Genomic DNA, 115,343 nt, shown 5'->3' with positions numbered 1-115,343 from the left:
CCTCTAAAAGACGGGAACATTCAATAAGGTGCTTGCAGCTTGGGTGCATCGGTCGGTTGCAAGCACCTTTCAAGGCACGCCGGGGCAGCTGGCGCGACGCTAAAAAGGCGCGGCAGTATACCGCGCCTCGGTTCCGGGCACACCCGCCGGTAGTCAATCGTTGGTCGCATAACACCGCGACCTCTGTAGCAGCTGGCGAAGCCTGCGTTCGGCGGCGAAGCCGTCGTGAAATCGGGCACCTCGGTGTGTCAGACCGACCATAACCACAGGATTTACGACTGCTTCGCAGCCGGACGCAGGCTTCGCCAGCTGCTACAAGGACCGTGGCAAGGACCTGGATTCAGGCGAAAACGGGACATGCTTTTGACGCCAGTTTTCTGCCCCGAAAATTGAATGGTCATTTATCAGACAGCCCACTAAAGTGGCATTCGGTCTGTAGAGTAGGACACTCGATCAGCCTCCTTTCGCACGGTGAGTCAACGATTGACCCATAACGCCATCCAACGGCTTTTGCTCAAACGCTTTGCCCTCGCTGCCGGCACGTACGCCCTGGCTTTGGTATTGCTGTGGCTGGCGTTTTTCACCGGGCATTACGATGAACCGCTGGCCAGCGTGGCCATCGGCAGTGCGCTGGTGGTGATCACTCAGGGGGCGTTGTTCGCGTTGTTTTACACCGGTTGCAACCTGCGGTTTTCCGACCCGAGCCTGACCGAAGCGCAAGTGTTGATGGGCCTGGGCTGGCAGACATGGCTGATTGCCAATCTGGATGAGGCACGCGGCGCGTTTCTGGTGTTCTACCTGTTGATCATGTTGTTCGGGCTGTTCCATCTTTCGCGTCGTGCGTTTGTGCGCTGTGCGTTGCTGGTGTTTTTCAGTTTCAGCTCGATCACGCTGTGGGAGGGTTACCACTTCCAGTTGCCCGACCCGGCGCTCGCCGCGTTGCAGGTGTGCGTGCTGTTTATCGTGCTGATCTGGCTGGAGCTTTATGCCCGTTACGTCCAGGCTTCGCGCCAGCGGATGCGCCAACGACGGTTTGCCTTGCAGGCGCATCAGGACACCCTGCGCGGGATGATGCGCCAGCTCGAAGACCTGGTCGCCACCGACGAACTCACCGGGCTGTTCAACCGCCGGCATTTCCTGCGCCTGGCCTCCCGCGAGCTGAACGCGATGGAAGCGGGCGTGGTGCATGGCCTGGCGTTGATCGACCTCGACCACTTCAAACGCATCAACGACGTTCACGGCCACGCCGCGGGCGATCAAGTGCTGCAAGCCTTTGCCGGCGTGGCCACTGCCTGCCTGCGCGAGGGTGATGTGCTGGCCCGTTATGGCGGCGAAGAATTCGTGGTGCTGTTGCCCGACTGCAACGCCGAACGCCTGACGTCCTGTTGTGAGCGGCTGCGCATTGCGTTCACCGATGTCGAACTGATCGGCCTCAACGTCGCCCATCTCAGTTTGTCTGCCGGCATGACCTTGCTGGAGCTGGGCGATGATCTCGACGACGCCTTGCAACGCGCCGATCAGGCGCTGTACCGCGCCAAGCGTGACGGTCGCAATCGTTGCGCGGCGGCGTGGGAGAACGTCGATGCCTGAGTTGCGCGTCGGCGAGCGTCACTGGTCGGTGGCGCCGGGTAGCAACCTGCTCGATGCCCTGAATCAGAACGGAGTGGCCGTGCCCTACAGCTGCCGCGCCGGCAGTTGCCATGCGTGCCTGGTGCAATGTGTTCAAGGCTTGCCCAGTGACAGCCGTCCCGATGCCTTGAGCGCTGATCAGCGTCAGCAAGGCTGGCGACTGGCATGTCAGTGTCAGGTGGTTGAGGACTTGCAGGTGCATACCTTCGATCCGCAAGTCGATGGCCGCCCGGCGCAGGTCGCGGCGGTCGATTGGTTGAGCACCAGCGTGCTGCGTTTGCGCCTGACACCGGAGCGACCGTTGCGCTACCGCGCCGGGCAACATCTGGTGTTGTGGACGGGCAACGTGGCACGGCCTTACTCCTTGGCGAGCCTGCCGGAAGAAGACCGTTTTCTGGAATTCCACCTCGATTGCCGGCAGCCGGGTGAATTCAGCGACGCAGCCCGTCAGTTGAAAATCGGCGACCCGATCCGCCTCGGCGAGCTGCGCGGCGGAGCGTTGCAATACGACCCGGACTGGAACACCCGGCCACTGTGGCTGATGGCCGCCGGCACCGGGTTGGGGCCGTTGTTCGGTGTGCTGCGCGAAGCGTTGCGTCAGGATCACCAAGGCGCCATCCGCGTCATTCACCTCGCCCATGATGCCAGCGAGCATTACCTGGCCAAACCCCTGCAAGCCATGTGCGATGTGCGTGAAAACCTCAGCCTCGAATGCTGGACCCCGGCCGAGTTGCCACAAGCGTTGGCGCAACTGCGGCTTGTTTCCCGGCAAACCCTGGCCTTAGTCTGCGGAGCCCCCGACAGTGTCGACGCCTTCGCCCGGCGTTTGTACCTGGCCGGATTGCCGCGCAACCAACTGCTGGCGGATGTCTTTGTTCCCCGTGGTTGAGCGCTGATTTTGTGGCGAGCGAGCTTGCTCCGGGCGGCGTTCCGACGTTGGGCTGCGCAGCGGCCCCAAAATTTTGTGAGCGCTGCGCACTCAAGCGCGAGCAAGCTCGCTCGCCACAGTTGATCCTCTCAGAACAGGACTCGCCATGATCGATGCCATCCAGCTTGAACGCGAACGCGGCCTGCTGACCCTGCGCCTGAACCGTCCCGACAAGAAAAACGCCCTGACCCGCGCCATGTACAGCCATCTGGCCGACGCGCTGAAACAGGCGGATGCCGACCCCGAAATCAACGCCGTGCTGATCACCGGCAGCGCCGAGTGCTTCACCGCCGGCAACGACATCGCCGACTTCATCCAGCAACCGCCGAGCAACCTCGACAGCCCGGTGTTCCACTTCATGCTCAACTTGCTGGAATGCCGCAAACCGGTGATCGCCGCCGTGGCGGGCGCGGCGGTGGGGATTGGCACGACGATGCTGCTGCATTGCGATCTGGTGTATGTCAGTCGTGATGCACGGTTGCGGATGCCGTTCGTGAATCTCGGGTTATGTCCTGAGTTTGGTTCCAGCTTGCTTTTGCCGCGATTACTGGGCCACGCCAAGGCAGCGGAGTTGCTTCTACTTGGCGAGAGCTTCAGCGGTGAACAGGCCGCCGCTTGGGGCATTGCGACCGAAGCGTTGGGCAGTGGCGAAGAGGCATTGGCCAAGGCGCGGGAAATGGCGTTGCGGTTCGAATCATTGCCACCGGAAGCGGTGCGCATCAGCAAACAATTGATGAAAGCCCCGGACCGGGAGTTGATGCGCAAAGTGATCGAAGAAGAGGGCGCGTTGTTCACCCAAAGGTTGCGTTCGCCTGAGGCGATGGCGGCGTTGTCGGCCTTTATCAGCAGGCATTAAGTTCTGTGGTGACCGGGCCGGCCTCTTCGCGGGCAAGCCCGCTCCCACAGGTTTTGTGTTGAATCCAATTTTGTGGGCAAACTCAATCCCTGTGGGAGCGGGCTTGCCCGCGAAGATGTCAGTCCAGTCACCGCATCTTCAGGATCAGAAACCAAAACCACAGGCTTTGTGTTGCGCTCCTGTTTTGTGGGCCAACTCAATCCTTGTGGGAGCGAGCCTGCTCGCGAAGAGGGCCGCCCAGACAACACACCTGCCGGATCAGAAACCAAAAAGCCCCGCCATTCACATGGCGGGGCTTTTGTTTTTCAGCAACCGGTCACTCAGACCATCGGGTCGCCAACGTGCAGGATTTTCATCCCGTTGGTGCCGCCGATGGTGTGGTAGCTGTCGCCCTTGGTCAGGATGACCCAGTCGCCTTTCTCCACGACGCCGCGCTTGAGCAACTCGTCGATCGCGGCCTGGCTGACTTGCTCAGGCGGCAGCGATGCCGGGTCGAACGGGACGGTGTAGACGCCGCGGAACATGGCCGCGCGGGCCTGGGTTTCGCGGTGCGGGGAGAACGCGTAGATCGGCACCGAAGAACGGATGCGCGACATGATCAACGGCGTGTAGCCACTTTCGGTCAAGGCGATGATCGCCTTCACGCCCGGGAAGTGGTTGGCGGTGTACATGGCCGCCAGGGCGATGCTCTGGTCGCAGCTTTCGAAGACCTTGCCGATGCGGTGGCTGGAGGTCTTGCTGGTCGGGTGCTTTTCAGCCCCGACGCAGATGCGCGCCATCGCTTGCACGGCTTCCAGCGGGTACAGGCCGGCAGCACTTTCTGCCGAGAGCATCACGGCGTCGGTGTAGTCGAGCACGGCGTTGGCCACGTCGGACACTTCGGCGCGGGTCGGCATCGGGTTCTGGATCATCGACTCCATCATCTGGGTCGCGACGATCACAGCCTTGTTGTGGCGGCGTGCGTGCAGAATGATTTTCTTCTGGATGCCCACCAGCTCGGCGTCGCCGATTTCCACGCCGAGGTCACCACGAGCAACCATGACCGCGTCGGAGGCTTTGATCAGCGCATCGAGGGTGTCGTCGTCGGCCACGGCTTCGGCGCGTTCGATCTTCGCCACCAGCCAGGCAGTACCGCCGGCTTCGTCGCGCAGTTGACGGGCGTATTCCATGTCGGCAGCGTCACGCGGGAAGGACACAGCGAGGTAGTCGACCTGCATTTCGGCAGCGAGCTTGATGTCGGCCTTGTCTTTCTCGGTCAGGGCCGGCGCTGTCAGGCCACCGCCACGACGGTTGATGCCTTTATGGTCGGACAGCGGGCCGCCGATCAGCACGGTGCAGTTCAGTTCGGTGGCGGTGGCGGTATCAACGCGCATCACCACACGGCCGTCGTCGAGCAGCAGCTCGTCGCCCACGCCGCAGTCCTTGACCAGGTCCGGGTAGTCGATGCCGACCACTTGCTGATTGCCTTCGGTCAGAGAATGGCTGGTGGAGAAGGTGAATTGATCACCGATCTTCAGCTCGATCTTCTTGTTGGCGAATTTGGCGATACGGATTTTCGGGCCTTGCAGGTCACCCAGCAGGGCAACGAAGCGGCCGTGCTTGGCGGCGAGGTCACGCACCAGCTTCGCGCGAGCCTTGTGCTCGTCGGGGGTGCCGTGGGAGAAGTTCAGGCGGGCGACGTCCAGGCCAGCCAGAATCAGCTGTTCGAGAACTTCCGGCGAGTTACTGGCCGGGCCAAGGGTAGCGACGATTTTGGTACGACGGACGGACATGCAAAGACTCCTGAGTTCAAGCGCTGAGTGAGGCTACTATGCTCCGGGGATGTAGTCATTGTTCGTTTGCACTACTTATTCGTTTTTATCTTGAAACGAACATTCTTGAAAATGGTGATGTCGATTTACCGTCTGTCGGAACTGTTATTTCTTACAGCTAGGCGCAGGGGGCGGGGGCGGATTGAATGCTCTGGAACCTCGTCAAACGGTGACGGGGCAAGGAGATGAAAATATGTCCACGGAAAAAAATCAGGTGCCTGTTCCGGTAATTCTTGAACCGGTGGAAGGCTCCCTTGTGACACACCCGGTTTGGGTACGTGGAACCGCTGAGGCAGGTGGCACGGTTCGCGTCGTCAAGGCAAATGGAAGCGTGTTTTTTTTTGAATATCAGGTGGGCGGAGACGGTCGGTGGGAAGGCGATCTACCCAAGGACCTGAACGGCAAAGTTGATATTGCAGTTTGCTTGATCAAGGGGAATGAATCCTCTGCTTGGGTGGGACGAAAATTCTCGGTCGAATGACCTTGAGCCACCTTCAATTCAATAGCCTATTGAGCTCTTCGGTTCAGTAGGCTTTTTTTCGCCTGAAGAAGTGCGTTCTTTGAGTTTTTACCCCACTTTTATCCAGCGAAACCGTCGCCTCGCGGCTGTCGCTGCCACTACACTCCATGTTCATTATCAGAATCCTGAAGATTTTCGCCAACGGGTCGATACAGAGCTCAAGACAGGAGAACCCCCATGCGATTCGTGCCCATTGCCGCCCTTGCCCTAAGCGTCCTCAGCGTCACGGGCTGCACCCGTTGGTCGATGAACCATCATTTGAATAACGCCTACAGCGCGTACGATCGCGGCAATTGCGAGCAGGTGATGCTCGAACTGTCGAAAGTCGAACGCTCCAGCCGTGCGCGGCCTTATGTGTGGCCGGAAGTGTCGATGATGCGCGGCCAGTGCCTGGAACGGCAGAAGCTGTTCATCGATGCGGCGCAGACGTACCAGTACATCATCGCGTCCTACCCGCAAAGCGAATACGCCTACCGCGCCCGCGCGCGACTGGAAACCTTGCAGAGCCTGGGCCATTACCCGATGCGCAGTGCCGCGGCCGTGCGCCCGACGCGGTTCTGATTGCAGCGGTCATGCAACGGCTGGCCGCCCGGCGGTGGTGAGCTATAGTCGAAGAGATCGGTTTTAGAGCCTTGCCTCTAGACCGAGGTCATACCTGTGATCGGCAGCAGTAAGCGTCAGCGGTTTCATGGACTGACGCACCGGGATCGGGGAGAGCGCGCCAGGCTTTTTCAACAAGAGCAATAACAGGCACGTTCCGAAGCATTAGTGCGGCCCTGCTTAAGGGCCTTGCTGGGCCATTGCGCATGTTTACCGACCGCCGGATCGAGCGGCATCAACTGCCGTATTTTCTGAAAGTGTTCAACAGCGTCACCGACAAACCCATCGGCTTTCTGGGCAATGTGTCCGCCGACGGGCTGATGCTCATCAGCCAGTTGCCCATGATGGTGGGCGTCGACTTTGCCCTGCGTGTGAAAATCCCCACCCACGACAACTGCCAACAGGTGATTGACCTGACGGCGTGTTGCCTGTGGTGCCATGAAGACGAAACCCCCCACCATTACGACGCCGGGTTCAGCCTGCAACGGGCGCCGCCGGAGTATGGGCAATTGGTGGAGGCGTTGACGCAGTACTTCAGTTTTCAGCCGTTGCCTGCATCTGCCTGAAACCTTGCGGTGCTTTCACCACCGCTATCGCGAGCAAGCTCGCTCCCACAGTCTCTGGCGTTGTTCACAAAACGTGTGTTCACCGCTGAACCCTGTGGGAGCGGGCTTGCCCGCGAAGGCGTCAGATCAGGCGCCAGATATCTAAAGCTCAGGTCACCTTGATCGCCTTCTCGTTATCCAGCGACCGCTCCACCAGCATCAACCCCAACTCACTCATCCGGTAAATCGCCATCGCCAGATGCCGCGGCTTGTCCTCCAGGCTGTCCGCCAGGTCGAGCAGCAACGTGCTGACCGTGGAAAAGGTCTCGTAGGTCTCGATGTTCAACGCTTCAGGATTGGCATCGGCGACAACGGTGAACATTTTCATGGCGCGGTCCTGGGAAGAGCGAAGGGATTCGACGTCGGGTTTGAGGTAATGGTCCAGCGCCTTGTCGGCGGCGGCGTGGAGCTTTCTTGAATCGAGGGTGGCGTAGGGGGAAACCGGGTCGGTTTCGGGGGGATTGGGTGTTGCTTTGAACATGATCGATCTCCGTTATGGGGCCACAACCGTCTCGCGACTAAACGGAGGGTGGCGGCTGGACGCAGGTTAGTCGACCGGCGGAGATACGAATTCCGGCGCGCCCTAAGGCGCCCTGCGAACAGCCACCATCAAGTGCGGGGATAGGGAGTACCCGACTGGATGACGCTTATACACATGTATCGAACCGCCGGGCGACTAAACCCGATCGCTGATTGGCAGCGACGCGGATCAAGTTACGGGGCAAGGCCAAGGCGCACAAGCCGGCGGATTCTGGCGGATGTGTAGTCCGTTGCGCAAGGCGCTGTAGTCACTTGGCGAGGGCCTGAAAAATCAGGACGAAGCGCGCCTCGACGGGCGTGCCGTTCGTCGGAACTGTCAGATTTTACAGGTAGGCAAGACTAGGCGTCTGGCCTACACAGTAATGCACTGGATGGGTAACGGCTGCGCTGAAGATTAAGGGGTGAGCATGAAAGACGATCAAGACAACACCGGTGACTCGAAGGACCATGACCGCTCGGTTGATGCGATGGTTCCGGTTCAAGCAACTGATGAAAATGGTGTGCTTTTCAGTTTTGGTTTGTTTCCGGTTAACGTTATTTATAGTTCGAGATCTGCGGTGGAGATTACTGCTAATAATACTGGTTTGTATTCCGTTAGTATTAAATATTATGCGGGAGGGGTGAGTTCCTCTGTAGTGTTAGAACACCTTATGACCGGTCCTGGCTCAACCGCCTTTGCTTATAATTTTCCTGGATATAATGGGAGGACGGGGTATTTTGAACTGATTGCAAAACAGATAATGGGTGGAGAGTTTCGCAAAAACTATCACATTTTCATGAGTGATTTGCCCGATATCGATGACCTATCAGTCTTTACCAATACCATTACAGGATCGGGTGGCGATGCCACTACACTCAGACTTATTACGCCGCACGGCACTCATACCTTCAGCGACAATTTTACGTCTTCTGGTAATAGATGGTCGACCCCTCTGCGTTCGTGGGTAAACCCAGGGAAGTACACCATGCATGCTGAGCAAAGCGTCCCCGGCTATTCCCCCCGGTATTCTATCGGGCGTGAATTTCTCTACCTCACCTACCCAAAAGTCGATACTCCCGCAAATAACGGAGTTGTAAAGCTTAGCTCGCAAGTGCCAGTTAGCGGTACTTGGGGAGCAGATGGTCAACCCATTCAAGTCATGAATGAAGGCAGGACAGTTCAGTTTGGCAGAGTCAATGCAACCACCAGCGGTGCTTGGGGAATAACGTTTAATGCCAATGCTCAATACCCTAAAGGAGGTTCGCAAGTTCTAAATGTGCGGCACGTCAATTCAGACAATGCTGCCTGGACGCAAGTGAGAGTATTTTTCCTGGCCCCTCCGACTATCGATCCCAAGTCGGTAGAGACAGAAATGAACGCCCGCATCGAGGGGGCGGGGCATACCGATATTTCTGGGCATAGCGTAGATGTATACTACGACCTTTTGGAAGGACGGATTGGCGCTGGGTGGGTTGTAAATGGCAGATGGTTTGCGGACGTTCAGTTTTCGAAACCTGGTCCCAATGTGCTTACAGCGGTACAGCTCTACGGCGGAGTGGAATCCGAACGTGCCGCACGGAGTGTTGTTTATGTCAAGCCGCCACAGCCTACTCTCAAATTCCAGCTCGTCGGGGATCGTGTAGAGCTGCACGGCACCGGGTATAAAGATGCCCTAATGGACGTTCATTTTCACGGCAATAACGTTCCCTTCCTTGATGCAACGGTCAATTCCGGCATTTGGCGTGTGGCGATCCCGGACAGTGCTGTGCCCGGTAATTCCAGTTTTACCGGTCGACAAAGCGTCTCCAATGGTGGCTCTGGGCGTATTTTCAGCACCGATTGGGTCGCTCCCATTTCAGTCAATATCCCCACCCCCAAGCCGAGTGTCCGGACTCCCACTGTCAGCGGCCTGGATGTAACTTTTACCGGAACAGGCCATCAGTGGAGCACTTACACAGTTCAGGTCGTCATTTTCAAGAACAGAGGAGTGACGGAAGCGGACGCGCTGCGGAAGGTCACCGTGTCGCCAACACGTGACTGGGCGGAGACTGTAACTCTGCCGCCCGGTAGTTATCAAACACTGCACGCCCGGCAATGGGTGAACTCTCAATATTCCGATCCTGTAGCCTTGTCTTCAGTGGTTGTGCGCTCACCGCCACCCATACTGGAAAAGCCCGAACCCGGTGCCATCGTCGGGCAGACTCCGCAATTTATCGGCAGCGCCTATAAAGGATCCAAAGTCACCTTTTCCATCCCCGGAATACTTCCCTTCGATACTATAGCGACGACCTTAGGCACGTTTAATGTTCCTGCTAAACAAGAACTGCCCCCAGGCACTTACACCATGACAGTAAAAGCGGAATTTGGGGGGCAGACATCCGATGCGGTCACTCTAATGTTTACGGCAAAAACGCCGATACCGGTGATCACCGTGCCCGATGACGGGGTGTACGATCCCATTCCAACCATTACTGGCAAAGGTTATAAACACTGTTGGGTGGTTATTCGTTTGGCTGGCAATGATGTTGAATTGGGGCGCGGGCCAGTGGACCAGGATGGCAATTGGAAGGTGAAGTTGCCTGAACAACCGTTGGAGAAGTTACTCATTTATGCCGTTCAGTTTGAAACTCAGAACAGCCCTAATAAATCCGATGCGACCGCGGCGGTGACGGTGAACATTCAATTACGCGCCCCCAACCTGTTGGTGCCTCTACACAACGGGAGACCGGAGCGCACGTCGCAGTTTTCGGGCAAGGCGCTGGAGGGCAGCACGGTAGAGCTGTGGATCAAAGGTCAAAGCGAGCCGTTCATGAAAAATATTCCGGTGAATCCGGGTGGCGACTGGGATGCAAAGGTTTCCCTGCCGGCCGGCCCGCTGACACTGGAAGTTTCTGTTCGCTACAGGGGCTCTTCCAGTGCCAAGACCGAGCGTGTCGTGACCGTGGTACCGCATGTGCCGAAGATCGATACCCCCCGAGAGGGCGGCCCCGTAGGCGCCATGCTGAGTATTAGCGGTTTCGGTTTTGCGGGCGACGACATCCTTGTCCACAGGCGTACTCATCTTGCACACTTGGCTACCGTGGAGGTTACGGACGAGGGCACCTGGTCAGCCTCTGTCAGGCATAACATGGTTGACGGTGACGCTATCACTGCCATGGCGCGGGCGGGGGCGGGGCTGGATTCCAAGGATTCCATTGCTCTTCTTTCTGCCCTGCTCAAACCACCCCCTCGAATCATCGAACCGCAGCCTGGCGACTGGACCGGCGTCAGACCTCTGTACAGTGGGCTGGCAGAACCCGGCGCGACGATCACCGTGGCCTTATGGTTTGACGCCGACAGCCTGCTGGCCGAACCCACGGTGGCTGATGAAAATGGGCGATGGTCCGTGCGGGGAAACAAAGACCTGACCGAAGGCGCAGCTTGGGTGGTCATACGCCAAACCCTGGAGGGTACCCTTTCCGAGTGGGGCGAGAGCGGACGCTTTATGGTGGAGCGAATGCCTAACGCCTTTGAAGCGCCGACAGTGACCTTTCCGCTCATGGGGCAAGAGGTCGGGCGATGGCCGATGTTCGAAGGGCGCGGCGTGCCGGGGGCTGAAGTCATCATCTACAAGAAAGGTGAAGTCAACACTATATTGGGCCGTGCATGGATCGATCGACAAGGTGCATGGGCAGTGCGGTCGCTGATCGAATTGGCGGTAGGGGACAACTTCGAGTGTTCGGTGCATCAAACCCGCGATGGTGTGATTTCGAAGTGGTTAACGCCCGATCGTATGTTCAATGTGATTCAGGTTCCCTCTAGACTCGAAGTACCGATCATCGACACGCCGATAGACGATCCATTGCAACAACTCGAACAGCAGCCAGTGTTCTCCGGGAGAGGCATTCCTGGTGCTGAGGTGAGCGTGTATATATTTGGCCCCAACGAGAAAGAACTCACCACGAGGGTGAATGCACAAGGTAATTGGAGCGTTCGCACCGAATTTGTGCTGCCGGTAGGTCAGTACTCCATCGATGCTAAACAAAGCATGGACGGCAGTCCGTCGCCCCTGACGGCTCGAGTGCATTTCACGGTCGCCGAAAAACTCGAGTTACCAGTAATCGCCAGTCCGGCTACAGGCGCGCATATATCACCTTATGGGGTGATAGAAGGCACGGCATTGCCGGGCACGACTGTCCGGCTGGTTCGAGGGGGAAATCCGAACGTCACATGGGGCCAGGGTGTTGCCGATGCACAAGGTAAGTGGCTGATTGTGCTTCAAGGGCTGCCGGTGGGAAATTTCCAGCTCACGGGGGAAGGCACAAAGGACCAGATGCGAGCCCGGTGGATGACCGCTCTTGAATTGAAGGTAATCAATGCCGGCTAACACCACGGCGTATTAATACTGGCCCTCCCTGTGAGGGCCATTTTTTTGTTTATTCCTACGCCATTCATACTTCGCCAATTCCGACGGGCGGTCATAAAACCTGTCAGATCTGACAGTAGACCTTCTCGCGCAGTCAGCGCTAAATCAGCTGGACGATCATCAGGGCAAACTCGCTGACCAGGTTCAGCGTTCGTTTTGTCTGACGAGGAATAGCGCAATGACTGCATTTGACAACCTACCAAGTGACGGCCTCCCGATTCATCAGTTGGTCAAGACTGTGCTGGGCGAACAACGCCTTGGCGTGTTCACTCGTCTGAACGAACACATAGCGCAAAATACCAGCGTGTTTGAATTGATCAAACTGGGACGTGATGAGTTGCAGGCGCTCGGCTTGAGTCGGGAAGAAGCCCAAACGTTGCTGGCACGTGGCAGGGCGTTGGCGAACTACATGGCCAGGGTTTATCGCGAGCAGGGTTTGCGCGCAGCGCCATCGTCAGGCGATGAAAAAGCACTGGTGCCGTTGCCCACGTTCAAGAACCTGTTCAACCCCAATACCGACGGCAGCGCCCCGGTAGGCAGTAATGAAAACCGCGCGTCGACCACCGCCTATATGGTGGCCCTGGCGGAGTGGGTGCGAGACAAGATTGTGCCGCAAGGCAGCAGCGAGGCAATACCGTTGCAGACGCGTCGCCCGGATGTGCCCAAGATGCTCATCGACCACATGGCGGTCAACCAGGAGCAGTCCAGGCTGGCGATGGTTAACGCGGTGCTCGAAGCGCAGATCAAGGCCAAGCTGAATATAACGGACGTCAAGGCCTACCTTCGCACCCTCCGTTATAACAATGGCCTGCCCTACGATCATGATTTTGCAAGTATCAGCCATGTCATCCAGGCTGTCCTGAAAGACAGGTCATTGGGGGAAGTGATTCGCCTTGTTGACCGCAGTTATCCTTATTTCAAGAATCCGGGCGCCGTTGGGGATCGCTCGAATGTTGCCTTTCAATCGAGCATCGGTCTCGGGCCGCTTCAGCTACGGCTGCTCCTGGAGTCTCCCTACTTCCCGTCGACTGCCGAGCAGGCCAAGGCGTGCCTGCGCAGGGTGGATCCTCTGACCCGGTTGGTCGATCCGGATCCAAAAAAATCCGCCGAAGACTTTTATCGAGACAATTTCGGCCAGCTGGGAGTGGCGCTGGCCAGTCTGCGGATGCTTTGGATCTTCGCTGAAGTAACACGCCTTGACCAGCGCGGGGTCGAATCATTACTGGGGCTTGGTACCTTTACCCCCAAGCTCTCTGCCAACGCGCCCGCCATTGGTAACCCGGATGTTCCTGCGACGGGCGTCCTGTCGGGGGCCAGGTATGTCCATGGCGGGGAAGGGCCTGCGATCGAGTTGCAAAGAACCGGCATCTCGGGCCAGATGCGCTTGCACAATATTGGGGAAGATGACTCTGAATCATCGCAGCTGCAGCACCGCGTTGATCGCCTCAACCGCAAGTGTCGTCTGGACCGCATGCTGCAATTACAAAGCGATGAAACCGATGAATTGATTGATGCCGCGACACAGGCCGAATACCGTGGAACGGGGGAGGGCTCACTGTGGATCAGGACGAATACCCTGCGCTGCCTGGGGTTGTTCAAGATGTTGAACAGCCTGTACGGCTGCAAGGCCGAACAGTTCGCCGCGCTCATCAATGTGCTGTCGGTGTACGGTCGAGATGGCCAACTGTCGCACTTCGACCGCGTCTACAACCGGCACACAATGTATGGCGAGCCGTTGCGCATCGATGACAAAGAGTTTGCGATCGTACCGCTGACCAAAGCCGACGAAGAGACGGTGCATCAGATTTGCAGCGCTCTGGAAATCAACTTCGAGACCTACCGCTTCCTGGCGATGGTGATCGCCAGGGCCTATGGCCTCAAGACCCACTTGAAACGCAGCCAGGCAATTTTTTCCAGTTTCTGGCGGTTAGTGTGGCTGGCACGGTTGCTCAAACTGACAGCCATCGAATCGACAGCGCTGCTGCAGACACTGAGCAATGGCGAAGGCCTTGTAGGGCAGTTGGCTGGAGAGCCTGCGGTGTCCAGTCATGGGGCGGGCGATGGCGCGGATGCCTTGAGTGCGATACACGCATTGATGACGTGTTCGGACTGGTTGAAAGAGTACGGCTTGTCAGTCCTGTGGACAGTGGAAAACGTGAACCCCGTCTATGTTCCTGCCGTGTGGTCCGAGGCTCAGGAGCAGTTCTTGCGCAAATTGCGCAGTCAGGTACTGCCGGTGTTGGTGCTGCAAGCCACACTGCTTGAGGAAGGCGCACCGTTGCGTGACAGCAGCCAGGTGCTCATCGACTGGATGCAGCGCTTGAACAGACTGGTGGGCCACCACGGGGTGGTGATCGGGCGTCATGACCAGACCGAAACGCAGTATCTGGAGTATATCCGTGTAGAAATCGAGAGAGTCGTGTGCGAGGTCCTTGGGAGCAACGCGGGTGACACTGAACGCGAGCGCCTGCAGAGCATCATCAGCGTGATTGTGCTTCGATGCCGGGACGAACAGCGAGTGGTGGTAGAAGAAGGCCTTTCGGTTTACCTGAAACTGGATTCATTGCTGACGGCGCAGGTGCTGTCCTGGGCTGAGGGGCATCCGTATGACTTTCTGGACAAGGCCCTGTCGTTGTCGCCAGATCAACCGTCACTGGCACGGCAGGTTCTCCGGGAGCCTGACGAGTTCTTGAACATGTTGGCAGAGCTGGAGCGACGCGGCCGGATTGCCGACAAACTGGGCTTGACGCCGCAAATGCTCCAGACACTCCTGACGGATGAACAGTATCAATGGTTCAGTCTCGAGAGCCCCTACGAGATTTCGATCCAGTCGGTGTACTACCTGGCGTTTTACCGTCGAATGATTACCGAGGCCCGGCAGCCCGAAGAAAAAATGCTCGACTACCTGCGTCAGGTCAACCTGTTGCCCGACGACTTGAGTCCCGACGCGTTGCAGCTGATTCGTGATGCCGCCGCCAGCAAGCTGGCCGCTTTTTTTGGCTGCGGGATCAAGCATGTGTTGACCTGCGCCGAACACATCAGCCAGGTAAGCGAGGACGGTGACCGTCGTGGCTGGCCGATTTTGTGCACACTGGAACACCTTGATTTGTTGAGCCGAACCCTGGAACTCGCCAAGAAAGGGATGGACACGACCGCTGCGTTTGGGTTGGGCAAACTGAAGTCTCTGGATCAGGAGCCGGAATACGCCGGCGCCGCAAAAAATGCTCTGGATAGCCTGGCTCGATTCACCAACTTGACCACCCCGCCAGATTCGGCTGAAGTGGGTCAGAGCATCACCACCCGTTGTGTGGTTGACAGCCCGAAACTGATCGCGAGGGTGTCCCAGGAAGTCGCGGAGTTCGAGCTCATTCTGCTGGACTTTTACGGTAATCCGCTCAAGGGGGTCGTCGTTTACTGGAAGACCGACCTGGGGGCCATCCTCAATCCTGAAACCAAAACCGATGATCAGGGGCGGACCTGGGCGCTATTACAGGCAGGGTGGTCGGTTGGCACTGCTCATGTTTCATACTATCTGCCACTGCACGAGCCGATTTACGCCCCCTCGGTACTGATTGGCTGTGATGAAGCGACCCTGTATTTCTCTTCGGAGCTGGTGTCGCCACTGCCTGAACACTCGCTGCTGGCAGGTCACCTGTCGGTGCAAGAGGCTTGGGCTGAACTACGGGATCTATATGGGAACAAGGGCATGCACCGACAGGTTGCCTGGTCCACGACTCATGGCGAAATCCGGCCTGCAGACCCGCGAACGGACAGAGACGGCATTACCCGCGTGTGGATATCCAGCCTGAGCCCGGGCGAGGCTACCATTTCCGTACTTGACGTAGAAAGTGGCACCAGCATTGATTTCAACGGCAGCATCAAATTTGCCGACAAGCCGCGAATTCTCGATAAGCCCGAGGCTGTAACGGTGGCCATGGTCGGTCAATTGTTGACAATGCGCTGCAAGGTGGTCGGACTTGATGGCAGTCCCGTCGCAGAAGAGTCGGTGATCTGGTGGACGAGTGTCGATGAGGCAAAAACCGAACAACCCAGTGATCAAAACGGGTTTTCCAGTTTTTCTGTAACCCCATTGTCAATCGGCTATCTGACGATCTACGCGCAGCTGGGCAACGACCTTGTTATCGAGCAGGTGCAGGCGCAGGTGCGGGTGCAGAATAGTGCCATGATCCAGAACCATTCGGCTGACTTCAAGTATCCGATTGTTGGTGACCCGAAGCCGATCTGGTTCTGGGTAGATGTGAGGGCAACGATAGCTCCGACGTCGTCGCCGGTACCCAATTATCCGGTCACGTGGAAATGCGTCCCGCAACCAGACTTCACTGCACGCGAAAGTGTAACCATTGCAACGGACGCGCAAGGTCGGTCGGCGTACCCGTTCAACGCAAGTATCGCTGGCGAGTTCAAGGTAACCGCTCAGTTGGAACTCCATCCGGCTGAGCTCGAAGCCTTCACAGTGAAGGCCATTCCCGCCATTGGCTGGAAAATCGAGTTTGTATCCGGCAGCCATCGAGCAACATTTGATCCTGCTATAGACAAGCTCACCTTGCTCAGAAATGGCAACTACAGCCTTGAAATAACGCCCCTCGAGACCGGTCTGGTGGGCAGCAAAGGCGCAGTGGGCTGGGGTTCCGTTTATACCACTCAGGCGCTGGGGATGGTTTTCAACCCGCCTCTGGCCACGCGCTTTACCTTCGAACCGAACGCGCCTTTCATCCTGAACATCGCCACCGGTGACATCAGAAACGGCCTTTTCGAATTGAGCCTGGTCTGTGACCGGCTGAGTCAGGCCCTGGTGTTCAGGGGTGAATTGCTCAAGCGCCTCCCCACTCGACGGCCAGCGTCTTCATGACGGATTGATTGTCTGCACACCACCTGCCCACACCGTGTGTTGGCAGGTGGGGTCATCACGCAGCGACAGGAAAGGACACCCATGGAAAATCTCGAAATCAATGAACTGACGCAAGGTTACACCGCGGCGATGGTGGAGGCGTATCTGGGGCAGGCACTCTGGGAGGGCGCAATTACGCTGCACACCCTTGATGAACTGTGGGAGTACCTGATGATGGACACCCAGGACAGCGCTGAATTGCAGGCGACCTGGCTTTCCACCAACGTGCGCTGTCTGCAGCAACATATCCAGTCGGTCTACAGCGGCATGGAACCGGGGTACGAAGAAGCCTATTTTGACGAAGAGGACCTCGAGTACTGGTACCAGATTCTGAGTCACTACAGCACTTGGTCCGCGAACGTCATTCTTCAAGACATGGCGGCCAATTACATTGAGCCTTCACTTCGCCTGAATAAAACCGACCTGTTCCGGACGCTGGAAAACAGCCTGCAGCACATGCGCCTGACAACCGATTCGGTGCAGAAGGGTTTGATGGAGTTTGTCCAGGCCTTCCAGAGTATCTGTGATCTTGATGTGATCAGCGCCTACATCGACGGCGCGAACATGCAGGATGCGGTTTACTGTCTGCTCGGGAAGGAGCGAACATCGCCCGGTGCCTATTATTGGCGCACGGTGAAAGTCGAGCTGGACAACAACAGCCCAAGGATCAACCCCTTGGCCTGGAAAGAATGGCAAAAAATCGATTTGGCTATCACCGACAAAGTGATCGATATCCGCCCTGTTTATTGGGGGGGGCGCCTCACCATCGTCTGGTGTGAATGGCGTGAACGGCAAATTGATTCAAACGGCGTAGTGCAGAGCCCTTGGAGGTTAGAGCTCAAAGTGTCCTTCAGTTCACTGAACGGTCAATGGTCGGCCCCTGTTTCACTGTATCAGCGTGACTGCGAGCACGATGTTTCCAATGGCCGGCTGACGGTCTCGTCGCTGGGTGACGGTGACCCGCGTGATGATCTGTTGGCCGTTTGCTATACCAACCGTCACTCCCTTGACTCCACTCCTTCGTACCATGAAATAGAGATTCATGAGATCCGCGATGCCTTGCTTCGCGAAGTGAATGAAGTCAATGCGACCGCGACATTGCTGGAAATGACGTTTGCGCGCTTCAGGAATCCGCAGAGCCTGCAGCAAAAGGTGGTACCTGAGGATTACTCGAAAGTCACCATTGAAATCAGCCCGCAGAAAACAGGCTCACTAAACGCACATCTAGTGCTGGACGTCATCCATACCCGCGAAATCGGCCCGAATAATAATCACCGTGAGGTGCTCAGGGTACGGGGGCGCTGCGATGCCGTGGAGGAAACCGGCCGTGTTCTGGAGCGTTTGTTTATCAGCTGGAACGCGCTGGCAGCCGATCAATCCGTTGATATCAGGATCGTCGAGGCCGGCGAGAGGCAGCTCAAGATTACGTTCACTGCGCAAGATAAACCGGTGCAGGTTTATAAACTGGAACGCAAAGAGGGGCTGATCAAGGAAACGATCCATTCATTTACTGCGGACGATTTCGAGGAAACGTCTGTCGGTGCCGGGGTCTGGGTGGCAACCGCTGTCGTCACGCTGAACGACGTATCGTTAAAGTATCTGCTTGGAAAAAACCATGACGAAATTCTGGCGGGCGCCGGTTTGTCGGTCACCACGTTGGGTGATGCAGTACTCAATGAGCAAAATGTGGTGGTGCCACGAATCCAGTACGCCACCGTCAACTTCTCGCTCAAATTAACGACTCGAGATCCGACAGATGTAGAAGACTGGAGATCGACCGGCCCTCTGGACGGTACATTTGCAACCCCATGGCGTACCTACACCCGGTCGATTGCATCGTTCGACAGAAAAAGCTTTCCCATCCACGAGCCTATTAAATTTACATTTGGTGAGGAAAGCACACCGTCCAGTTATGGGCGCAATACATTCGCCGTGAGCCTTCACGAAAGCCCTCGTTTATACACGACGCCTTCCATCGACAAAAACAACCTCAAGGGCGCGCAATTCCTGATTTTCAACAACGCGACCCAGGCGCTCAAATTTGTACGGTTGAACACCCTTTTCGGCGCCGTGCTTATCAGTCGCGCCGCCATCTCGGTTGACGCGTTGCTGGCCTGGGTGACCCAGCATATCGAGGAGCCTCTCGGGCCGGACGAGACGATCGAGAAAAATGGTCCGTTCGACGGGTGCAACGGGCGGTATTTCTGGGAACTGTTTTTCCACTTGCCCGATCTGGTGGGCTCACGCCTGATGGAGGAGGGGCGTCACCGTGAAGCGCAAGACTGGTTCGAATACATCTTTAACCCGTTGGCACGCGAGATCACGGCTGTTGTAAATCAAGCCCCGAATGAAATCCCGGCACCCGCCTACTGGCGTTGCCGCCCCCTTCAAAATGACATCGATCCAGCGTATGAAAACGATGGCCCGAATGACCCCGACAAGATCGGTTATTCCGCGCCGATTCACTTCAAGATGGCCATCTTCATGCGTTATGTGCAGAACCTGATCTCCTGGGGGGACGCTCTGTATCGGCATCTGGATTACGACAGCATGGTGGCGGCCAAGCTGAATTACAGCAGGGCATTGTCGCTGATGGGCAGTGAGCCGGATGCTCGCACCGTCAGTATCTGGAAGCCCATGACACTAGAGGAGTTGATGGCGCAGATTCGCGGGCGCGATCAGCTCAAGGATTTTGAAGCAAACTTCCGGGTCAGCCTTGCCGAGGTGCCCACCAGCATGAAAACGACACCGCGTTTCGGTTTGCTGGGGGCGGACGTGTTCCTTCCCGGGATCAACCCAAAACCCAAAGCGATGCGGACCCTGCTCAATTCGCGGTTGACCAACTTGCGTAACAATCGATCGATCGATGGTCAACCTCTGAACATCAGGGATTTCGCTCTGCCCATGGATCCGAAGGATCTGTTGCTCGCGCAAGCCAATGCAAACTCCGGCTTGCCGCGCAATCCGGGTGGGCAGGTGCAGGTGGTGCCGTATAAATGGCAAACCGTTTACAACCTTGCGTTGCAGTGCGTTGAATTCCTGATACAGCAAGAGGACCAGCTCAGATCCTGGCTGGAAAAGCGCGATCAGGGGACGCTGGAAGAGTTGATGCAAGGTCATGTGATCGAGCTTGAGGAATACGCCAAGGCGATACATGAAGCGACAATTGCCCAGCACGAGGCGTTGGCGGCGTCGTTGAGGCAAAGCGAGAGCATGCTCGATGCCAGAGCGCAGCATTATAAAAGACTGTCTACCGAAAGGGTCTGGGACGCTGAGCGCTCCGTTCAGGAGAAAAACCGGACGGCTGGACATATAGCCATGGGGGCCAGCGTATTTCGGTCGTTGAGCGGGGTACTGAGAACATTTCCCAAAGTCTTCGGGATGGCCAATGGCGGTGGGGATGTCAGTGGCCCCACGAGTGCATTGGCTGAAATCATTCTGATAGGAGCAGACCTCCTGAGGCTTCAAGCCGCGGAAGACGATGTCAACGTGCAGCATCGGCGGCGGCAACAGGAATGGGAGTTTGCTCTCGACCAGTCGATCGCTGAGGTTAGTGTGGTGCGTGAGCAACTCCGGGCCCAGGAACATGCGGTCAGCGCCGCCCTTGCCAGCTTGCAGCAGACGCAAATGGCCAACGCCCAGGCCAGGGAGGTGTACGCGTTCTACAAAAATCGCAGCACCGGCCTGGAATTGAGTAACTGGGTCGTCGGGCAAGTCAAGACCTTGATCTACCAGCTTTACGATTTGGCCGTGGGCCTGTGCCTGATGGCTGAAACCTGTTGGCACTATGAAATGGCCGATTACAACCCCCGGTTTATCCGCCCCGATGTCTGGCGGGATTCCTGTCATGGGTTCACTGCCGGCTTCTCGTTGAAGCTGGATCTGCTGAAGATGGCGACCGCCCGGATCAAGCGCGATGAGCACAGGTTGCAATTGGTCAAGACGATTTCACTTAAAAACCTGTCGACCGAGGCGGATTGGGATGACTTCATCGCTGATGGAACGCTGACATTCAACCTCAACGAAAAACTGTTCAATCTGGATTACCCGGGTCACTACTGCCGCCAGGTCAAGCGCTTGTCTTTGACATTTCCCGGCCTGCTGGGCCCGTACCAGAATATGTGTGCCGTACTGGTTCAGATCAGTAGCGCGACAATTCTTGAACCTGATATTGACGCCGTCAAATACCTGCACAGTGAGGGTACGTCCACCCCTCCAGCGGGAAATACGTTGGTGCAGAACCTGCGTCCTTATCAGCAAGTCGCACTGTCCAGTGGACTGTTCGACGAGGGTGCTCCCGACAACGCCGATGATGGCCGCTACAGGTCTTTTGAAGGGACTGGCGCCCATGCCAGGTATGTCTTGACGTTCCCCAGGGCTGAGAAAAGTAGTACGCAAAAAGATTTTCTGAGATCGATGACGGACGTCATCATGACGGTGGAGTATCAAGCCAAAGATGGCGGACGGGAGTTCGGCACAAAAGTTGAGGAAACGCTTGAATCTGACACCGGCATGCGTGTAATGGCCGGCAAGGCAACGCCCGAAGGGAAATCGCAACCATGAAAAAGGAGAATGTTAAGGCCAGGCATAATTTTTTCGTCAATGGCGATTTCACCAACAGCCTGCAAGGTTGGGTCATAAATGACAGGCTGAAGGTCACTCGGCAGACGGGAAGGTGGGAGGGCCAGACGATCGGATTTTTGTACGCCGTCAATAAAGGTACCGCCAAGCAGGAAGTCGAGTTGGCCTTGTTGCCGCGCCCGACGCTCGGCCGTGCCGACTATAAGGTGTTCTTCCTCTACGAGGCGATTTACGGGGCCGAATGTACCGTGCGGATTACTCCCGGTCTCGGTGGGGAGCTCGATTATCCCCTTTTGCCTTCGCTCAAGGTCGAAACAGATCAGGAGCCCGATCCCGATGCGCCACTGGCAGACCCGGAGTTCAGAGCGTTCGAGGAGATGATCGCGCTGGACCCTCAGGAAAGTACCGTCACGTTCGAATTCATCACTCCGAAGAACGACGATATAGGCTCGCCACGTGGACTGCGAGTTGCCTTCGTGCGCCTGGAGTTGTTGCTGGAGCCTTTGACGCTGGATAGCGTGACCATTGACCAAAAGGTATTAGCTCCCGATGAGCAGATTCGCCTGTGCTTTGGCGCGCAGTACGCCCATAGCGTCACATTACAACTGGCGACTGGCAGCGTTTGGCGGGGCACCGCGGCAAGTTGGCTGGTGGAAAATGAGGTAGTTGATCCTAAGGACATGCTTCAGGCTCAGCCCTCCTGGGGGCAGGAACAAAGCATCGATGCGCCATGGCAAATCGGCTGCGCCCCGGTTGATGAAGATACACAGATCCACCATAACTTGATGGTTCGCAGTCAGTACACCGCCGACACTTATCTGCTGAACGCTGTCTCGGGGCATTTCAAGCTTGATGTCGTCCTGCTGCAGGAGCCCACTTACTACCCAGTGATCGGCCTCAACCAAAGTGTGGAGCTGCGCGTGCGGGTGGAATCCCATTACACACGAAGAGCCATGGCCAATCGTGAGGTCACCTGGACGCTCTTGGGCTCCAGACCCGAAGACGATATCGTGTTGCTCAAAGTGCCTTCGGACGCGAATGGAGAAGCCACTTACACCTACACCCCGGATGTAGAGGGCGGGTATGAAATTGTTGCTTCCGTCGACAGCCATTATCAAGGGGGCAAGTATGCTTTCCAGGGGGTCGCCCTGCAGGACGATCCGTGGCTCACAACTAAGTTTTCACTGGATTCACTGACTCCGTTTATCTGGGGAAGCAAAGACGCCTATCCCTGCCGTGGTGATACGCATGCGGTGAAGTTAGCGTTCGACAACATTGACGCATTGGTCGGGACCGAGCTGAAGCTGGAATGGTCGGGGAACGACACGCCCGGCGGGCTCGGTGTGGAGTTCACCCCTGAGCTCGACACATGGAACATCATTCGTGAGCCGGGCCTGACGTGGAGCATGTCGTGTGAAAACAGAAGAAACAGCGAATTCAGGTTCCGTGTCAGTTGTTCGAAACTGTTAGAGGCGTCTCCTTTCCAGACGCTGAAACTGGCGCATAACAAGTTGGCCGTCGAGGCGACGAGGGAGTCCACGAGATTCCCGGTGGTGGGAGGCCCTTCCATTCAGTTGGCCATTCAGATCGTGTCGACGGTACCTGGTGTGGGCGGTGTGTCGGAGGTCGATGTCAAGTGGACTCAAGGGACGGATACAGAGACCTTGCAGACGGGGGCTGAAGGCTGGTGTGAACGTCCGTTTGAGCCTCGCAAGGAAGGCCCTTTCGCGATAGAAGCTGAAGCGGTGAGCTTTTACGACTGCAGGGAAGTCAAACATACCTTCACGGGCACAGTGCTTGGGGAAGAGCCCTGGAGCGCATTGGCCACGGTGACATTGGCTGGCAAGCCTTCCGGAGATACCGGACTTGTCTGTATTCGCGACAAAGCTCCGGTAGCACTGCTGATCATGCCGATTGGCGAGGCGCTGGTGGATCAGGAAATCTCGCTGGAACTGGTGGGTGACAGGGAGGAGGATCTCGCTTTTCATGTTGACCCTCCGATGGCAGACAGGAGGAAATTAACCGAAGACGGGCTGGTCTGGCGCGTTCATTCAACTTCCGAGGTCAGCGCCCGTTTTCAACTGCGTGTGCTTCATGACCAGCTCCCGAATTATGAGCTGCCGGGGCTGCTTCTTTCATCAACGCTCGAGGGGGAGGGAGAACTCACTTTTGATGGGCGCACGTTGGAACCTGAGAGCACGCTCTATCCCTGCCTGGGCGCTTATCACAGGTTAAAGTTTGTCCCAAAACCTGCCAGCCCGCTGATTTCACTGATGGCAGCCGCGAAATGGAATGATCCGTCAGGCACTGTACTGGATCTGACGCTGGACCCAGCGGAAGGGGAAGAGCGAGCGCTAGGTTCCGTGGGCCTGGAATGGGCGCTGGATGCCTATCTCGGCAATGAATCTGGGCAGTCGGGTCTCTCACTGGACTTCGCTCAGGTAGCGTTGATTTATCCTCCGCTGCCCGTGTTGTTGGGACATAACCGAGTTGAGATTGCAGGCATACGTGAGGCCAGTTTTGATCCTGAGGTGGGCCAAACCGTCTTTTTGGAGCTCCAGGTCAAGTCCTATTACACCAAGCTGGCCGTTCAAAGTCTTGCCGTGAGCTTCGAGCACGGGGGCATTCCAGAGGTGGTGCGAACGGGCGCGACCGGTTGGGCAAGCTTCGCCTTTACAGCCACTCAACCGGGCAATGTAGTGGTGAAGACCACGGCGTCAAGTCCATACGATGGCGCAGATCTGTCTCACACCTTCCACATCAAGGTGCTGGCCGCTGTAGCCCGCCCCCTCTGATTCACCAAAGGTTTCGTCTTTTAACAACGCTGATGCAAGAGGGATTAATCATGCTTGACGACAAGGATTCAAAACTTGGCGGTATTGTGATTGGCGACGTGCGCGAAGCAAGTGTAGACCCGGAGGCAGGTCAAAGCGTCTGGCTTGAACTCAGGGCTTACTTGTCTGGCTCCAACCCTCGATTGGCTGCGTCGGATGTGGCCGTGATCTTCACTGCCGGGGAAGCGCAAACGCGGGTGCTGACGGACAGCCATGGCAAGGCGCGTTTTTCCTATACAGCCGATCAGCCTGGGGCCGTTGCAGTGACCGCTACACTGGACATCGAAAACAATGGCGAGGCTCCCTCCCATACCTTCCATTTAACAGCGCTTGCTGCAGGTGTCTGGGACGATGCGCAGATTGAACTGGCGGGCAGCGAGCCAAGGAGCTGGGGCGGGCACCCCCTGTTTCCCCGGGTCGGGCAGACCTTCACCATAAAGTTATCGGTCCCCAATGCGCAGAGCGCTTTGATCGACCGTGCTATCTGTCTTGGACTGAAAGGCTACTCTTCGGCCCGTGAGTTGGGATTTACGGTGACGCCTGCACTGGGCGTTTCACGAAAATTAACAGCAGACGGTCTGACTTGGCAGGGCCGCGGCACCATCGGAGGGGCTTGTGAATTCCAGCTCGAGGCCTCCCGTTTACTCAACCATTCACCGGTCCATCCGATTTCGTTGGGATCGATGACGCCTGAGAGGCATCCCGAAAACGCCATAGAGGTGCAAGTCCCTGGCTGAAGCGGGCGCTTGCCTGATCAAGGTCAGAAGACGCCGGCTTTCTTCCAGCTCATGTACCGCGTCACCAACTCGGCCCCCAACACTGAGGGCCGGGCATCCACCACCGGCACTCCATGAGCACTCAACCGCTCATGGAGCTGCGCCCGGTCATTCAAGTAATCCACCGTCCCGCAATAAGCCAGCGCCTCCGGCAAGGTTTGTACCGGCGCGTGCCGCAAATTGTCGAGCAAGTCTTCGCGCAGGCTCGCTACCAATACCCGATGCAGTTTGCTCAGGCGTTTGACAGCGGTCAGCAGTTCTTCGTCGTCTTCATCGCGCAGGTTGGTGACCAGCACCACCAGCGCCCGGCGTTTTTGTCGGGCCAGGAGTTGCGTGGCGGCGGCCTGATAATCGGCGGGGCGTTGGGTGCTGTCGAGGTCGTAGACGGTGTTGAGCAATACGTTGAGCTGGCCCGTGCCTTTGACCGGGGCGAGGTAGTGCGGTCGGTCGCTGGCGAAGGTGCTCAGGCCCACGGCATCGCCCTGGCGCAGGGCGATGTAGCTGAGCAACAGGCAGGCATTGAGTGCGTGATCGAAATGGGCGAGTTCGCCGTCCTGGCTGCGCATCCGGCGGCCGCAATCGAGCATGAAGATGATTTGTTGGTCGCGTTCGTCCTGGTACTCGCGGGCGATGGGCGTGCGTTGGCGGGCGGTGGCTTTCCAGTCGATCTGGCGCAGGCTGTCGCCTTCGCGGAATTCGCGCAGTTGATGGAATTCCAGGCCCAGGCCGCGACGTTGGCGCTGGCGTACGCCGAGTTGGCTGAGCCAGTTATCCACTGCCAGCAGTTCCCCGCCGTAGAGTCGTGCGAAGTCGGGGTAGACGCGGGTGCTGTCGACCACGTTGAGCAGGCGTTTGTCGGACCATAAACCCAAGGGGCTCGGCAGGTTGATTTCGCAGTGTTCGAAGGTGAAGTGGCCGCGTTTGAGTGGGCGCAGTCGATAGCCGACCTGGTTTCGTTGGCCGGGTTGAAGTTCGACCTCCAGTGGCAGGTTTTCGAAGCTCAGGCCATCCGGTACATGGTCGAAAATCTGAATGTTCAGAGGGTGACTGAAGTCATGTTCGACCTCCAGTCGCACTTCGCTCCATCGACCGAGTGCAAGGCTGCCAGGCATTTGTCGCTGAATGCGTGGTGAGGGCAAACGCTTGAGGCGAATGGCGTCGAGAATGGCCAGGGCCAGCAACGCCAGCAACAATCCCCAGTTGATCGACAACAGGCGCGACGGTACGTCGAATTCCAATGCTCGTAACGCGCCCAGCACGATGCCGATGGCCAGCAGGATGGCGAGCCAGATCAGCAACAGGCGTGACGGTTTCATCAGCGCAGACCTTTTGTGGCAAAACAGCTTTTTGTGGCGAGGGAGCTTGCTCCCGCTGGGCTGCGAAGCGGCCCCAACATTTCTGATAAGGCGAAGAGCTTGCCAGCGCTGCGCACCGGAGCGGGAGCAAGCTCCCTCGCCACAGGGGTTGTGTTGGGCAGGGTTGTGTTCACAGCCGTGGCGCCGGTACTTGATCGAGCAATTGCTTGAGTACTTGATCGACGTCCAGCCCTTCGATGTCGAGTTCCGGCGCAATGCGCACGCGATGACGCAACACCGCCAGCGCGCAGCCTTTGATGTCATCGGGAATCACGAAATCGCCACCGCGCAGCAGCGCCCGGGCGCGGGCGCAACGTACCAGCGCAATGGAGGCGCGTGGCCCGGCGCCGAGAGTCAGGCCTGGCCAGGTGCGGGTGGTGCGGGCCAGGCGCACGGCGTAATCGAGGACCTGATCGTCCAGCGGCAGATCGCTGGCAATGCGTTGCAAGGCCAGCACGTCCTTGGCTTGCAGCACGGTGCGCAGCGGTTGCACGTCGAGCATGTCGGCGCGGGTCGATCGGCTGACCTGACGGACCATGTCCAGCTCTTGCTCGGCATCGGGGTAATCCATGCGCACCTTGAGCATGAAACGGTCGAGCTCGGCCTCGGGCAGTGGATACGTGCCTTCCTGTTCGATCGGGTTTTGCGTGGCGAGCACCATGAACGGTTGCACGATGGGCAAGGCGCGGCCTTCGAGGGTGACCTGGCGTTCCTGCATGGCTTCGAGCAGCGCGGCCTGGGTTTTCGCCGGGGCGCGGTTGATCTCGTCGGCCAGCAGCAGGTTGGTGAACAGCGGGCCTTTGCGCAGTTTGAACTGCTCGGTGTTCAGGTCGTAGACCGCGTGCCCGGTGACGTCGCTGGGCATCAGGTCCGGGGTGAACTGGATGCGCGCGAACTCACCGCCGAAGCAGCGGGCGAGGGCGCGCACCAGCAAGGTTTTGCCCAAACCCGGCACGCCTTCGAGCAGCACATGGCCGCCGGCGATCAGTGCGGTGAGGACGTCGTCGATCACGCTGTTCTGGCCGATCACGGCTTTCTGCAACTCATTGCGCACGGCCTGGGCCAACTGGCTGGCGCGCTGGCGTTGCTGGGCGGCGTGGGTCGCGCTGCCGGGCTCGATCTGTTGACTCATAGCGTGTTCCTCAAGGTTTGCAGGTGCGCGACCTGACGGCTGAAATCAGCGCTGGACAGCCGCTGTTTCGGTCGCGGGCTCATTGCCTGGCTGATGGCGCGAGTGGGTTGGCCAGTCAGGCGCGCGAGCACCAGCCATTGCTCGGCAACGCCGAGTTGTTCGAAACCGGGATGACGGTGCCTCACGCGCCGCAGAATGTCTTGTTGCAGGGCTTGCAGCAGGTGCTGCTGGCCGTTGCGACGCAACATGAAATCGGCGCTGGCACGCAGGTGTTCCTGAAGTTGCCGGCGACCTTTTGTAGCAGGTTCCAGCAGCGGGCCATGGCGCACCGCGACATGCCAGAGCGCAAGACCGATCAGGGCGACGAGGGCGACCAAAGCTTGAGGGAAATTGCGCAGCAGCAAGGTCAGCAGGCTGTCGTGATCGGTGTTGAACAGCAGGGTCACGCTCGTGTCGGCGGTCAGGTACCAGAGCAGCCAGGCGTTGTCGTGTTGGCCGATGGCCGGGGTTTTCCACAGGTCGGCATCGGTGACCACGATGATCGAACCGAGCCCGTGGTTGAGCTGCATCATGTGCGTGGCTTTGCCACTGTTGGCCCAGGCTTGTGCGAGGTTTTTCGGGTCTTCGAGATGGAACGCGGTATCGAAGCTGGCGTAGGCAGGGGCGTCCTCATCTTCCAGGTACAGCTTTGTCAGTTTGGGGTAGGGGTCGTCGAGGGGATCCGGCGGCGGGTCCTTGAGGTCCTTGCTCAGCGACTGGTGCAACTGCACGCGATCGAGCAGCAGGTCATTGCTCTGGCCGGTCTTTTCATCCCACAGCGACTGGGCGACAAACAACAGGCGCCCGCCGGCCCGGGTCCAGTTCATCACTTGATCAATCTGGCGCGGCGTCATGTTGTAGCGATCGCCGAGCAACAACAGACTGTGCTGATGCGGATCGAGGGTGGGCAACACGTCGAGGCTGTTGGCATGGTCGACGGTCAGGCCCTGTTTACGCAGGAAATGCTCGGCTGCCAGATAGGGATTGGCCTGGGCCTCGGGTGTGGGGCCGTGATCGATTTCTGCCTGATAGGGCGTGGCCTTCAGGTACAGATAAACACTCAGCGCGCCCACCAGCACGGTGATGAACACACCGACCGAAAGCCACAACCGCCGGCTCAACGGGCGGTTCCCGGGCCGAACAATGTTCGCCAGCCGTCACACAGTTCCTGTTGCAAATGCGCGGGCGGCAAGCGATGCCCGTAGGCCATGTTCTGCCAGTGCCCGGTCAGGGTTTTGCTGAAGGCGAGCAAGGCCGGTTGCTGCAATTGCTCGACGCGTTGCAGCACCTCGCCTTCGGTGTCGGCGGGTTTCAGCGCTATGTTGTGGTCGTGCAACAAATGGCTGAGCAGGGCGCGATAGAGCAACCCCAGGGCGGCACGCGGGTTGGTTTGCCAGAGGCTTTCGGCGCTGGCGGCAATGTCGGCGGGCAGGGTTTCGCGGCTCAGGTCCAGGCCGAACGCATGCCGTGGCAACGGGCGTGCAGCTTTACGGTTCAACGTTGGCCGACGGCTGACGAATGCCAGCAGCCAGTCGCGGTAACGCCAGATCAACACGCCGACGCCACCGATTACCGCACTCCACAGCAGCACTTCAATCAAGTTGGCGAGAAAGCCGAAACGCTGGCTGTCGAGCAGACTGGCGAGTGCCTTCAGCCATTCAGGTGTTTTTCCGTCGTCCGGTGTTTTAGTGTCGGGTTTGTCTTCGCCAAATCGATAGCGGGTCACCGTTTCCTTGTTCTTGAACGGTGGCTGATCGAGGAGGGTTTTGATGCTGTCTCTGGAGGCCTGGCTGGTCAGCGGTTGGTCCAGCAGGCGCGGGCTGTCCGGGGTAATGGGTGGCTCGGCGGCCCAGACGTTTTGCGTAGTAGGCACAAGCAGAATTGCCGCCAACAGCAGAGTGATAGCCGTGGTGTTCAGGCGTTGGCGCAATCGGCGGAACACCAGTTCGATGTCCCAGGCTTCGAGCACTGTGCGCCGATTCAGATAAAGGCTGAAGCCGCAGGCCACATAGATCGGTTCCCAGACAATCAGCACCAGCACGTAAAAGGCGTTGGTCAGGTGTTCCAGCCATTTCCAGTCCTGTGTGGCGGCGGTAATCAAGGTCTGCCAGCTCCAGTCGAGTTCGACCTGCTGTGGCAGGAACATGTAGAACAACACCATCAAGCCGATCCACAGCGCGCTTTCCAGATGCACGCCGATGATCGTCAACCACTGCGCGGCGCCGGCGTTGCGCTGCAGCAGCACCCGCAAGCGCTGTTGTCGTTCGTCACCCGCCAGGCCTTCGAGTTGCACCACCGGCATCAGAAAACTGCGGCTCAGGCTCAGTCGACGCCAGGTCAGGCTGGCCAGCAGTTGCGGCTTGAGCAGGCGCGGCCATTGGCGCAGCGCCTGTTTCAAGGTGGGCGTTTCACCAAACATGGCTTTGGACAGGATGTACAACGGCAGCCGCTCGAACGCCGGTTTCAGCCACCAGAAGATGAACACGGCGAGTGAGGGTGAATCCCACAGAAACAAGGTGAGCAGGGCGAAGATCGGCACGGTGATGATGGCCCAACTGGTCATCAGCAATCGTCGATGGCGCTGGCTCAGCAGCACGCCCAGGTCCATGGCTTCCCAGGAGGTGCGTGGGCGGATCACCACCGTGGCGTCACTCAGGCGCATGGCGGGTTCGTCCGGCAAACAGCAGGTAAGTCGCTACCAACAACCAAAGCGCCGCGCCGACCAGGTATTTGGTCATGGGCGCTGGCGCGGTCATCGACGACCAGTAGGCTTCGATAAACGCCGCAATCAGCAGAAACAGCATGACGCCGCAGATCAGCAACACGCTTTTACGCGCGGCCAGCCGCAACGCTTCGGCGCGGGGCAGGCGCCCTGGTGCGATCAATGCCCAGCCCAGTTGCAGGCCAGCGGCTCCGGCCAGGGCAATGGCACTCAGTTCGAACGCGCCGTGACCGATCACGAACGACCAGAAGGTTTGCCCAAAACCGATGTGCGTCAGGTGCCCGGCCACCGCACCGATCATCAAACCGTTGAAGAGCAGGAAAAACGCGCTGCCCACACCAAACAGCAAACCGCTGGCGAAGGTCTGAAAGGCGATACCGATGTTGTGCATGATGTAGTAACCGAACATCACCCAGTCTTCACTGGCGGCGCGTTCGGCCGAGCGGCCCAGATGACCGGCGACCGGGTCGTACATGCTCTGCATCTCAGTCACCTGCTCGACCGGGATCAGGTTGTAGACCAGGTCCGGGAACAGGTACACCAGCAGTGCGAAGCCGATCAGGCTGCCAAAAAACATCAGGCCGGCGGCGAGCACAAAGCGCCATTGTTCGCGCACCAGTCGCGGAAATCCGGCAAGGATAAAACTCAGTATGTTGGCGCCCAGTCGACTGCGATGCCGATAAAGCTGTTGATGCCCGCGCAGTATTTGTTGCTGCAACGAGTCGATCAGGAAACTGCTGTAGCCGCGTTCCTGAGCCAGTGCCAAATGTTGGCAGAGCCGTCGGTAGTCTTTCGGGAAGCTGGCGATCCCGGCAGCGTCCTTGCCGCGCTCCAGCTGTTCGAGCATCAAAGAAAACTGCTCCCACTCGGCGTTGTGGCGATTTTCGAAAAGGCTCTGCTTCATGCGGGCCCCAACAAACCACGGGCGATGCCGTTGAGTTCCGCCACGGCGCGTGGTGCAGAAACCTGCAACGGTTGGGCAAGGATGGACGCGAGTTCATGGGTCCGCGCCTCAGAGAGTTCAACCTGGCGTTCGGCAAACCCGAGGATGGCGCGTTGTTCCGGCAGCGTCAGGGTAAACGCCGGGCGTCGAGGCGGGACGTCGGGCAGTTGTGGTCGGGTCAACGGTTGTTCGCGGTAGATCACCAGCGTGCCGGCGGCGAGGTCGCCGAGGCGTTTGAAGGAGGGGTGTTGCAGGCAACTGATGGCGCCGAGGAAGTAACCAAACGGCAACAGGTCGACGAATCGCAACAGGTTACGCAATAGCGAAGCTGACCATCCGATCGGGGTGCCGTCGTCCTGCACGACGCGCAACCCCATCCATTGTTTGCCCGGCGAACGGCCCTGATTGAGCACCTCGAACAGCACCATGTACCACCAGCTCACCCCGAACAACAGGATCGAGCCAAGCCCGGCACCGAGTTTTCCGAGAAACGCCAGAACGATAAACAGCACGCCGAGAATCAGCCCGCGCAGCCCGAGGTCGATGGAGAAGGCCAGCGCACGCACCATCAACCCGGCCGGGCGCAGTGGCAAGTCGATGCCTTCGGGCGTTTCGACTTGATACCGCGTGTCCAGTGGCGGGGGCAGCGTCGCTTTCCTTGGCAGTGCTGTGGTCTCGAGCATGGGCAACCTTGATGTGGCCTGTTCGGGATTCGATGTCCGCCCGATGCTAGCAGTCTCTCGGGGGGAAACGACATAACTATGTATTGCACGTTACGTAACCAGACCTGATTGAATGACAAGTTACTGGCCGGGGCGGGATGTGAACGCCTAGACTTTGCCGATCTTCAGTTCAGGAACAGCCCGTGACCTCGATCTTCTGGTACGACTATGAAACCACTGGCATCAACCCCCGATGCGACCGCCCGCTGCAGGTGGCGGGGATTCGCACCGACTTCGATCTCAATGAAATAGACGAGCCGGTCAACCTGTTTTGCCAGCCCAGCGACGACATCCTGCCGCATCCGGCCGCTTGCGCAATCACCGGCATTACGCCCGGCCAACTGGCCGAACACGGTTTGAGCGAAGCCGACTTCATGACCCGGGTACATGCTCAACTGGCGGCGCCGGGTACGTGCGGGGCGGGTTACAACACGTTGCGTTTCGATGACGAGATGACCCGTTACAGCCTGTATCGAAACTTTTTCGACCCGTACGCGCGCGAATGGCAGGGCGGCAACAGTCGCTGGGACCTGATTGATGTGGTGCGAGCAGCCTACGCCTTGCGTCCCGATGGCCTCGTCTGGCCAACCGATGATGAAGGGCGGGTGACGCTCAAACTCGAACGGCTGACCGCCGCCAATGGCATTGACCACGGTAATGCCCACGAGGCGCTGTCGGACGTTCGCGCCACCATTGCCCTCGCTCGTCTGCTTCGCGAGAAGCAGCCGAAGTTGTATGACTGGCTGTTTCAGTTGCGCAGCAAACAAAAGGTGATGGATCAGATTCGGCTATTACAGCCGATGGTGCACATTTCCGGGCGATTCTCGGCGGCTCGCAGTTATGTGGGGGTCGTGCTGCCGCTGGCCTGGCATCCGCGCAACAAAAACGCCTTGATTGTCTGTGATCTGCATCTGGACCCCCAGGGTTTGCTCGATCTGGATGCAGACACCTTGCGTCAGCGGCTGTATACCCGCCGCGATGACTTGGCCGACGGTGAACTGCCGGTGCCGCTCAAACTCATTCATATCAACAAGTGCCCGGTCGTGGCACCGTTGTCGGTACTTCGTCCTGACGATCAGCAACGTCTGGGGCTGGACATGGCCCTTTATCAGGATCGCGTACTGCGGCTAAGTGACGCACAACAAGTTTGGCGAGATAAAGTGTTGGCGATTTATGCCGGAGAAGATTTCACCTCGAGCCAGGACCCCGAGCAACAGTTATACGATGGTTTTATCGGTGATCGTGATCGTCGGCTTTGTGAGCAAGTCAGGGCCGCCGACCCTGCCCAATTATCACAAGAGCAATGGCCGTTCGATGACGAACGTTTACCTGAATTGTTGTTTCGTTATCGCGCACGCAACTTCCCTGATACGTTGAGTTTCGAGGAGCAAGAGCGCTGGCAAATATTCTGTCAGCAACGTTTGTCGACACCCGAATGGGGCGCGCCAAATACGCTTGAAAGTTTTGTAGAAGCCGCGGCCCAATTGAACGTTACTGCTACATCGTTTCAGCGAGAGGTGCTGAATGAATGGCAGAATTATGTCCAGGGATTACGCAAACGTTTGAATCTTTGAAAACGAAAAATGCCCGGGCTTTATACCGGGCATAAAAAACGCCAGCATCAGCTGGCGTTATTTTTTGTCGCGGATAATTCTTTGACAACCTGTGGGGATTAGCCCAGCAGGGTAGCCCAGCCTTCAACCACGTCACCGCCCCACTTGGCTTTCCACTCTTTCAGAGTCTTGTGGTTGCCACCTTTGGTTTCGATGACTTCGCCGTTGTGCGGGTTTTTGTATTGTTTAACTTTGCGAGCACGCTTGGTGCCAGTAGTTTTTACTGCACCGCCGCGTGGTGCTTTGGTCTTGGACTCTGGATCCAGCAACGCGATGATGTCACGCAGGGACTTGGAGTATTCGCCCATCAGGGTGCGCAGTTTGCCTTCGAATTCCAGCTCGGTTTGCAGTTTGTCGTCTTGGGACAGGTTCTTCAAACGGGCTTGCAGCTCTTTGATAGCTTCTTCGGTGGCGCGATATTCGTTGATCAAGGACATGAGGACTACCTTATGTTGGGCGCTGGATGGCAGGGTGACAGTGCCGCAATAATAGTCAGGGTGTTTCATCAAGTAAACATTTAACCGGTGTTTTATTTAAATTAGTTCCGGTGAATAGGGCACAAATTGAACGCAGAGTTAAAAGTGTGATGCAGTCATCACAGATATTCACAATTGAATGCTTGAAGAATGACTACAAGAGCACCATCGCGCGGGCGGCGAGGTGCTGCCGAAACCTGTTCCACTGACCCGCGTGCAGCTCAATGTGTCATCAATACTGCAGTTTTGCTGCGCACTCGCTAGAATGGCGGCCTTTGCGAAGTTCTGGAGTTTCCCCCTCATGCGCACTTTTCGGCTGGTGATTGCTTGCCCGGACCGCGTCGGCATCGTTGCTAAAGTCAGTAACTTTCTGGCGTCACATAACGGCTGGATCACTGAAGCGAGCCATCACTCGGACAATCAGAGTGGCTGGTTCTTCATGCGTCACGAAATTCGTGCTGATTCACTGCCTTTCGGTATCGAAGCCTTCCGCGAAGCGTTTGCACCGATTGCCGAAGAGTTCTCGATGAACTGGCGCATTACCGACACCGCACAGAAAAAGCGCGTTGTGTTGATGGCCAGCCGTGAGTCCCACTGCCTGGCTGACTTGCTGCACCGCTGGCACAGTGATGAACTGGACTGCGAAATCTCCTGCGTGATTTCCAACCACGACGACTTGCGCAGCATGGTCGAGTGGCACGGCATTCCTTATTACCACGTGCCGGTCAATCCACAGGACAAAGAGCCGGCCTTCGCCGAAGTCTCGCGGCTGGTCAAACATCACGATGCTGAAGTGGTGGTACTTGCCCGTTACATGCAAATCCTGCCGCCCGCGTTGTGCAGTGAGTATGCGCACAAGGTCATCAACATTCACCACAGCTTCCTGCCGTCGTTCGTCGGCGCCAAGCCGTACCACCAGGCCTCCCTGCGTGGCGTGAAGTTGATCGGCGCGACCTGCCACTACGTGACCGAAGAGCTGGACGCCGGTCCGATCATCGAGCAGGACGTGGTGCGCGTCAGCCACAGTGACAGCATCGAAGACATGGTGCGTTTCGGTCGTGACGTCGAAAAGATGGTGTTGGCCCGCGGTCTGCGCTATCACCTCGAAGACCGGGTGCTGGTGCACGGCAACAAGACCGTGGTGTTCTGATCGCCACACAACACGGTTGAAATTCGAAGGGCCTGGGCGTTCAATCGCTTCAGGCCCTTCGCCGTTTCTGCACTGAGGACAAGACCATGGCCGATCCACTCGACAAAGCCACCTCCAAGGCTCCCGCCACATTGGGTGAGGGCTGTTTGAGTCGCTACGACCCGGATGACATGAGCCCCGATGACGGCACGGAATTCCCTGGTGCCGCCGAGTTGTGGGAGCAACTGCAGCAAGAACCCGATGACAAGCCTAAGCCTGCTTGAACTTCATCAGCTTCTTGAGCAACGGCCGCCCGAGCATCAGCAAAAACACCGGGCCACCCACCACCAGGTAGAAGTAATACGTCACCGCCCGCCAGATCAGAATCGCCGCCGCTGCGGTGGATTTCCCCACCATGGGCGCCAGCAGCGCCGCCGACGTCAACTCCGCCGCACCGGCACCGCCCGGTAACAGGCTGAATTGCCCGGCACTCAGCGACAGCATCTGGATCAGGAAACACCAGGCCCACTGTAAATCTGCCCCGAGTCCGCGCAACGCCAGATACAGCACGCTATACCGCAGGAGCCAATGCACGCAGGTCAGGGCAAACACCTTGACCAGCGTAAGAATCGGCAACTTCAACGTGTCAGTGAACGCCGCCAGAAAGTGCAGGAGCTTTCGCGCCCAGCGCAGGCGCGTGGTGCCTTTGACATTGAGGCGAACGAGCAACCGCCCACTCAGGCGAATCAGCAGTCGATGGTAGCGGGCCACCACCACGCAACTGAGCAGCCCGCCGAACATCGAGATGGCGCTGACGATCAGCAGCCATTCCAGGCGTTCGCTGAGGTGCTGGAACAACGCATAAATCAGAATCCCACTCAGCGCGCAGAGGAAAAACAGCAGGTCGCTGAGTTGGTCCATGGCAAACACCGCGCTGCCCCTGGCCGGGCGCACGCCGTTGCGCGCCAGCAGCGCCATGATGGTCAGCGGGCCGCCGCTGCCGCCAGGTGTGGCGCAGTAGGCAAACTCGGCGGCCATCACAACGCCGAGGCTTTTGACCCGGCCCACCTTGTCGCGCTGATCACCCAGCAACAGGCGCAAGCGCAAAGTGTTCACCACCCAGCACAGCAAGATCATGCCGAACATGATCAGCAATTCATTCAATGGAAAATTTTGCAGCCGCGACCATGTCTCGTTGCCGCCCAGCAGCAACGGAATCAGCACCGCGGCGAGCAGGGCGATAAACAGCAGAATCCCCCGGCTCATGCGGCGCGACCGAGACGGTCACTGTGCAGCGAAAGCCACTGGACCTTGGTCATCGGCACACGCCCCTCAGCGAGCAAACGCTTAAGGGTCTGCAGCCAGTAATGGCGCGAAAACCCATGGCGCATGTCCACCGGGTGCAGGCCGAGACGTATCACCGGCGCTTGCCGCCAACGCTGTTCACGCTGATCGCTGACGAGTTTCGACAGGCCTCGGCGCCAGGCGCTGCGCGCGCTCCAGACCAGTCCCGGTGCATCAATTGCAGTGAAATCCGGCAGACGATAGAGATGCTGATGATCGCTGGTGTAGCTCAGCGGTAACTGGCGCAACGCCTGACGCGTGCCTTCGCTCATCAGCCAGGCCGGGGCGATGAAGCCTTCCAGCGGCCAGTGAAAGCGATGGAACACTTCGATTCCGGCCCGCAGGCGGGCGAGGGCGGCGGCTTGTGACAAGCTGTAAAACTCGCCTTCGTGGGTGTAGATCCGGCGCATGAACCAGTCTCTGGGATTGCTGGGAGGAGGGGCTTCATCGCAATGAAAGTAACCGTGCAATGCCAGTTCGTCACCTCGGGCGACTCGGCTGGTGAGTATGCGTCTGAATCCTGGATGCTCGTCCAGATCGTTATGCTTGTGAAAGTTCGGCACCACCAGCCAGGTCATCGGTACCTCGCCCAAGGCATCGACGGCTTCGACAAAAGGCTGGTAATCGGCCCAGGTTTGCGGCGCAACGTCGTGCAACACGAGTAACAGGCTGGGCGGGTTCATGGGCTCAACCATTGGCGGTCGCCGGCCATTGGCTGCCGAGAACCGCGTGATAGTGACCCAGCAGGCTGTTGACCACGGTGTCCCAGGCGTAATGCTGTTCAACATGACTGCGAGCGCGTTTGCCCAGGGCGGCGCTCCCCTGACTGAACAGCTCGCGGACGGCGTTGGCCATCGCCAGGGGATTGTTCGGCGCGCAAAGCAGACCGCATTGGTCGGTCACGATTTCCTGAAAAGCCCCGGCAGCCACGGCCACGACCGGAATGCCGCTGGCCATGGCTTCGAGGATTACCAGGCCGAACGTTTCCTGATCGCCGGCATGCAGCAACGCGTCAGCGCTGGCCATTAACCGCGCGACTTGCGTGGCCGGGCAGAACTCATCGACGACGGTAACGTTGTCCGGCACCGCGGCAGGCATCGACGAGCCGACTAAAAGCAAGTGATAACGAGGCCCGAGACGCTTCATGCAACTGAGCAGGACCGACAGGTTCTTTTCCTTGGAGCCACGGCCGGCGAAGATCAACAGACGGGTGTTTTCATCGATACCCAGTTCAGCCCGCAAGCCGCTGTCCCTTGCTCCGGGATTAAAAATTTGCAGATCGACGCCCAGCGGCTGCACAAACACATTCTTGACCCCCAGACCGATCAATTTGTCGGCCATGACCTGACTCGGCGCCAGCACCCGGTCGAAGTTGCCGTACAATTTTCTGACATAGGCTTCGACATTCGGGGTAACCCAATTGCCCATTCGGTTGCTGACCAGCAGTGGCAGGTCCGAGTGATAAAAGCCGATCACCGGCACATCCAGTTGCCGGCGTGCATCCAGGGCCGCCCATGCGGTGAGGTAAGGGTCGCCGACTTCGATCAGATCGGGCTGCAAGTCTTGCAGGACATTTCGCCATGGAGCCAGGCGGAGGGGAAAACGATAACCCTTGCCGAAGGGCAGGGCCGGGGCTGGAACGGTGAAAACGCCATCCTGTTCACTCAGGTGTGCCCCCGGAATCAGCAAACTGTGGCGAATGCCTGGCTTGATACTCAGGCGACGGTGCTTGGCATCCAGATACGTGCGCACGCCTCCGCTGGCAGGGGCGTAGAACATAGTTATGTCCGCGATATGCACAATGAGCATCCCTCCGGTCCGTTGTTCTCCCTTGGTTGACCTTTATGAAGGATAGATGTTCGGTTGGGGTTTTGTGGCGGGGGGATCCAGCGAGGTTTTGCGGTGTGTTACAGACCGCCTTCGCGGGCAAGCCTCGCTCCTACAAGGATTAGCGTTAACTTGTAGGAGCGAGGCTTGCCCGCGAAGAGGCCCAATCAGACACTAAATACGGAAACTGCCCACCAACTGCTTCAGACGCGCCGCCTGCTGCTCAAGGTCCGAGCACGCCCGCAACGTCGACTGCAAGTTCTCCACACCTTCCTGATTCAGCGTGTTGATCTCAGTGATATCCACGTTGATCGACTCGACTACGGCCGTCTGTTCCTCGGTCGCCGTCGCCACCGACTGGTTCATCCCGTCAATCTCACCGATACGCAACGTCACGCTGTTCAACCGCTCGCCCGCCAGGTTGGCGATTTCCACGCTGTCCTGGCTGTGGCGCTGGCTGTCGCTCATGGTGCTGACGGATTCACGAGCGCCGACTTGCAGCTCCTCGATCATCGTCTGCACCTGTTGCGCCGATTCCTGCGTTCGATGCGCCAGGTTACGAACTTCGTCTGCCACCACGGCAAAACCGCGTCCGGCTTCGCCGGCACGGGCCGCTTCGATGGCGGCGTTCAGTGCCAGCAGGTTGGTTTGCTGGGAGATGCTGGTGATCACTTCAAGAATTTGCCCGATGTTCACGGTTTTGCTGTTCAGCGATTCGATGTTGGTGCTCGAAGCGCTGAGCATGCTCGACAGCTGATTCATCGCTTTGATGCTGCGATCCACCACTTGCTGGCCGTCCTCTGCCAGGCTGCGGGCATCGCTGGCCTGACTGGAAGCCTGTGCGGCGTTGCGGGCGATTTCCTGGGCGGCGGCGCCGAGTTGGTTGATCGCCGCGGCGACGCTGCTGGTGCGCGAGGCTTGCTGGTCGGAGTTGAACATCGACGAATTCGACGCGGCGACCACACGCAGCGCGACTTCGTTGACCTGGCCGGTGGCCGAGGACACTTCGCGGATCGAACCGTGAATACGTTCCACGAAACGGTTGAACGCGGTACCGAGGAGGCCGAATTCGTCGTTGTTTTCAATGGTCAGGCGCTTGGTCAGGTCACCTTCGCCGTCGGCGATGTCCGCCATGGCGCGGGTCATGACGTGAAGCGGCTGAATCAGGATGCGGATCAACATACCCAGCAGCGCGATGATGATCGCCACCGCAATGACGGTCGCAACGACTGCCGAGGCGCGAAATTCGCTGAGCATCGAGAAGGCTTTGTCTTTATCGACCGACAGGCCGATGTACCAGTTAACCGATGGCAGGCCTTTGATCGGGGTGAAGGTGACGATGCGGGTCTTTCCGTCGATTTCCACTTCACTGAAGTCGTTGCTGATGCGCGGGGTATTTTTCGGGTACGCCTCGCTCAGGGACTTCATCACCAGGGCTTTGTCCGGGTGCACCAGGATCTTGCCGTCGGCGCTGACCAGGAAGGCATAGCCCATGCCGGAAAAATCCCGGGCGCTGAGGGTGTCGATCAGGGTTTGCAGGCTCAAGTCACCGCCCACCACGCCCACGCTTTGCCCGGCCTTTTTCGAGGCGGTGGCGATGGAGATGATGGTCTGGCCGGTGGCCGCATCGATATAGGGTTCGGTCAGGGTCGCCGTGCTGCTGCTTTCGGCGCCTTTGTACCAAGGGCGCACCCGTGGATCGAAGCCAGCGGGCATTTTTGCGTCCGGGCGAATCGTGAAGCTGCCGGTGGCATCGCCCAGGTAGGACGCCATGAAAGTCGACGTCAGGGCTTTCTGCTCAAGCAGACTGGCGACGTTGGCCTGTTCAGGATTGATGGCAATGTTTTGAGCGAGGTTGTCGATCAGCAGGATACGACCGGCCAGCCAGGTCTGGATGTTATTGGCGGTGACGTCTCCCATCTCATTGAGGTAATTGTCCAGGTCTTCGCGAATGGCGTTGCGCTGCAGGTAGTCGTTGTACAGTGTGAACGAGGCGAAGGCGGCAATGACGATGAGGGCGGCGGCAAGCAAAATTTTATGGCTGAAGCGCAGGTTTTTGTTCATGGCTTGGGGTTCCGCTAAGTCTTAATGTCCTGAGCGTGCTTTTATATAGGCACGCAAAATGGGCAATGTTGAAAAAAAGCTGATATTTCCATCCTCTCCTTAGGGAATTACCGACGCTATTTTCAGATTGGTCTTACAACTATTTGTATCGGCCGTGCAGGATCAAAGATTAACCATGGGTGACAAAATGCCTGACTCATCGCAACTCGTTATGGGTGCTGACCTTGCCGGCCAGCCTGTCTCTCAGGCCATGCGCCTGGCGAACCGTCACGGTCTGGTCGCGGGCGCAACCGGGACCGGTAAAACAGTAACGTTGCAGCGCCTGGCCGAAGCGTTCAGCGACGCTGGCGTGGCGGTGTTTGCGGCAGACATCAAGGGCGACCTGTGTGGCCTGGGTGCCGCCGGCAATCCTCAAGGCAAAATCGCCGAGCGGATCGCCGGGATGCCGTGGCTGAACCACAAGCCTGCGGCGTATCCGGTCACCTTGTGGGACATTCACGGTCAGTCCGGTCATCCATTGCGCACAACCTTGAGCGAAATGGGGCCGTTGCTGATTGGCAGCCTGCTGGAGTTGACCGACAGTCAGCAGTCGGCGCTGTATGCCGCATTCAAGGTGGCGGACCGCGAAGGCCTGTTGCTGCTGGACCTCAAGGATTTGAAGGCGCTGCTCAATCACCTGCGCGACAACCCCGAATTGCTGGGGGACGACGCTGCGTTGATGACCACCGGTTCCAGTCAGGCGCTGTTGCGGCGTCTGGCGACCCTGGAACAACAAGGCGCCGAAGCGCTGTTCGGCGAACCGGCGCTGCAACTCGAAGACATTCTGCAACCGACGGCCGATGGTCGTGGGCGAATTCACTTGCTGGATGCCAGTCGTCTGGTCCACGAAGCACCGAAGGTGTATGCGACGTTCTTGCTGTGGCTGCTGGCTGAGTTGTTCGAGCAACTGCCGGAGCGTGGCGATTCGGACAAACCGCTGCTGGCGTTGTTTTTCGACGAAGCGCACTTATTGTTTGCCGGCACGCCCAAGGCTTTGCAGGATCGCCTGGAGCAGGTGGTGCGGCTGATTCGTTCCAAAGGCGTGGGCGTGTATTTCGTCACGCAATCGCCGGGAGACTTGCCGGATGACGTGCTGGCTCAGCTCGGCCTGCGTATCCAGCACGGTTTGCGCGCCTTCACCGCCAAGGAGCAGAAATCCCTGCGAGCGGTGGCGGAGGGTTTTCGGCCGAATCCGGCGTTCGATGCCTTGTCGGTGCTGACTGAGCTGGGGATCGGCGAGGCGCTGGTCGGCACGTTGCAGGACAAGGGCACGCCGGAGATGGTCCAGCGTGTGTTGGTCGCCCCGCCGCAATCGCGGATCGGGCCGTTGACCGAAACCGAACGCACGATGCTGATCGCCGGGTCGCCGTTCAAGGGGCGGTATGACAAGCCGGTTGATCGGGAATCGGCTTATGAAATATTGATGGGCCGTAAAGGTCTGGCGCCGGAGCCCGACGCCGTTCCGGGTAAACCGGCGGCCGAAGAGCCAAGCTTCACCGACAAGGCTGGGGAATTCCTTGGCACGGCGGCGGGGCAGGCGCTGAAATCGGCGATGCGCCAGGCGGCCAATCAATTGGGCCGACAGCTGGTGCGCGGACTGATGGGCTCACTGCTCGGCGGCAGCAAACGCCGCTAACAATCATTGGCTGTACACATTCCCTGTAGGAGCGAGGCTTGCCCGCGAAGGCGATGTATCAGGTGGCATTGATGTAGCCTGACACACCGCCTTCGCGGGCAAGCCTCGCTCCTACAGGTGAAATATCAATTTCAGGTTTTGGGTTTGGCGTGCGCCGCAAGGCGTTCCAGCGCCGCCCGCAGGTTCGGATCGCTGATCCCGTCGGCCGTGGCCTGAATGGTTGCGCCGGCGTCCGTCGACAAACTGATGGTATGCCCCGCCGCCCCTTGCTGAACGGTGGGGGGCTGCACTTTGAACAAAATCCGCGTCAGGCTGGCGAATTCGTCGAACATCTGTAACTGGCGTTGCAGACGCTTTTGCTGATAACGCAGGCGGGTGGCCCAATGACCGTCAGTGACGATCAGCAACAAACTGCCTTCGCGCCACGAGGCCACATGGCAATGCTCGCGCGCGGCGGGCTGCAACTGGCTATCGAGCAGGCGTTGTAAATGACCCAGGCGTTGAGCGTGGCCGAAAATGGCTTTCAGCGGTTTGGCTTCGCGAAGCAGAACGGCGGGTGCTCTGGCCGTGAGAGGGCGAAATGCCATGATCAGACACCTGAAGTAACAGAGCCGCCATGGTAGCAGAAAGCACCACCTGCACCCGACCCATTGCTTTGCGAGCGCTTTACCCATTAAATCAACGAGTAACTTCTGCCGCGAATGGCTTGAAGTTGCGTAAAAAGCCCTTATTTTAAGTGAGCCCCGTTACAGCGCAGTGCATGCATCGTGGAATAACGCCACTTTCCTCACCATCGTTTCCGGGTAGAATGCTCGTTCGCATGCGGCCATGAGGGCTGCACGGGCGACTCACGGGGCCGCCCTCCATCCCTTTAGTGTGGAAGATCCTGCCGATATGTTTGCGCCTTTGTTAAAGAAACTTTTTGGAAGCAAGAACGAGCGTGAAGTCAAACGCATGCTCAAGACGGTGCAACTCGTCAATGCCTTCGAAGAGCAAATGGTGGCCCTTTCGGACGATCAATTGCGTGCCAAGACAGATGAGTTCAAGGCCCGCATCGCCAAAGGGGAAACCCTCGACAAGCTGTTGCCTGAAGCCTTTGCGGTCGCCCGCGAAGCCGGCAAGCGCGTCATGGGTATGCGCCACTTCGATGTCCAGCTGATCGGCGGCATGACCTTGCATGAAGGCCAGATCGCGGAAATGCGTACCGGTGAAGGCAAGACCCTGGTGGCAACACTGGGCGTTTACCTCAACGCACTGTCCGGCAAGGGCGTGCACGTTGTGACCGTGAACGACTACCTGGCCCGCCGTGACGCCAACTGGATGCGTCCGCTTTACGAATTCCTCGGAATGTCGGTCGGCGTGGTCACGCCGTTCCAGCCGCCGGAAGAGAAACGTCTGGCCTACGCTGCCGACATCACCTACGGCACCAACAACGAATTCGGTTTCGACTACCTGCGCGACAACATGGCGTTCAGCATGGAAGAAAAATTCCAGCGTGAACTCAATTTTGCCGTGATCGACGAAGTTGACTCCATCCTCATCGACGAAGCCCGTACCCCGCTGATCATTTCCGGTCAGGCCGAGGACAGCTCCAAGCTGTACATCGAGATCAACAAACTGATCCCGCAGCTGGAGTTGCACGTCGAAGAAGTGGAAGGCGAAGTCACCAAGGCTGGCCACTACACCGTCGACGAGAAGACCCGTCAGGTCGAACTCAACGAAGCCGGTCACCAGTTCATCGAAGACATGCTGACCCGCGTCGGCCTGCTGGCTGAAGGCGAGAGTCTGTATTCGGCGCACAACCTGGGCCTGCTGACCCACGTTTATGCCGGTCTGCGCGCTCACAAACTGTTCAACCGCAACATCGAATACATCGTGCAGGACGGTCAGGTTGTCCTGGTCGACGAACACACCGGTCGTACCATGCCGGGTCGTCGTCTGTCCGAAGGCCTGCACCAGGCCATCGAAGCCAAGGAAAACCTGAACATCCAGGCCGAAAGCCAGACCCTGGCCTCGACCACGTTCCAGAACTACTTCCGTCTGTACAACAAGCTGTCCGGCATGACCGGTACCGCGGACACCGAAGCGTTCGAATTCCACCAGATCTACGGCCTGTCGGTGATGGTTATCCCGCCGAACAAGCCGTTGGCGCGTAAAGACTACAACGACCTGGTGTTCCTGACCGCCGAAGAGAAATACGCGGCGATCATCAATGACATCAAGGAATGCATGACCCTGGGCCGTCCGGTTCTGGTGGGTACTGCAACCATCGAAACTTCCGAGCACATGTCCAATCTGCTCCAGAAGGAAGGCATCGAACACAAGGTCCTGAACGCCAAGTTCCACGAAAAAGAAGCCGAGATCATTGCCCAGGCCGGTCGCCCGGGTGCGCTGACCATCGCCACCAACATGGCCGGTCGCGGTACCGACATTCTGTTGGGCGGCAACTGGGAAGTGGAAGTCGCGACCCTGGAAAACCCGACCCCTGAGCAGATTGCCCAGATCAAGGCCGACTGGCAGAAACGTCACCAGCAAGTGCTGGAGTCGGGCGGCTTGCAGGTGATCGCTTCCGAGCGTCACGAATCGCGCCGTATCGACAACCAGCTGCGTGGTCGTGCCGGTCGTCAGGGTGACGCCGGTTCAAGCCGCTTCTACCTGTCGCTGGAAGACAGCCTGATGCGCATCTTCGCCTCTGACCGGGTGAAGAACTTCATGAAGGCCCTGGGCATGCAGTCCGGTGAAGCGATCGAGCACCGCATGGTGACCAACGCCATCGAGAAGGCTCAACGCAAGGTTGAAGGTCGTAACTTCGACATTCGTAAACAACTGCTCGAGTTCGATGACGTCAACAACGAACAGCGTAAAGTGATTTATCACATGCGTAACACGTTGCTGGCCGCCGACAACATCGGTGAAACCATCGCCGACTTCCGTCAGGACGTACTCAACGCGACCGTCAGCGCGCACATTCCACCGCAATCGCTGCCTGAGCAGTGGGACGTGGCCGGTCTGGAAGCGGCGTTGCAGAGCGACTTCGGTGTGTCGCTGCCGATCCAGAAATGGCTCGACGAAGACGATCACCTGTATGAAGAAACCCTGCGCGAGAAGCTGCTGAACGAATTGCTGGCGGCGTACAACGAGAAAGAAGAGCAGGCTAGCGCCGAAGCGCTGCGCACCTTCGAGAAGCAAATCGTTCTGCGCGTGCTCGACGACCTGTGGAAAGACCACCTGTCGACCATGGATCACCTGCGTCACGGCATCCACTTGCGTGGTTATGCACAGAAGAACCCGAAGCAAGAGTACAAGCGCGAGTCGTTCACGCTGTTCTCCGAGCTGCTGGATTCGATCAAGCGCGACTCGATCCGTGTGTTGTCGCACGTTCAGGTTCGCCGCGAAGATCCGATCGAAGAAGAGCAACGCCTGCGTCAGGAAGCCGAGGCACTGGCCGCGCGCATGCAGTTCCAGCACGACGAAGCGCCGGGTCTCGAGCAACCGCAATTGCTCGGTGAAGAGGTCGACGTAGCCCTCGCCACCGCACCGGTTCGCAACGAACAGAAGCTGGGCCGTAACGAACTGTGCTACTGCGGTTCGGGCAAGAAATTCAAGCATTGCCACGGGCAGATCCAGTAAAACCCGTTTCAACCGCTGAAATACCCGCGCCGCGACCGGCACCAGCCGTCGCGGCGTTTTGCCATTTAAACCACCGTTCTTCCTGAAAGCGGTGCTGACATCATTTATTAAGGAGCGCATTCATGGCTGTTGGTCTTGGTCCTTTGCCAACGTTGCACCCGGTTGCCGGTTTTGAACTCGGTATCGCTTCGGCCGGCATCAAGCGCCCGGGGCGCAAAGATGTCGTGGTCATGCGCTGCGCCGAAGGCTCCACGGTTGCGGGCGTGTTCACCCTGAACGCCTTTTGCGCCGCTCCGGTGATTCTGGCCAAGCAACGTGTGCAAGGCCCTGTGCGTTACCTGCTGACCAACACCGGCAATGCCAACGCTGGCACCGGCCAACCTGGCCTGGTCGCTGCCGAGCGCACGTGCGCCAAGCTGGCTGAATTGACTGGCGTTGATGCCAGCCTGGTGCTGCCGTACTCCACCGGCGTGATCGGCGAGCCGCTGCCGGTCGAGAAGATCGAAGGCGCGCTGCAGGCGGCGCTGGATGATCTGTCGGTCAACAACTGGGAAGCTGCCGCCACCGGTATCATGACCACCGACACCTTGCCCAAAGGTGCCAGCCGCCAGTTCCAGCATGACGGCGTGACCATCACCGTTACCGGCATCAGCAAAGGCGCGGGCATGATCCGCCCGAACATGGCGACCATGCTCGGCTACATCGCCACCGACGCCAAAGTCTCCCGCGACGTGCTGCAAAACCTGCTGCTGGATGGCGCGAACAAGTCGTTCAACCGCATCACCATCGACGGCGACACTTCGACCAACGACTGCTGCATGCTGATCGCCACCGGTCAGGCTGCGCTGCCGGAAATCACCTCCGCGAGCGGTGAATTGTTCGCCAAGCTGAAACAAGCCGTGTTCGAAGTGTGCATGGACGTGGCCCAGGCCATCGTGCGTGACGGCGAAGGCGCGACCAAGTTCGTGACTGTCGAAGTCAACGGCGGCGGCAATCACCAGGAATGCCTGGATGTCGGCTATACCGTGGCGCACTCGCCGCTGATCAAGACCGCACTGTTCGCGTCCGACCCGAACTGGGGCCGCATCCTCGCCGCCGTCGGCCGTGCCGGCGTGCCGAACCTGGACGTGAGCAAGATCGACGTGTTCCTCGGCGACGTGTGCATCGCCAGCCGTGGCGCTCGCGCCGCGACGTACACCGAAGCCCAGGGCGCGGCGGTGATGCAGCAGGAAGAGATCACCATCCGTATCGAACTGGGTCGCGGCGATTGCAGCGAAACCATCTGGACCACCGACCTGTCCCACGAATACGTGAAGATCAACGCCGAATACCGCACGTAAGATAGATCGCCTTCGCGGGCAAGCCTCGCTCCTACAGATCACACCACCTGTAGGAGCGAGCGATGCGGCGATCCGACTTGCCCGCGAAGACTGCCGACCAGACACTGAAGATCTGGCCTGCTTCCCTTCTCAAAAGGTCCCGAACATGAGCCTCCACCTGATCATCGGCGACAAACTGCTTTCCTCCTGGTCCCTGCGTGGCGCTCTGGCCCTTGACCTCACCGGCGCCCATTACACCGAAGAACTGATCAAGCTGAATCAGCCGGACACCCGTGAACGTCTGCTCAAGCACTCGCCGACCGGCAAAGTCCCGCTGCTGAAAACCGAACACGGCACCATCGCCGACTCCCTGGCGATTGCCGAATACCTGGTCGAACGATTCCCCGACGCCGGTCTCTGGCCCAAAGACACCGCCGCCCGTGCCCAGGCACGTTCGGCCTGTGCGCAAATGCACGCCGGGTTCTTTGCCATGCGCGGCAACATGCCGTTCGATCTGAGCCGCGATGCACCGCTGTCGCCGACGCCCCCTGACGTGCAGGCGGAAATCGAACGCATGCTCGCGTTGTGGGCAGAATGCCGTGCGGTCGCGACTGAGTCCGGGCCATTCCTGTTTGGCCGCGCGACCCTCGCCGATGCCTTCTTCGCACCGATTGCCGTGCGCCTGCGCACTTATCAGGTGAAGTTGCCGGCAGTGGACGAAGCCTACGTCGAAACCCTCTACCAATGGCCGTCGTTCAAGGCCTGGCAGAAGGCAGGTCTGGAGGAGATCGGGCAGTGAAACGAGTACACGTAGCCGCCGCTGTTATCCGTGACAACAGTGGCAAGATCCTTATCGCACGCCGTGCCGACACCCAGCATCAGGGCGGCCTGTGGGAATTCCCCGGGGGCAAGGTCGAGGACGACGAATCCGTCGAAACTGCCCTGGCTCGCGAGCTTGAGGAAGAACTGGGCATTGTGGTCAGCGCCGCGCGACCGTTGATCAAAGTCCGCCACGATTACCCGGACAAGCAAGTGTTGCTGGACGTTTGGGAAGTCTCGGCCTTTACCGGCGAACCCCACGGTGCCGAAGGCCAGCCTTTGGAATGGGTGGCTCAGCGCGATCTGCTGAACTACGAATTCCCGGCAGCCAACCAGCCGATCGTTGCGGCTGCACGGTTGCCTGGCGAATACCTGATTACCCCGGAAGACCTGGAAACCCCGGCACTGCTACGCGGTATCCAGAAAGCCATCGCTGGCGGCATCAAGTTGATCCAGCTGCGCGCGCCCAACGGCTACGATCCGAAATACCGGGATCTGGCGGTGGATGCGGCAGGGCTGTGTGCCGGCAAGGCGCAGTTGATGATTAAGGGGCCGTTCGAGTGGCTGGGCGACTTCCCATCCGCAGGCTGGCACATCACGTCGGCGCAGTTGCGTAAATACGCGGCAGCGGGCCGACCGTTACCGGCGTCGCGCTGGTTGGCGGCGTCTTGCCACAACGCTGAAGAGCTGGCGCTGGCCGAGCAGATGGGGGTGGATTTTGTGACCTTGTCGCCGGTGCAGCCGACGCTGACTCATCCGGATGCGCTGCCGTTGGGTTGGGAGCAGGCTGCGGCCCTGATCGAGGGCTTTAGCAAGCCGGTGTTCTTGCTCGGTGGTGTTGGCCCGGCGGAACAGCAGAAGGCCTGGGAGGCGGGAGCTCAAGGTGTGGCGGGGATTCGGGCGTTTTGGCCTGAGGCTTGATTTTGCGGTGAGGCTGCCGGCCTCTTCGCGGGCAAGCCTCGCTCCTACATTGGATCGCGGTGATTCCGTAGGAGCGAGGCTTGCCCGCGAAGGCGTCCTCGAATCTGCCGATTATTCCTGAGGTTTAGCCGCCGGCTGCCACAAAATCTCCGCAATCCCCTGGCGCTTGGCAATCACTCTCGCCACCACAAACAACAAATCCGACAACCGATTGATATACGCCAACCCAACCCCGGCCAACGGTTCAATCGCGTTCAAATGCTGACACCGCCGCTCCGCGCTGCGCGCCAGGCTTCTGCACACATGGGCTTGCGCAATCAGCGCTGAACCGCCCGGCAGAATGAAATTCTCCAGCGGCCCCAGCTCTTCATTCCATACGTCGATCGCCGATTCCAGGCGTTCGATTTCCGCAGCATTCAGCGCTTGATACACCGGCATCGCCAACTCGCCACCCAGATCGAACAACCGATGCTGGCAGGGCGCCAAAACCTCAATCACCTCGTTCAAACCCGGATACGCAGCACTTTCTGCCGCCAACCCGGCCAACAGCACGCCTACCTGGCTGTTCAGCGTGTCGACTTCGCCAATGGCTTCGATCCGCGGGTGGTCCTTGGGCACGCGGCGGCCATCGCCGAGTCCGGTTTCGCCTTTGTCGCCGGTGCGGGTGTAAATCTTCGACAAGCGAAAGCCCATGGGTTACCTCGATAGCTGATTGAGTTCTTGAGAGATGACGGGGCTGCCCGCCAGCGGCAGGCGCAAGGTGAAGCAGGTGCCTTGGCCGGGTGTGGATTGCACCTCCATCTGTCCCTTGTGGTTATTGGTGATGATGAAGTACGAGACTGACAAGCCAAGGCCCGTGCCCTGACCGATTTCCTTGGTGGTGAAAAACGGCTCGAAGGTGCGTTTGCGCACGTTCTCGCTCATGCCGATGCCGTTGTCCTCGACCTGGATTTCGGCCCACGGCGGGTTCAGCCGGGTGCGCAGAATGATGCGCCCGGGTTCGCGGTCGTCTTCACGTTGGTGAATAGCCTGGGCGGCGTTTTTCAGCAGGTTGAGCAGCACTTGTTCCAGTTCGTTTGCCGTGCCGGGCACCGGGCCCAGTGCCGGGTCGAACTGACGGATGATCGCCTGGCCCTTGAAGTCGAAACCGATGGCCAGGTCGAAGTCGTTGCCGGCGATTTCCACCGCTTGATCGATCAGCGCCGGCAGGTCGCACGGGGCCATTTGCCGAGTGCTGCGGCGGCTGAAACTGAGCATGTGGGTGACAATTTTCGCCGCCCGGGCGCCAGCCTGCTGAATGCCATCAAGCAGTTGCGGTACTTCGCGTGCTTGCAGGTATCTGTTGACCGTTTCCAGGGAAATGCCGGCTTGCTCGGCCTGTTCGAGGTTCTTCGGCAGATCAGGCGACAGGCGTCGTCGAATGTTCTGCACGTTGTGCAGGATCGCGCCCAACGGGTTGTTGATTTCGTGGGCCATGCCGGCGGCGAGGCCCCCGACCGAGAGCATTTTTTCCGACTGCACCATCATTTCTTCCAGCGACAGGCGCTGGGTGATGTCGTCGATCCGGATCACCACACCGCGCCCGGCGCCGCCCATCAGTGGGTAGAAGGTCAGGGCGTAGTGCTTGGGTTCATCGTCCTTGAACCAGGTGACGCGCTCGATCTTGGCCACCGTGTGCTGCTCGACGGTTTGCTTGAGCTGCGGCAGAAACGGTTTCAGCGGCTCGAAGGCGAGGAAGATCGGCTGGTTCAAGGCTTCGTCCAGACGCGTGCCGGACAGGGCGCTGGCTTCCTGATTCCACTGAGTCACGTAGAGCTGCTCGTCGAGGGCAATCAGCGCCGACGGCATGGAGTCGATGATGCTGTTGAGGTAGTTCTGGAAACCGGTGAGTTTCTTCTCGATCTTGCTGCGCACCTGGACTTCGAGTTCCAGTTTGCGATTGGTGTGGCGGGTTTCTTCGGCCAGGCCTTGCGCCTGATCGTAAGCGGCCTGGGAGTCATCGCGGGCACGTTTGAGCTGCTGCTCCCGGGCTTCGATCCGCGAAAGCATGGTGTTGAAGGCCTCGGCGAGGCTGCCGATTTCGTCGTGGTTGCCACGGGAGGCGCGCAGGGCGTAGTTCTCTTCGCGGGTCACTTGCCGGGACAACTCTTCGAGCTGGTGGATCGGCCGGGTAATCAGGCGTTTGATCTGCCGGGCAATCACCAGCCACAACAGCACGCTGAAGATCAGAATGCCCAGGCTGGCGGTCAGGGTCCCGGTGTAGAACGCCACCGGCAATTCGCTGCTGGCCACCAACAACAAATGCCCCGGTGCGGTGCCGGGGCGGGGCAGGGTGATCACCTGGTTGCTGCGAAACTCGGTGGCCTGCCAGGATTCGATGTGCCGATAGCGATCCGGCAGGTGCAGCTTTTCGCCGTGCTGCAATTGCGCCAGGCGCTCACCTTTCCCGTCATACAGGGCTGCCGCCCGCAGCGGTGAATAACTGTTGAGTTCGTTGAGCAGGCGTTCGGCGCTTTGCTTCGACGTCAAGGCGTCGGCCACCAGGCTCGGGTTGGACACCAGGCGGCCGATGGTCTGCAAGGCCTGGGGCGCCATGCTTTCCTGGGAGATGTAATACGCGGCGCTGATAAAGGTCAGGTTGGCGACCAGCAGGATGGTGATCAACAGCACGAGCAGGGCGGCCAGCAGTTTCTGGCCGACGGGAAGGTTTTCGAGACGCTGGCGCAATGGCATCAGGTTCATCGCTGAAAAGGAACAAGTGGCCAGCGTAGCCGCTGCTCAGTCGCTGGGCAATCCAAGGCTGTGCAGATGGGCGATCAACCGCGACTCAAGCTGATTGAGATGGGGCAGGTTCAGCCGGTGACGCGAGGCCGTTTTGCAGACATAGCCCAGCAGGTAGCTGATTTCGGTTCGGCGCTGACTCGCGACGTCCTGGTGCATCGAGGAGTAATTGGCCGCCGTGGCATGGATCACCCGTTCGACCTCCTGTTGCAGGTCCTCGGCCGCTGCCGGTTGCCCGCATCGTTCCAGCAAGTCGGTCAGTTCGCCACAGAGGGTGGCGACTTCGCAATGGTGTTCCTGCAACCCACCGTTGCGGCAATCGTGCAGCACCGTCAGCGGATTGATCGCACAGTTGAGTGCCAGTTTTCGCCACAATCTTGTCAGGATCTCGGTGCTCCACTCGTGAGGAATACCGGCGGCAGACAAGTCGTCCAGCCAGATCGGCGCCACCGGATGACCGGCATCCCCCAGCCAGGTGTAGCCGTGACCGGCGAATACCACACGCCAGTCGCCATCACGAAACGCGCCTTCGGTGCTGGAGGCGAATACGCAACGCGCCTGGGGAACCTGCGCGGCGACGGCGTCCTGACTGCCCAGACCGTTTTGCAACAGGATCAGCTCGGCATCAGGCGTCAGGCGCGGCGCCAGTTGGGCAACGGCCTTCTCGGCATCGTAGGCTTTGCAGGCCACCAGCAGACGATGGATCGGCTCGCTGCTGTGCGGTGTTTCACCGGGGATCTCATAGGTGTTGGCTACGCCGTGCTCGACCAGCGTCAACCCGCCAGCCGCCTGATATGCCTGCAAACGTTGCTCATCGCGCACGATCAACCGGACCGGCACGCCGGCCCGCGCCAGGCGGGTGGCCCACAACGTGCCGAGGCTGCCGGCGCCCAATACATGCCAAGTGGTGGACATCAACTTTTTGCTCGGTTTGGCGCAGGCATGTGAGGCTCGCAGTATCGGTTGGAAAAGACCCGTTATAATGAGCCCGATTTTAACCGCAAGCCAAGCGTGCTCCATCGCTATCGAGCGCGCCTTTTATTGGAGAGATTACATGCCGTCGTTCGACGTGGTATCCGAACTGGACAAACACGAAGTCACCAACGCGGTCGAGAACGCCGTCAAGGAACTCGATCGCCGTTATGACCTGAAAGGCAAGGGTACCTTTGAATTCAAGGAAAAGGACCTGACCGTCAACCTGACCGCCGAAGCTGACTTCCAGCTGGAAGCGATGATCGAGATCCTCAAGCTCTCCCTGGTCAAACGCAAGATCGACGTGCAGTGCCTTGAGGTCAAGGACGCCTACGCGTCGGGCAAGCTGATGAAACAGGAAGCGGTCCTCAAGGAAGGCATCGACAAAGAGCTGGCGAAGAAAATCGTCGCTCACGTCAAGGACGCCAAGCTCAAGGTCCAGGCTTCCATTCAGGGCGAGCAAGTGCGCATCACTGGCAAGAAGCGCGACGATTTGCAGGAAGCCATCGCGGCCCTGCGCGCCAAGACCTTTGATATGCCGCTGCAGTTCAACAACTTCCGCGACTGACCTTACAGGTGTGGAACCTGTGGGAGCGAGCTTGCTCGCGATAAGGCCGTATCAGTCGACATTACCGTTGAATGACACACCGCTATCGCGAGCAAGCTCGCTCCCACCTCGATTGTGCCTAACCCGGCGGGTCTTTTCTGCCGCTTATTTTTTCGCGTGCCGGATGGCCGGAAATCAGGAGAAAGTAGATGGATTTGAATACTGAAGTAGACAATCTGGTCAAGGCATCCCAAGCCTGGATCCCGATGATCATGGAATACGGCAGTCGTGTGCTGCTGGCGGTGATCACGCTGGGCATCGGCTGGTGGCTGATCAACAAGGTCACGCAAAAGCTCGGCGGTTTGCTGGCCTTGCGTAGCGCCGACTTGGCGCTGCAAAGCTTTATCAGCAACGTGGCCAACATCATTCTCAAGGTGTTGCTGATTATCAGCGTCGCTTCGATGATCGGTATTGAAACCACCTCGTTCGTTGCTGCCATCGCTGCGGCGAGCTTCGCCATAGGTATGGCGTTGCAGGGCAGCCTGGCAAACTTCGCCGGCGGTGTGCTGATTCTGCTGTTCCGCCCGTTCCGCATCGGTGACTGGATCGAAGCGCAAGGTGTGGCCGGTACGGTTGACGCCATTCAGATTTTCCACACCGTGCTGCGCACCGGGGACAACAAAACCATCATTGTCCCGAACGGCAGCCTGTCGAACGGCATCATTACCAACACCAACCGTCAGCCAACCCGCAAAGTAGTGTTTGATGTGGGTGTGGACTACGAAGCGGACTTGCAGAAGGCCCGGGAAGTATTGCTGGAGCTGGCCAAGGACGAACGTATTCTGACTGAGCCGGCTCCGCAGGCAGTCATTTCTACGCTGGGCGACAGTTCGATCACTGTTTCGCTGCGTGTCTGGGTAAAAACAGCAGATTACTGGGACGTGATGTTCATGTTTAACGAACAATCCCGGGATCGTTTGAAAACTGCCGGTATTGATATTCCCTTTCCACAGCGGGTTATTCGCGTGGTTCAGGAAGCGGCAGCGCAGTAAAAACGTTTTTACTTGGCTGGTCGGTCAAGTTAAATGCACAAACCCAAGCGTCGATAAAACGCTTGGGTTTTTTTATGGCTGCCGCTGAGGGAAGTTAGCTAGCTAATGTTATTGATGTGAACGTTGTTAGCCTGCTTACGAATTCTGTATTGTGCAGGCATAAAAAAACCGCTCACCTGATCAGGTGAGCGGTTTTTGATTAGAGCAAAGCTCTACAGTACTTCCGGTCTTACACCCTGATTAGAGGATGTTCAGCGGGTACTCGATGATCAGACGGGTGTCGTAGTTGTCACGCGAGTAGTTCTGGTAGGCGCCGTTTGCACGGTAGTTGGCGAAACGAGCACGGAAAGACAGGTCTTTGGCCGGGCCTTCCTGCACAACGTACTTGGACTCGATGTTCCACTCGTTTTCCTTGCCTTCACCCAAACCGTTGTCGGTTTTGATGTTGTTACCCATTACGTAACGGGTCATGAAGCTCAGACCAGGTACGCCGTAGGTCGCCATGTTCAGGTCGTAGCGAGCTTGGTAGGATTTCTCCTCGCGGCCCACGAAGTCGGAGATCTGAATGGAGTTGGAAACGAAGATGGTGCCGTTGCCGTCAACGCCATAGTAGTAAGCGTTGTCACCGCTGGATTGCTGGTAACCGAGGGTGAACTTGTGGGCGCCGAGGCTGTACGCAGCTGCCAGGGACCACAGGTTGTTGTCCACACCCAGGTGGCCGTCGCCGAGGGCGTCTACCAGGTCACCGCGTGTGTCGCCTTTAGTTTTGTAACCGTTAAGGTCAAAGTTCAGGGACTGATTGTCAGCGATTGGCAGGGTGTAGTTCAGGTTGACGTAGTACTTTTTGAAGTACTCTTCAGCATCCGACGCAGCCAGGGCACCGGTGAAGTTGTCGGTGAAGGCGTAGCTGGCACCGAAGATGTTGATGTTTTTGCTCAGGCCTTTGGCGTGGTTGCCATCTTCATCTGGCAGACCGGCGATGCTGTCACGACCCATGCCGGTTTGGGCGCTCAGGGCGTTGAAGCGACCGGCGCTCAGTTCCAGGCCTTTGATCTCTTTGGAGGTCAGCAGGGTACCGGTGGCAACCTCTGGCAGCAGACGGCTGTCATCGGTAGCGAATACTGGGCTGGCAACAAATTGCTGGCCGTATTTCAGGACAGTGTCGGAAAGACGCAGTTTGACCGCACCGCCAACTTTGCCCTGAGATTTTTCAGGGTTGTTATCGCTATCGACTGCGAACAGGCCGTTACCACGACGACCCGAACCGCCGTCCAGTTTTACCGAGCCCATCGCCATAGCGTCGAGACCGAAACCAACAGTACCTTGAGTGAAGCCCGACTCGTAAGTGAGCAACTGGCTCAGACCGGAGTCCTGACGATAGCCTGAGTCTGCGTTGTTGCGTGCACCGTTTTTGTAATCGCGGTTCATGTACTCAAAGCGGGTTTTGAGTTTCAGGCTTTGGTCGCCGAAGAAACCCTTGGATTCTTCCTGGGAAGAGGCCATTGCGAACTGCGAGGTGCCTGCTGCAACAGCAACTGCGATCATGCTCCACTTCATCACGCGCATCGTGATTTGCTCCTTTGGTTTTTAGAAGAGTACTGCCGTCCCACCTGATTTATTATCTGGGCGGCTCTTTCTTTTTGTGTCGGCGCAAACTTATATCACGCCGAACATGTTGGCGATACTTGCGTATCTAACCTTGCAGCTTCTTTACGACCCTGTCGCAAACAGCTGGGTAGATGTCGCAAATTTAAAGCCTCGACGCAATAGGACTGGCAACTTTAATGTTGTTTTCCAAGGCTTGTGCATCGGTAAAAAGAGTCCCTGGTGAAACGTTTGAATCTCCATTGGGCAACCCTGCCACTGTTTTTATTTGCCTTGGAGCTTCCACTTCCAGCGGAGGCTTCCAGGGCGATGTGGGTGTGAATGCAACAAGCGTGCACAAACCAGAATTCTGCTGCTGTTTTTTTCTGGAAACCTGCCTGTCGCTGTAAAAACCTCATAAAACCGGGCCTTCGAGCGCGTTCTTCGTACGCTTGACGCCGTGCATTGCATGGTGTTGTAACCGTGAAATCGATCGCATGACAACCAAAAATGTTACCGGTTCACCCCTTCGGTGAGTAATTCACGGATGCTGCCGCACTCAGCGTAGACGCACTGTGCGGTTTTGGTGCAAAAAATCTTAATCACTGTGCAGAAATCACACAGTGCGCTGATGGCTACGGCTGAAACTATTCATTGGATATCAGTCATTTCGCCTTTTCGGGTGCGATCTTCGGTTCCGTGTTGGTGCGTCTCGATCAAAAATGGCTCATCTCGGGGCGTCCGTTCAGCGTGATGCCAGCGGTGAACACGGGTATGCTGCCGTCCTGTCGCTTGGCGCGCAGCCCTTCTGGATGGGCGCTAAGCTGAAAAATGATGACCAGGCGGGAGTGCGCAGAGTGTTCGCTTTAGATCCACGACTTCAACAAGACACGCTACCGATCGGGGATTTCCCGCTGTGCCGGCTGCTGTTATCCAATGATTCGAACTACCCCTGGTTCATCCTGGTGCCACGCCACAACGCTATCAGCGAGATATTTCAGTTGGGTGTCGCAGATCAACAGCAGCTGTGGCAGGAAACGACCGCGCTGGCGCAGTTGCTCAAGGATTCGTTCGAAGCCGACAAGATGAATGTCGCGGCGCTGGGTAATGTCGTCAGTCAGTTGCACATGCATGTCATTGTGCGCAAACGCGAGGACGCCGCCTGGCCAGCCCCGGTCTGGGGTAAACACCCGGCCGTGCCTTACAGCGCAGAGCAGGTCGCGACCATTCGCGAGCGGCTACGTCTGGTATTGACCGAAGACTTCACGTTTCTGGAGGGTTGAATCATGAGCCTGGAAGATCGCGTTACCGATCTGGAGAGCCAACTTGCGTTTCAGGATGACACCATCCAGTCATTGAGCGATGTGCTGGCGACGCAGCAGCGCGCCGTTGAGCGCCTGCAGCTGCAAATGGCCGCATTGCTCAAGCGCCAGGAAGAAATGGCCGGCCAGTTCGAAACCTTCGAAGAAGACGCGCCACCGCCGCACTATTGAAACTGCAGGCAATAAAAAACCGCGAACAGCTTAGCTGCTCGCGGTTTTTTTTAGCCTTGAATCAGCGACGCGGCAATGCGGCGATCACGTCTTCGGCTTGCAGCCCTTTGTCACGATTCATGACAGAGAACTCCACGCGCTGGCCTTCGACCAGAACACGGTGACCTTCGCCACGAATGGCCCGGAAATGCACGAAAATATCATCGCCGGAATCACGGGAAATAAAGCCGAAGCCCTTGGAGGTGTTGAACCACTTGACGGTGCCGGTATCGCGGTTGCTCATGTCGTAGCTTGGCGAGGCGGCGGCCGGTGAAGATTTGTAGAAGCTGATGGCCAGGTGCAGAAGAACGGCGATCAGGGCAGCTACCAGGCTGAACAGAACGGCAGGTTGACCGGCAATGACAGGCATTGGCGCGAGCAACGTCAGGGTTTGCAGGACGACGGCCAGGACCAGCAGGGCGCTGACCAGGTTTTGCAGTTGATGACGTGGGCCTTTGTTCCAGTAAGGGATAACGGGAGCAAGGGTGAGGTTGAGCAGGCCGAAAAAGGCCAGGTACAGCGCATCGGGTTGTTGCAGGTAAGGTACTGCTTCGGATCGCAGGCTAGGGATGAAGGACAGCAGCAGCGCTGCTGCGCCCATTAGCAGGTGGACGATTTTCAACATTTTGATTAACTCACGTTAAGACGGATCACAAGGAAGAGCTGATGGAGCACGGTTCGCTTCAGAACAATAAGAGGCGTTGGACACGTACCCGGTACCAGCCTATGCGCAGCCCCCGGAAAATAGGCGGTCGCGACACACTGCCTATTTAACAGCAAAGCCTGCAGCTACTCAAATCAGGCAGTCCGGCGGTGCTTCGCGGGGCGATTTGTCGCAGGCCATTGTGCAATCCCGGGCTGCGAGGGGGTGGCAGGCTTGCTAGAGTGGTCCTGCACCTGTTGGATGAACTCATCACCTTTAGGGGATAAACATGGCAATCGATATCGGTATCAGTGAAGAAGACCGCAAGTCCATCGTCGACGGGCTTTCGCGTCTGCTGTCGGACACTTATGTGCTGTATTTGAAAACCCATAACTTCCATTGGAATGTCACCGGTCCCATGTTTCGGACCCTGCACCTGATGTTCGAGGAGCAATACAACGAGTTGGCCCTGGCCGTCGATTCGATTGCCGAGCGCATTCGCGCCCTCGGGTTTCCTGCGCCAGGCGCCTATTCGATTTATGCGCGGCTGTCTTCTATTAAGGAAGAAGCCGGCGTGCCCAGCGCTGAAGACATGATCAAGCAGCTTGTCGAGGGGCAGGAAGCGGTGACACGTACGGCGCGCGGGATCTTTCCGCTGCTGGAAAAAGTCAGCGACGAGCCGACGGCTGACCTGCTGACCCAGCGCATGCAAGTCCACGAAAAAACCGCATGGATGCTGCGGTCACTGCTGGATCAGTAATATCGTCAGTACGCGAATGATGCCCATCGGGCGTTGTTCGCGGTCTTTGACTTCCTCAAATCGCTTTTGCGCTCGTTAAATCTCGTCTGGTTGCGTAGGAAAATGGCCGGCCTAGGACGCTCTCCATGATCGCCCTTCAGCTGTTGGCTTATCCTACGTCGATGGTCATAAAGTCATCTGGATATACCTTTGCGCCTGCGCTTTTATAAGGCCTCCGAGAGTGCTCTTACAGAAGCCAAGGATGACAAAGGAGTGTCAGCGATATGGATTATGGAGACAGGCGAAGCGAGGGGAGGGTCGGTCCGGTCAAGGACATAAGGATTGATCCGTTTGTCAGCGAATTTGATATGGGGCTGGCCCAGCCGTTGTCCCGGTCGGTGCGATTGAATGGCTTCGCCACCTGCTTGCGGCTTGAGCAGGTGTACTGGGATATTCTGGGCGATATGGCCAAGGTCAATTGCTGTACGGTCAGTGCGCTGCTGTCCCATGTGGACCGCGAAGTGCACTTGCGTCATGGCGGGGTCAAGAACTTCACCGGGCTGGTGCGGGTTGTCTGCGTCGTGCACAGCCTGAAAGAAGGTGGCTGTGCCGTAATGCCCTAGTCACGACGGTGGATCGGGCAGAGTGTCGGTCTGTGCAGTCTTACGGCTGCACAGGCTGCATTTAATGGATATAATCCCGCTCTTTGCCGCAAAACCCAGCGTGCGCGGTAGCAACCTGATCGCCGAGACAACCCCCATGCCGATGTACGACTATCAATGTGCTTCCTGTGGTCATCAGTTGGAAGCCATTCAAAAGATCAGCGCAGCACCGCTGGTCGACTGCCCTGCCTGCCAGGCGCCAGAGCTTAAAAAGATGCTGTCCATGCCGGGCTTCCGCCTGAGCGGCACCGGCTGGTACGAAACCGATTTCAAGACCGGTTCCAAGAAGAATCTGGCCGGCGGCGACAAAGCTGACTAAGGTCTGGAACCTGAGTTGAACGACTACGCGCGAGCTCTTGCAACACCTGCAAGGCCTCCAACCGAATTTCGAATTACGAGAAGTGAAACCACTACCATGATGCGCAGCCATTATTGCGGCCAACTGAACGAAGCCCTGGAAGGCCAGGAAATTACCCTTTGCGGATGGGTTCACCGTCGCCGTGACCACGGTGGGGTGATTTTCCTCGATATCCGTGATCGTGACGGTCTGGCCCAGGTGGTGTTCGACCCGGACCGCGCCGAGAGCTTCGCCGCCGCCGATCGTGTGCGCAGCGAATACGTCGTGAAGATCACCGGCAAGGTTCGCCTGCGTCCGGCCGGTGCCACCAACGCCAACATGGCGTCGGGCATGATCGAAGTCCTGGGCTACGAGCTGGAAGTGCTGAACGAATCGGAAACCCCTCCGTTCCCGTTGAACGAGTACTCCGACGTCGGCGAAGAAACCCGCCTGCGTTATCGCTTCCTTGATCTGCGTCGCCCGGAAATGGCCGAGAAGCTGCGTCTGCGTTCGCGCATGACCACCAGCATCCGCCGCTACCTGGACGAGAACGGCTTCCTCGACGTCGAGACGCCGATCCTGACCCGTGCTACGCCTGAAGGCGCACGTGATTATCTGGTCCCGAGCCGTACTCACGCCGGTTCGTTCTTCGCCTTGCCGCAATCGCCGCAGCTGTTCAAGCAACTGCTGATGGTGGCCGGCTTCGACCGTTACTACCAGATCGCCAAGTGCTTCCGCGACGAAGACCTGCGTGCCGACCGTCAGCCTGAATTCACCCAGATCGACATCGAAACCAGCTTCCTCGATGAAAAAGACATCATGGGCCTTACCGAAGGCATGATCCGCAACCTGTTCAAGGAAGTGCTGGATCTGGAATTCGGTGAGTTCCCGCACATGACCTTCGAAGAGGCCATGCGTCGTTACGGTTCCGACAAGCCAGACCTGCGTAACCCGCTGGAACTGGTGGACGTTGCCGACCAGCTGAAAGAAGTCGACTTCAAGGTCTTCAGCGGTCCTGCCAACGATCCGAAATGCCGTGTCGCCGCCCTGCGCGTACCAGGCGCGGCGAGCATGCCGCGCAAGCAGATCGACGACTACACCAAGTTCGTCGGCATCTACGGTGCCAAGGGCCTTGCGTACATCAAGGTCAACGAGCGCGCCAAAGGCGTTGAAGGCCTGCAGTCGCCGATCGTCAAGAACATCCCTGAAGCCAACCTCAACGTGATCCTCGATCGTGTTGGCGCGGTCGATGGCGACATCGTGTTCTTCGGCGCCGACAAAGCCAAGATCGTCAGCGAAGCGCTGGGTGCGCTGCGGATCAAGGTCGGCAACGACCTTGACTTGCTGACCTGCAAGTGGGCGCCAATGTGGGTCGTCGACTTCCCGATGTTCGAAGAGAACGACGACGGCAGCTTCAGCGCCTTGCACCACCCGTTCACCGCGCCGAAGTGCACCCCGGAAGAACTGGAAGCCAACCCGGCGACCGCTCTGTCCCGTGCCTACGACATGGTCCTGAACGGCACCGAGCTGGGTGGCGGTTCGATCCGTATCCACCGCAAGGAAATGCAGCAGACGGTGTTCCGCCTGTTGGGTATCAATGAAGCGGAACAGGAAGAGAAATTCGGCTTCCTGCTCGACGCCCTGAAGTATGGCGCGCCGCCACACGGTGGCCTGGCCTTCGGTCTGGACCGTCTGGTCATGCTGATGACCGGCGCCCAGTCGATCCGTGAAGTGATCGCCTTCCCGAAAACCCAGAGTGCTGCCGACGTGATGACGCAAGCTCCGGGTGTTGTAGATGCCAAGGCATTGCGCGAATTGCACATTCGTTTGCGCGAAACGCCGAAGGCTGAGTAAGGCTGACCGCAAAGGCGCATCCTTTTTGGATGCGCCTTTTCTTTAGGTCGAGATTTTTTTGTTGCTGGCCGGCACTCCGTGTGTGGCGGGCAATGTTTCAAAGAGAATTCGGAGCGAGATATGGCGGGTCATTCCAAGTGGGCGAACATCAAGCACCGCAAAGAACGTCAGGATGCCAAGAAGGGCAAGATTTTCACCAAGTGGATTCGTGAACTGACCGTTGCTGCCCGTCAGGGCGGCGGTGATCCGGGTTCCAACCCGCGCCTGCGTCTGGCGCTGGACAAGGCCCTTGGCGCGAACATGAGTCGCGACATCATTGATCGCGCAGTCGCCCGCGGTGCCGGTGCTGCCGATACCGACGACATGGTCGAGCTGAGCTACGAAGGCTACGGCCCGGGCGGCGTGGCGGTGATGGTCGAGTGCATGACCGACAACCGTAACCGCACCGCGGCGGCTGTTCGCCATGCGTTCAGCAAGTGCGGCGGCAACCTCGGCACCGACGGTTCGGTGGCGTATCTGTTCGAACGCAAGGGACAGATTTCCTTCGCGCCGGGCATTGATGAAGACGCGCTGATGGAAGCGGCCATGGACGCCGATGCCGATGACGTGGTCACCCATGAAGACGGCTCGATTGACGTGTTCACCTCGTTCGCCGGCTTCTACTCCGTGCGTAACGCGCTGGAAGCAGCGGGTTTCAAAGGCGATGACGCGGAAATCGTGATGCTGCCGACCACCAGTGCCGAACTGGATCTGGAAGGCGCCGAGAAGGTTCTCAAGCTGATCGACATGCTCGAAGACCTGGATGACGTGCAGAACGTCTACTCCAACGCGGATATTCCAGAGTCGGTGGCCGCACAGCTCGGTTAAGGGCTCACGAAGATCTGTAGGAGCCGGCTTGCTGGCGATGAGGCCCTCAAGTCTTACGCTGCCTTAAGGCCGCCATCGCCAGCAAGCCGGCTCCTACAGGTCGGGTCGCTTTCGCGTAATGTGTCATCAGCAAGCCTCACCCTTTTAAGCTGCGGGCGTTATGACTTTAATTCTTGGTATCGACCCCGGTTCGCGCATCACCGGTTATGGCGTGGTACGTGATACCGGCCGTGGCTGTGTGTACGTGGCGTCGGGCTGCATTCGCACCGGGTCCGGCGAGTTGCATGAACGTCTGCAAATCGTCTATCGCGGTGTGCGTGAGGTCATCCAGACTTACGGCCCGGTGACCATGGGCATTGAAAAAGTCTTTATGGCGCGCAATGCCGACTCCGCCCTCAAGCTCGGTCAGGCCCGGGGCGCTGCGATTGTGGCGGGTGCCGAAGAAAGTCTGGAGATCGCCGAGTACACCGCGACCCAGGTCAAACAAGCGGTTACCGGCACTGGCGCAGCCAATAAAGAGCAAGTGCAGATGATGGTCATGCACATGCTGAAACTGACCAGCAAGCCGCAAATCGATGCCTCGGATGCCCTGGCCATTGCCATTTGTCATGCTCATACCCGTTCCAGCCTGTTGCCCCATGGCCTGGGAACGGCACGCAGTCGTGGCGGGCGCCTGCGTCTCTGATAGCATCAGCAGTCATTTTTAGGGAATGAGGGTTTTGCGCCTGTGTTGCCGGCGCAAAACCCTTGTTCTGTCAGTCGCCAGTCATTGATCTGGCCAACGCTCAAGGATCTGAAACGTGATTGGACGCTTGCGCGGCACACTGGCTGAGAAACAGCCGCCGCACCTGATTCTGGATGTAAACGGTCTGGGGTATGAGCTGGAAGTGCCCATGACCACGCTGTATCGCTTGCCGTCGGTCGGTGAACCGCTGACCTTGCACACCCATTTGGTCGTACGCGAAGACGCGCAGTTACTCTATGGCTTCTTCGGCAAGCGTGAGCGAGACTTTTTTCGCGAGTTGATCCGTCTCAATGGTGTAGGGCCGAAATTGGCCCTGGCGTTGATGTCGAGCCTGGAAGTGGATGAGCTGGTGCGTTGCGTGCAGTCCCAGGACACCTCGGCGCTGACCAAGGTGCCGGGCGTGGGCAAGAAGACGGCCGAGCGTTTGCTGGTGGAACTCAAGGATCGCTTCAAGGCTTGGGAAACGGTGCCGGCGATGTTCGCCCTGGTGCCGAACCAGCCGGGTGGGCCAGATACGGCGCCGGTCGCCACCGCCGAAAATGATGCGGTCAGCGCGCTGATTTCCCTGGGCTACAAGCCGCAGGAAGCCAGCAAGGCGATTTCCGCGATCAAGGAGAAAGGTTTGAGCAGTGAAGACATGATTCGTCGTGCCCTGAAGGGAATGATCTAAGTGATTGAAGCTGATCGTCTGATTGCCGCCACGCCCGGCCCTCGCGACCGCGAGGAAGTCCAGGACCGGGCGATTCGTCCTGTCAGCCTGGCGGAATACATTGGGCAGCCGACCGTTCGCGAGCAAATGGAGTTGTTCATCCAGGCGGCCCGCGGGCGTAACGAGTCCCTGGACCACACGCTGATCTTCGGCCCGCCGGGTCTGGGCAAGACCACCCTGGCCAACATCATTGCCCAGGAAATGGGCGTGTCGATCAAAAGCACCTCGGGCCCGGTGCTTGAGCGTCCGGGCGATCTGGCGGCGCTGTTGACCAATCTCGAGCCTCACGACGTGCTGTTCATCGACGAAATCCATCGGCTGTCACCGATCGTCGAGGAAGTGCTGTACCCGGCCATGGAAGATTTCCAGCTCGACATCATGATTGGTGAAGGGCCGGCCGCGCGTTCGATCAAGCTGGATCTGCCGCCGTTTACCCTGGTGGGTGCGACGACCCGCGCCGGCATGCTGACCAACCCATTGCGCGACCGGTTCGGCATCGTCCAGCGTCTGGAGTTCTACAACACCGCCGACCTGGCAACGATTGTCAGCCGTTCGGCGAACATCCTCGGCTTGCCGCTGGACCCGGAAGGCGCCTTTGAGATCGCCCGGCGTGCCCGTGGCACCCCGCGGATCGCCAACCGCTTGCTGCGCCGGGTTCGGGATTTCGCCGAAGTTCGTGCCAAGGGCCACATCACCAAACCGATCGCCGACCTGGCCTTGAACCTGCTGGATGTCGACGAACGTGGCTTCGATCATCAGGATCGGCGTCTGCTGTTGACCATGATCGAAAAGTTCGACGGTGGGCCGGTCGGCGTGGACAGTCTGGCGGCGGCGATCAGCGAAGAGCGCCACACCATTGAAGACGTGCTGGAGCCGTACCTGATTCAGCAGGGCTACATCATGCGTACGCCGCGGGGGCGGGTTGTTACCCGGCACGCGTATTTGCATTTCGGTTTAAACATTCCGTCACGATTGGGCGAGATGCCCGTGGTAGACGAGTTCCTTGATGCCGTAGACGATTAATCACCTTTGCGCGCTGATTTATTCGGAGTTTGTGCGGTCTGAGGACCGTACTTTCACCAGAAAGCCGCGAATCAATGAAAAACAGTTGCCTGGCCGGATTGGCAACCTGAGGAGTAAGCACTAGAGTATGCGCGCGCAAAACGGGCTTGAGCCGTTCGCACTTCGTTGTCGCGTTTATTACGAGGACACCGATGCGGGCGGCATCGTGTATTACGTCAATTACCTCAAGTTTATGGAACGGGCTCGAACCGAGCGGCTCCGGGATCTGGGTTTTGCCCAGTCGGCGCTGGCAGGTGAGGACCTGTTGTTTGTCGTGCATTCCAGCGAAGCGCGTTACCACGCGCCGGCGCGACTGGACGACGAGCTTCTGGTAAGCGCTGAAGTAATCGAATTGAACCGTGTCAGCCTGCGCTTCAAACAGCAGGTCAGGCGAGCCACGGATAATGTGCTGCTCTGCGAAGGGCAGTTTCTGGTGGCCTGTGTGCGCACTGAAAGTTTAAAACCCCGGGCCATTCCCGAAGCTCTACGAGCGGCCTTCGCCGACGTGAGCGGCGCGGGTACACACTCAAAGCAGGAGATAAAGCGTGGAAGCTAACGTCGTCGACCATTCCTCCATGTGGAGCCTGGTCAGCAATGCCAGTATCGTGGTGCAACTGGTAATGCTGATCCTGGTAGCCGCATCGGTGACCTCATGGATCATGATCTTTCAGCGCAGCAACCTGCTGCGTGCCGGTCGACGTGCCCTGGAGAGCTTTGAAGAGCGCTTCTGGTCCGGCATCGACCTGTCCAAACTCTACCGTCAGGCCGGCAGCAACCCTGATCCGGATTCGGGCGTCGAGCAGATCTTCCGTGCCGGTTTCAAGGAATTCTCCCGTCTGCGTCAGCAGCCAGGCGTTGACCCGGAAGCGGTCATGGAAGGCGTGGCCCGTGCCATGCGCGTCGCCATTTCCCGCGAAGAAGAAAAGCTCGAACAGAGCCTGCCGTTCCTCGCCACCGTCGGTTCCGTCAGCCCGTACATCGGTCTGTTCGGTACCGTCTGGGGGATCATGAACTCCTTCCGTGGCCTGGCCACTGCCCAGCAAGCGACCCTGGCCACTGTGGCTCCGGGTATCGCCGAAGCACTGATCGCCACCGCGATCGGCCTGTTCGCGGCCATCCCGGCCGTTATCGCTTACAACCGTTTTGCTGCTCGCAGTGAAACCCTGCTGGGCCGTTACTACACCTTCGCCGATGAATTCCAGGCGATCCTGCACCGCAAAGTGCACACCAGCGAAGAATAAGCAGGTAATTTCCAATGGCTTTAATCGCTCGAGCTCGCAAAAAGCGCAAGCCGGTTGCCGAGATGAACGTGGTGCCTTACATCGACGTGATGCTGGTGCTGCTGGTCATCTTCATGGTGACCGCTCCGATGCTCAATCAGGGCGTGAAGGTTGATCTGCCCAAGGTTTCCAGCGAAGCCTTGCCGCAGGACAACAACACCCAGGTCCTGACCATTTCGATCAAGTCTGACAAGACCTACTACTGGAACCTTGGCAGCGAAGTCGACACTGAAAAGCAACAGGACAAGGCCATGACCTTGCCGCAGATGACTGACGCGGTGACCAAGATCATTCGCGCCGGGACTGAAGGCGGCAAGCGCACCCAGGTGTTCATTCGCGGCGACAAGACCGTCGATTACGGTTCCGTGATGGGCGCCATGGGCGGGTTGCAGAAAGCCGGGGTCGGTAATGTTGGCTTGATTACCGAGGCACCCTGATGCAGCAAATGCGAGAGCCGTCCGCCTCGGAAAGCTACTTCTGGCCTAGTGTCCTGGCGATTGTCTTGCACGTGCTGGTGTTCGGCATGCTGTTCGTCAGTTTCGCCTTCACACCGGAGCTGCCGCCGGCCAAGCCGATTGTCCAGGCGACCTTGTACCAGCTGAAATCGAAAAGTCAGGCGACCACCCAGACCAATCAGAAGATTGCGGGTGAAGCGAAGAAATCTGCCGCGCGTCAGACCGAAGTCGAACAGATGGAACAGAAAAAGATCGAACAGGAAGCGATCAAGGCCGCGGAACAAAAGAAGGAAGATGCGGCTCAAAAAGCCGAAGAATCCAAGAAGGCCGACGAGACCAAGAAAGCGGATGAGGCAAAAAAGGCTGATGAAGCCAAGAAAGCCGATGAAGCGAAGAAGACCGCCGAAGCCAAAAAGGTCGAAGAGAAACAATTGGCTGATATAGCCAAGAAGAAATCTGAAGAAGAAGCCAAGAAAGCTGCTGAAGAAGAGGCCAAGAAAGCGGCCGCTGAAGAAGCGAAGAAAAAGATTGTCGAGGACGCGAAGAAGAAAGCCGCGGAAGACGCCAAGAAGAAATCTGAAGCTGAAGAGGCGAAGAAGAAAGTCGCCGAAGACGCGAAGAAGAAAGCTGCTGCCGATGCTGCGAAGAAGAAATCGCAGGAAGCGGCACGTAAATCCGTCGATGAGAAAAAGGCTCAGGCCCTGGCAGATTTGCTTTCCGACACGACGGAACGTCAGCAGGCCTTGGCGGATGAACAGGGTGATGAAGTCGCGGGTAACTTCGACGATCTGATTCGCTCGCGTGCTTCTGAAGGTTGGGCGCAGCCACCGTCGGCCCGCAAGGGCATGAAGGTGATCCTGCAAATCAACATGCTGCCTGACGGCACAATCTCCGGCGTATCGGTTGCCAAGTCCAGCGGTGATGCACCGTTCGACAGTTCAGCGGTAGCGGCGGTAAAAAATATTGGTCGATTGACCGAAATGCAGGGTCTGAAGCCAGCTGATTTCGCACCCTATCGTTCATTCAAGATGACATTCACACCTGAGGATCTAGCCTTGTGAGAAACCTTCTTCGAGGACTGCTTGTAGTCATGTTCTGCTTTGCAGGACTGGCCACCGCAGATGAAAAAAATATCCTGGTCAGCAGTGGTAGCTCCCAGGCAACTCCAATTGCCGTAGTGCCATTCGGTTTCCAGGGCGGCACCGTACTGCCGGACGACATGGCCGAGATCATCGGCAACGACCTGCGCAATTCGGGTTACTACGCGCCGATTCCAAAGCAGAACATGATCAGCCAGCCGAGCCAGGCCAGCGAAATCATTTTCCGCGACTGGAAGGCTATCAACGCTCAGTACATTATGGTCGGCAGCATCGTGCCAGCGGGCGGTCGCCTGCAGGTTCAATATGCTCTGTTCAACGTCGCCACCGAGCAGCAAGTGCTGACCGGCAGCGTGTCGGGCAGCGTCGATCAACTGCGCGACATGTCGCACTACATCGCCGACCAGTCGTTCGAAAAACTCACCGGTATCAAAGGTGCGTTCTCGACACGACTTCTGTACGTGACGGCCGAACGTTTCTCCGAGAAGAACACGCGCTACACACTGCAACGCTCGGACTATGACGGTGCTCGCGCCGTGACCCTGCTGCAATCGCGCGAGCCGATCCTGTCGCCGCGTTTCGCACCGGATGGCAAGCGCATCGCTTACGTCTCGTTCGAGCAGAAGCGTCCGCGTATTTTCATGCAGAACATCGACACCGGTCGCCGTGAGCAGATCACCAACTTCGAAGGCCTGAATGGCGCGCCAGCCTGGTCGCCGGATGGTCAGCGTCTGGCGTTCGTGTTGTCGAAAGACGGTAACCCGGACATCTACGTGATGAACCTGGGTTCGCGTCAGATCACTCGCGTCACCAACGGTCCCGGCATCAACACCGAACCGTTCTGGGGTAAGGATGGTTCGACCATCTACTTCACCTCCGACCGTGGCGGCAAGCCACAGATCTACAAAACCAGCGTCGGTGGTGGCGGTGCGGAACGTGTGACCTTTATTGGTAACTACAACGCCAACCCTAAACTTTCGGCTGATGAAAAGACCCTGGTGATGATTCACCGCCAGGATGGCTTCACTAATTTCAAGGTGGCGGCCCAGGATTTGCAGCGAGGTAGTGTAAAGATCCTCACTGATAGCACTCTGGACGAGTCACCTACTGTTGCGCCCAACGGCACCATGGTAATCTACGCCACCCGCCAGCAGGGCCGGGGAGTCTTGATGCTCGTGTCCATTAATGGACGCGTAAGGCTCCCGCTTCCTACCGCACAAGGCGAAGTCAGAGAACCTTCCTGGTCCCCTTACCTGAACTGACGCGGCGCTACACGTTGTACTTAACACACTGGGGTTCATTAGGAGTTTCACGATGGAAATGCTGAAGTTTGGTAAATTTGCTGCGCTGGCTCTGGCCATGGCTGTAGCTGTAGGTTGCTCGTCCAAAGGCGGCGACAACGCCGGTGAAGGCGCTGTTGATCCAAACGCTGGTTACGGCGCTAACACTGGTGCCGTTGATGGCTCCCTGAGCGAAGAAGCTGCTCTGCGCGCAATCACCACCTTCTACTTCGAATACGACAGCTCGGACCTGAAGCCAGAAGCCATGCGCGCTCTGGACGTTCACGCCAAAGACCTGAAAGCTAACGGCGCTCGCGTTGTTCTGGAAGGCAACACCGACGAACGTGGTACTCGTGAGTACAACATGGCACTGGGCGAGCGTCGTGCGAAAGCCGTTCAGCGCTACCTGGTACTGCAAGGTGTTTCCCCAGCTCAGCTGGAACTGGTTTCCTACGGCGAAGAGCGTCCAGTTGCTACCGGCAACGACGAGCAGTCCTGGGCTCAAAACCGTCGCGTCGAACTGCGTAAGTAATTCGTCATGCGAACGTGCCGTCGTGCTGTAACTGTTTTGGCTCTCAGCCTCGCACCGCTTGCGGTGTGGGCTGCGGTTCCTGTGGTCGATAACGACTCCGGCTATAACAATAGCGGGACTAGTAATCCGCCTGCGGGTTACGGTACGAACGGCGCCTATGCCGGGGGAGGGGTTTCGGCCCCTGTCTCGGCACAGGGCGAGCTGTTCAACCAATTGCAATCCATGCAGGAGCAGATCTCACGTCAACAGGGTGTGATCGAAGTTCTGCAAAATGATGTAGCGCGCATGAAGCAAGAGAACCTGGAGCGATATCAGGATCTTGATCGGCGCATAGGAACCGGCGTTGCACCAGCCGCGACTCCTGATAATTCTTCCGCCGGTGGCAGTTTGAATGCCCCCGGTGCAGCAGCAGGCGCAGGAGCGGCCGCCGCTCAAGCACCTGCCGCAGGTAGCGAGCCAGCTGATCCTGCGAAGGAAAAACTGTATTACGATGCAGCCTTCGACCTGATCAAGGCCAAGGATTTCGACAAGGCCAGCCAGGCTTTCGCCGCATTCCTGCGCAAGTACCCGAACAGCCAATACGCGGGCAATGCCCAGTACTGGTTGGGCGAAGTGAATCTGGCCAAAGGCGATCTGCAAGGTGCAGGTCAGGCTTTTGCCAAGGTTTCGCAGCTGTATCCAAAGCACCCTAAAGTGCCTGATTCGCTGTACAAGCTCGCTGACGTAGAACGCCGACTTGGTCACCCCGACAAGGTAAAAGGCATTCTGCAACAGGTTGTGTCGCAATACCCGGGCACTTCCGCCGCTCAGCTGGCTCAGCGTGACCTGCAGAAAATGTAAGGGCTGCTTGACCCGTTTTGAAGAAACCCGCGCTTGTCGCGGGTTTTTTCGTTAGAATTCACGCCCTTTTTATGAAACACGCTTTTTGGGATCTGCGCGATGGCGGGGTTCCTTGAAGTGCCTGACGGAGGCGGACAGCCTGTTTAGCTGTTATGCCCGTGGCGACTATGCAAGACACATTGAGAATCACCGAAGTTTTCTACTCGTTGCAGGGTGAAACGCGGACTGCCGGGCTGCCTACCGTTTTTGTGCGCCTGACCGGTTGCCCATTGCGTTGCCAATACTGCGACAGCGCCTACGCGTTCACTGGCGGCACCATTCGCCCGCTCGACGATATCCTCGAGCAAGTGGCCGGTTTCCGTCCGCGTTACGTGTGTGTTACCGGTGGCGAGCCGCTGGCACAACCCAACGCCATCCCATTGCTCAAGCAGTTGTGTGACGCCGGTTACGAAGTGTCGCTGGAAACCAGCGGTGCGCTCGACATCTCGGCGGTCGATCCACGGGTCAGTCGCGTCGTCGATCTAAAAACCCCGGGTTCGAAAGAAGCACATCGCAACCGCTACGAGAACATCGAACTGCTCACGCCCAACGACCAGGTGAAGTTTGTCATCTGCTCGCGGGAAGACTACGACTGGGCTGTGTCCAAGCTGATTCAATACGGCCTCGACAAGCGCGCCGGCGAAGTGCTGTTCTCGCCAAGCCACCATGACCTGAATGCGCGAGACCTGGCTGACTGGGTGGTAGCGGACAATCTGCCTGTGCGTCTGCAATTGCAGCTGCATAAATATCTTTGGAATGACGAGCCGGGGCGCTGAGATGACTGAACAACTGAACACTGCTGAAAAACGTGCGGTCATCCTGCTGTCCGGCGGCCTCGATTCCGCGACGGTCGTGGCCATGGCCCGTGCTGAAGGCTACAGCTGCTACACCATGAGTTTCGATTACGGTCAGCGCTCTCAAGCCGAGTTGCACGCCGCCGAACGTGTCGCCCGGGATTTGGGTGTGGTGGAACACAAGGTGATCGGTCTGAACCTGAACGGTATCGGCGGTTCGGCACTGACCGACACCAGCATCGACGTGCCGGAAGTGGCGGGCGAAGGTATTCCGGTGACTTACGTGCCGGCGCGCAACACGGTGTTTCTGTCCCTGGCGCTGGGTTGGGCTGAAGTGCTCGGCGCGCGTGACATCTTTATCGGCGTGAATGCGGTGGATTATTCCGGTTACCCGGACTGCCGTCCCGAGTTCATCGAATCCTTTGAGCGCATGGCCAATCTGGCGACGAAGGCCGGCGTCGAGGGCAATGGCTTCCGTATCCAGGCGCCGCTGCAAAACCTCAGCAAGGCGCAGATCGTCCAGGCAGGCGTGAAGTTGGGGGTCGATTATGGGCTGACCGTTTCCTGCTATCAGGCCGACGATAAAGGCTACGCATGCGGCAAATGCGACAGCTGCCGACTGCGCGCAGAAGGCTTTGCATCGGCCGGCGTGAGCGACCCAACACCCTATTTTTGATTTATTTCAAATTAGGTGTTGAATAGTCCTTAAAAATCAGTATTATACGCGCCACCACACAGCGGGTCGTTAGCTCAGTTGGTAGAGCAGTTGGCTTTTAACCAATTGGTCGTAGGTTCGAATCCCACACGACCCACCATTTTTGTAGCAGTTTTAAAAGTCTGGAAGGCCCACGCAAGTGAGGATTTCCGGATTTTTTTTTGCCCGCGATTTGAGCTCGGCCCAGCGCGGGGCTGCACCGCGTGACGCAGGTCAGAATCATCTTTTGCATCCACCGGATATTCTGTAGCCTTGCGCATCTTCAACGCTGTCCGTGCCTGATGATACTCACTTTCCCGGCGGTACCCTGAAGGGTCCGGAGCCGGGTGTATACTCGACTTTCGCGCGAAAGCGCCTGCAGGTCTTGCGAACATGACGCAGATTTCCGAACGCCTTCTGGTTCAAGCCCACCTCGACGCCAAGCAGCCCAAGCCGCTGACCGTCGAGGAGGAAGCTTTTTACCGTGCCGCCATCGCTGCCGAGCTCAAGGCTCAGGACGCGGTGCTGGTTGCTCACTTCTATTGCGATCCGGTGATTCAGGCTCTGGCCGAAGAAACCGGTGGTTGCGTCTCCGACTCGCTGGAGATGGCGCGCTTCGGCAGTGCTCATCCGGCCAAGACCGTGCTGGTCGCCGGTGTGAAGTTCATGGGCGAAACCGCCAAAATCCTCAATCCTGAAAAACGCATTCTGATGCCGACCCTGGAAGCGACCTGCTCGCTGGACCTGGGTTGCCCGGTGGATGAGTTTTCGGCGTTCTGCGATCAACATCCGGAGCGTACGGTGGTGGTGTATGCCAACACCTCGGCGGCGGTCAAAGCCCGTGCGGATTGGGTGGTGACGTCCAGCTGCGCGCTGGAGATCGTCGAAAGCCTGATGGATAACGGCGAAACGATCATCTGGGGTCCGGACAAACACTTGGGCACCTACATCCAGCGTCAAACCGGTGCGGACATGCTGCTGTGGGACGGTGCCTGCATCGTTCATGAAGAGTTCAAGTCCAAGCAGCTCGAAGACATGAAGGCGCTGTACCCGGACGCCGCGATCCTGGTACACCCGGAGTCGCCGACCTCGGTGATCGAACTGGCGGATGCCGTCGGTTCCACCAGTCAGTTGATTGCGGCGGCGCAGAGCCTGCCGAACAAGACCCTGATCGTGGCTACAGATCGCGGCATCTTCTACAAGATGCAGCAGCTGTGCCCGGACAAGGTCTTCATTGAAGCCCCAACGGCCGGTAACGGCGCAGCCTGCCGCAGTTGCGCACATTGCCCGTGGATGGCCATGAACACCCTTGAGCGCACGCTGAAGTGCTTGAAGGAAGGGACGAACGAGATCTTTGTGGATCCGGCGTTGATTCCGCAGGCTATTCGGCCGTTGAAGCGGATGCTCGATTTCACCCAGGCTGCGCGGATGAAATTGGCCGGTAACGCTTAAGATCTCGCAAAAGCTGTGGGAGCGAACCTGCTCGCGAAGGGGGAGTGTCAGTCGACATTAATGTTTGCTGACACGCCGCCATCGCGAGCAAGCTCGCTCCCACAGTGATTTTTGTCTGCCGAAACTATTTGGTTTTCTTCGGAATCCGGACGAGTTGCGTGTTGGAATACATGTCATGCCAACTGCGTTTCTGTTTATCGAACAGCGACCAGAAGAACCCAAGCCCAACGCACAGCAGCGACGCAATCGACACCACAACGCGCAGCAATGCCTGCCACAAGCTGATCGACGAGCCATCAGCGTTCTGCACGCGAATGCACCACACCTGCATGCCCAGTGTCTGACCGGACCAGGTCCAGAACTTGGCGAAAAACCCGAACAGCACAAACAGCAGCACCGTCGACAGCAACGGATCACCATCCAGTGCACCGGCCTCGGTCAGGGTGCGCATTTTGTCTTCGCCGATGATCGCCATCTGGATCATCTTGTAAACGCCGCTGGTGACGATCAGCAGGGCGGTACACAACAGGAAGTCATAGAACATCGCTGCCAGACGACGACCCAGGGTGGCGGCGGGGAACTCGCCCTCGGGTTTGAGCAGGTGTTTCGACATGGCAGCCTCTGGGCGGAAAAAAGAAGCCATTTTACGGATTTACGCGCACAAAAAAGCCCCTGATGTCAGCATCAGGGGCTTTTTCGTTACAGAAGATTAGGCTTCTGCTTGTACTTCGTCAGCCTGCATGCCTTTCTGGCCTTGCACAGCAACGAACGTCACTTTCTGGCCTTCTTTCAGGCTCTTGAAGCCGTTGCCCTGAATAGCGCGGAAATGCACGAACAGATCCGGACCGCTTTCTGGAGTGATAAAACCAAAACCTTTCTCGTCGTTAAACCACTTGACGGTACCGCTCTGACGATCAGCCATTTCTTATTTCCTTTGACGCAAAAATTAATGACAGTCTCCTTCTCATGAAAGAGTACTGGGGCTGGTTGCAGGAGAGTAAGAAGACGTCGAACGGGATGTAGCTAACTTGTAGGCTACTGCCCAGGTCACGATTCCAAGCGACCCATGCAAACACAGTGCACAAACTCTACGCCAACTACGGGAGAAAAAACAAGCCCTGTGAGAGGCCCGGTTTTGCTCAGGTTGACGGGAGTAGTGTGTCCACTAGTGCTGGCTTATTCGATAGGGTTGTTCAATTGTTTTCGAACGTTATAAGCAACGTTCATAATCGAAGCTTGCCGATAAGGCATGCACTGTTTTATGGCGGTTGCGTTACACATTAGTGCACTGTTAACGCAACCGCGTTACTTATAGAAACAGTCAATCAGCCGCGATAGTAGCGTTGTGGAACAAATGGCATTTTGCTTACAAGCAAAGGCACCTTTTTCCCACGAACAGTCGCCCATACGGGTGTGTCGATAGCGATATAAGCGCTGTCGAGGTAACCCATGGCCAATGGACCGCCCAGGGTCGGACCAAAGCCGCCGCTGCAAACAGTACCGATGATGTCGCCCGCTTCGTTGACGATTTCCGCGCCTTCACGCACCGGTGTGCGTTCCTGAGGCAGCAGGCCCACACGCTTGCGGCTGACGCCGGATTGCTGTTGAGCGAACACGGTCTCGGCCCCAGGGAAACCGCCGGCCCGTGCGCCATCGGCGCGACGTGGCTTGGAGATGGCCCACAGCAGGTTGGCTTCGATCGGCGTGGTCTCGGTGTTCATATCGTGGCCGTAGAGGCACAGGCCGGCTTCCAGGCGCAGAGAGTCGCGAGCGCCAAGGCCGATGGCCGCCACTTCAGGTTCGGCCAGCAGGGCGCGAGCCAGGGCTTCGGCGTTGGCAGCAGGCACGGAGATTTCGAAACCGTCTTCACCCGTGTAGCCCGAACGACTGACAAAGCACTCGACACCCACCAGTTTCACGCGAGTGAACTGCATGAAAGTCATCTTCGCCACTTCAGGTGCCAGGCGCGCGAGCACGGTGACCGCGGCCGGACCTTGCAGGGCCAGCAACGCGCGTTCTTCGAACAGCGGCTCGATCGTGCACTGATCGCCGATATGCTTGCGCAGATGCGCGAGGTCCTGATCCTTGCAGGCAGCGTTGACCACCAGGAACAGTTCGTCGTTACCCAGGTTGGCGACCATCAGGTCGTCGAGGATGCCACCGGTTTCGTTGGTGAACATCGCATAGCGCTGCATGCCTACCGGCAGGTCGATGATGTCGACCGGTACCAGGGTTTCAAGCGCCTTGGCGGCATTGGCGCCGGTCAGGCGGATCTGGCCCATGTGCGAGACATCGAACAGCCCGGCCTGATCACGGGTGTGCTGGTGTTCTTTCATCACGCCCAGGGGGTATTGCACCGGCATGTCGTAGCCGGCGAACGGCACCATGCGCGCGCCGAGTTCGATGTGCAGTGCGTGCAGCGGGGTTTTCAGCAATTGTTCGGTGGACATATTCAGCTCCTGAAAAGTGTGCGGATGCGCGTGAGCATCAGCACTCGATAATGTTGACCGCCAAACCGCCACGGGCGGTTTCCTTGTATTTGCTTTTCATGTCGGCGCCGGTCTGGCGCATGGTGCGGATGACCTTGTCGAGGGAGACGAAGTGCTGACCGTCGCCGCGCAGGGCCATGCGCACCGCATTGATGGCTTTCACCGAACCCATGGCGTTGCGCTCGATGCAAGGTACTTGCACCAGCCCGCCAATCGGGTCGCAGGTCAGGCCGAGGTTGTGTTCCATGCCGATTTCGGCCGCGTTTTCCACTTGCTGCACGCTGCCGCCGAGCACTTCGCACAAGGCGCCGGCCGCCATGGAACAGGCCACGCCGACTTCACCCTGACACCCGACTTCGGCACCGGAGATCGAGGCGTTTTCCTTGTAGAGAATGCCGATCGCGGCGGCGGTCAGCAGAAAGCGCACGACGCCGTCTTCGTTGGCACCGGGGATGAAGCGCATGTAGTAATGCAGCACCGCCGGGACGATGCCCGCGGCACCGTTAGTGGGCGCAGTGACGACACGTCCGCCGTTGGCGTTTTCTTCGTTGACCGCCAGGGCGTACAGGTTGACCCAGTCCAGCACCGACAGCGGGTCGCGCAATGACGATTCCGGGTTCTTGCACAGTTGCCGATGCAGCGCCGCGGCCCGACGTTTGACCTTCAAGCCGCCAGGCAAGATCCCTTCATTGCGGCAACCGGCGGCGACGCAATCCTGCATCACTTGCCAGATGTTCAGCAGGCCGGCGCGGGTTTCCGCTTCCGGGCGCCAGGCGCTTTCGTTGGTCAGCATCACCTGGCTGATGGACAAGCCGTAAGTGGCGCAATGACCGAGCAGGTCCTTGGCGCTTTTGAACGGGAAGGTCAGCGGCGTGGCGTCTTCGACAATGCGGTCGGCGCCGGCGGCGTCCTCATCGACCACGAATCCGCCGCCAACCGAGTAGTACTCACGACTGCGGATCTGCAGGCCGGCGGCGTCGAACGCGCGAAAGATCATGCCGTTGGGGTGATAGGGCAATGGTTTGCGGATCATCGCCAGGTGTTCTTTCTCGTTGAACGCAATGCTGTGTTCGCCGAGCAGGTTCAAGCGACCATTGCCGCGAATCTCCAAGAGACGGGCGGCGACGGTTTCGGTGTTCACGGTGTCCGGGTGTTCGCCTTCCAGGCCGAGCAACACGGCTTTGTCGCTGCCGTGGCCTTTACCGGTGGCGCCGAGTGAGCCGTAGAGCTCGACTTTGACGCAGGTGGTTGCCGGCAACAGCCCTTCACGGCGCAACCCTTCGGCGAAACGTGCAGCGGCACGCATCGGGCCGACGGTGTGGGAGCTGGAGGGGCCGATGCCAATCTTGAACAGGTCGAACACGCTTAAAGACATGGTTGTTCTCCGGTTTCTTGTTATGAGGCGCACCCCGAACCCGTAGGAGCGAGGCTTGCCCGCGAAGCTTTTAGTGGCCTTGATGGCCTCTTCGCGGGCAAGCCTCGCTCCTACGGGTCACGGTGTCCTTGTCGGGGCGAGAAAACCCGCCCCTATAGATCAAGCGTAGCTTTCGATCGACGGGCAAGCGCAAACCAGGTTGCGATCGCCAAACACGTTGTCGACACGACCGACCGGTGGCCAGTACTTGCCTTCGATCAACGACGCTACCGGGTAAACCGCTTGCTCACGGCTGTACGGATGGGTCCACTCGCCAACGATTTCCGCCGCGGTGTGCGGAGCGTTTTTCAGCGGGTTGTCATCCTTGTCCAGCGTGCCGTTTTCCACTGCGCGGATTTCTTCGCGGATGCGGATCATGGCGTCGCAGAAGCGGTCCAGTTCTTCTTTGGATTCGCTTTCGGTCGGTTCGATCATCAACGTGCCGGCCACCGGGAAGGACATGGTCGGCGCATGGAAACCGAAGTCGATCAGGCGCTTGGCGACGTCATCGACGCTGATGCCGCTGCTGTCTTTCAACGGACGCAGGTCGAGGATGCATTCGTGCGCCACCAGACCGTTGCTGCCGGTGTACAGCACTGGGTAATGCTCTTCGAGGCGACGGGAAATGTAGTTGGCATTGAGGATCGCCAGTTGCGAAGCGCGCTTGAGACCCGCGCCGCCCATCATCCGAATGTACATCCAGGTGATCGGCAAAATGCTCGCGCTGCCGAACGGTGCTGCGCAGACTGCGCCTTCCTTGCGCTCCATCTGGGCGTGGCCCGGCAGGAACGGGGTCAGGTGCGATTTCACGCCAATCGGGCCAACGCCCGGGCCGCCACCGCCGTGTGGGATGCAGAAGGTTTTGTGCAGGTTCAGGTGCGACACGTCGCCGCCGAACTTGCCCGGCGCGCAGAGGCCGACCATCGCGTTCATGTTGGCGCCGTCGATGTACACCTGGCCGCCGTGGTCGTGAATGATGCCGCAGATTTCGCGGATGCCTTCTTCGAACACGCCATGGGTCGACGGGTAGGTGATCATCAGCGCCGCGAGGTGTTCGCGGTGCTCGATGGCCTTGGCGCGCAGGTCTTCAATGTCAACGTTGCCGCGGGCATCGCAAGCTGTCACAACCACGCGCATGCCGGCCATGTTGGCGGTCGCCGGGTTGGTGCCGTGGGCCGACGATGGGATCAGGCAGATGTCGCGGCGGTCTTCGCCACGGCTCTGGTGATAGGCACGGATCGCCAGTAAGCCAGCGTACTCACCTTGGGAACCGGCGTTCGGTTGCAGCGAGATCGCGTCGTAACCTGTGGCGGCGCAGAGCATCGCTTCCAGTTCGTCGGTCAGTTGCTGGTAGCCGGCGCTTTGCTCGGCCGGGGCGAACGGGTGCAGGGCACCGAATTCGGCCCAGGTCACCGGGATCATTTCGCTGGCGGCGTTGAGTTTCATGGTGCACGAACCCAGCGGGATCATGGTGCGGTCCAGCGCCAGGTCCTTGTCGGCGAGCTTGCGCAGGTAGCGCATCAGCTCGGTTTCCGAGTGATAACGGTTGAACACCGGGTGGCTGAGGATTGGCGACTGGCGCACCAGTGCCGCTGGAATGGTCGCTTGAACCGAAGCGGCGAGGGCGGCGAAGTCCGGCAGGGTTTTGCCGTCGGCCAGCAAGGCCCACAAGGTTTCCACGTCGGCTTGCGAAGTGGTTTCGTCGAGGGACAGGCCCAGACGTTCTGCATCCACGACGCGCAGGTTGATCTGCTGGGCGTGAGCCTTGTCGTGCAGCTTGGCGGTGTTAGCGCCGGTCTTGATCGTCAGGGTGTCGAAGAAGTTGGCTTGCTCGACGTTCAGACCGATTGCTTTCAGGCCTTTAGCCAGAATCGCGGTCAGGTGATGAACGCGGTTGGCAATCTGCGTCAGGCCTTTCGGACCGTGGTACACGGCGTACATGCTGGCGATGTTAGCCAACAATACTTGCGCGGTGCAGATGTTCGACGTGGCCTTCTCGCGGCGGATGTGTTGCTCGCGAGTCTGCATCGCCAGGCGCAGGGCCGGCTTGCCGAAACGGTCCACGGAGACACCGACCAGACGGCCCGGCATGTCGCGCTTGAACGCATCTTTCGTCGAGAAATAAGCAGCGTGTGGGCCACCAAAGCCCAGTGGCACGCCGAAGCGTTGCGCGCTGCCGATGGCCACGTCGGCGCCGAACTCGCCCGGCGGGGTCAGCACGGTCAGGGCCAGCAGGTCGGCGGCGACCGCCACCAGCGCATTGGCGGCGTGGAAGCGTTCGGTCAGTTCGCGGTAATCAAATACATCACCGTTGCTCGCCGGGTATTGCAGCAGCGCGCCGAAGAACGGCGTCACGTCAGTCAGTTCGAGTTCGTCACCGACGACGACGTCGATGCCCAGCGGCTCGGCACGGGTGCGCAGTACGTCGAGGGTCTGCGGGTGGCAATGCACGGACGCGAAGAAGGCGTGGCTGCCCTTGTTCTTGCTCAGGCGTTTGCAGAAGGTCATGGCTTCGGCGGCAGCGGTGGCTTCATCCAGCAGCGAGGCGTTGGCAATCGGCAGGCCGGTGAGGTCGCTGATCAGGGTCTGGAAGTTCAGCAGCGCTTCGAGACGACCCTGGGAAATTTCTGGCTGGTACGGGGTGTACGCGGTGTACCAGGCCGGGTTTTCCAGCAGGTTGCGCAGGATCGGCGACGGTGTGTGCGTGCCGTAGTAGCCTTGGCCGATGTAAGTCTTGAACAGCTGGTTTTTGCCGGCGATGGATTTGATCAAGGCCAGGGCATCGGCTTCGCTCAGGCCATCTTCGAGACCGAGGACGCTGGTGCCTTTGATGCTGTCGGGAATGACGCTGGCGCTCAGGGCTTCCAGCGAGTCAAAACCGAGGCTGTTGAGCATGGCTTGCTCGTCGCCGGAGCGCGGGCCGATGTGGCGGGCGATGAATTCGTTGGCGGTCGTAAGATTTACTTGAGTCATGTCGGGCGCTCCTCAGGCTTCGGCGTTGGCTTTGATCAGACGGTCATAGGCGTCCTGATCCAGCAGTTTGGCGACAGCCGAGGCGTCGCTTGGCTGGAAGCGGAAGAACCAGCCTTCACCCAACGGGTCTTCGTTGACCAGTTCTGGGCTGCTGTCGAGTGCCGGGTTCACTTCCAGCACTTCACCGTCGAGTGGCATGTACACACCGCTGGCGGCTTTTACCGATTCCACAGTGGCGGCTTCGGCGCCTTTGTCGTAGGACTGCAGCTCAGGCAGTTGTACGAAAACCACGTCGCCCAGGGCGTTCTGTGCGAAAGCAGTGATGCCGACGGTAACGCTGCCGTCAGCTTCAGTGCGCAGCCATTCGTGATCTTCAGTAAAACGCAACTCGCTCATGGAAACTCCTAAGGGGGCCAGACTCGTCTGGTGGACGCGATTGAATGCTTTGGGCTAAAGCCCTGCTTTATGGCGGGTTACTAAGCAATTTCGCGGCCAATGTTTTTTTGTCGTTATAAATCAATAGCTTGAGATGTTTTTGCGCAGAGAAATGTTCTCCGGCTGTAGCGAAATCGCTACAGTCGGATGCGAAGAAAAAAGCTGAGGTGGATCAAAGCCTTGCACAGCGGTGATCGAGGGAGGGTGTAGCGATATCGTTCCGCTGTAGCGCTTTCAGTACAGATGGAGGTCGTTTTTGAAGAGGATTTCCTGACAAAAAACAAAACCTGTGGGAGCCAGCCCTGCTGGCGATTAGGTTCTGTCAGTCGACATCTTTTTTGCCTGCCACACCGCAATCGCCAGCAGGCTGGCTCCCACAGGGGGCTACGGTGTGTCTGGGGCGATTTCAGGGCTTATTGGGAATCCCGTACTTGCGCAACCGATGGGCAATCGCGGTGTGGGAAGTTTGCAAGCGACTGGCCAGTTGCCGTGTCGAGGGGTAACTGACGTAGAGTTTTTCCAGCAGTGTCTTCTCAAACTCTTCCATCGCCTGCTCCAGGCTGTCGACGTCGTTGTCACTCTGGCGCGCCACGGAAGTGCCGGCGATGTCGAGGTCGCCGATGTCCACCAGGCTGCTTTCGCAAATGGCCGCCGCGCGGAAGATCACGTTCTGCAATTGCCGCACGTTGCCCGGCCAGCGGTTACCCAGCAGCGCGGGGTAGGTGCCCGGTGCCAGGCGACAGACCGGGCGCTGGATCTGCGCGCAGGCCTGCTGCATGAAATAGCGGGCCAGCAGCAGGATGTCCTGGCCGCGCTCGCGCAGGGGCGGGACTTCGACGTTCAGGACGTTGAGGCGATAAAACAGGTCTTCGCGGAACGCACCTTCGCTGACCATTTTTTCCAGATTGCGGTGGGTCGCGCTGAGGATCCGCACGTTGACCTTCACTTCGCGATCACCCCCCACTCGCCGGAAGCTGCCGTCGTTGAGGAACCTCAGCAACTTCGCCTGCAAGTACGGCGACATCTCGCCGATTTCATCGAGAAACACCGTGCCCTGGTTCGCCAGTTCCATCAGTCCCGGTTTGCCGCCCCGTTGTGCGCCGGTGAAGGCACCGGGGGCATAGCCGAACAGTTCGCTTTCGGCGAGGTTCTCCGGCAATGCCGCGCAGTTCAGTGCCAGGAACGGCGAACTGTGCCGAGTGCTGATGGCGTGGCAGGCCCGCGCCACCAGCTCTTTGCCGGTGCCGGTTTCGCCCTGGATCAACAACGGTGCATCCAGTGCCGCCACACGCTGGGCGCGCGCCTTGAGGGTTCGAATCGCCGGGGACTCGCCGAGCAACGCGTCGAACCCTTCGGCATGGTCGTGGTGCAACGCCGAGAGGCGTTCACCGATGCGGTTCGGTTGATACAAGGTCAGCAGGGCGCCAGCGTCGGTGATCGGGGTGGCGTCCAGCAGCAGGGTCTGGCCGTTGACGGTGATCTCGCGCAGCGGCAGGCGGAAACCGTGTTCCAGCAGTGCGCCGAGCAGCGCCGGGTCGGCAAACAGATCGGCGACGCTTTCACCGGCCGGTTCACGACCATACAAGGCGATCAACGCAGGGTTGGCCAGCAACACCTTGCCGTCGCTGTCCAGGGCCAGCACCGGGTCGGTCATGGCGGCGAGCAGCGCATCGAGCTGCAAGTGCCGACGTTGTCCGGGCAGGATGTCGACCACCGTCATCGCTTGCACGCCACGCACGCTGAGTAAAGCATCGCGCAGCTCTTCGAGCACTTGCGGGCTCAGGGTCGGGGCGTCGATGTAAACGTTGGGCGGGACCATTTCCACTGCATCCAGATTGAGATTACGCCCACCGAGCAGGGCCAGGACTTCCTGGGTAATGCCGACGCGGTCGATGAAGCTGACGTGGATACGCATGGGGCGGTTTTTTAATCTGACGTGCGGAGGGTGGCAAGTATGCCTTGGGGCGGGCGAATGGTGAAATGCGCGTGTTCAACCTGTAGGAGCGAGGCTTGCCCGCGAAGAGGCCATCAAGACCGCTAAAAGCTTCGCGGGCAAGTCGGATCGCCGCCCGCTCGCTCCTACAGGTCGTGGGTCGCGATCTTTCAGTCGCCATCCATAGCGAATGAAAGTCCGTCATCGCGAGCAGGCTCGCTCCCACAGGGACCGTGGGTTATTCGAAGTTCTTGAGGTCTACCGGGTCGCCGGATTTCATATTTAACTGCTCCCGGATGTCTTCAAACATTAAATCGTAATGCTTGTGAACCGAGCCGATCTGGCTGTGTGTCTTCGGGATTCCGTATTTCTCGGCGATTTTTGTCACGTTGTTGGCGAAGTTGTAAGCCTCCGCCTTGGGCAGAAAGAAGGGCTCTGACATGTCCTTGCCCTGAATGCTGCCATGCATGGTGAACTGGATGCCTTTTTCCCCTTTGTCGTTCTTGCTGACCTCATAGTCGAGGTGCACGTTGTAGTTGACATCATCCGGGGTCAGCGCGTGGCGCTCGATGTGCAAGTGACCGGGCTCAAACGTTGCCATTGACGTTTCTCCTTACAAGTAAGTTATGCCAGGTGTCGCCGTGCTGATGCGGGTGCCGGCCTTGCCCTGGACGATCGCCTCGATGTCCGAGAGTGAACCGATCACCGCGGTTTTTCCAGTATGGCGGGCAAACTCGCAAGCGGCCTGGACCTTCGGTCCCATGGAGCCGGCGGCGAAGCCGAGTTTTTCCATGTCGTCGGGGTGGGCCTGGGCGATGGCTTTCTGGGTGGGTTTGCCGTAATCGATGAACGCCGCGCTGACGTCGGTGGCGATCACCAGCAGATCACTTTCAAGCTGTTCAGCCAGCAGCGCCGAACACAGGTCCTTGTCGATCACCGCTTCCACGCCTTGCAGCTTGCCGTGGGCGCCGTACATCGTTGGAATGCCGCCACCGCCGGCGCAGATTACGATGCTGCCTTTTTCCAGCAGCCATTTGATCGGACGGATTTCAAAGATGCGTTTTGGTCTTGGGCTGGCCACCACGCGACGGTATTTGTCGCCGTCCGGGGCAATCGCCCAGCCTTTCTCTGCGGCGAGTTTTTCCGCTTCGGCTTTGGCATAGACCGGGCCGATGGGTTTGGTGGGGTTCTGGAAGGCCGGGTCGTTGGCGTCGACTTCGACCTGGGTCAGCAGGGTCGCGAAGGGCACTTCGAAGTCGAGCAGATTGCCCAGTTCCTGTTCAATGATGTAGCCGATCATGCCTTCGGTTTCGGCACCGAGCACGTCCAGCGGGTAAGGCGAAACCGAGGTATAGGCCGCGGCTTGCAGCGACAGCAGGCCCACTTGCGGGCCATTGCCGTGGGCGATCACCAATTCATTGCCGGCATGGATCTTGGCGATCTGTTCGGTGGCGATCCGGATGTTGGCGCGCTGATTGTCCGCAGTCATGGGTTCACCACGGCGGAGCAGGGCGTTACCGCCCAGAGCAACGACGATACGCATAATGCAGTCCTTCTAAACAGAGAAATTGCGAGCGGCTCGGCCCCACTGTCAGAACTCGGTCTATGTGGGAGCTGGCTTGCCTGCGATGGCATCGCCTCGGTGTATCTGCCAGACCGAGGTGATGCCATCGCAGGCAAGCCAGCTCCCACAGAGGACGCGTTCCTGCAGGAGGAACCGGATCAGTCCTTACAAGTCAGCCAACGTCGATACCAGGATCGCCTTGATCGTGTGCATGCGGTTTTCCGCTTGCTCGAAGGCGATGCAGGCCGGCGACTCGAACACGTCATCGGTGACTTCGATGCCGTTGCTCAAGTTCGGGTACTGCTCGGCAATCTGTTTGCCGATCTTGGTGTCGCTGTTATGGAACGCCGGCAGACAGTGCATGAACTTGGTGCGCGGGTTGCCGGTTGCTTTCATCAGTTCCGCGTTGACCTGGTACGGCAGCAGTTGCTGGATGCGTTCGGCCCAGGCTTCGACCGGCTCGCCCATCGACACCCATACGTCGGTGTGAATGAAGTCCACGCCTTTTACCGCGGCTTTCGGGTCCTCGGTCAGCGTGATGCGGGCGCCGCTTTCTTCACCGTATTTTTTGCAGCGAGCCACCAGATCATCTGTTGGCCACAAGGCTTTGGGCGCGCAGATGCGCACGTCCATTCCCAGCTTGGCGCCGACCAGCAGCAGCGAGTTGCCCATATTGTTGCGGGCGTCGCCCAGGTAGGCGTAGCTGATTTCGTGGATAGGTTTGTCCGCGTGTTCACGCATGGTCAGCACGTCGGCGATCATTTGCGTTGGGTGGTACTCGTCGGTGAGGCCGTTGAACACCGGCACACCGGCGAACTTGGCCAGTTCCTCTACGATTTCCTGCTTGAAGCCACGGTATTCGATGGCGTCGTACATGCGCCCCAGAACGCGGGCGGTGTCCTTCATGCTTTCCTTGTGGCCGATTTGCGAGGAATTCGGGTCGATGTAGGTGACGTTGGCACCTTGGTCATAGGCCGCGACTTCGAAGGCGCAACGGGTGCGGGTCGAGGTTTTTTCGAAGATCAGCGCGATGTTGTTGCCTTTGAGGTGTTGCTGCTCGGTGCCGGTGTACTTCGCACGTTTGAGGTCGCGGGACAGGTCGAGCAGGTAGCGCAGCTCACGGGGCGTGTGGTGCTCCAGGCTGAGCAGGTTACGGTTGTGGATGTTGAACGCCATGATGATTCTCCTTGGATTCGGTAATCGGCCCGGCCGCTACGGGTCAGTGCGGCCGGGGAGATGGTCGTTTAGTAGTCGATAGGGTCGCGAATGATCGGGCAGGTCATGCAATGTCCGCCGCCACGACCGCGTCCGAGTTCGCCGGCGCTGATGGTGATGACCTCCACACCGGCCTTGCGCAGCAGGGTGTTGGTGTAGGTGTTGCGGTCATAACCGATCACCACCCCGGGCTCCACGGCCACCACGTTGTTGCCGTCGTCCCATTGCTCGCGTTCGGCGGCGAAGCTGTTGCCGCCGGTTTCCACCACGCGCAGCGCTTTGAGATTCAGGGCCTTGGCCACGGTGTCGAGGAAGTTGGTTTCTTCGCGGCGAATGTCGATGCCGCCCGGTTTGCCTTCATCAGGGCGCAGGGTGAAGGCGACGATCTGGTTCACCACTTCCGGGAAGATCGTGACCAGGTCGCGGTCGCAGAAGCTGAACACCGTGTCCAGGTGCATTGCTGCACGGGATTTCGGCAGGCCGGCGACGATGACTTTCTCGACGGCTTTGTTCTTGAACAGGTTCACCGCCAGTTGGCCGATGGCCTGGCGGGATGAGCGCTCGCCCATGCCGATCAACACCACGCCGTTGCCGATCGGCATCACGTCGCCGCCTTCAAGGGTGGAGCTGCCGTGTTCCTTGTCCGGGTCGCCGTACCAGATTTCGAAGTCGGCGTTGGTGAACTGTGGGTGGAATTTATAAATGGCGGTGGTCAGCAGGGTTTCCTGGCGACGCGCCGGCCAGTACATCGGGTTCAGTGTCACGCCGCCGTAGATCCAGCAGGTGGTGTCGCGGGTGAATTGGGTGTTGGGCAGCGGCGGCAGAATGAAGCTGGAGTGGCCGAGGAAGTCGCGGAACATCTGAATGGTCTTGCCGCCGAAGCTGTCCGGCAGGTCGTCAGCGGAAACACCGCCAATCAGGAATTCGGCGATCTTGCGCGGCTCCAGGCTGCGTAGCCAGGAGCTGGTTTCGTTGATCAGGCCGAGGCCGACCGAGTTGGCAGTGACCTTGCGTTCCAGAATCCAGTCGAGGGCTTCCGGGATGGCAACGATGTCGGTCAGCAGGTTGTGCATTTCCAGTACATCGATATTGCGTTCGCGCATTTTGTTGACGAAGTCGAAGTGGTCGCGCTTGGCCTGGGCGACCCACAACACATCATCGAAAAGCAGTTCGTCGCAGTTGTTCGGGGTCAGCCTCTGATGGGCCAGGCCTGGGGAGCAAACCATGACTTTGCGCAGTTTGCCGGCTTCGGAATGTACGCCGTACTTAACTTTTTCCGTGGTCATTACAGTGATCCTCCAGATGACAAAACAAGTCGGGTGTTACAGGGTCAGGAAGCCGTCATACAGTCCGTAAGCCGCCACCAGAGCGCCCGCGACGACTGCGGCGAAAATCAGCTTCTCGACGTTGGTGAAAACCGGTTTGTTGACTTCAAGCTTGGCCTTGGCGAACAGGATCGCGCCGGGGGCATAGAGCAGGGCGGAGAGCAGCAGGTATTTGACGCCGCCGGCATAGATCAGCCAGACCGCGTAGATCAACGCGACGGCGCCGATGAACAGGTCTTTGCTGCGTTCGGCCGCTGCGTTTTCATAGCTCTCGCCGCGCACCGCCAGCAGCAGCGCGTAAGCCGCCGACCACAGGTATGGCACCAGAATCATCGAGGTGGCGAGGTAGATCAGCGACAGGTAAGTGCTGGCGGAAAACAGGGTGATGATCAGGAACAGCTGCACCATCGCGTTGGTCAGCCACAAGGCGTTGACCGGCACATGGTTGGCGTTTTCCTTGCGCAGGAAGGCTGGCATGGTGTGGTCCTTGGCGGCGGCGAACATGATCTCCGCACACAGCAGCACCCACGACAGCAACGCACCGAGCAGGGAAATGATCAGGCCGACGCTGATCAGCGCCGCGCCCCACGGACCGACGATATGTTCCAGCACGGCGGCCATCGACGGGTTCTGCAGTTTGGCCAGTTCCGGTTGAGTCATGATGCCCAGCGACAACACGTTCACCAGCACCAGGAACAGCAGCACGGTGATGAAACCGATCACCGTGGCCTTACCGACGTCGCTGCGTTTTTCCGCGCGGGCCGAGAAGATGCTCGCGCCTTCAATGCCGATGAACACCCAGACGGTGACCAGCATCATGTTGCGCACCTGGTTCATCACGCTGCCCAGGTCCGGGTTTTTTACACCCCAGATGTCAGCGGTAAAGATGTCCAGTTTGAACGCAAAAATCGCGATCAGCACAAACAGCAGCAGCGGCACGATCTTGGCGACGGTGGTCACCAGGTTGATGAACGCCGCTTCCTTGATCCCCCGCAGCACGAGGAAATGCACACCCCAGAGCAGCACCGACGCACCGATCACCGCGGCAACCGTATTCCCCTCACCAAAAATGGGAAAGAAGTAGCCGAGGGTGCTGAACAGCAGAACGAAATAACCGACGTTGCCCAGCCAGGCACTGATCCAGTAACCCCAGGCGGACGAGAAACCCATGTAGTCGCCGAAACCGGCCTTGGCGTAGGCGTAGACACCGCCGTCCAGGTCAGGTTTTCGATTGGCAAGAGTCTGGAAGACAAACGCGAGGGTCAGCATGCCGACCGCGGTGATGGCCCAACCGATCAGCACGGCACCGACGTCGGCACTGGCGGCCATGTTCTGCGGCAGGGAAAAAATCCCGCCACCAATCATTGAGCCGACAACCAACGCAACCAATGCGCCCAGCTTTAGTTTTCCGGGGGATTCAGACATTGCATGACTCCAATGCAGGAGAAGAGAGGAAACAGGTTAATTCTGTTAGCTGTTCAATCATCTGACTTAGATCAATGCATGGTGACATTCCATTGTTAATTAATGACTTATGTCGTGTTTATAGGCATATGGCCATTACCTGAAAAGCCCGTTCCAAAAGCTTTGGCTGTCGGTTGAAGAAATAAAGTGGACCCATTGAAGTTTAGACGCTAGTTCGTTTCTCTGGTTTGGCAAGTGTGCGCGTCCGAATTTTTGGTGACATTGATTTATTACGATCTATCGATAAAATCGCTATTTCCAGTCGGCCGTATAGCGTGATCAGTTATAAATAAAAGCACCAAGATTGGCTTTAATTGATAAACGTTATTACGCTTTATCTATTTAGTTAAAACCAACTATGTGACGGTCTCGCGGTGATAGTCGCGGCGGGAAATGGAGACGCAGGAATGTCGCAACCGACGCAAAAGCTTCGTCTGAGTGCCCTGATCGCCCTGGTGGTGGGTTCGATGATCGGCGGCGGGATTTTTTCCTTGCCGCAAAACATGGCCGCGCGTGCCGATGCCGGGGCGATCTTGATTGGTTGGGCGATCACCGCTGTGGGCATGTTGACCCTGGCCTTCGTGTTCCAGACCCTGGCCAATCGCAAACCTGAACTGGACTCCGGGGTGTACGCCTACGCCAAGGCCGGTTTCGGCGATTACATGGGGTTCTCGTCCGCCTGGGGTTACTGGATCAGCGCCTGGCTGGGCAACGTCGGTTATTTCGTGTTGCTGTTCAGCACCCTCGGATATTTCTTTCCGGTGTTCGGCCAGGGCAACACGCCGATCGCCATCGGCTGCGCCTCGGTGCTTCTGTGGGCCGTGCATTTTCTGGTGATGCGCGGGATCAAGGAGGCGACCTTCATCAATCAGCTGACCACCGTGGCCAAGATCGTGCCGCTGATCATGTTCATCGTCATCGCCGCCGTGGCCTTCAAGGCCGACATCTTCACCCGCGACATCTGGGGCCACAGCAACCCGAATTTCGGTGGCGTGATGGACCAGGTGCGCAACATGATGCTGGTCACCGTGTTCGTGTTCATCGGTATTGAAGGCGCCAGTGTGTATTCGGCGCGAGCGGAAAAACGCTCGGACGTCGGCCGGGCGACGGTCATTGGTTTTCTCGGCGTGTTGGTACTGCTGGTGCTGGTGAACGTGTTGTCCCTGGGGATCATGAGCCAGCCTGAATTGGCCAACCTGCAGAACCCTTCTTTGGCGGCGGTGCTGGAACACATCGTCGGCCCTTGGGGCGCGCTGCTGATCAGCATCGGCCTGGCGATTTCGCTGCTGGGTGCGTTGCTGTCCTGGGCGCTGCTCTGCGCTGAAATTTTGTTCGCCACGGCCAAGGACAAGACCATGCCGGCCTTCCTGACCAAGGAAAACGCCAACCACGTGCCGGTCAATGCGTTGTGGCTGACCAACGTGATGATCCAGATTTTCCTGCTGATCACGCTGTTTTCCGCCGGGACTTACACCAGCCTGATCTACCTCGCATCGTCGATGATTCTGGTGCCGTACCTGTGGTCGGCGGCGTACGCGGTGCTGTTGAGCGGACGCGGCGAAACCTACGAGCACGCGTCGGCCGAACGCACCAAGGACCTGATGATCGGGGGCATCGCACTGGGTTATGCGGTGTGGTTGTTGTATGCGGGCGGGGTGAAGTATTTGCTGCTGTCGGCGCTGTTGTATGCGCCGGGGGTGATCTTGTTTGCCAAGGCCAAACACGAACAGGGGGAGCCTCTGTTTACTCATATCGAGAAAGGCATTTTCACCTGCGTGATCAGCGGCGCAGGGCTGGCCGCCTACGGGTTGTACAGCGGATTGTTGTCGTTTTGAGGTTGTTGCTGGCGTATCAACCGCCGTATGACTGGTCGGCGATGCTGGGGTTTTTGTCGGCACGGGCGGTAGCCGGGATGGAAACGGTGGTCGATGGCGTTTATTCGCGAAGCATCGGGTTGAACGGTGTTCACGGTACGTTTTCGATCAGGCCTGCGGCGGGCGATGCGCTGGAAGTGACGCTGGGTTTTCCTGATCCGGCGGCCGTGCCGCAGATCGTCACACGGCTACGGCGGATGTTTGATCTGGATGCGGATTTGCCTGAGATCCATCGACAGTTAGCGGGTGATCCGTTGATGCAGCGGCTGATTGCCGAACGTCCAGGGCTGCGGGTACCGGGCGCGTGGGATGGGTTGGAGTTGGCGATTCGTGCAGTGCTCGGCCAGCAGATTACCGTGGGCGCGGCGATCAAGCTGGCGGGGAAACTGGTGGCGCAGTATGGGCAGCCCTTGCCGTCGCCGATGCCCGGATTGACGCATGTGTTTCCTGACGCAGTCGTTTTGGCGGAGGCGGATCTGGCGACGTTGGGCATGCCGAAAAGTCGCGGGCGGACTTTGTCCGGCGTGGCTCAGGCGTTGCTGGATGATCCCCTGCTGTTTGAGCCGGGGCGGGAGGGCGGTGTGGCGCGCTTGCTGGCGTTGCACGGGATTGGCGACTGGACGGCGCAGTACATTGCGTTGAGGCAGTTGCGGGAGATGGATGCGTTTCCGAGTGGGGATGTGGGGTTGATCAATGCGCTGGCGGCGCTTGAGGGTGGGGCGGTGACGGCGCGGGATTTGTTGAGGCGGGCCGAGGCTTGGCGACCTTGTCGAGGGTATGCGGCGCAGGTGCTTTGGACGTCGTTGAGCCGGATGGATTGAGTTGTTTGTTCCGGCCTCATCGCCAGCAGGCTGGCTCCCACAGGTTTTGTGATCGACATAAATCCGCTGTGGGCAACTGTCTTGATTTTGATGATTTGGTTTGGCTGGCTCCCACAGGTGTTGTGAACGATACAGATTCACTGTGGGAGCCAGCCTGCTGGCGATGGGGCCAGAACGGTCACCACCATTGCGCGCGATGGGAACCCAATTCAGAGGCCGGAAGCGCCCATTGCAACGGCGTCCCGGTGATTTTCAGCGGCACATGAAGCCGATGCGCCGGCCCCCAAGGCGTCTGCTCAACCAGCATGCCTTGATCGTTTTCATCTTCTGCTCGCAGCGCCTCATCGGTTCCCACGCCGTTTTCAATCAACAACTTCGCCGTGCGCGCCAGCGACAACCGGGCTGACCCGCCACGTCCCAACAAGGTGATCGCCGCAGCCGCCATCAAATACCCGGTCGCATGATCAAGTGCCTGAACCGGCAGCGGCGTCGGCTTGTCCATTTTCTGCCACAGCATCCCCGCGTCGGCAATCCCGCTGCTCATCTGCACCAGGCTGTCGAAGCCGCGGCGGTTTTGCCAAGGGCCGCTCCAACCGTAGGCGTTGAGGCACACATCAATCAGGCCCGGCGCCAGTTTTTGGCGCTCGGCAACACCGTAACCCAGCTTTTCCAGTGCATCGGCGCGATGGCCGTGGAGCACGATATCGGCGTCCTTGAGCAAGCTTTCGAACACCGTTCGGTCGTCATTGTTGTGCAGGTCCAGTCGCGCACAGCGTTTGCCCAACGTGACTTCCGGCACCACACCGGGTTCGTTCCAGGTCGGTGGGTCGATGCGCAACACATCGGCGCCGAGGCCGGCGAGAAAACGACTGGCGACGGGGCCGGCGAGTACGCGCGTGAGGTCCAGCACCTTGATCCCGGCCAGCGGTTGCGCCACTGAACCCTGCCACGATTTCGGCTGTTGAGAGGACGCGGCGCTGAACTGAATCAACGGTTCGGCGTTCACCGCCAACCCTTGAGGATGCGCCTGCCATTGCGCCCAGCTGCGCATCTCGGCGGCGCACCCACCGGCATCGACCACGGCCTGTTCCAGATCGGTTTTAGCCCATTGCGCAACCTTGCTCGCCATCGCCGCACGGTCGGCACAGGCGCCGAGCACGCTTTCGGCGGCGGTGCGATGATGCGGTGCGTTGGTGTGCAAGCGGATCCAGCCGTCCTGGGTCGCGTAGTCTCCGGCCACCGGGTCCCACAGCGGTGGCACGCTCCAGCCCACGGGGCGAATCGAAGTGGCGAACCAGAAAGAGGCCAGGCGGCGGTCGACTTCAAGGCCGGGCAAACGACCGGTGTGTTGCTGCAGTAATTCGCTGACCGCTTGGCCGGCAGCCGCGATGCTGGCGCAGGCCAGGTCCGTCACGGCAAACGCCGAGGGCAGGGCGCCGCTCGACGTAAAAGGAATCGGCGTGAGAGGCAAGCCGAGTGCGGCTTGAATGGACGTGAGTAAACCAGTCATCGAAGGCCCTCCGGAGCGAGAGCCCGAGCATAGATCAAAAATCTGCTCGCCCGGATGAAAATCCCTTTGTAGGAGCGAGCGGTGCGGCGATCCGACTTGCCCGCGAAGGCGGTTGATCATTCAACATTGATGTCGACTGATAAACCGCTTTCGCGGGCAAGTCGGATCGCCGCACCGCTCGCTCCTACAGGGGCAGCTCCAGTTATACCCGGAACTGATCCATCAGTTTCATCTGGTGGGTGGTCAGAGAGTTGAGTTGGCTGCTGATCTGCGCCGATTCAGTGGCCTGGCCGGTCAGGGTTTCGGTGACGGTACGGATCGCCGAGACGTTGCGGTTGACCTCTTCGGCCACGGCGCTTTGCTGTTCGGCGGCGCTGGCGATTTGCAGGTTCATGTCGCTGATCACCGTGACCGCGTCGCTGATTTTGCTCAAGGCCTGCACCGCTTGCTGGATCTGCCCGGCATTGCTGTGGGCCTGGGTCTGGCTCGAATGCATGGTGGCGACCACGCCGCGCGTGCCGGTCTGAATGCGCTCGATCACGATGCGGATTTCTTCCACCGAATCCTGGGTGCGTTTGGCCAGGTTGCGCACTTCATCGGCCACTACAGCAAACCCGCGACCACTCTCGCCGGCACGGGCGGCTTCGATGGCCGCGTTCAGGGCCAGCAGGTTGGTCTGTTCGGCGATGCTGCGGATCACTTCCAGCACCGAACCGATTTGCTCGCTGTTGACCGCCAGCGCTTCGACTTCGGTCACGGCCTTGCTGACTTCGTCGGCCAGTTGATTGATGTCGCGGGTGCTGCGTTCGATGATCGACATGCCATCGCGAGCCGACTGGTCGGCGCCTTTCGCGGCATTGGCGGCGTTCGAGGCGCTGTTGGCGACGTCGTGGGCGGTGGCGCTCATTTCGTTGGACGCGGTGGCGACCTGGTCGATTTCGCGGAACTGCACTTGCATGCCTTCGCTGGTCTGACGGGCGATTTCCGAAGACTGGTCGGCGGTGCCCCGGGCGTCGGTGATGCTTTGTTTGATCTGCGCGATGGTCGGTTGCAGCTTGTCGAGGAAACGGTTGAACCAGCTGACCAGTTCGCCCAGTTCATCCTTCTTGCTGTAGTGCAGACGCTGCGTCAGGTCGCCGTCGCCGCTGGCAATCGCCTTGAGCATCTCGGCAACGCTGTTGATCGGCCGGGTCACGCCCGACGCGGTGAGCCAGATCAGCAACAGACCGACCAGGCCTGCCGCGACAGCCACCAGCACCGCTTTGATCGTGCCGCTTTGCTGGGCGTCATCGAGCACCGCTTGCAGCTTGACCGAATCGGCCAGCAGCACGTGTTTGGGCAGGTCGATCACCACGCCCCAGGCTTTGGAGTCGGGAATCGGGCTGACTGGATACACCGCACGGATCAAGTCGCCTTGTTCAAGAATCTTCGGTGCGCCGCCGCTGAGCAATTGCAGGACTTCCTTGCCATCCGCGCCCAGCGTGTCGCCGATGCTTTTTCCGACCTTGCTCGCGTCAACGCTGTAACCGGCGAGCACGCCGCTGCCGGAGACGATCAGCATGTGCCCGGCGTTGTTGAACAGATCACGCTGGGAATCGACAGCGGCTGCCTGCAGAGCGTCGAGAGCGATGTCGACACCGACCACGCCGATGGATTTGCCATCCACCAGCAGCGGTACGGAAATGGTGGTCATCAGCATTTCCTTGCCGCCGACGGTGTCGGCATACGGGTCCAGCAAGCAGGTGCGTTTGCTGTCGCGAGGGCAGGTGTACCAGCTGTTGTAAGGCGTACCGCTGAGGCTCAAGGTGGTTTTGGTCATGTCGTCTTCGACCATGATCGTGTTGATCCCGGCCCCCCCGGCACGGCTCCAGTAACTGGCGAAACGCCCGGCTTCGTTGGACTGGCGAGCCGCATCGTTGGCGAACTCGCTGTCCTTGCCGTCGAGGCCATTGGGCTCGAACGCCAGCCAGATCCCCAGCACTTTGCTGTTGCGCTCGAACGCGGTTTTCAGGCTCTGGTTCAACTCCTCACGCAGGGCACCGGCCTCAAGCGAGCGCTTGGCGGCCAGGGTGCGCATGTCCTTGATCTGGTCCGCCAGGGACGTCACCACCAGCAGACTTTCGCCGAAGGTCTTCTGCACCCGCACCGCTTGTTCGGCGGCCTTGGCCTGGAGCAGGTCCTGCACGCTGGCGGTGAGCATCTTGCTGCTCGAGGCGCTGACCAGTTCATCGTTCTGATTGGTCTGGTGGAAGTTCATGCTGACGATCAGCACGACCACGCCCAGCAGGCAAAGGCCGGACAGCAAGACGATTTTCAGGCGGATAGAGAGAGAGTCGAACATAGGGCGAACTCGCGAATGGGTGAAGTGTTGGCTGTGGGCCGATGTCGACCCGGTTCGCCAAGTCCATTCAGCGCCATTTAATGCACATCGGCGTAGGGCGAGGATGCATGATGGTGGCTCCGACGAACGGTCATGGTTGAACGTTTGCGCGGAAAAATGTGCCGAAAAGCGGATTAAAACGGGGAAAAATCGCGGTGGAGTCAGGAGGGTTGCGGTAGTGATTCCGGTCGCGACCAGATCCACAGATTGCCCAGGCTCATGCCTGCAATGGCCAGGTAAATCGGCCAGCCGTGATCGAGCATTACCAGCATCAACCCGGCGCACAGCAGCATGCTCACGGTGGCGCTGACCTTGGCTCGACGCGCGATGATTTTGCCGTTGCGCCAGTTGCAGAGGATCGGCCCGAACAGCCGATGGTTTTCCAGCCAGGCACTCAGGCGCGGCGAACTCCTGGTCGCGGCCCAGGCGGCGAGCAGGATGAACTCGGTGGTCGGCAGGCCGGGAATGACGATGGCGATCAGACCGATGCCCAGGCTGACATAGGCCAGCAGGCCGAACAGAATGCGGACGAGTTTTGACGTGGTGATCATAAGGTTTACGGTGCTTTGTAGGAGCGAGGCTTGCCCGCGAATGGTACGACGCGGTGCTTCAGACAGACCGCGTTATCGTTCTTCGCGGGCAAGCCTCGCTCCTACAGGGAAAGTGGTGTGTCAGGCGAGTTCGGGGGTGTAAGCCTGTTCCAGCAGCACGGTGAAGCGGTTGAACGCATCGACAGCGGCCTGCTCGATTTCCGCTTCTTCCTGAGCGCTGAACGCCAGCGAGTCGAGGGTTTTGACGAAGTTTTTCCAGCCTTCAGCCCGACCACCTGCCGGTTCGCCGAGGTGGCGGGCGCCGAACGTTTCGCTCAAGCCCAGACCCACAGCACGCTTGATCAGGAACGCTGCGCCCAACTTCGAACCTTCGGAAACGAACAGCCAGCCCAGCGCTTCGGCCTTGCTAGGGTTGTTCACCGCGCCAGCCACCGGTGCCGGCACTTCAGTGTCCAGATCCGCCAGGTCAGCCTTGGCCGCTTCGGCCCGGCAACGCGCCGGCAAGTCCGCAACGATGGCGGTCAACTCTGCATCGTTGTACAGCGACACCAGTTCCGACTGAAACAAATACTGCGCCACCACGAAACGGGCGAAATTGGCCTGGGTTTCGAACGGTGCGTGGGCTTTGACCAAGGCATCGAGTTTGGTGTGAGGCTCGTTGGTGATCTGGTTCAAACGTTGCGAACGCAGAGCAGGGCGTTGAGCGGTGTCCTGAGGGGTCATGAGAAATCCTTGAGAAAAAGAGGCGCTTGGTAACGAGACGAACAAGAGGGCACCAGACAGTAAAAAAACCTCACTGCAGCGCTTTTATAAAAAGCGGCGCAGTGAAGTCATCAGCATCAGATGTCCCAGACCAGATTGATCGCGAAGTTGCGGCCCGGTTGGGTCAGGCGATCGAGATTGGCCGGTTGCGTCACCGAGGCTTCCCCGACGCTGTCGTAACCGCGCACGTCGTCCCACTGCCAGTATTTCTTGTCGGTCAGGTTGTACAGGCCGGCATTGACGGTCACGTCGTCGGTCACCTTGTAGAAACCAGCCAGGTCGAGCACGCCATAACCCGGGGTCTTGAACTGGGTGCTGGTGCCGTCCGGGGTTTTGAAGCTGGTGCTGTCGACGCGGGTCTTGCGTTTGACCAGAGTCCAGCTCAACAGGGCGCCGTAGTTATCCTGGTCGTATCCGAGGCCGAACACGCCGGTCAGCGGGTTGATGCTGTTCAGCGGCTGACCGTTGTCGTCGTTGCGGCCGTACAGGTAAGCCACCGAGCCTTGAGTGTAGAGGCCGGTCGGGGCGCCGATACTGTCGAGGTTCAGGCGACCCTTGAGCTCAACGCCCTTGATGGTGGCGTGGGCAATGTTATTGCTCTGGAACGTGGTCTCGCTGTAGCCGGGGGTGATGGCGTTCTCGTCGATGAAGTCGCGGTATTTGTTGTAGAACACCGCCACATCGAACGTGCCTGCGTCGAACTGACCGCGCAGGCCGGTTTCATAGCTCTTGCTCTTTTCCGGTTCCAGGTCCGGGTTGGGCGCGACCTGGTAGCCGCCCGCCAGGTTTTCGAAACGACCGTACAAAGCCTTGGCGGTCGGCGTGCGGAAGCCTTCGGCGTATTGGCCGTACCAGGTGTAGTTGTCGTTGAAGCTGTAAGTGGTGCCGAATTTTGGCGACAGACGATGCCAGGTTTTTGTGCTATCGCTCACCACGCCGTTGCCGCTCTGGTCGGCGGTGGCCAGGAACTCGTCGGTGATGTGCGGCTTGAGTTCGGTGTAGTCGTAGCGCGCGCCGGGCAGGAAGGTCCAGTTGCCCCAGCTGATCTGGTCCTGGGCAAACAGGCTGTAGCTGTTGATGGTCGGGTCCGGGAAGTCGCTGGCCGGTTTCAGGGTGTCGGCGGCACTTGGTGCACCGATGACCCGGCAAGCACCCGCCACGGTCAGGCAAGTGCCGCTGCCGGTACGCAGGCCGGTGACTTTGTCCTGCTTGATGGTGGTGCCATAGGTGAAAAGGTGATCGGTGTCGGCGATGACGAACGACTTGTCAGCCTGAGCATCGAACACCCATTGGCGATCCTTGTAATTGGTATCGCGGTTACGCAGCACGGTACGCGACGGCGCGTAGATTTCTTCGGTGCTCTGGTCGGTCTTGGCGATCTGGTAGTTCAGCGACCACTTGATGTTGTCGGCCAGCACACTGTCCAGGCCGAAGCGGTGTTCAAGGCCGAAGCGCTCGCGGGTGACCGTGTCGTTGCCGGTGCGGGATTTATAGAAGCCGAAACCGCGACCCGCATTGAACGGGCCGCCCACGGCGCTCAGCTGATGGGTGTCGCGGTCGTCCTTGTAGTGCTCGTAGGTCAGGCCGAAGCGCGCGTCGTCGGCATAGTCCCAGCCCAGTTTGGCCAACACGTTGGTGGTGCGCACGTCCTCGGGGTTAGCTTCGGTACGGTTCAGGCCGATGCCGCCGGTTTCGCCGTAGGATTCGGTTTCATGACCGTTGCGTTGGCTCAAGTGCAGCAAACCGTCGAAGTCACCGGTGCGACCGGCGACCGTGCCGGAGGTCAACCCGCTGTCATCCGCCGAGCTGTAACCGGTTTTCAAACGTGCGCCGACGTCCTTGCCCGGTTTGATGATGTCGTCCGGGTCCAGCGTGTAGTAGCTGACCGCGCCGCCGATGGCGTTGCTGCCGTAAAGCACCGACGCCGGGCCGCGCAGGATTTCAACGCGTTTGACGATCTCGGGGTCGACGTAGTTGCGGTTGGTCTGGGCATAAGGGCCGTTGAAGAAACTGTCGGGCACTTGCACGCCGTCGATCTGCGTCAGCACGCGGTCGCCGTCGATGCCGCGGATGTTGTAACCCGTCAGACCGGCACGCTGGCCGGCGCCGCCGACCGATACGCCCGGTTCGTAGCGCACCAGATCCTTGATGTTATTGACGTTGTTGCGGTCCAGGTCTTCGCGGGTCTGGACCGTCACCGTGCTCGGCACGCTGCTCACGTCCTGTTCATTTCGGGTGGCGCTGATGGTCACCTGATCCAGGTTGAGCGCGTTACTGTTGCTGCGCTTTTCCAGCACGATGTTGTTACTGCCCAGTTTGCGATAGCTCAGGTTGGTCCCCACCAACAGGCGATCGAGGGCATTTTCCGGTGGCAACGAACCGCGCACACCCGGCGAGGCCACACCGTCCGCCAGTTCGGCGGGCAAGCCGACTTGCCAGCCTGTCACCGCGGTAAAGGCATTGAGTGCCGAGACCAGCGACTGCTGCGGGATGGCAAACGCGTAATCGCCCATGTTGCGGGTCGGCTGCCCGGCGGCAGTGGCGGCCAGCAGCGGCGCGCTGCCGGCCATCAGGATGGCGGCCGTCAGCAGCGACAGCACGCGGGAAGGTGAAGAGGACTGGCGGGTATGGCGAGAGGACATCGATAGCGCTCCGTGTCGCACGAATCTTTATAGGTGCTGATTGGCATGGCGAGATGCGAATCAATTGCATTGGCTATAACGAGACGAACGAGCTTTGGCTATCGAGTAAAAATAATTCTCATTTAGTTCAAGATCACCAACGCGGGGAATTCCTGGAGGCGTGCGGAGGTGATGTGAGCGAGCGAGCGGACCACGTCCAACGGCTGGTCGAGACGGTAATTGCCGGTCACGGCGACGTCGGCCAACTGCTCGTTGGTGTTGATGATCCAGCCCGGATAATAGCGGCGCAGCTCCGCCAGCACTTGGCTCAGCGGGCAGTTCTCGAACACCAGTCGGCCCTGGACCCACGCCAGGTCCGTGGCTGCATCGAGTTTGGCCGGGCTGTCGAAACCGTTGGGGCCGATACGGATGCTTTCCCCGGCAGACAGTCGCACCCGGGCATCGTCGCGGGTGGCCCGCAGATCGACATCGCCACGCTGCACCCGAACCTGCGCCACGCCATCCAGATAACGCACGGCAAACGCGGTATCGCGCACGCTGGCCTTGACCGGTCCGGCGTCGATTTCCAGTGGCTGGCCGCGATTGGCAGGTACCTCGAAAAACGCCTCGCCCTGATATAGCCGGGCCACGCGCTGTTGATCGTTGATGGTGCTGGAGAACGCGGAGTTGGTATTGAGCAGGACTTTCGAGCCGTCCTCCAGTTGCAGACGCTGGCGTTCACCGACCACAGTCAAGTGATCGGCCTGGAGCCGAATCGGCAGATTGCTGAAACTGAACAAACCGAGAATCAGCACCGCAGCCGTGGTCAGCGGTTTCCAGTGCGGACGCAGGCGCGACAGGACCGTCACTTTCGGTGGCCGGGCGGCCAGGCTTTGTGCGCATTGCACCACTTGCGGGCCATCCCAGATCGCCTGAGCCTTGGCGAACGCTTCGGCATGCAACGGATCGGCGGCCAGCCAGTCATGAAACTGTCGGGTCTGTTCCTCGCTCGGACTGCCCAGCACGATCAGCCAGTCCAGAGCCTGGTCCATCGCACTTGCGGCGTCCCGCGCCGGGGAGGGCGGAGGGGAACGGTGGGTGTCCGTCACGGTGTTTCCTCGGCAGTGGCAAGTGGAGTAGTTTTAAGTTTCAAGCTACAAGCTGCAAGCCCGAGCTCAGTTCGGAGTTTAGCTTGCAGCTTGCCGCTTATAACTTGCCGCTGCTGTCATGCCGTTCAGCGACACCAATGCAGATCGCCATGATCAGCTTCAGTTCTTTCTGCACGGTGCTCAATGAGACGTTGAGCTTTTCGGCGATCTCCAGATAGCTGTGCCCGTGCAGTCGGCTGAGGATGAAAATCTGCTGCTGCCGATGGCTGAGTTCACTGAGGCTCACGTTCAAACGCTCCAGCAATTGTTCGGCATGGGCAGCATCCTCGGCGCTACTCACTGGTGAGGCAACCGCCTGCAGCACGTCCAGTGGCACGTCGTCGAGCATCGTGCGGGACTGAATGCGCCGCGCACGCAAATGGTCCAGCGCCAGGTTGCGGGCGGTCTGGAAAACGAAGGGTTCAAGGTGATCGATGGCCCGTTCACTGAGCGCCCGGGTCACTCGCAGGTAGGTCTCCTGCAAGAGGTCCTCGGCGGTGCTGTGATTGTTGACCATCCGCTCCAGCGTGCGCAGCAGAGAAACTCGCTGGGCAATGAAGACGTGATTGAAGCGAGCTTGACTCACGGGAGGACCTGATCCATTTCAAGCGGATGATAATGCTTATCATCCGCTTGAGTGGTCAAGTGCTGATTTGTGAAGCTGACTTGCGAAGGGCTAGGCTCGACCCAGCAGATAAGTCGCGTAATCGGGGATACGGTGTTGGTGCGCCTGCTCCATCATCGGGCTGCTGAGCAGGTAGTCGGCGCTGCATTCATTGCACGCCACCGGAATGTTCCAGACCGCCGCGACCCGCAGCAACGCCTTGATGTCCGGGTCATGCGGTTGCGGTTCGAACGGGTCCCAGAAGAACACCAGCATGTCGACCCGCTGCTCGGCGATGCGTGCACCGAGTTGCTGATCGCCGCCCAACGGCCCGCTGATCATGCTTTCCACCGGCAGATCCAGGCGTTGTTGCAATAACAAACCCGTGGTGCCGGTGGCGACCAGTTCATGTTGCGCGAGCTTGTCTTTCTGCCGTTCGGCCCAGTCGAGCAAAAACACCTTGCAGTGGTCATGGGCGACCAGGGCGATACGCTTGCGCGCCGCCATGGTCTTTTGCGTGAAGCTGATACCGATCATGGGCGTTGCTCCCCGGTCACTCTGCGTTGCACAGCGCCAGGCAGTTATCGAGCATGCGGTTGGAGAAGCCCCACTCGTTGTCGTACCAGGCCAGTACCTTGAGCAGCTTGCCGCTGGACTTGGTGTGGTTGGCGTCGAAGATCGACGACAGCGGGTTGTGGTTGAAGTCGCTGGAGACCAGCGGCAGGGTGTTGTAGCCGAGAATCTTCGAGTGCTGGCTGGCTTCTTTGAGCAGCGCGTTCACTTCATCGGCCGACGCTTCACGCTTGAGCTGCACGGTCAGGTCCACCAGCGACACATTGATCACCGGAACACGCACCGCCATGCCGGTCAGTTTGCCGGCCAGTTCCGGCAGCACCAGGCCGACCGCTTCAGCGGCGCCGGTCTTGCTCGGGATCATGTTCTGGGTGGCCGAACGGGCGCGGTACGGGTCGGTGTGGTAGACGTCGGTCAGGTTCTGGTCGTTGGTGTAGGCGTGGATCGTGGTCATCAGACCGCTTTCGATCCCCAGTTCGCGGTGCAGCACCTGGGCCACCGGGGCCAGGCAGTTGGTGGTGCACGACGCGTTGGAAATGATCTGGTGCGATTGGCGCAGAATGTCGTGGTTAACCCCGTACACCACAGTGGCGTCGGCGCCTTTGGCCGGGGCCGAGATGATCACTTTGCGTGCGCCGGCCGTAATATGTGCGGCGGCTTTGGCGCGGTCGGTGAACAGGCCGGTGCATTCGAACACGACATCAATTTTTTCCGCGGCCCAGGGCAGGTCGGCCGGGTTGCGAATGGCGCTGACAGCAATGCGGTCGCCGTTGACGGTCAGGCTTTCCTGATCGTGCTGAACATCGGCGTCGAACGTGCCGTGAACAGTGTCGTACTTGAGCAGATGAGCGTTCATCGCGCTGTCGCCCAAGTCATTGATGGCAACGATCTGCAGGTCTTGGCGATAGCCTTGGGTATACAGTGCGCGGAGGACGTTACGGCCAATTCGGCCAAAACCATTGATTGCGATTCGAAGAGTCATTTAACAGGGCCGCCGTCGTTTTGTTGTTGGAATTACAAGATTATTCGCATAAAAATAGAAAACAAGCCTTTTTAATGGCAATATTTTGTTCAATCTACAACGAGTGACCTGAATCAACTGGTCCGAATGATCAAGAAAACCGTCTGTCATCCCATCGACACCGGCGCTTGCTCAGCATAGACAATCAGGTCGCCACATCCGTTAGCCTGGAGTTCTACACATGCATCCCCGCGTAATTGAGGTCACCGAACGGCTTATCGCCCGCAGCCGTGCAACCCGTGAGGCTTACCTTGCGCTCATTCGCGGTGCAGCCAGCGACGGTCCGATGCGCGGCAAGCTGCAATGCGCCAACTTTGCCCACGGCGTGGCCGGTTGCGGCACCGAAGACAAAAACAGTCTGCGGATGATGAACTCCGCCAACATTGCGATTGTTTCGTCATATAACGACATGCTCTCGGCGCATCAGCCGTACGAAGTCTTCCCGGAACAGATCAAAAAAGCCCTGCGCGAGATCGGCTCTGTCGGCCAGTTCGCCGGCGGCACTCCAGCGATGTGCGATGGCGTGACCCAGGGCGAGCCGGGCATGGAACTGAGCCTGCCGAGCCGTGAAGTGATCGCGCTGTCCACTGCCGTGGCGCTGTCCCACAACATGTTCGATGGCGTGCTGATGCTCGGCATCTGCGACAAGATCGTGCCGGGCCTGATGATGGGCGCGCTGCGCTTCGGTCATCTGCCGATGATCTTCGTACCGGGCGGACCGATGGTCTCGGGCATTTCCAACAAGCAGAAAGCCGATGTGCGCCAGCGCTATGCCGAAGGCAAGGCCAGCCGCGAAGAGCTGCTGGAATCGGAAATGAATTCCTACCACAGCCCCGGCACCTGTACTTTTTACGGCACCGCCAACACCAACCAGCTGCTGATGGAAGTCATGGGCCTGCACTTGCCGGGCTCTTCTTTCGTCAACCCGAACACGCCATTGCGCGATGCCCTGACCCGTGAAGCGGCGCATCAGGTCACGCGCCTAACCAAGCAAAATGGCAACTTCATGCCGATCGGTGAAATCGTCGATGAGCGTTCGCTGGTCAACTCCATCGTGGCGCTGAACGCGACTGGCGGCTCGACCAACCACACGCTGCACATGCCGGCCATCGCGATGGCTGCCGGTATTCAATTGACCTGGCAAGACATGGCCGACCTCTCCGAAGTCGTGCCGACCCTGAGCCACGTCTATCCGAACGGCAAAGCCGACATCAACCACTTCCAGGCGGCGGGCGGCATGTCGTTCCTGATCCGCGAACTGCTGGAAGCCGGCTTGCTCCACGAAAACGTCAACACCGTGCTCGGCCATGGCCTGAGCCGCTACACCCAGGAACCGTTCCTCGATAACGGCGAACTGGTCTGGCGCGAAGGTGTGACCGACAGCCTCGATGAAACCATCCTGCGCCCGGTTTCGCGTGCGTTTTCGCCAGAGGGCGGCTTGCGGGTAATGGAAGGCAACCTCGGTCGCGGTGTGATGAAAGTCTCCGCCGTCGCCCTGGAAAACCAGATTGTCGAAGCACCGGCGATGGTGTTCCAGGATCAGCAGGATTTGGCCGATGCGTTCAAGGCCGGTTTGCTGGAGAAGGATTTTGTCGCCGTGATGCGCTTCCAGGGTCCGCGCTCCAATGGCATGCCGGAACTGCACAAGATGACGCCGTTCCTCGGCGTGTTGCAGGATCGCGGTTTCAAAGTGGCGCTGGTGACTGACGGGCGCATGTCCGGCGCATCGGGGAAAATCCCGGCGGCGATTCATGTCAGTCCCGAAGCTTATGTCGGTGGTGCTCTTGCGCGGGTGCAAGAGGGCGATATCATCCGCGTCGATGGCGTCAAAGGCACCCTGGAGCTTAAGGTGGACGCCGAAGAATTCGCAGCGCGCACGCCGGCCAAGGGCCTGTTGGGCAATAACATTGGCACCGGTCGCGAGCTGTTTGGTTTCATGCGCATGGCCTTCAGCTCCGCAGAGCAGGGCGCCAGCGCCTTTACTTCTGCCCTGGAGACGCTTAATTGAAACTGGCTTTGGTCGGTGACATCGGTGGGACCAACGCACGGTTCGCGTTGTGGAAAAACCAGCAGCTGGAAGCCGTCCAGGTGCTGGCGACGGCCGACCACGCCAGCCCGGAAGAGGCAATTGCCCTCTACCTGAGCGGGCTTGGGCTGGCGCCGGGTTCGATCGGCTCGGTGTGCCTGTCGGTGGCCGGCCCGGTGAGCGGTGACGAATTCAAGTTCACCAACAACCACTGGCGGCTCAGTCGCAAGGGTTTCTGCAAGACCTTGCAGGTCGATCAACTGTTGCTGGTCAATGATTTCTCGGCAATGGCACTGGGCATGACCCGTTTGCAGCCGGGCGAGTTTCGGGTGGTCTGCGAAGGCTCGCCGGAACCGTTGCGGCCTGCCGTGGTGATCGGGCCCGGCACGGGCCTGGGTGTCGGCACGTTGCTGGACCTGGGCGAAGGCCGCTTCGCCGCATTGCCGGGGGAGGGCGGTCACGTTGATCTGCCCCTGAGCAGCCCGCGTGAAACGCAACTGTGGCAACACATCTTCAATGAGATCGGGCATGTCAGCGCTGAAACCGCGTTGAGCGGCAGCGGTTTGCCTCGGGTCTACCGGGCGATTTGCGCGGTGGACGGTCATGAACCGGTGCTCGATACCCCGGAGTCGATTACCGCTGCCGGTCTGGCCGGCGATCCGATTGCGCTGGAAGTGCTGGAGCAGTTCTGCTGCTGGCTCGGCCGTGTGGCCGGCAATAACGTGCTGACCACGGGTGGACGCGGCGGCGTGTACATCGTCGGTGGGGTGATTCCACGGTTTGCCGATTTCTTCATCGAAAGCGGTTTCGCCCGGTGCTTCGCCGACAAGGGCTGCATGAGCGATTACTTCAAAGGCATCCCGGTGTGGTTGGTGACGGCGCCGTATTCCGGGTTGATGGGGGCAGGTGTGGCGCTCGATCAGGCATAAGACCGAGTCGCCTCATTCGCGGGCAAGCCTCGCTCCTACAGAATTGGAGTCGTTCACAAAAATGGCGACCAACCCTATACCTGTAGGAGCGAGGCTTGCCCGCGAAGAGGCCAGTACAAACAACATAGAACCATGATCGATCAGGCATAATCCGCCCAATTCAAACAACAAGGACGCCGCCCCGTGAGCTCAGTCAGGTCGATTTTGTTGGTCGATGACGATCAAGAGATACGCGAGTTGCTGGACACCTACCTGACCCGCGCCGGTTTCCAGGTCCGTACCACGCCCGATGGTGCAGGCTTTCGCCAAGCGATGAATGAAGCGCCGAGCGATCTGGTGATCCTCGACGTGATGCTGCCGGACGAAGACGGTTTCAGCCTCTGCCGCTGGATCCGCCAACACCCGCGTCAGGCGCAGGTGCCGATCATCATGCTCACCGCCAGCTCCGACGAGGCCGACCGCGTCATCGGCCTGGAGCTGGGCGCCGACGACTACCTCGGCAAACCCTTCAGCCCCCGTGAATTGCAGGCACGCATCAAGGCCTTGTTGCGCCGCGCGCAGTTCGGTCAGGAACGTTCCGGCGGTGAAGTGCTGGCGTTCGACGACTGGCGGCTGGACATGGTCAGCCACCGGTTGTTCCACATCGACGGTGAAGAAGTGATTCTCTCCGGCGCCGATTTTGCGCTGCTGAAACTGTTCCTCGATCACCCGCAGGAAATACTCGATCGCGACACCATCGGCAACGCCACCCGTGGCCGTGATCTGATGCCGCTGGATCGCATTGTCGACATGGCGGTCAGCCGTTTGCGTCAGCGTCTGCGCGATACCGAAAAACCGCCGCGACTGATCCGTACCGTGCGCGGCAGCGGCTACCAACTGGCAGCCAATGTGGTTGCCAGCAATGGTCACTGAGTTTTTCCGCACGCTCGCCGCCCGCGTGCCGGTACCGCGTTCGCTGCTCGGGCGCATGTTGCTGCTGACCCTGTTGGCCGTGCTGTTTGCGCAGACCTTGTCGAGCGTGATCTGGGTCTCGCAACTGCGCGCTACCCAGCTCGAAGGCCTGGTGACCAGCGCCCGCAGCCTCGCCCATTCGATGACGGCCAGCGTCAGTTACTTTCGCTCGCTGCCGGTCGCGTTTCGTCCCTTGGTGCTCGATCAATTGCGCAGCATGGGCGGCACCCGTTTCGTGGTGACCCTCAACGACAAGCCCCTGGGCATGGAAGTGCTGCCGATCACCCCGCGCAAGGAAGCCGTGCTCAAGGCGGTGGACCAGGTGTTGCGCGAGTCTCTCGGCCAAGACACGGATATTTCGGTGACCTTCGTCAGCCCCGAAGACCTGCGGATCTTCAACAGTGGGCTGAAACTCGATGAATTGCCGCGCTCCTGGGCGCATTACGCGCTCACCCTGGAGCCGGTGAATCCCCCCGTGCTGGTCACGCAAATCCAGATGGCACCGGGCGAGTGGCTGTACATCGCCTCGCTTTTGCCCGAGCCTTACACCAGTCTTGAAGAGCAAGGCCTGCCGGCGCAGCAAGTCTGGTTCATCGTCCTCACCAGCGGCTTCTTGCTGTTGTTCATTGGCCTGCTGGTGCACTGGCAGAGTCGTCCGCTGAAGCGTTTGGCGCGGGCGGCGCGGGACATGTCCCTCGGTGCCGAAGTCGAGCCGGTGGCCGAAGGCGGTGGCAGTGAAGTGGTCGAGGTTGGTCGCGCCTTCAACGCGATGCGCGAACGCATCAGCCGCTACCTGACGGAACGCAGCCAATTGTTCAGCGCCATCTCCCACGACTTGCGCACGCCGATCACCCGCCTGCGGTTGCGGGTGGAGTTGCTCGAAGACGAAACGCTGCAAGCCAAGTTCGGCCGTGATCTGGATGAATTGGAGCTGCTGGTCAAAGGCGCGCTGCAATGCGTGAAAGACACTGACATTCACGAAAACATCGAACCGGTGGATCTCAACCATGTGCTTGATTGTCTGGTGGAGCCGTATCTGGCGCCCAACGGCAATGGTCGTGTGACTCAGCAGGGCCGGGCGTTGGCGGCGTATCCGGGCAAACCGCTGGCGCTCAAGCGCTGCATCGGCAACCTGATCGACAACGCGTTGAAGTATGGGCAGAACGCGCATTTGCATATCGATGACGACGAGAGTGCCTTCATCCTGCATGTCGATGACGAAGGGCCGGGCGTGCCGGAGCAACGGATGGAGCAGGTGTTCGAACCGCACTTCCGGCTGGCCGGGCAGCAGCAGGGATATGGGTTGGGCTTGGGGATTGCGCGCAACATTGCGCACAGTCATGGCGGTGAGGTCAGCCTGCAGAACCTGCGTGAAGGCGGGTTAAGGGTGACGTTGCATTTGCCTCGGTCGGTGGATTGAGTTTCTGCCTTTAGATTCACCCCTCACCCCAGCCCTCTCCCCACGGGGGAGAGGGGGAAAGGGGGCAGATCTCCATCGGCTTCCAAGCCTGAGTTCGACTCTATTTCCTCGGTCGCAGAATATCTAAAAACCAACTCGGTCAGTCCCCTCTACCCTCTGGGGCGGTCCGACGTTTCGGGAGGGTTAGGGTGAGGGGTGGCTCTTTGTCACAACCCAGTGACAAAACCTGCCCCCTTCGTTACAAGCCCGCCCCCGCCCGTTGTTTAGACTGCCCCCAGTCAAAACAACAAAAAAGGCACCCCATGGACACCTTCCAACCTGCTTTCAGCAGTTGGCTAAACGCACCTGCCCACCAGCAATGGCTCGCCGCCGAAGGCCTGCGCCTGCTGGCATTTGCCAAGGCTTCAAAGCTTGCCGAAGGCTTCGGCAACCTCGATGAAAAGGGCCGCCTGCCGGCCAACGCCCAAGCCGAAACCATGAACACCGCCCGCATGACCCACAGCTTCGCCATGGCTCACATCCAGGGTTTGCCTGGTTTTGCCGAACTGGTCGATCACGGCATCCAGGCGCTCAGCGGCCCGTTGCGCGATGCCGAGCACGGTGGCTGGTTTGCCGTCGCCCATCATCGCGACGGCAACACCGGCAAGGCTGCTTACCTGCATGCCTTCGTGGCCCTCGCTGCCAGTTCCGCAGTGGTCGCGCAACGCCCCGGCGCACAAGCGTTGCTCGACGATGCGATCAACATCATCGACACGCACTTCTGGAGCGAGGAGGAGGGCGCCATGCGCGAATCCTTTGATCGCGACTGGAGCGGCGAAGAAGCCTACCGCGGCGCCAACAGCAACATGCACGCCACCGAAGCCTTTCTCGCCTTGGCGGATGTCACCGATGACAACCGCTGGCTATGCCGTGCTCAACGCATCGTTGAACGAGTGATCCATGTTCACGCCGCGGCCAACGACTACTTGGTGGTCGAGCATTTCGATCGCGACTGGCAGCCCCTGCGCGAATACAACCACGACAACCCGGCTGACGGTTTCCGTCCCTACGGCACCACGCCGGGCCACGGTTTCGAGTGGGCGCGGCTGTTACTGCACCTCGAAGCCGCGCGGGTTCAGGCCGGGATGCTCACGCCGGGTTGGCTGGCCAGCGACGCGCAAAAACTCTTCGACCACAATTGCCGTCATGGCTGGAATGTCGACGGGCTGCCCGGGATTGTCTACACCCTCGACTGGGACAATCGCGCCGTGGTTCGCCATCGATTGCACTGGACGCATTGCGAAGCCAGCGCCGCCGCCAGCGCGCTGCTTAAACGCACCGGCGATGAGCAATACGAAACCTGGTACCGACTGTTCTGGGAATTCTGTGACAGTCATTTCATCGACCGCTGTGACGGCAGTTGGCACCATGAACTCGATCCGCAAAACCGCCCGAGCGCCGATATCTGGGCCGGAAAACCCGATCTGTATCACGCCTGGCAAGCCGTTCTGATTCCGCGCCTGCCGTTGGCGCCGAGCATGGCGACTGCCTTGGGGCGGTTGTCCCAGAGCGCTCCTGTGTAACCATGTGGTGACATTCAAGCGTCCCTTCGTTACCTGCGAGGGGATAATTCCTGTTTAAAATCCTATGCAGCGCAAGCACCAGACTTGCATGCATAACAACAAGAAAGGTAATTCTAGATGAATGCGATTTCTCGCCTCGCTACTGTCATTTCTCTTGCCTCATTGCTTCCTGTCTCTGCATTCCCTGTCAGTGCACTTGCCGCCGATTCCAAAGGATCGGTAGAAGTCGTTCACTGGTGGACCTCCGGTGGCGAAAAAGCTGCTGTTGATGTGCTCAAGGCCCAAGTCGAAAAAGACGGTTTCACCTGGAAGGACGGCGCAGTCGCCGGTGGTGGCGGTGCTACTGCCATGACCGTACTCAAAAGCCGCGCCGTTGCCGGTAACCCGCCGGGCGTAGCGCAGATCAAAGGCCCGGACATCCAGGAATGGGCGTCTACCGGTCTCCTGGACACCGACGTCTTGAAAGACGCTGCCAAGACCGAGAAGTGGGACAGCCTGCTCGACAAGAAAGTCTCCGATACCGTGAAGTACGAGGGTGACTACGTGGCCGTGCCGGTGAACATTCACCGCGTCAACTGGCTGTGGATCAACCCGGAAGTCTTCAAGAAAGCCGGCATCGAAAAAGCGCCAACCACCCTCGAAGAATTCTACGCGGCCGGTGACAAGCTGAAAGCTGCGGGCTTCATTGCCCTTGCTCACGGCGGCCAGCCTTGGCAGGACAGCACCGTGTTCGAAGCGGTGGTCCTTTCGGTCATGGGCGTCGACGGCTACAAGAAAGCCCTGGTAGACCTGGACAACGCTGCACTGACCGGTCCTGAAATGGTCAAGGCGTTGACCGAGCTGAAGAAAGTCGCGACCTACATGGACGCCGACGGCAAGGGCCAGGACTGGAACCTGGAAGCGGCCAAGGTCATCAACGGCAAGGCCGGCATGCAGATCATGGGTGACTGGGCCAAGAGCGAGTGGACAGCGGCCAAGAAAGTCGCCGGCAAGGACTACGAGTGCGTAGCGTTCCCGGGCACCGACAAGGCTTTCACCTACAACATCGACTCCCTGGCGGTGTTCAAGCAGAAAGACAAGGGCACTGCTGCCGCGCAGCAGGACATTGCCAAGGTCGTGCTGGGTGAGAACTTCCAGAAGGTCTTCAGCATCAACAAGGGCTCGATCCCGGTGCGTAACGACATGCTCGCCGACATGGGCAAGTACGGTTTCGACTCCTGCGCCCAGACCGCTGCCAAGGACTTCCTGGCGGACGCCAAGTCCGGCGGCCTGCAGCCGAGCATGGCGCACAACATGGCGACCACGCTGGCAGTACAAGGTGCGTTCTTTGATGTCGTGACCAACTTCATCAACGATCCGAAAGCCGATCCGGCCACTGCCGCCAAACAACTGGGCACGGCCGTCAAAGCGGCCAAGTAATGCTTGGCCTGTAGGAGCCGGCTTGCTGGCGATAGCGATGTGTCATTCAACGCAGATGTCGACTGACACACCGCCTTCGTCGGAACGCCGCCCGCAGCAAGCCGGCTCCTACAAGGGGCCTGCCCAAATTCTCTCTTTCCCGTACTGGATTTCCCCATGAGTTCTGTTGCTGTGTTCAGCAAGGCCTCGCCGTTCGATGCACTGCAGCGCTGGCTCCCGAAACTGGTGCTGGCGCCCAGCATGTTCATCGTTCTGGTGGGCTTCTATGGCTACATCCTGTGGACGTTCATCCTGTCGTTCACCACCTCGACCTTCCTCCCGACTTACAAATGGGCAGGTTTGGCGCAATACCAACGGCTGTTCGACAACGACCGCTGGTGGGTCGCGAGCAAGAACCTCGCAGTTTTCGGCGGCATGTTCATCGGTATCACCCTGGTGATAGGTGTTCTGCTGGCGGTGTTTCTTGACCAGCGCATTCGTCGCGAAGGTTTCATTCGCACCATTTACCTGTACCCGATGGCGCTCTCGATGATCGTCACCGGTACCGCCTGGAAGTGGCTGCTCAACCCGGGCATGGGCCTGGACAAATTGCTGCGCGACTGGGGCTGGGAAGGCTTTCGCCTGGACTGGCTGATTGACCCGGATCGCGTGGTGTATTGCCTGGTGATTGCTGCGGTCTGGCAAGCCTCGGGCTTCATCATGGCGATGTTCCTCGCCGGCCTGCGTGGGGTTGATCAATCGATCATCCGTGCCGCCCAGATCGATGGCGCGAGCATGCCGCGCATTTACCTGAAAGTGGTGTTGCCGAGCCTGCGCCCGGTGTTCTTCAGCGCGGTCATGATCCTGGCCCACATCGCGATCAAGAGTTTCGACCTGGTGGCAGCAATGACCGCCGGTGGCCCGGGTTATTCCTCCGACCTGCCTGCGATGTTCATGTATTCCTTCACCTTCAGCCGCGGCCAGATGGGCATGGGTTCGGCCAGTGCGATTCTGATGCTCGGTGCGATTCTCGCAATCATCGTGCCTTACCTGTACTCCGAGCTGAGGACCAAGCGCCATGACTAGTTTCTCTGCCAAACCTTCCATCAGCCTGAGTCGCATCGCGATCTACGGCGTGCTGATCCTGGCCGTATTGCTTTACCTGATACCGCTGGTGGTCATGCTGTTGACCAGCTTCAAGACCCCGGAAGACATCAACTCCGGGAACCTGCTGAGCTGGCCAACCGTGGTCAGCGGCATTGGCTGGGTCAAGGCCTGGGGCACGGTTGACGGGTACTTCTGGAACTCGATCAAAATCACCGTCCCGGCCGTGATGATCTCCACCGCCATCGGTGCGCTGAACGGCTATGTGCTGTCGATGTGGCGCTTCCGTGGCTCGCAACTGTTCTTCGGTTTGCTGCTGTTCGGTTGCTTCCTGCCGTTCCAGACCGTCCTGCTGCCGGCCTCGTTCACCCTCGGCAAGATGGGCCTGGCCAGCACCACCACGGGCCTGGTGTTCGTGCACGTGGTCTACGGCCTGGCGTTCACCACGCTGTTCTTCCGTAACTACTACGTCAGCGTTCCCGATGCGCTGGTGAAGGCGGCGCGGCTCGATGGCGCGGGTTTCTTCACCATCTTCCGCTTGATCATCCTGCCGATGTCCACCCCGATCATCATGGTCTGCCTGATCTGGCAGTTCACCCAGATCTGGAACGACTTCCTGTTCGGCGTGGTGTTCTCCAGCGGTGATTCGCAACCCATTACGGTGGCGTTGAACAACTTGGTCAACACCAGTACCGGGGCCAAGGAATACAACGTTGATATGGCGGCGGCGATGATCGCCGGGCTGCCGACCCTGCTGGTCTATGTGGTCGCAGGCAAGTATTTCGTGCGCGGGCTGACGGCCGGCGCAGTCAAGGGGTAATCATGGCTACGCTCGAACTTCGCAATGTAAACAAGACCTATGGCCCCGGCCTGCCGGACACCCTCAAGAACATCGAACTGTCGATCAAGGACGGTGAGTTCCTGATCCTCGTCGGACCTTCGGGTTGCGGCAAATCGACCCTGATGAATTGCATCGCCGGCCTTGAGACCATCACCGGCGGCGCGATCATGATCGGTGATCAGGACGTCAGCGGCATGAGCCCCAAAGACCGCGACATCGCCATGGTGTTCCAGTCCTACGCGCTGTACCCGACCATGAGTGTGCGCGAGAACATCGCCTTTGGCTTGAAGATCCGCAAAATGCCCGCCGCCGACATCGAAGCGGAAGTGGCGCGGGTGTCCAAGCTGCTGCAGATCGAACACCTGCTCAACCGCAAACCGGGTCAGCTCTCCGGTGGTCAGCAACAGCGCGTGGCGATGGGCCGCGCCCTGGCACGTAGGCCGAAGATTTACCTGTTCGACGAACCGCTGTCCAACCTCGACGCCAAGCTGCGTGTCGAGATGCGCACTGAAATGAAACTGATGCACCAGCGCCTGAAAACCACCACGGTCTACGTGACCCACGACCAGATCGAAGCGATGACCCTGGGCGACAAAGTGGCGGTGATGAAGGACGGGATCATTCAGCAGTTCGGCACGCCGAAAGACATTTACAACAACCCGGCCAACCTGTTCGTGGCGAGCTTCATCGGCTCGCCGCCGATGAACTTCATCCCCCTGCGTTTGCAGCGCAAGGACGGCCGTCTGGTGGCGCTGCTCGACAGTGGTCAGGCGCGTTGCGAATTGCCAATGGGCATGCAGGACGCCGGTCTGGAAGACCGCGAAGTAATCCTCGGCCTGCGCCCGGAACAGATCGTTTTGGCGGGCAGCGAGCCGAATGGTTTGCCGACCATTCGCGCCGAAGTCCAGGTCACCGAACCGACCGGTCCCGACACCCTGGTGTTCGTCAATCTCAATGAAACCAAAGTCTGCTGCCGCCTGGCACCGGACGTCGCGCCCAACGTGGGCGAGACCCTGACCCTGCAGTTCGATCCGTCGAAAGTGCTGTTGTTCGATGCCAAGACCGGGGAGCGCCTGGGGGTGGCCGGTCTGCCGCAAGTCGATAGCCACAGCGCCAACGTCACCCAATTCAAAGGCCGCTGAAGATAAAAAACTGTAGGAGCCAGGCTTGCCGGCGAAGGCGATTTCAGGGACGCCTTCGCCGGCAAGCCTGGCTCCTACAGGGGGGATATGCGGTGAGTGGCCTGTCACGCATCGCACCTGATGTAACCGCGTTAAATAAAAACAGTTAATAACAATAAAACGAGGATGTAGGGATGAAGAAGAAAAACAACGCTCAGCTTATCTGCCAGTTGTCAGCCGTTGCGGCCATGATGCTGGCCGGTAGTGTGCATGCGGCTGATGCGTTCAGCGCCGATTCCGAGTGGATGACCGGTGATTGGGGTGGCGAGCGGACCAAGCTGATCGAGCAAGGTATCGACATCAAGATGGACTACGTCGGTGAAGTGGGCGGCAACCTCCACGGCGGCTTCAACGATGACAAGACCGCGCGTTACGCTGACCAGTTTGGCCTGGGCGTGGCGTTGGACCTGCAAAAACTGTGGGGCTGGGATAACACCCAGGCCAAGGTCCAGTTCACCAACCGTAACGGTGAAAACATCTCCAATGACCGTGTCGGCGATCCGCGTGCCGGCACCTTGAGTTCCTCCCAGGAAGTCTACGGCCGTGGCCACATGGTCCGTCTGACCCAGTTGTGGATCAAGCACCAGTTTCTCGACGGCAAACTCGACGTCAAGGCCGGTTACTTCGGCGAAGGCGAAGACTTCAACACCTTCCCTTGCGAGTTCCAGAACCTGGCGTTCTGCGGTTCCCAGGTGGGCAACTGGGCGACCAACATCTGGTACAACTGGCCGGTCATGCAGGCTGCGGTCCGCGTGAAGTACAACATCTCGCCTGAGTTCTATGCGCAGATCGGCGCGTACAACCAGAACCCGTCGCAACTGGAGCACGGTAACGGCTTCAAGCTCAGCGGCAGTGGTACCAAAGGCACCGTGTTGCCGGTCGAACTGGTCTGGTTGCCTAACCCTGGCAACCTGCCGGGCGAATACCGTGTCGGTTACTACAAAAGCACGGCCAAGGCCGATGACGTTCGTGAAGACGACAACGGCGATGATGCAGCCACCAGCGGCAACGCCTATCGCAGCCACAGCAGCAAGTCCGGCTACTGGTTCGTGGCGCAACAACAACTCACCACCCACAACGGTGACGCGTCCCGCGGTCTGAACATCGCTGCCAACGCCACGTTCCACGACAAGGACACCAACTTCGTCGACAACTACCAGTCGCTGATGCTGGTGTACAAGGGCCCGTTCGATGCACGTCCGAAGGATGACTTCGGTATCGGCGCCGCCCGTATCCATGTCAACGATGACGTGAAGAAAAACTCTGAGTTGGTCAACGCCTCCAACAATGTCACCGACTACCAGGACCCGCTGTTCGCGCCGCTGCGTAACACTGAGTACAACTACGAGATCAACTACGGCTTCCACGTTACCAACTGGCTGACCGTGCGTCCTAACCTGCAATACATCACCCACCCGGGTGGTGTCGATGAAGTCGATAACGCGCTGGTGGCCGGCCTGAAAATTCAGTCGGTGTTCTAACGCTGTTGCGATAAGCTCCTCTCTATGTGCGCATTTTTGCGGACAGCCCAGGCTGTCCGCTTTTTTTTGTGTGGATCGATGAGGACCTGTGGCGAGGGAGCTTGCTCCCGCTGGGCTGCGAAGCAGCCCCAAAACCAGCCACCACAATGTTTCAGGCAAACCGCATTCAACGGGTTTACGACTGCTTCGCAGCCGAGCGGGAGCAAGCTCCCTCGCCACAGTAAGTTTGCTACTAAGGCGTATGAGTACACCCATGATTTTCAGGACCGTGGCACATGCATGAGCATCCGCTACAACGCTTCTTCAAATCCTTGCGCGAACGTCCGGTGTTTGCGTGGGAGCGCTATCAGAAGCGCGATGTGCTGGTGATCGACCATCCGCTGTGTCAGGCGGTGTTCAGTCGCCAGGGCGCGCAGTTACTGCACTTCCAGCCGAAGGGCCAGAAGCCCTGGCTGTGGTGCGCGGCGAAGTGGCCGCAAGTCGGCGCGATTCGTGGCGGCGTGCCGGTGTGCTGGCCGTG

Annotated in this window: 94 protein-coding genes, 1 tRNA gene and 2 pseudogenes (1 of these 97 cut by a window edge); 55 read left to right on the top strand and 42 right to left on the bottom strand. The window is 59.0% G+C overall.

The annotated features are described in order from the left end of the window. The first annotated feature begins 483 nt into the window (after positions 1-483). From ACYZT6_RS20745 to ACYZT6_RS20735, 3 genes are all read left to right on the top strand, one after another. Positions 484-1,590: a GGDEF domain-containing protein gene (locus tag ACYZT6_RS20745; RefSeq protein WP_462028435.1), complete on the top strand. Its 1,107-nt coding sequence runs from the start codon at positions 484-486 to the stop codon at positions 1,588-1,590. Continuing rightward, positions 1,583-2,518, top strand: a complete 936-nt coding sequence (locus ACYZT6_RS20740) for an iron-sulfur-binding ferredoxin reductase (protein WP_462028434.1) — start codon at positions 1,583-1,585, stop codon at positions 2,516-2,518. The genes ACYZT6_RS20745 and ACYZT6_RS20740 overlap by 8 nt, the downstream gene beginning before the upstream one ends. Positions 2,519-2,663: 145 nt before the next feature. Then, positions 2,664-3,413 (top strand): enoyl-CoA hydratase-related protein, encoded by a 750-nt coding sequence (locus tag ACYZT6_RS20735; protein WP_462028433.1) that lies wholly within the window; start codon positions 2,664-2,666, stop codon positions 3,411-3,413. Positions 3,414-3,733: 320 nt separating this feature from the next. On the opposite strand, the gene pyk is transcribed toward ACYZT6_RS20735, so the two are convergent. Next, positions 3,734-5,185: a pyruvate kinase gene (pyk, locus tag ACYZT6_RS20730; protein WP_462028432.1), complete on the bottom strand. Its 1,452-nt coding sequence runs from the start codon at positions 5,183-5,185 to the stop codon at positions 3,734-3,736. A 232-nt stretch (positions 5,186-5,417) separates the two neighbouring features. Here pyk and ACYZT6_RS20725 point away from each other — a divergent pair, with 232 nt between their 5' ends. The 3 genes from ACYZT6_RS20725 (at position 5,418) to ACYZT6_RS20715 (ending at position 6,910) form a co-directional block, all read left to right on the top strand. Continuing rightward, positions 5,418-5,705, top strand: coding sequence for a hypothetical protein (locus ACYZT6_RS20725; protein WP_462028431.1), 288 nt, complete (start codon positions 5,418-5,420; stop codon positions 5,703-5,705). Between the two features lie 216 nt (positions 5,706-5,921). Continuing rightward, a complete protein-coding gene (locus tag ACYZT6_RS20720) occupies positions 5,922-6,305 on the top strand; it encodes a tetratricopeptide repeat protein (RefSeq protein ID WP_462028430.1) in 384 nt (127 codons plus the stop codon). A gap of 245 nt (positions 6,306-6,550) precedes the next feature. Continuing rightward, a complete protein-coding gene (locus tag ACYZT6_RS20715) occupies positions 6,551-6,910 on the top strand; it encodes a PilZ domain-containing protein (RefSeq protein WP_462028429.1) in 360 nt (119 codons plus the stop codon). Positions 6,911-7,058: 148 nt separating this feature from the next. Here ACYZT6_RS20715 and ACYZT6_RS20710 read toward each other — a convergent pair whose 3' ends face one another. Next, a complete protein-coding gene (locus tag ACYZT6_RS20710) occupies positions 7,059-7,430 on the bottom strand; it encodes a DUF6124 family protein (protein ID WP_462028428.1) in 372 nt (123 codons plus the stop codon). Between the two features lie 466 nt (positions 7,431-7,896). Here ACYZT6_RS20710 and ACYZT6_RS20705 point away from each other — a divergent pair, with 466 nt between their 5' ends. From ACYZT6_RS20705 to ACYZT6_RS20685, 5 genes are all read left to right on the top strand, one after another. Next, complete coding sequence (locus ACYZT6_RS20705; protein ID WP_462028427.1) at positions 7,897-11,835, top strand: Ig-like domain-containing protein; 3,939 nt, start codon at positions 7,897-7,899, stop codon at positions 11,833-11,835. A 475-nt stretch (positions 11,836-12,310) separates the two neighbouring features. After that, entirely contained in the window at positions 12,311-16,744 is a 4,434-nt protein-coding gene (locus ACYZT6_RS20700; RefSeq protein WP_462028426.1) for a Tc toxin subunit A, read from the top strand. Between the two features lie 81 nt (positions 16,745-16,825). Next, complete coding sequence (locus ACYZT6_RS20695; RefSeq protein ID WP_462028425.1) at positions 16,826-21,346, top strand: Tc toxin subunit A-related protein; 4,521 nt, start codon at positions 16,826-16,828, stop codon at positions 21,344-21,346. Continuing rightward, positions 21,343-24,159, top strand: a complete 2,817-nt coding sequence (locus ACYZT6_RS20690; RefSeq protein WP_462028424.1) for a hypothetical protein — start codon at positions 21,343-21,345, stop codon at positions 24,157-24,159. Before ACYZT6_RS20695 ends, ACYZT6_RS20690 begins: the two co-directional genes overlap by 4 nt. Positions 24,160-24,209: 50 nt before the next feature. Next, complete coding sequence (locus tag ACYZT6_RS20685) at positions 24,210-24,935, top strand: hypothetical protein (protein WP_462028423.1); 726 nt, start codon at positions 24,210-24,212, stop codon at positions 24,933-24,935. A gap of 23 nt (positions 24,936-24,958) precedes the next feature. Here the strand turns inward: ACYZT6_RS20685 and ACYZT6_RS20680 are convergent, their stop codons facing one another. The 6 genes from ACYZT6_RS20680 to ACYZT6_RS20655 all read right to left on the bottom strand — a co-directional run bounded on the left by ACYZT6_RS20680 (position 24,959) and on the right by ACYZT6_RS20655 (position 31,848). Then, positions 24,959-26,290 carry a DUF58 domain-containing protein gene (locus ACYZT6_RS20680; protein WP_462028422.1) on the bottom strand — a complete coding sequence of 444 codons (1,332 nt, stop codon included), beginning with the start codon at positions 26,288-26,290 and terminating at the stop codon, positions 24,959-24,961. 169 nt (positions 26,291-26,459) lie between these two features. Then, complete coding sequence (locus ACYZT6_RS20675; protein WP_461955412.1) at positions 26,460-27,461, bottom strand: AAA family ATPase; 1,002 nt, start codon at positions 27,459-27,461, stop codon at positions 26,460-26,462. Beyond that, positions 27,458-28,621 (bottom strand): DUF4350 domain-containing protein, encoded by a 1,164-nt coding sequence (locus ACYZT6_RS20670; RefSeq protein WP_462028421.1) that lies wholly within the window; start codon positions 28,619-28,621, stop codon positions 27,458-27,460. The genes ACYZT6_RS20675 and ACYZT6_RS20670 overlap by 4 nt, the downstream gene beginning before the upstream one ends. After that, positions 28,618-30,162, bottom strand: coding sequence for a DUF4129 domain-containing protein (locus ACYZT6_RS20665; RefSeq protein WP_462028420.1), 1,545 nt, complete (start codon positions 30,160-30,162; stop codon positions 28,618-28,620). The genes ACYZT6_RS20670 and ACYZT6_RS20665 overlap by 4 nt, the downstream gene beginning before the upstream one ends. Then, complete coding sequence (locus ACYZT6_RS20660; protein WP_462028419.1) at positions 30,149-31,126, bottom strand: stage II sporulation protein M; 978 nt, start codon at positions 31,124-31,126, stop codon at positions 30,149-30,151. The genes ACYZT6_RS20665 and ACYZT6_RS20660 overlap by 14 nt, the downstream gene beginning before the upstream one ends. After that, a complete protein-coding gene (locus tag ACYZT6_RS20655; RefSeq protein WP_462028418.1) occupies positions 31,123-31,848 on the bottom strand; it encodes an RDD family protein in 726 nt (241 codons plus the stop codon). Before ACYZT6_RS20655 ends, ACYZT6_RS20660 begins: the two co-directional genes overlap by 4 nt. A 182-nt stretch (positions 31,849-32,030) precedes the next feature. Between ACYZT6_RS20655 and sbcB the strand changes: the two genes are divergently transcribed. Beyond that, positions 32,031-33,461: an exodeoxyribonuclease I gene (gene sbcB, locus ACYZT6_RS20650; protein WP_462028417.1), complete on the top strand. Its 1,431-nt coding sequence runs from the start codon at positions 32,031-32,033 to the stop codon at positions 33,459-33,461. A 98-nt stretch (positions 33,462-33,559) separates the two neighbouring features. Here the strand turns inward: sbcB and mvaT are convergent, their stop codons facing one another. Next, entirely contained in the window at positions 33,560-33,937 is a 378-nt protein-coding gene (mvaT, locus tag ACYZT6_RS20645; protein ID WP_007933316.1) for a histone-like nucleoid-structuring protein MvaT, read from the bottom strand. A gap of 340 nt (positions 33,938-34,277) precedes the next feature. Between mvaT and purU the strand changes: the two genes are divergently transcribed. Both purU and ACYZT6_RS20635 read left to right on the top strand, forming a co-directional pair. Beyond that, entirely contained in the window at positions 34,278-35,126 is an 849-nt protein-coding gene (purU, locus tag ACYZT6_RS20640; RefSeq protein WP_462028416.1) for a formyltetrahydrofolate deformylase, read from the top strand. Positions 35,127-35,212: 86 nt separating this feature from the next. Then, a complete protein-coding gene (locus ACYZT6_RS20635) occupies positions 35,213-35,389 on the top strand; it encodes a hypothetical protein (RefSeq protein WP_462028415.1) in 177 nt (58 codons plus the stop codon). On the opposite strand, the gene ACYZT6_RS20630 is transcribed toward ACYZT6_RS20635, so the two are convergent. The 5 genes and pseudogenes from ACYZT6_RS20630 to ACYZT6_RS20610 all read right to left on the bottom strand — a co-directional run. Beyond that, the gene (locus tag ACYZT6_RS20630; RefSeq protein WP_462028414.1) at positions 35,376-36,371 is read right to left on the bottom strand and encodes a lysylphosphatidylglycerol synthase transmembrane domain-containing protein; all 996 of its coding nucleotides are present in this window, start codon (positions 36,369-36,371) and stop codon (positions 35,376-35,378) included. The genes ACYZT6_RS20635 and ACYZT6_RS20630 overlap by 14 nt on opposite strands. Further along, positions 36,368-37,144, bottom strand: a complete 777-nt coding sequence (locus tag ACYZT6_RS20625) for a DUF2334 domain-containing protein (RefSeq protein WP_462028413.1) — start codon at positions 37,142-37,144, stop codon at positions 36,368-36,370. The genes ACYZT6_RS20630 and ACYZT6_RS20625 overlap by 4 nt, the downstream gene beginning before the upstream one ends. Beyond that, entirely contained in the window at positions 37,137-38,258 is a 1,122-nt protein-coding gene (locus tag ACYZT6_RS20620) for a glycosyltransferase family 4 protein (RefSeq protein WP_462028412.1), read from the bottom strand. Before ACYZT6_RS20620 ends, ACYZT6_RS20625 begins: the two co-directional genes overlap by 8 nt. Positions 38,259-38,450: 192 nt before the next feature. Further along, positions 38,451-39,215, bottom strand: coding sequence for a methyl-accepting chemotaxis protein (locus tag ACYZT6_RS20615; RefSeq protein ID WP_427701491.1), 765 nt, complete (start codon positions 39,213-39,215; stop codon positions 38,451-38,453). 93 nt (positions 39,216-39,308) lie between these two features. After that, positions 39,309-40,340: pseudogene (locus ACYZT6_RS20610) on the bottom strand (HAMP domain-containing protein); the annotation flags it as partial. 187 nt (positions 40,341-40,527) lie between these two features. On the opposite strand from ACYZT6_RS20610, the gene ACYZT6_RS20605 reads away from it, so the two are divergent. Then, positions 40,528-42,015 (top strand): helicase HerA-like domain-containing protein, encoded by a 1,488-nt coding sequence (locus ACYZT6_RS20605; protein ID WP_462028411.1) that lies wholly within the window; start codon positions 40,528-40,530, stop codon positions 42,013-42,015. A 131-nt stretch (positions 42,016-42,146) separates the two neighbouring features. Here the strand turns inward: ACYZT6_RS20605 and ACYZT6_RS20600 are convergent, their stop codons facing one another. Further along, positions 42,147-42,602, bottom strand: a complete 456-nt coding sequence (locus ACYZT6_RS20600; protein WP_462028410.1) for a DUF721 domain-containing protein — start codon at positions 42,600-42,602, stop codon at positions 42,147-42,149. A gap of 307 nt (positions 42,603-42,909) precedes the next feature. Between ACYZT6_RS20600 and secA the strand changes: the two genes are divergently transcribed. The 4 genes from secA to ACYZT6_RS20580 all read left to right on the top strand — a co-directional run bounded on the left by secA (position 42,910) and on the right by ACYZT6_RS20580 (position 48,704). Then, positions 42,910-45,645, top strand: coding sequence for a preprotein translocase subunit SecA (secA, locus tag ACYZT6_RS20595; RefSeq protein WP_462028409.1), 2,736 nt, complete (start codon positions 42,910-42,912; stop codon positions 45,643-45,645). 122 nt (positions 45,646-45,767) lie between these two features. Beyond that, positions 45,768-46,985 carry a bifunctional glutamate N-acetyltransferase/amino-acid acetyltransferase ArgJ gene (argJ, locus tag ACYZT6_RS20590; RefSeq protein ID WP_462028408.1) on the top strand — a complete coding sequence of 406 codons (1,218 nt, stop codon included), beginning with the start codon at positions 45,768-45,770 and terminating at the stop codon, positions 46,983-46,985. Positions 46,986-47,130: 145 nt separating this feature from the next. Beyond that, positions 47,131-47,763: a glutathione S-transferase family protein gene (locus ACYZT6_RS20585; RefSeq protein ID WP_462028407.1), complete on the top strand. Its 633-nt coding sequence runs from the start codon at positions 47,131-47,133 to the stop codon at positions 47,761-47,763. Next, a complete protein-coding gene (locus tag ACYZT6_RS20580; RefSeq protein WP_462028406.1) occupies positions 47,760-48,704 on the top strand; it encodes a Nudix family hydrolase in 945 nt (314 codons plus the stop codon). The genes ACYZT6_RS20585 and ACYZT6_RS20580 overlap by 4 nt, the downstream gene beginning before the upstream one ends. A 111-nt stretch (positions 48,705-48,815) precedes the next feature. On the opposite strand, the gene ACYZT6_RS20575 is transcribed toward ACYZT6_RS20580, so the two are convergent. The 3 genes from ACYZT6_RS20575 to ACYZT6_RS20565 are packed head-to-tail and all read right to left on the bottom strand — an operon-like array spanning position 48,816 to position 52,400. Continuing rightward, positions 48,816-49,397: a cob(I)yrinic acid a,c-diamide adenosyltransferase gene (locus ACYZT6_RS20575; RefSeq protein WP_462028405.1), complete on the bottom strand. Its 582-nt coding sequence runs from the start codon at positions 49,395-49,397 to the stop codon at positions 48,816-48,818. A gap of 3 nt (positions 49,398-49,400) precedes the next feature. Beyond that, positions 49,401-51,437, bottom strand: coding sequence for a sensor histidine kinase (locus tag ACYZT6_RS20570; protein ID WP_462028404.1), 2,037 nt, complete (start codon positions 51,435-51,437; stop codon positions 49,401-49,403). Positions 51,438-51,482: 45 nt separating this feature from the next. Next, positions 51,483-52,400 (bottom strand): putative 2-dehydropantoate 2-reductase, encoded by a 918-nt coding sequence (locus ACYZT6_RS20565; RefSeq protein WP_462028403.1) that lies wholly within the window; start codon positions 52,398-52,400, stop codon positions 51,483-51,485. A gap of 139 nt (positions 52,401-52,539) precedes the next feature. Between ACYZT6_RS20565 and ACYZT6_RS20560 the strand changes: the two genes are divergently transcribed. Together ACYZT6_RS20560 and ACYZT6_RS20555 are read left to right on the top strand one after the other, a co-directional pair. Further along, positions 52,540-53,025 (top strand): YajQ family cyclic di-GMP-binding protein, encoded by a 486-nt coding sequence (locus tag ACYZT6_RS20560; RefSeq protein ID WP_054045015.1) that lies wholly within the window; start codon positions 52,540-52,542, stop codon positions 53,023-53,025. Between the two features lie 188 nt (positions 53,026-53,213). Next, positions 53,214-54,056, top strand: a complete 843-nt coding sequence (locus tag ACYZT6_RS20555; protein ID WP_462028402.1) for a mechanosensitive ion channel family protein — start codon at positions 53,214-53,216, stop codon at positions 54,054-54,056. Between the two features lie 240 nt (positions 54,057-54,296). Here ACYZT6_RS20555 and ACYZT6_RS20550 read toward each other — a convergent pair whose 3' ends face one another. Continuing rightward, the gene (locus ACYZT6_RS20550) at positions 54,297-55,622 is read right to left on the bottom strand and encodes an OprD family porin (protein ID WP_462028401.1); all 1,326 of its coding nucleotides are present in this window, start codon (positions 55,620-55,622) and stop codon (positions 54,297-54,299) included. 875 nt (positions 55,623-56,497) lie between these two features. Here ACYZT6_RS20550 and ACYZT6_RS20545 point away from each other — a divergent pair. After that, entirely contained in the window at positions 56,498-56,923 is a 426-nt protein-coding gene (locus ACYZT6_RS20545) for an HIT domain-containing protein (RefSeq protein WP_462028400.1), read from the top strand. A 3-nt stretch (positions 56,924-56,926) separates the two neighbouring features. Further along, entirely contained in the window at positions 56,927-57,133 is a 207-nt protein-coding gene (locus ACYZT6_RS20540) for a SlyX family protein (protein WP_462028399.1), read from the top strand. 61 nt (positions 57,134-57,194) lie between these two features. On the opposite strand, the gene ACYZT6_RS20535 is transcribed toward ACYZT6_RS20540, so the two are convergent. Next, on the bottom strand, positions 57,195-57,797 hold the full coding sequence (locus ACYZT6_RS20535) for a cold-shock protein (RefSeq protein WP_074879478.1): 603 nt from the start codon (positions 57,795-57,797) through the stop codon (positions 57,195-57,197). 307 nt (positions 57,798-58,104) lie between these two features. On the opposite strand from ACYZT6_RS20535, the gene ACYZT6_RS20530 reads away from it, so the two are divergent. From ACYZT6_RS20530 to nadA, 19 genes are all read left to right on the top strand, one after another. After that, complete coding sequence (locus ACYZT6_RS20530; RefSeq protein ID WP_461955390.1) at positions 58,105-58,575, top strand: Dps family protein; 471 nt, start codon at positions 58,105-58,107, stop codon at positions 58,573-58,575. Between the two features lie 263 nt (positions 58,576-58,838). Beyond that, positions 58,839-59,177, top strand: coding sequence for a ribbon-helix-helix domain-containing protein (locus ACYZT6_RS20525; protein ID WP_131062266.1), 339 nt, complete (start codon positions 58,839-58,841; stop codon positions 59,175-59,177). 136 nt (positions 59,178-59,313) lie between these two features. Next, on the top strand, positions 59,314-59,535 hold the full coding sequence (locus ACYZT6_RS20520; RefSeq protein ID WP_010457489.1) for an FmdB family zinc ribbon protein: 222 nt from the start codon (positions 59,314-59,316) through the stop codon (positions 59,533-59,535). A gap of 96 nt (positions 59,536-59,631) precedes the next feature. Beyond that, entirely contained in the window at positions 59,632-61,407 is a 1,776-nt protein-coding gene (gene aspS / locus ACYZT6_RS20515; RefSeq protein WP_461955388.1) for an aspartate--tRNA ligase, read from the top strand. A 120-nt stretch (positions 61,408-61,527) separates the two neighbouring features. Then, the gene (locus tag ACYZT6_RS20510) at positions 61,528-62,274 is read left to right on the top strand and encodes a YebC/PmpR family DNA-binding transcriptional regulator (RefSeq protein WP_462028398.1); all 747 of its coding nucleotides are present in this window, start codon (positions 61,528-61,530) and stop codon (positions 62,272-62,274) included. Positions 62,275-62,434: 160 nt separating this feature from the next. Next, complete coding sequence (ruvC, locus tag ACYZT6_RS20505) at positions 62,435-62,959, top strand: crossover junction endodeoxyribonuclease RuvC (protein ID WP_008147379.1); 525 nt, start codon at positions 62,435-62,437, stop codon at positions 62,957-62,959. Positions 62,960-63,074: 115 nt separating this feature from the next. Then, positions 63,075-63,689, top strand: a complete 615-nt coding sequence (gene ruvA, locus ACYZT6_RS20500; protein ID WP_462021506.1) for a Holliday junction branch migration protein RuvA — start codon at positions 63,075-63,077, stop codon at positions 63,687-63,689. Further along, a complete protein-coding gene (gene ruvB, locus ACYZT6_RS20495) occupies positions 63,690-64,751 on the top strand; it encodes a Holliday junction branch migration DNA helicase RuvB (protein ID WP_008147374.1) in 1,062 nt (353 codons plus the stop codon). Between the two features lie 127 nt (positions 64,752-64,878). Next, entirely contained in the window at positions 64,879-65,346 is a 468-nt protein-coding gene (gene ybgC / locus ACYZT6_RS20490; RefSeq protein ID WP_222588172.1) for a tol-pal system-associated acyl-CoA thioesterase, read from the top strand. Next, positions 65,336-66,031, top strand: coding sequence for a protein TolQ (gene tolQ / locus ACYZT6_RS20485; protein ID WP_008147369.1), 696 nt, complete (start codon positions 65,336-65,338; stop codon positions 66,029-66,031). Before ybgC ends, tolQ begins: the two co-directional genes overlap by 11 nt. Positions 66,032-66,054: 23 nt before the next feature. Then, complete coding sequence (gene tolR, locus ACYZT6_RS20480; protein WP_162556275.1) at positions 66,055-66,507, top strand: protein TolR; 453 nt, start codon at positions 66,055-66,057, stop codon at positions 66,505-66,507. Continuing rightward, on the top strand, positions 66,507-67,586 hold the full coding sequence (gene tolA / locus ACYZT6_RS20475) for a cell envelope integrity protein TolA (protein ID WP_462028397.1): 1,080 nt from the start codon (positions 66,507-66,509) through the stop codon (positions 67,584-67,586). The genes tolR and tolA overlap by 1 nt, the downstream gene beginning before the upstream one ends. A gap of 29 nt (positions 67,587-67,615) precedes the next feature. Continuing rightward, positions 67,616-68,884, top strand: a complete 1,269-nt coding sequence (tolB, locus tag ACYZT6_RS20470) for a Tol-Pal system beta propeller repeat protein TolB (protein ID WP_462028396.1) — start codon at positions 67,616-67,618, stop codon at positions 68,882-68,884. Positions 68,885-68,936: 52 nt separating this feature from the next. After that, entirely contained in the window at positions 68,937-69,434 is a 498-nt protein-coding gene (gene pal / locus ACYZT6_RS20465; protein WP_003178634.1) for a peptidoglycan-associated lipoprotein Pal, read from the top strand. Between the two features lie 6 nt (positions 69,435-69,440). After that, positions 69,441-70,274 (top strand): tol-pal system protein YbgF, encoded by an 834-nt coding sequence (gene ybgF / locus ACYZT6_RS20460; RefSeq protein WP_462028395.1) that lies wholly within the window; start codon positions 69,441-69,443, stop codon positions 70,272-70,274. Positions 70,275-70,441: 167 nt separating this feature from the next. After that, on the top strand, positions 70,442-71,089 hold the full coding sequence (queE, locus tag ACYZT6_RS20455) for a 7-carboxy-7-deazaguanine synthase QueE (protein ID WP_311096459.1): 648 nt from the start codon (positions 70,442-70,444) through the stop codon (positions 71,087-71,089). 1 nt (position 71,090) lies between these two features. Then, on the top strand, positions 71,091-71,783 hold the full coding sequence (gene queC, locus ACYZT6_RS20450) for a 7-cyano-7-deazaguanine synthase QueC (RefSeq protein ID WP_462028394.1): 693 nt from the start codon (positions 71,091-71,093) through the stop codon (positions 71,781-71,783). 63 nt (positions 71,784-71,846) lie between these two features. Further along, a tRNA-Lys gene (locus ACYZT6_RS20445) sits at positions 71,847-71,922 on the top strand. Between the two features lie 272 nt (positions 71,923-72,194). After that, positions 72,195-73,253: a quinolinate synthase NadA gene (nadA, locus tag ACYZT6_RS20440; RefSeq protein ID WP_077748706.1), complete on the top strand. Its 1,059-nt coding sequence runs from the start codon at positions 72,195-72,197 to the stop codon at positions 73,251-73,253. Positions 73,254-73,377: 124 nt separating this feature from the next. Here the strand turns inward: nadA and ACYZT6_RS20435 are convergent, their stop codons facing one another. From ACYZT6_RS20435 to arcD (ACYZT6_RS20380), 12 genes are all read right to left on the bottom strand, one after another. Continuing rightward, the gene (locus tag ACYZT6_RS20435; protein ID WP_462028393.1) at positions 73,378-73,866 is read right to left on the bottom strand and encodes an RDD family protein; all 489 of its coding nucleotides are present in this window, start codon (positions 73,864-73,866) and stop codon (positions 73,378-73,380) included. A gap of 96 nt (positions 73,867-73,962) precedes the next feature. Further along, positions 73,963-74,175 (bottom strand): cold-shock protein, encoded by a 213-nt coding sequence (locus tag ACYZT6_RS20430; protein WP_002552288.1) that lies wholly within the window; start codon positions 74,173-74,175, stop codon positions 73,963-73,965. A 403-nt stretch (positions 74,176-74,578) separates the two neighbouring features. Then, entirely contained in the window at positions 74,579-75,703 is a 1,125-nt protein-coding gene (gene gcvT / locus ACYZT6_RS20425; RefSeq protein WP_462028392.1) for a glycine cleavage system aminomethyltransferase GcvT, read from the bottom strand. 37 nt (positions 75,704-75,740) lie between these two features. After that, positions 75,741-77,117, bottom strand: a complete 1,377-nt coding sequence (locus ACYZT6_RS20420) for an L-serine ammonia-lyase (protein ID WP_462028391.1) — start codon at positions 77,115-77,117, stop codon at positions 75,741-75,743. Positions 77,118-77,276: 159 nt separating this feature from the next. Beyond that, positions 77,277-80,129 (bottom strand): aminomethyl-transferring glycine dehydrogenase, encoded by a 2,853-nt coding sequence (gcvP, locus tag ACYZT6_RS20415; RefSeq protein WP_462028390.1) that lies wholly within the window; start codon positions 80,127-80,129, stop codon positions 77,277-77,279. A 12-nt stretch (positions 80,130-80,141) separates the two neighbouring features. Next, positions 80,142-80,525, bottom strand: coding sequence for a glycine cleavage system protein GcvH (gcvH, locus tag ACYZT6_RS20410; protein ID WP_033056841.1), 384 nt, complete (start codon positions 80,523-80,525; stop codon positions 80,142-80,144). A 445-nt stretch (positions 80,526-80,970) separates the two neighbouring features. Continuing rightward, entirely contained in the window at positions 80,971-82,479 is a 1,509-nt protein-coding gene (locus ACYZT6_RS20405) for a sigma-54-dependent transcriptional regulator (RefSeq protein ID WP_462028389.1), read from the bottom strand. Between the two features lie 256 nt (positions 82,480-82,735). Continuing rightward, positions 82,736-83,098: a DUF5064 family protein gene (locus ACYZT6_RS20400; protein ID WP_462028388.1), complete on the bottom strand. Its 363-nt coding sequence runs from the start codon at positions 83,096-83,098 to the stop codon at positions 82,736-82,738. Between the two features lie 12 nt (positions 83,099-83,110). Further along, on the bottom strand, positions 83,111-84,040 hold the full coding sequence (gene arcC / locus ACYZT6_RS20395) for a carbamate kinase (RefSeq protein WP_462028387.1): 930 nt from the start codon (positions 84,038-84,040) through the stop codon (positions 83,111-83,113). A 186-nt stretch (positions 84,041-84,226) separates the two neighbouring features. Further along, a complete protein-coding gene (locus ACYZT6_RS20390; protein ID WP_438662218.1) occupies positions 84,227-85,237 on the bottom strand; it encodes an ornithine carbamoyltransferase in 1,011 nt (336 codons plus the stop codon). Between the two features lie 68 nt (positions 85,238-85,305). Next, positions 85,306-86,562, bottom strand: a complete 1,257-nt coding sequence (arcA, locus tag ACYZT6_RS20385) for an arginine deiminase (RefSeq protein WP_462028386.1) — start codon at positions 86,560-86,562, stop codon at positions 85,306-85,308. A gap of 36 nt (positions 86,563-86,598) precedes the next feature. After that, a complete protein-coding gene (gene arcD / locus ACYZT6_RS20380; protein ID WP_462028385.1) occupies positions 86,599-88,026 on the bottom strand; it encodes an arginine-ornithine antiporter in 1,428 nt (475 codons plus the stop codon). 446 nt (positions 88,027-88,472) lie between these two features. Here arcD (ACYZT6_RS20380) and arcD (ACYZT6_RS20375) point away from each other — a divergent pair, with 446 nt between their 5' ends. After that, complete coding sequence (arcD, locus tag ACYZT6_RS20375; protein WP_462028384.1) at positions 88,473-89,900, top strand: arginine-ornithine antiporter; 1,428 nt, start codon at positions 88,473-88,475, stop codon at positions 89,898-89,900. Continuing rightward, complete coding sequence (locus tag ACYZT6_RS20370; RefSeq protein ID WP_462028383.1) at positions 89,897-90,760, top strand: DNA-3-methyladenine glycosylase family protein; 864 nt, start codon at positions 89,897-89,899, stop codon at positions 90,758-90,760. The genes arcD (ACYZT6_RS20375) and ACYZT6_RS20370 overlap by 4 nt, the downstream gene beginning before the upstream one ends. Before the next feature lie 178 nt (positions 90,761-90,938). Here ACYZT6_RS20370 and ACYZT6_RS20365 read toward each other — a convergent pair whose 3' ends face one another. From ACYZT6_RS20365 to gap, 10 genes and pseudogenes are all read right to left on the bottom strand, one after another. After that, positions 90,939-92,270 (bottom strand): CoA transferase, encoded by a 1,332-nt coding sequence (locus ACYZT6_RS20365; RefSeq protein WP_462028382.1) that lies wholly within the window; start codon positions 92,268-92,270, stop codon positions 90,939-90,941. 202 nt (positions 92,271-92,472) lie between these two features. Next, positions 92,473-93,228: a methyl-accepting chemotaxis protein gene (locus ACYZT6_RS20360; RefSeq protein ID WP_411738967.1), complete on the bottom strand. Its 756-nt coding sequence runs from the start codon at positions 93,226-93,228 to the stop codon at positions 92,473-92,475. 102 nt (positions 93,229-93,330) lie between these two features. After that, positions 93,331-94,347: pseudogene (locus ACYZT6_RS20355) on the bottom strand (methyl-accepting chemotaxis protein); the annotation flags it as partial. Between the two features lie 464 nt (positions 94,348-94,811). Next, a complete protein-coding gene (locus ACYZT6_RS20350; protein ID WP_462028381.1) occupies positions 94,812-95,201 on the bottom strand; it encodes a YbaN family protein in 390 nt (129 codons plus the stop codon). Between the two features lie 120 nt (positions 95,202-95,321). Then, the gene (locus ACYZT6_RS20345) at positions 95,322-95,924 is read right to left on the bottom strand and encodes a biliverdin-producing heme oxygenase (RefSeq protein WP_462028380.1); all 603 of its coding nucleotides are present in this window, start codon (positions 95,922-95,924) and stop codon (positions 95,322-95,324) included. A gap of 116 nt (positions 95,925-96,040) precedes the next feature. Then, positions 96,041-98,605 carry a TonB-dependent receptor gene (locus tag ACYZT6_RS20340; RefSeq protein WP_462028379.1) on the bottom strand — a complete coding sequence of 855 codons (2,565 nt, stop codon included), beginning with the start codon at positions 98,603-98,605 and terminating at the stop codon, positions 96,041-96,043. A 122-nt stretch (positions 98,606-98,727) separates the two neighbouring features. Continuing rightward, positions 98,728-99,693: a FecR family protein gene (locus tag ACYZT6_RS20335; RefSeq protein ID WP_462028378.1), complete on the bottom strand. Its 966-nt coding sequence runs from the start codon at positions 99,691-99,693 to the stop codon at positions 98,728-98,730. Between the two features lie 97 nt (positions 99,694-99,790). After that, positions 99,791-100,318 (bottom strand): RNA polymerase sigma factor, encoded by a 528-nt coding sequence (locus ACYZT6_RS20330; RefSeq protein WP_462028377.1) that lies wholly within the window; start codon positions 100,316-100,318, stop codon positions 99,791-99,793. Between the two features lie 90 nt (positions 100,319-100,408). Then, positions 100,409-100,873, bottom strand: a complete 465-nt coding sequence (locus tag ACYZT6_RS20325; RefSeq protein WP_462028376.1) for a methylglyoxal synthase — start codon at positions 100,871-100,873, stop codon at positions 100,409-100,411. A 16-nt stretch (positions 100,874-100,889) separates the two neighbouring features. Beyond that, positions 100,890-101,891: a type I glyceraldehyde-3-phosphate dehydrogenase gene (gene gap, locus ACYZT6_RS20320; protein ID WP_461976146.1), complete on the bottom strand. Its 1,002-nt coding sequence runs from the start codon at positions 101,889-101,891 to the stop codon at positions 100,890-100,892. A gap of 220 nt (positions 101,892-102,111) precedes the next feature. Between gap and edd the strand changes: the two genes are divergently transcribed. The 11 genes from edd to ACYZT6_RS20265 all read left to right on the top strand — a co-directional run. Further along, entirely contained in the window at positions 102,112-103,938 is a 1,827-nt protein-coding gene (gene edd, locus ACYZT6_RS20315) for a phosphogluconate dehydratase (RefSeq protein ID WP_462028375.1), read from the top strand. Beyond that, entirely contained in the window at positions 103,935-104,885 is a 951-nt protein-coding gene (locus ACYZT6_RS20310) for a glucokinase (RefSeq protein ID WP_462028374.1), read from the top strand. The genes edd and ACYZT6_RS20310 overlap by 4 nt, the downstream gene beginning before the upstream one ends. A 183-nt stretch (positions 104,886-105,068) precedes the next feature. Beyond that, entirely contained in the window at positions 105,069-105,797 is a 729-nt protein-coding gene (locus ACYZT6_RS20305; RefSeq protein ID WP_131059773.1) for a response regulator, read from the top strand. Beyond that, a complete protein-coding gene (locus ACYZT6_RS20300; RefSeq protein ID WP_462028373.1) occupies positions 105,787-107,256 on the top strand; it encodes an ATP-binding protein in 1,470 nt (489 codons plus the stop codon). The genes ACYZT6_RS20305 and ACYZT6_RS20300 overlap by 11 nt, the downstream gene beginning before the upstream one ends. A 302-nt stretch (positions 107,257-107,558) precedes the next feature. Continuing rightward, positions 107,559-108,818, top strand: a complete 1,260-nt coding sequence (locus tag ACYZT6_RS20295) for a D-mannose isomerase (RefSeq protein ID WP_462028372.1) — start codon at positions 107,559-107,561, stop codon at positions 108,816-108,818. 117 nt (positions 108,819-108,935) lie between these two features. Next, on the top strand, positions 108,936-110,237 hold the full coding sequence (locus ACYZT6_RS20290; protein WP_462028371.1) for an ABC transporter substrate-binding protein: 1,302 nt from the start codon (positions 108,936-108,938) through the stop codon (positions 110,235-110,237). 156 nt (positions 110,238-110,393) lie between these two features. After that, positions 110,394-111,302: a carbohydrate ABC transporter permease gene (locus tag ACYZT6_RS20285; protein WP_010457390.1), complete on the top strand. Its 909-nt coding sequence runs from the start codon at positions 110,394-110,396 to the stop codon at positions 111,300-111,302. Next, positions 111,295-112,140: a carbohydrate ABC transporter permease gene (locus ACYZT6_RS20280; protein ID WP_462028370.1), complete on the top strand. Its 846-nt coding sequence runs from the start codon at positions 111,295-111,297 to the stop codon at positions 112,138-112,140. Before ACYZT6_RS20285 ends, ACYZT6_RS20280 begins: the two co-directional genes overlap by 8 nt. Positions 112,141-112,142: 2 nt before the next feature. Beyond that, a complete protein-coding gene (locus ACYZT6_RS20275) occupies positions 112,143-113,303 on the top strand; it encodes an ABC transporter ATP-binding protein (protein ID WP_462028369.1) in 1,161 nt (386 codons plus the stop codon). 173 nt (positions 113,304-113,476) lie between these two features. After that, positions 113,477-114,823, top strand: a complete 1,347-nt coding sequence (locus ACYZT6_RS20270) for a carbohydrate porin (protein WP_462028368.1) — start codon at positions 113,477-113,479, stop codon at positions 114,821-114,823. A 275-nt stretch (positions 114,824-115,098) separates the two neighbouring features. Then, positions 115,099-115,343, top strand: partial view of a D-hexose-6-phosphate mutarotase gene (locus ACYZT6_RS20265; protein WP_462028367.1) — the start only. Its footprint extends 610 nt past the window's final position; the window shows 245 of its 855 coding nt (coding positions 1-245); it begins with the start codon at positions 115,099-115,101; its stop codon lies beyond the right edge, outside the window.

The organism is Pseudomonas sp. RT6P73 (genome assembly GCF_054897715.1).
This window is presented reverse-complemented; position numbering and strand designations above follow the sequence as displayed.

Coding starts and splice junctions, on each gene's coding strand:
- ACYZT6_RS20695 (WP_462028425.1), top strand. CDS start 16,826: ATGGAAAATCTCGAAATCAATGAACTGACGCAAGGTTACACCGCGGCG.
- pyk (WP_462028432.1), bottom strand. CDS start 5,185: ATGTCCGTCCGTCGTACCAAAATCGTCGCTACCCTTGGCCCGGCCAGT.
- ACYZT6_RS20555 (WP_462028402.1), top strand. CDS start 53,214: ATGGATTTGAATACTGAAGTAGACAATCTGGTCAAGGCATCCCAAGCC.
- ACYZT6_RS20400 (WP_462028388.1), bottom strand. CDS start 83,098: ATGGCAACGTTTGAGCCCGGTCACTTGCACATCGAGCGCCACGCGCTG.
- ACYZT6_RS20345 (WP_462028380.1), bottom strand. CDS start 95,924: ATGACCCCTCAGGACACCGCTCAACGCCCTGCTCTGCGTTCGCAACGT.
- mvaT (WP_007933316.1), bottom strand. CDS start 33,937: ATGTCCTTGATCAACGAATATCGCGCCACCGAAGAAGCTATCAAAGAG.
- queE (WP_311096459.1), top strand. CDS start 70,442: ATGCAAGACACATTGAGAATCACCGAAGTTTTCTACTCGTTGCAGGGT.
- ACYZT6_RS20520 (WP_010457489.1), top strand. CDS start 59,314: ATGCCGATGTACGACTATCAATGTGCTTCCTGTGGTCATCAGTTGGAA.
- ACYZT6_RS20420 (WP_462028391.1), bottom strand. CDS start 77,117: ATGTCTTTAAGCGTGTTCGACCTGTTCAAGATTGGCATCGGCCCCTCC.
- ACYZT6_RS20710 (WP_462028428.1), bottom strand. CDS start 7,430: ATGTTCAAAGCAACACCCAATCCCCCCGAAACCGACCCGGTTTCCCCC.
- ACYZT6_RS20570 (WP_462028404.1), bottom strand. CDS start 51,437: ATGCCATTGCGCCAGCGTCTCGAAAACCTTCCCGTCGGCCAGAAACTG.
- ybgF (WP_462028395.1), top strand. CDS start 69,441: ATGCGAACGTGCCGTCGTGCTGTAACTGTTTTGGCTCTCAGCCTCGCA.
- ACYZT6_RS20390 (WP_438662218.1), bottom strand. CDS start 85,237: ATGGCGTTCAACATCCACAACCGTAACCTGCTCAGCCTGGAGCACCAC.
- ACYZT6_RS20510 (WP_462028398.1), top strand. CDS start 61,528: ATGGCGGGTCATTCCAAGTGGGCGAACATCAAGCACCGCAAAGAACGT.
- tolA (WP_462028397.1), top strand. CDS start 66,507: ATGCAGCAAATGCGAGAGCCGTCCGCCTCGGAAAGCTACTTCTGGCCT.
- gap (WP_461976146.1), bottom strand. CDS start 101,891: ATGACTCTTCGAATCGCAATCAATGGTTTTGGCCGAATTGGCCGTAAC.
- ACYZT6_RS20735 (WP_462028433.1), top strand. CDS start 2,664: ATGATCGATGCCATCCAGCTTGAACGCGAACGCGGCCTGCTGACCCTG.
- ACYZT6_RS20720 (WP_462028430.1), top strand. CDS start 5,922: ATGCGATTCGTGCCCATTGCCGCCCTTGCCCTAAGCGTCCTCAGCGTC.
- ACYZT6_RS20620 (WP_462028412.1), bottom strand. CDS start 38,258: ATGCTCATTGTGCATATCGCGGACATAACTATGTTCTACGCCCCTGCC.
- arcD (WP_462028384.1), top strand. CDS start 88,473: ATGTCGCAACCGACGCAAAAGCTTCGTCTGAGTGCCCTGATCGCCCTG.
- ACYZT6_RS20565 (WP_462028403.1), bottom strand. CDS start 52,400: ATGTCCACCACTTGGCATGTATTGGGCGCCGGCAGCCTCGGCACGTTG.
- ACYZT6_RS20630 (WP_462028414.1), bottom strand. CDS start 36,371: ATGAGCCGGGGGATTCTGCTGTTTATCGCCCTGCTCGCCGCGGTGCTG.
- ruvC (WP_008147379.1), top strand. CDS start 62,435: ATGACTTTAATTCTTGGTATCGACCCCGGTTCGCGCATCACCGGTTAT.
- ACYZT6_RS20665 (WP_462028420.1), bottom strand. CDS start 30,162: ATGCGCCTGAGTGACGCCACGGTGGTGATCCGCCCACGCACCTCCTGG.
- ACYZT6_RS20560 (WP_054045015.1), top strand. CDS start 52,540: ATGCCGTCGTTCGACGTGGTATCCGAACTGGACAAACACGAAGTCACC.
- pal (WP_003178634.1), top strand. CDS start 68,937: ATGGAAATGCTGAAGTTTGGTAAATTTGCTGCGCTGGCTCTGGCCATG.
- gcvP (WP_462028390.1), bottom strand. CDS start 80,129: ATGACTCAAGTAAATCTTACGACCGCCAACGAATTCATCGCCCGCCAC.
- ACYZT6_RS20270 (WP_462028368.1), top strand. CDS start 113,477: ATGAAGAAGAAAAACAACGCTCAGCTTATCTGCCAGTTGTCAGCCGTT.
- ACYZT6_RS20405 (WP_462028389.1), bottom strand. CDS start 82,479: ATGCGTATCCACGTCAGCTTCATCGACCGCGTCGGCATTACCCAGGAA.
- ACYZT6_RS20360 (WP_411738967.1), bottom strand. CDS start 93,228: ATGCAAGTGCAGTTCCGCGAAATCGACCAGGTCGCCACCGCGTCCAAC.
- arcC (WP_462028387.1), bottom strand. CDS start 84,040: ATGCGTATCGTCGTTGCTCTGGGCGGTAACGCCCTGCTCCGCCGTGGT.
- ACYZT6_RS20295 (WP_462028372.1), top strand. CDS start 107,559: ATGGACACCTTCCAACCTGCTTTCAGCAGTTGGCTAAACGCACCTGCC.
- ACYZT6_RS20540 (WP_462028399.1), top strand. CDS start 56,927: ATGAGCCTGGAAGATCGCGTTACCGATCTGGAGAGCCAACTTGCGTTT.
- ACYZT6_RS20350 (WP_462028381.1), bottom strand. CDS start 95,201: ATGATCACCACGTCAAAACTCGTCCGCATTCTGTTCGGCCTGCTGGCC.
- ACYZT6_RS20340 (WP_462028379.1), bottom strand. CDS start 98,605: ATGTCCTCTCGCCATACCCGCCAGTCCTCTTCACCTTCCCGCGTGCTG.
- ACYZT6_RS20685 (WP_462028423.1), top strand. CDS start 24,210: ATGCTTGACGACAAGGATTCAAAACTTGGCGGTATTGTGATTGGCGAC.
- ACYZT6_RS20280 (WP_462028370.1), top strand. CDS start 111,295: ATGACTAGTTTCTCTGCCAAACCTTCCATCAGCCTGAGTCGCATCGCG.
- ACYZT6_RS20430 (WP_002552288.1), bottom strand. CDS start 74,175: ATGGCTGATCGTCAGAGCGGTACCGTCAAGTGGTTTAACGACGAGAAA.
- ACYZT6_RS20290 (WP_462028371.1), top strand. CDS start 108,936: ATGAATGCGATTTCTCGCCTCGCTACTGTCATTTCTCTTGCCTCATTG.
- ACYZT6_RS20285 (WP_010457390.1), top strand. CDS start 110,394: ATGAGTTCTGTTGCTGTGTTCAGCAAGGCCTCGCCGTTCGATGCACTG.
- ACYZT6_RS20635 (WP_462028415.1), top strand. CDS start 35,213: ATGGCCGATCCACTCGACAAAGCCACCTCCAAGGCTCCCGCCACATTG.
- arcD (WP_462028385.1), bottom strand. CDS start 88,026: ATGTCTGAATCCCCCGGAAAACTAAAGCTGGGCGCATTGGTTGCGTTG.
- ACYZT6_RS20575 (WP_462028405.1), bottom strand. CDS start 49,397: ATGGGCTTTCGCTTGTCGAAGATTTACACCCGCACCGGCGACAAAGGC.
- queC (WP_462028394.1), top strand. CDS start 71,091: ATGACTGAACAACTGAACACTGCTGAAAAACGTGCGGTCATCCTGCTG.
- purU (WP_462028416.1), top strand. CDS start 34,278: ATGCGCACTTTTCGGCTGGTGATTGCTTGCCCGGACCGCGTCGGCATC.
- secA (WP_462028409.1), top strand. CDS start 42,910: ATGTTTGCGCCTTTGTTAAAGAAACTTTTTGGAAGCAAGAACGAGCGT.
- gcvT (WP_462028392.1), bottom strand. CDS start 75,703: ATGTCCACCGAACAATTGCTGAAAACCCCGCTGCACGCACTGCACATC.
- ACYZT6_RS20625 (WP_462028413.1), bottom strand. CDS start 37,144: ATGGTTGAGCCCATGAACCCGCCCAGCCTGTTACTCGTGTTGCACGAC.
- ACYZT6_RS20680 (WP_462028422.1), bottom strand. CDS start 26,290: ATGAAACCGTCACGCCTGTTGCTGATCTGGCTCGCCATCCTGCTGGCC.
- ACYZT6_RS20660 (WP_462028419.1), bottom strand. CDS start 31,126: ATGAAGCAGAGCCTTTTCGAAAATCGCCACAACGCCGAGTGGGAGCAG.
- ACYZT6_RS20535 (WP_074879478.1), bottom strand. CDS start 57,797: ATGTTGAAAATCGTCCACCTGCTAATGGGCGCAGCAGCGCTGCTGCTG.
- ybgC (WP_222588172.1), top strand. CDS start 64,879: ATGCGCGCGCAAAACGGGCTTGAGCCGTTCGCACTTCGTTGTCGCGTT.
- ACYZT6_RS20300 (WP_462028373.1), top strand. CDS start 105,787: ATGGTCACTGAGTTTTTCCGCACGCTCGCCGCCCGCGTGCCGGTACCG.
- ACYZT6_RS20525 (WP_131062266.1), top strand. CDS start 58,839: ATGGATTATGGAGACAGGCGAAGCGAGGGGAGGGTCGGTCCGGTCAAG.
- ACYZT6_RS20530 (WP_461955390.1), top strand. CDS start 58,105: ATGGCAATCGATATCGGTATCAGTGAAGAAGACCGCAAGTCCATCGTC.
- ACYZT6_RS20705 (WP_462028427.1), top strand. CDS start 7,897: ATGAAAGACGATCAAGACAACACCGGTGACTCGAAGGACCATGACCGC.
- nadA (WP_077748706.1), top strand. CDS start 72,195: ATGACGCAGATTTCCGAACGCCTTCTGGTTCAAGCCCACCTCGACGCC.
- ACYZT6_RS20435 (WP_462028393.1), bottom strand. CDS start 73,866: ATGTCGAAACACCTGCTCAAACCCGAGGGCGAGTTCCCCGCCGCCACC.
- aspS (WP_461955388.1), top strand. CDS start 59,632: ATGATGCGCAGCCATTATTGCGGCCAACTGAACGAAGCCCTGGAAGGC.
- ACYZT6_RS20325 (WP_462028376.1), bottom strand. CDS start 100,873: ATGATCGGTATCAGCTTCACGCAAAAGACCATGGCGGCGCGCAAGCGT.
- ACYZT6_RS20675 (WP_461955412.1), bottom strand. CDS start 27,461: ATGAGTCAACAGATCGAGCCCGGCAGCGCGACCCACGCCGCCCAGCAA.
- ACYZT6_RS20725 (WP_462028431.1), top strand. CDS start 5,418: ATGTCCACGGAAAAAAATCAGGTGCCTGTTCCGGTAATTCTTGAACCG.
- ACYZT6_RS20600 (WP_462028410.1), bottom strand. CDS start 42,602: ATGGCATTTCGCCCTCTCACGGCCAGAGCACCCGCCGTTCTGCTTCGC.
- arcA (WP_462028386.1), bottom strand. CDS start 86,562: ATGACCACGGAAAAAGTTAAGTACGGCGTACATTCCGAAGCCGGCAAA.
- ACYZT6_RS20550 (WP_462028401.1), bottom strand. CDS start 55,622: ATGCGCGTGATGAAGTGGAGCATGATCGCAGTTGCTGTTGCAGCAGGC.
- tolB (WP_462028396.1), top strand. CDS start 67,616: ATGTTCTGCTTTGCAGGACTGGCCACCGCAGATGAAAAAAATATCCTG.
- gcvH (WP_033056841.1), bottom strand. CDS start 80,525: ATGAGCGAGTTGCGTTTTACTGAAGATCACGAATGGCTGCGCACTGAA.
- ACYZT6_RS20585 (WP_462028407.1), top strand. CDS start 47,131: ATGAGCCTCCACCTGATCATCGGCGACAAACTGCTTTCCTCCTGGTCC.
- ACYZT6_RS20740 (WP_462028434.1), top strand. CDS start 1,583: ATGCCTGAGTTGCGCGTCGGCGAGCGTCACTGGTCGGTGGCGCCGGGT.
- ACYZT6_RS20275 (WP_462028369.1), top strand. CDS start 112,143: ATGGCTACGCTCGAACTTCGCAATGTAAACAAGACCTATGGCCCCGGC.
- argJ (WP_462028408.1), top strand. CDS start 45,768: ATGGCTGTTGGTCTTGGTCCTTTGCCAACGTTGCACCCGGTTGCCGGT.
- ACYZT6_RS20715 (WP_462028429.1), top strand. CDS start 6,551: ATGTTTACCGACCGCCGGATCGAGCGGCATCAACTGCCGTATTTTCTG.
- ACYZT6_RS20690 (WP_462028424.1), top strand. CDS start 21,343: ATGAAAAAGGAGAATGTTAAGGCCAGGCATAATTTTTTCGTCAATGGC.
- ACYZT6_RS20365 (WP_462028382.1), bottom strand. CDS start 92,270: ATGACTGGTTTACTCACGTCCATTCAAGCCGCACTCGGCTTGCCTCTC.
- ACYZT6_RS20655 (WP_462028418.1), bottom strand. CDS start 31,848: ATGCTCGAGACCACAGCACTGCCAAGGAAAGCGACGCTGCCCCCGCCA.
- ACYZT6_RS20605 (WP_462028411.1), top strand. CDS start 40,528: ATGCCTGACTCATCGCAACTCGTTATGGGTGCTGACCTTGCCGGCCAG.
- ACYZT6_RS20615 (WP_427701491.1), bottom strand. CDS start 39,215: ATGTTCAACTCCGACCAGCAAGCCTCGCGCACCAGCAGCGTCGCCGCG.
- edd (WP_462028375.1), top strand. CDS start 102,112: ATGCATCCCCGCGTAATTGAGGTCACCGAACGGCTTATCGCCCGCAGC.